General features: G+C 72.7%; 109 protein-coding genes, 3 tRNA genes, 1 other RNA gene and 2 pseudogenes (2 of these 115 only partly in view). 74 read left to right on the forward strand and 41 right to left on the reverse strand.

Going from position 1 to position 111033, the window contains the following annotated elements:
- Positions 1–450: the end of an NAD(P)(+) transhydrogenase (Re/Si-specific) subunit beta gene (locus HZF07_RS16240; RefSeq protein WP_157343005.1), read on the forward strand. Its footprint begins 930 nt before the window's first position; 450 of the gene's 1380 nt are visible here — the last part of the coding sequence; its start codon lies off the left edge, out of view; it ends in the stop codon at positions 448–450.
- A 29-nt stretch (positions 451–479) separates the two neighbouring features.
- Positions 480–656 (forward strand): hypothetical protein, encoded by a 177-nt coding sequence (locus tag HZF07_RS16245; RefSeq protein WP_157343006.1) that lies wholly within the window; start codon positions 480–482, stop codon positions 654–656.
- Between the two features lie 127 nt (positions 657–783).
- Here the strand turns inward: HZF07_RS16245 and upp are convergent, their stop codons facing one another.
- Complete coding sequence (gene upp / locus HZF07_RS16250) at positions 784–1425, reverse strand: uracil phosphoribosyltransferase (protein ID WP_157343007.1); 642 nt, start codon at positions 1423–1425, stop codon at positions 784–786.
- A 113-nt stretch (positions 1426–1538) separates the two neighbouring features.
- Here upp and HZF07_RS16255 point away from each other — a divergent pair, with 113 nt between their 5' ends.
- The 5 genes from HZF07_RS16255 to HZF07_RS16275 all read left to right on the forward strand — a co-directional run bounded on the left by HZF07_RS16255 (position 1539) and on the right by HZF07_RS16275 (position 6554).
- On the forward strand, positions 1539–2024 hold the full coding sequence (locus HZF07_RS16255; protein ID WP_157343008.1) for a tRNA adenosine deaminase-associated protein: 486 nt from the start codon (positions 1539–1541) through the stop codon (positions 2022–2024).
- 131 nt (positions 2025–2155) lie between these two features.
- On the forward strand, positions 2156–4735 hold the full coding sequence (locus tag HZF07_RS16260) for a family 78 glycoside hydrolase catalytic domain (RefSeq protein WP_157343009.1): 2580 nt from the start codon (positions 2156–2158) through the stop codon (positions 4733–4735).
- Positions 4736–4860: 125 nt separating this feature from the next.
- Entirely contained in the window at positions 4861–5376 is a 516-nt protein-coding gene (locus tag HZF07_RS16265; RefSeq protein ID WP_157343010.1) for a SigE family RNA polymerase sigma factor, read from the forward strand.
- Positions 5373–6323, forward strand: a complete 951-nt coding sequence (locus tag HZF07_RS16270) for a septum formation family protein (RefSeq protein WP_157343012.1) — start codon at positions 5373–5375, stop codon at positions 6321–6323. Before HZF07_RS16265 ends, HZF07_RS16270 begins: the two co-directional genes overlap by 4 nt.
- A gap of 18 nt (positions 6324–6341) precedes the next feature.
- Positions 6342–6554: a hypothetical protein gene (locus HZF07_RS16275; RefSeq protein WP_157343014.1), complete on the forward strand. Its 213-nt coding sequence runs from the start codon at positions 6342–6344 to the stop codon at positions 6552–6554.
- 31 nt (positions 6555–6585) lie between these two features.
- On the opposite strand, the gene HZF07_RS16280 is transcribed toward HZF07_RS16275, so the two are convergent.
- The 3 genes from HZF07_RS16280 to HZF07_RS16290 all read right to left on the reverse strand — a co-directional run bounded on the left by HZF07_RS16280 (position 6586) and on the right by HZF07_RS16290 (position 9192).
- Positions 6586–7650 carry a M36 family metallopeptidase gene (locus HZF07_RS16280; protein WP_157343015.1) on the reverse strand — a complete coding sequence of 355 codons (1065 nt, stop codon included), beginning with the start codon at positions 7648–7650 and terminating at the stop codon, positions 6586–6588.
- 73 nt (positions 7651–7723) lie between these two features.
- A complete protein-coding gene (locus HZF07_RS16285; RefSeq protein ID WP_157343016.1) occupies positions 7724–8266 on the reverse strand; it encodes a cupin domain-containing protein in 543 nt (180 codons plus the stop codon).
- On the reverse strand, positions 8263–9192 hold the full coding sequence (locus HZF07_RS16290) for an MBL fold metallo-hydrolase (RefSeq protein ID WP_157343018.1): 930 nt from the start codon (positions 9190–9192) through the stop codon (positions 8263–8265). The genes HZF07_RS16285 and HZF07_RS16290 overlap by 4 nt, the downstream gene beginning before the upstream one ends.
- Before the next feature lie 119 nt (positions 9193–9311).
- On the opposite strand from HZF07_RS16290, the gene HZF07_RS16295 reads away from it, so the two are divergent.
- Complete coding sequence (locus HZF07_RS16295; protein ID WP_181645275.1) at positions 9312–10571, forward strand: multidrug effflux MFS transporter; 1260 nt, start codon at positions 9312–9314, stop codon at positions 10569–10571.
- Here the strand turns inward: HZF07_RS16295 and HZF07_RS16300 are convergent.
- A complete protein-coding gene (locus HZF07_RS16300) occupies positions 10462–11397 on the reverse strand; it encodes a LysR family transcriptional regulator (protein ID WP_309504794.1) in 936 nt (311 codons plus the stop codon). The two genes, HZF07_RS16295 and HZF07_RS16300, sit on opposite strands and share 110 nt — an antisense overlap.
- Positions 11398–11447: 50 nt before the next feature.
- Here HZF07_RS16300 and HZF07_RS16305 point away from each other — a divergent pair, with 50 nt between their 5' ends.
- Positions 11448–12371, forward strand: coding sequence for a LysR family transcriptional regulator (locus HZF07_RS16305; protein ID WP_181645276.1), 924 nt, complete (start codon positions 11448–11450; stop codon positions 12369–12371).
- 94 nt (positions 12372–12465) lie between these two features.
- Entirely contained in the window at positions 12466–12762 is a 297-nt protein-coding gene (locus tag HZF07_RS16310; RefSeq protein ID WP_157343021.1) for a DUF4193 family protein, read from the forward strand.
- A 63-nt stretch (positions 12763–12825) separates the two neighbouring features.
- Here HZF07_RS16310 and HZF07_RS16315 read toward each other — a convergent pair whose 3' ends face one another.
- The gene (locus HZF07_RS16315; protein ID WP_157343023.1) at positions 12826–13032 is read right to left on the reverse strand and encodes a cold-shock protein; all 207 of its coding nucleotides are present in this window, start codon (positions 13030–13032) and stop codon (positions 12826–12828) included.
- A gap of 410 nt (positions 13033–13442) precedes the next feature.
- Here HZF07_RS16315 and HZF07_RS16320 point away from each other — a divergent pair, with 410 nt between their 5' ends.
- The 3 genes from HZF07_RS16320 to HZF07_RS16330 are packed head-to-tail and all read left to right on the forward strand — an operon-like array spanning position 13443 to position 15624.
- Positions 13443–13661 carry a hypothetical protein gene (locus HZF07_RS16320; protein ID WP_157343025.1) on the forward strand — a complete coding sequence of 73 codons (219 nt, stop codon included), beginning with the start codon at positions 13443–13445 and terminating at the stop codon, positions 13659–13661.
- 45 nt (positions 13662–13706) lie between these two features.
- Positions 13707–14933, forward strand: a complete 1227-nt coding sequence (locus HZF07_RS16325) for a GAF domain-containing sensor histidine kinase (protein ID WP_157343027.1) — start codon at positions 13707–13709, stop codon at positions 14931–14933.
- On the forward strand, positions 14926–15624 hold the full coding sequence (locus tag HZF07_RS16330; RefSeq protein ID WP_198346410.1) for a response regulator: 699 nt from the start codon (positions 14926–14928) through the stop codon (positions 15622–15624). Before HZF07_RS16325 ends, HZF07_RS16330 begins: the two co-directional genes overlap by 8 nt.
- Here HZF07_RS16330 and HZF07_RS16335 read toward each other — a convergent pair.
- From HZF07_RS16335 to HZF07_RS16360, 6 genes are all read right to left on the reverse strand, one after another.
- Entirely contained in the window at positions 15598–16935 is a 1338-nt protein-coding gene (locus HZF07_RS16335; RefSeq protein WP_157343029.1) for an FAD-binding oxidoreductase, read from the reverse strand. The two genes, HZF07_RS16330 and HZF07_RS16335, sit on opposite strands and share 27 nt — an antisense overlap.
- A gap of 71 nt (positions 16936–17006) precedes the next feature.
- Entirely contained in the window at positions 17007–18134 is a 1128-nt protein-coding gene (locus HZF07_RS16340) for an FAD-dependent monooxygenase (protein ID WP_157343047.1), read from the reverse strand.
- An 8-nt stretch (positions 18135–18142) separates the two neighbouring features.
- Positions 18143–19105, reverse strand: coding sequence for an alpha/beta hydrolase (locus HZF07_RS16345; protein ID WP_157343049.1), 963 nt, complete (start codon positions 19103–19105; stop codon positions 18143–18145).
- A complete protein-coding gene (locus HZF07_RS16350; protein ID WP_157343051.1) occupies positions 19102–19887 on the reverse strand; it encodes an ATP-binding cassette domain-containing protein in 786 nt (261 codons plus the stop codon). Before HZF07_RS16350 ends, HZF07_RS16345 begins: the two co-directional genes overlap by 4 nt.
- Position 19888: 1 nt before the next feature.
- Positions 19889–20977, reverse strand: coding sequence for an ABC transporter permease (locus tag HZF07_RS16355; RefSeq protein WP_157343053.1), 1089 nt, complete (start codon positions 20975–20977; stop codon positions 19889–19891).
- A 5-nt stretch (positions 20978–20982) separates the two neighbouring features.
- Positions 20983–21984 carry a sugar ABC transporter substrate-binding protein gene (locus HZF07_RS16360; RefSeq protein WP_157343055.1) on the reverse strand — a complete coding sequence of 334 codons (1002 nt, stop codon included), beginning with the start codon at positions 21982–21984 and terminating at the stop codon, positions 20983–20985.
- 202 nt (positions 21985–22186) lie between these two features.
- Here HZF07_RS16360 and HZF07_RS16365 point away from each other — a divergent pair, with 202 nt between their 5' ends.
- The 8 genes from HZF07_RS16365 (at position 22187) to HZF07_RS16400 (ending at position 27890) form a co-directional block, all read left to right on the forward strand.
- The gene (locus tag HZF07_RS16365; protein WP_157343057.1) at positions 22187–22480 is read left to right on the forward strand and encodes a putative quinol monooxygenase; all 294 of its coding nucleotides are present in this window, start codon (positions 22187–22189) and stop codon (positions 22478–22480) included.
- A gap of 2 nt (positions 22481–22482) precedes the next feature.
- Positions 22483–23469: a fumarylacetoacetate hydrolase family protein gene (locus HZF07_RS16370; protein ID WP_181645277.1), complete on the forward strand. Its 987-nt coding sequence runs from the start codon at positions 22483–22485 to the stop codon at positions 23467–23469.
- Positions 23466–24812, forward strand: a complete 1347-nt coding sequence (locus HZF07_RS16375) for an aldehyde dehydrogenase family protein (protein WP_181645278.1) — start codon at positions 23466–23468, stop codon at positions 24810–24812. The genes HZF07_RS16370 and HZF07_RS16375 overlap by 4 nt, the downstream gene beginning before the upstream one ends.
- Positions 24809–25237 carry a VOC family protein gene (locus HZF07_RS16380; protein ID WP_309504796.1) on the forward strand — a complete coding sequence of 143 codons (429 nt, stop codon included), beginning with the start codon at positions 24809–24811 and terminating at the stop codon, positions 25235–25237. Before HZF07_RS16375 ends, HZF07_RS16380 begins: the two co-directional genes overlap by 4 nt.
- Positions 25234–26181 (forward strand): VOC family protein, encoded by a 948-nt coding sequence (locus HZF07_RS16385; RefSeq protein WP_157343059.1) that lies wholly within the window; start codon positions 25234–25236, stop codon positions 26179–26181. The genes HZF07_RS16380 and HZF07_RS16385 overlap by 4 nt, the downstream gene beginning before the upstream one ends.
- A 1-nt stretch (position 26182) precedes the next feature.
- Positions 26183–26920 carry an SDR family NAD(P)-dependent oxidoreductase gene (locus HZF07_RS16390; protein WP_181645279.1) on the forward strand — a complete coding sequence of 246 codons (738 nt, stop codon included), beginning with the start codon at positions 26183–26185 and terminating at the stop codon, positions 26918–26920.
- Positions 26921–27026: 106 nt separating this feature from the next.
- Complete coding sequence (locus tag HZF07_RS16395) at positions 27027–27476, forward strand: AAA family ATPase (protein WP_181645280.1); 450 nt, start codon at positions 27027–27029, stop codon at positions 27474–27476.
- A 42-nt stretch (positions 27477–27518) separates the two neighbouring features.
- Positions 27519–27890 (forward strand): VOC family protein, encoded by a 372-nt coding sequence (locus HZF07_RS16400; RefSeq protein ID WP_157343061.1) that lies wholly within the window; start codon positions 27519–27521, stop codon positions 27888–27890.
- Here HZF07_RS16400 and HZF07_RS16405 read toward each other — a convergent pair.
- On the reverse strand, positions 27877–29118 hold the full coding sequence (locus HZF07_RS16405; RefSeq protein WP_157343063.1) for a glycoside hydrolase family 1 protein: 1242 nt from the start codon (positions 29116–29118) through the stop codon (positions 27877–27879). The genes HZF07_RS16400 and HZF07_RS16405 overlap by 14 nt on opposite strands.
- Before the next feature lie 107 nt (positions 29119–29225).
- On the opposite strand from HZF07_RS16405, the gene HZF07_RS16410 reads away from it, so the two are divergent.
- Entirely contained in the window at positions 29226–30374 is a 1149-nt protein-coding gene (locus HZF07_RS16410; protein ID WP_157343065.1) for an alpha/beta hydrolase family protein, read from the forward strand.
- 139 nt (positions 30375–30513) lie between these two features.
- Here the strand turns inward: HZF07_RS16410 and HZF07_RS16415 are convergent, their stop codons facing one another.
- A complete protein-coding gene (locus HZF07_RS16415) occupies positions 30514–32139 on the reverse strand; it encodes an FMN-binding glutamate synthase family protein (RefSeq protein ID WP_157343087.1) in 1626 nt (541 codons plus the stop codon).
- Positions 32140–32195: 56 nt separating this feature from the next.
- Here HZF07_RS16415 and HZF07_RS16420 point away from each other — a divergent pair, with 56 nt between their 5' ends.
- Positions 32196–33500 (forward strand): FUSC family protein, encoded by a 1305-nt coding sequence (locus tag HZF07_RS16420; protein ID WP_157343089.1) that lies wholly within the window; start codon positions 32196–32198, stop codon positions 33498–33500.
- A 93-nt stretch (positions 33501–33593) separates the two neighbouring features.
- On the opposite strand, the gene HZF07_RS16425 is transcribed toward HZF07_RS16420, so the two are convergent.
- The gene (locus HZF07_RS16425) at positions 33594–34607 is read right to left on the reverse strand and encodes a LacI family DNA-binding transcriptional regulator (protein WP_309504797.1); all 1014 of its coding nucleotides are present in this window, start codon (positions 34605–34607) and stop codon (positions 33594–33596) included.
- A 172-nt stretch (positions 34608–34779) separates the two neighbouring features.
- Here HZF07_RS16425 and HZF07_RS16430 point away from each other — a divergent pair, with 172 nt between their 5' ends.
- The 18 genes and pseudogenes from HZF07_RS16430 (at position 34780) to HZF07_RS16515 (ending at position 53343) form a co-directional block, all read left to right on the forward strand.
- Positions 34780–36327 carry a sugar ABC transporter ATP-binding protein gene (locus HZF07_RS16430; protein ID WP_157343093.1) on the forward strand — a complete coding sequence of 516 codons (1548 nt, stop codon included), beginning with the start codon at positions 34780–34782 and terminating at the stop codon, positions 36325–36327.
- Positions 36324–37370: an ABC transporter permease gene (locus HZF07_RS16435; protein ID WP_157343095.1), complete on the forward strand. Its 1047-nt coding sequence runs from the start codon at positions 36324–36326 to the stop codon at positions 37368–37370. The genes HZF07_RS16430 and HZF07_RS16435 overlap by 4 nt, the downstream gene beginning before the upstream one ends.
- Complete coding sequence (locus tag HZF07_RS16440; RefSeq protein WP_157343097.1) at positions 37367–38434, forward strand: ABC transporter permease; 1068 nt, start codon at positions 37367–37369, stop codon at positions 38432–38434. Before HZF07_RS16435 ends, HZF07_RS16440 begins: the two co-directional genes overlap by 4 nt.
- 88 nt (positions 38435–38522) lie before the next feature.
- Positions 38523–39569 carry a rhamnose ABC transporter substrate-binding protein gene (gene rhaS, locus HZF07_RS16445; protein WP_157343099.1) on the forward strand — a complete coding sequence of 349 codons (1047 nt, stop codon included), beginning with the start codon at positions 38523–38525 and terminating at the stop codon, positions 39567–39569.
- A gap of 89 nt (positions 39570–39658) precedes the next feature.
- The gene (locus tag HZF07_RS16450; RefSeq protein ID WP_157343101.1) at positions 39659–40015 is read left to right on the forward strand and encodes an L-rhamnose mutarotase; all 357 of its coding nucleotides are present in this window, start codon (positions 39659–39661) and stop codon (positions 40013–40015) included.
- Positions 40016–40021: 6 nt separating this feature from the next.
- Positions 40022–41185, forward strand: a complete 1164-nt coding sequence (gene rhaI / locus HZF07_RS16455; protein ID WP_157343102.1) for an L-rhamnose isomerase — start codon at positions 40022–40024, stop codon at positions 41183–41185.
- A 2-nt stretch (positions 41186–41187) separates the two neighbouring features.
- Positions 41188–43230: a bifunctional aldolase/short-chain dehydrogenase gene (locus tag HZF07_RS16460; RefSeq protein ID WP_309504799.1), complete on the forward strand. Its 2043-nt coding sequence runs from the start codon at positions 41188–41190 to the stop codon at positions 43228–43230.
- Positions 43227–44714 carry a rhamnulokinase gene (locus tag HZF07_RS16465; protein ID WP_157343106.1) on the forward strand — a complete coding sequence of 496 codons (1488 nt, stop codon included), beginning with the start codon at positions 43227–43229 and terminating at the stop codon, positions 44712–44714. The genes HZF07_RS16460 and HZF07_RS16465 overlap by 4 nt, the downstream gene beginning before the upstream one ends.
- An 11-nt stretch (positions 44715–44725) precedes the next feature.
- The gene (locus HZF07_RS16470; protein ID WP_157343108.1) at positions 44726–45466 is read left to right on the forward strand and encodes a (Fe-S)-binding protein; all 741 of its coding nucleotides are present in this window, start codon (positions 44726–44728) and stop codon (positions 45464–45466) included.
- Positions 45463–46899 carry a LutB/LldF family L-lactate oxidation iron-sulfur protein gene (locus HZF07_RS16475; RefSeq protein ID WP_157343110.1) on the forward strand — a complete coding sequence of 479 codons (1437 nt, stop codon included), beginning with the start codon at positions 45463–45465 and terminating at the stop codon, positions 46897–46899. Before HZF07_RS16470 ends, HZF07_RS16475 begins: the two co-directional genes overlap by 4 nt.
- Positions 46896–47495 carry a LutC/YkgG family protein gene (locus HZF07_RS16480; protein ID WP_157343112.1) on the forward strand — a complete coding sequence of 200 codons (600 nt, stop codon included), beginning with the start codon at positions 46896–46898 and terminating at the stop codon, positions 47493–47495. Before HZF07_RS16475 ends, HZF07_RS16480 begins: the two co-directional genes overlap by 4 nt.
- Positions 47496–47561: 66 nt before the next feature.
- A pseudogene (locus HZF07_RS16485) lies at positions 47562–47990 on the forward strand (nucleoside deaminase); the annotation flags it as partial.
- Between the two features lie 256 nt (positions 47991–48246).
- Positions 48247–50133, forward strand: coding sequence for a CocE/NonD family hydrolase (locus HZF07_RS16490; RefSeq protein ID WP_157343114.1), 1887 nt, complete (start codon positions 48247–48249; stop codon positions 50131–50133).
- An 80-nt stretch (positions 50134–50213) separates the two neighbouring features.
- A complete protein-coding gene (locus tag HZF07_RS16495; RefSeq protein ID WP_157343116.1) occupies positions 50214–50792 on the forward strand; it encodes a TIGR03086 family metal-binding protein in 579 nt (192 codons plus the stop codon).
- Positions 50793–50846: 54 nt separating this feature from the next.
- A tRNA-Ser gene (locus HZF07_RS16500) sits at positions 50847–50936 on the forward strand.
- Positions 50937–51295: 359 nt separating this feature from the next.
- Positions 51296–51712: a hypothetical protein gene (locus tag HZF07_RS16505; protein ID WP_157343118.1), complete on the forward strand. Its 417-nt coding sequence runs from the start codon at positions 51296–51298 to the stop codon at positions 51710–51712.
- Between the two features lie 480 nt (positions 51713–52192).
- Positions 52193–52603, forward strand: coding sequence for a hypothetical protein (locus HZF07_RS16510; protein ID WP_157343120.1), 411 nt, complete (start codon positions 52193–52195; stop codon positions 52601–52603).
- Positions 52600–53343: an Ntn hydrolase family protein gene (locus HZF07_RS16515; RefSeq protein ID WP_157343122.1), complete on the forward strand. Its 744-nt coding sequence runs from the start codon at positions 52600–52602 to the stop codon at positions 53341–53343. Before HZF07_RS16510 ends, HZF07_RS16515 begins: the two co-directional genes overlap by 4 nt.
- Here HZF07_RS16515 and HZF07_RS24550 read toward each other — a convergent pair.
- Positions 53315–54892, reverse strand: a complete 1578-nt coding sequence (locus HZF07_RS24550; RefSeq protein WP_157343124.1) for a deaminase — start codon at positions 54890–54892, stop codon at positions 53315–53317. The two genes, HZF07_RS16515 and HZF07_RS24550, sit on opposite strands and share 29 nt — an antisense overlap.
- Positions 54893–55353: 461 nt before the next feature.
- Here HZF07_RS24550 and HZF07_RS16525 point away from each other — a divergent pair, with 461 nt between their 5' ends.
- Positions 55354–55632, forward strand: coding sequence for a hypothetical protein (locus HZF07_RS16525; RefSeq protein ID WP_157343126.1), 279 nt, complete (start codon positions 55354–55356; stop codon positions 55630–55632).
- A 15-nt stretch (positions 55633–55647) separates the two neighbouring features.
- Here the strand turns inward: HZF07_RS16525 and HZF07_RS16530 are convergent, their stop codons facing one another.
- Positions 55648–57744 (reverse strand): heparinase II/III family protein, encoded by a 2097-nt coding sequence (locus HZF07_RS16530; protein WP_157343128.1) that lies wholly within the window; start codon positions 57742–57744, stop codon positions 55648–55650.
- A gap of 94 nt (positions 57745–57838) precedes the next feature.
- Between HZF07_RS16530 and HZF07_RS16535 the strand changes: the two genes are divergently transcribed.
- From HZF07_RS16535 to HZF07_RS16550, 4 genes are all read left to right on the forward strand, one after another.
- Positions 57839–58369: a gamma carbonic anhydrase family protein gene (locus HZF07_RS16535; protein ID WP_157343130.1), complete on the forward strand. Its 531-nt coding sequence runs from the start codon at positions 57839–57841 to the stop codon at positions 58367–58369.
- Positions 58366–59127 carry a crotonase/enoyl-CoA hydratase family protein gene (locus tag HZF07_RS16540; protein ID WP_181645281.1) on the forward strand — a complete coding sequence of 254 codons (762 nt, stop codon included), beginning with the start codon at positions 58366–58368 and terminating at the stop codon, positions 59125–59127. The genes HZF07_RS16535 and HZF07_RS16540 overlap by 4 nt, the downstream gene beginning before the upstream one ends.
- Positions 59128–59233: 106 nt before the next feature.
- On the forward strand, positions 59234–60112 hold the full coding sequence (locus tag HZF07_RS16545) for an AAA family ATPase (protein ID WP_157343132.1): 879 nt from the start codon (positions 59234–59236) through the stop codon (positions 60110–60112).
- Entirely contained in the window at positions 60109–61473 is a 1365-nt protein-coding gene (locus HZF07_RS16550; RefSeq protein WP_157343134.1) for a vWA domain-containing protein, read from the forward strand. The genes HZF07_RS16545 and HZF07_RS16550 overlap by 4 nt, the downstream gene beginning before the upstream one ends.
- Before the next feature lie 10 nt (positions 61474–61483).
- Here the strand turns inward: HZF07_RS16550 and HZF07_RS16555 are convergent, their stop codons facing one another.
- The 5 genes from HZF07_RS16555 to HZF07_RS16575 all read right to left on the reverse strand — a co-directional run bounded on the left by HZF07_RS16555 (position 61484) and on the right by HZF07_RS16575 (position 66670).
- The gene (locus tag HZF07_RS16555) at positions 61484–62146 is read right to left on the reverse strand and encodes a PGAP1-like alpha/beta domain-containing protein (protein WP_157343136.1); all 663 of its coding nucleotides are present in this window, start codon (positions 62144–62146) and stop codon (positions 61484–61486) included.
- 51 nt (positions 62147–62197) lie between these two features.
- Entirely contained in the window at positions 62198–63592 is a 1395-nt protein-coding gene (locus HZF07_RS16560; RefSeq protein ID WP_157343137.1) for a hypothetical protein, read from the reverse strand.
- Complete coding sequence (locus HZF07_RS16565; RefSeq protein ID WP_157343139.1) at positions 63589–63960, reverse strand: hypothetical protein; 372 nt, start codon at positions 63958–63960, stop codon at positions 63589–63591. The genes HZF07_RS16560 and HZF07_RS16565 overlap by 4 nt, the downstream gene beginning before the upstream one ends.
- 76 nt (positions 63961–64036) lie before the next feature.
- A complete protein-coding gene (locus tag HZF07_RS16570; RefSeq protein WP_157343140.1) occupies positions 64037–65206 on the reverse strand; it encodes a pyridoxal phosphate-dependent aminotransferase in 1170 nt (389 codons plus the stop codon).
- A 9-nt stretch (positions 65207–65215) separates the two neighbouring features.
- Positions 65216–66670 carry an FAD-binding protein gene (locus HZF07_RS16575; protein ID WP_157343143.1) on the reverse strand — a complete coding sequence of 485 codons (1455 nt, stop codon included), beginning with the start codon at positions 66668–66670 and terminating at the stop codon, positions 65216–65218.
- 34 nt (positions 66671–66704) lie between these two features.
- On the opposite strand from HZF07_RS16575, the gene HZF07_RS16580 reads away from it, so the two are divergent.
- Positions 66705–67646, forward strand: a complete 942-nt coding sequence (locus HZF07_RS16580; RefSeq protein WP_157343145.1) for a redoxin domain-containing protein — start codon at positions 66705–66707, stop codon at positions 67644–67646.
- Positions 67647–67720: 74 nt separating this feature from the next.
- The gene (locus tag HZF07_RS16585; RefSeq protein WP_181645282.1) at positions 67721–69235 is read left to right on the forward strand and encodes a potassium/proton antiporter; all 1515 of its coding nucleotides are present in this window, start codon (positions 67721–67723) and stop codon (positions 69233–69235) included.
- 10 nt (positions 69236–69245) lie between these two features.
- Here HZF07_RS16585 and HZF07_RS16590 read toward each other — a convergent pair whose 3' ends face one another.
- From HZF07_RS16590 to HZF07_RS16600, 3 genes are read right to left on the reverse strand one after another with little or no spacing between them, the layout of a single operon-like run.
- Complete coding sequence (locus tag HZF07_RS16590) at positions 69246–69746, reverse strand: LytR C-terminal domain-containing protein (protein WP_157343147.1); 501 nt, start codon at positions 69744–69746, stop codon at positions 69246–69248.
- Entirely contained in the window at positions 69746–70042 is a 297-nt protein-coding gene (locus tag HZF07_RS16595; RefSeq protein WP_181645283.1) for a type II toxin-antitoxin system VapB family antitoxin, read from the reverse strand. Before HZF07_RS16595 ends, HZF07_RS16590 begins: the two co-directional genes overlap by 1 nt.
- 48 nt (positions 70043–70090) lie before the next feature.
- Positions 70091–70279: a hypothetical protein gene (locus HZF07_RS16600; protein ID WP_157343149.1), complete on the reverse strand. Its 189-nt coding sequence runs from the start codon at positions 70277–70279 to the stop codon at positions 70091–70093.
- 105 nt (positions 70280–70384) lie between these two features.
- On the opposite strand from HZF07_RS16600, the gene HZF07_RS16605 reads away from it, so the two are divergent.
- Positions 70385–70834 (forward strand): nuclear transport factor 2 family protein, encoded by a 450-nt coding sequence (locus HZF07_RS16605; RefSeq protein ID WP_181645284.1) that lies wholly within the window; start codon positions 70385–70387, stop codon positions 70832–70834.
- Positions 70835–70977: 143 nt separating this feature from the next.
- On the opposite strand, the gene eccCa is transcribed toward HZF07_RS16605, so the two are convergent.
- Positions 70978–74961 (reverse strand): type VII secretion protein EccCa, encoded by a 3984-nt coding sequence (eccCa, locus tag HZF07_RS16610; RefSeq protein WP_309504800.1) that lies wholly within the window; start codon positions 74959–74961, stop codon positions 70978–70980.
- An 84-nt stretch (positions 74962–75045) separates the two neighbouring features.
- Here eccCa and HZF07_RS16615 point away from each other — a divergent pair, with 84 nt between their 5' ends.
- The 6 genes from HZF07_RS16615 to HZF07_RS16640 all read left to right on the forward strand — a co-directional run bounded on the left by HZF07_RS16615 (position 75046) and on the right by HZF07_RS16640 (position 81322).
- Positions 75046–76416, forward strand: coding sequence for a ubiquitin family protein (locus HZF07_RS16615; RefSeq protein ID WP_157343151.1), 1371 nt, complete (start codon positions 75046–75048; stop codon positions 76414–76416).
- Positions 76417–76539: 123 nt separating this feature from the next.
- On the forward strand, positions 76540–76857 hold the full coding sequence (locus HZF07_RS16620; protein ID WP_157343153.1) for a WXG100 family type VII secretion target: 318 nt from the start codon (positions 76540–76542) through the stop codon (positions 76855–76857).
- Between the two features lie 29 nt (positions 76858–76886).
- Positions 76887–77183 (forward strand): WXG100 family type VII secretion target, encoded by a 297-nt coding sequence (locus HZF07_RS16625; protein WP_157343155.1) that lies wholly within the window; start codon positions 76887–76889, stop codon positions 77181–77183.
- A gap of 110 nt (positions 77184–77293) precedes the next feature.
- Entirely contained in the window at positions 77294–78643 is a 1350-nt protein-coding gene (gene eccD, locus HZF07_RS16630) for a type VII secretion integral membrane protein EccD (protein WP_157343157.1), read from the forward strand.
- Between the two features lie 10 nt (positions 78644–78653).
- Positions 78654–80096: a type VII secretion protein EccB gene (locus HZF07_RS16635; protein ID WP_157343159.1), complete on the forward strand. Its 1443-nt coding sequence runs from the start codon at positions 78654–78656 to the stop codon at positions 80094–80096.
- A complete protein-coding gene (locus tag HZF07_RS16640; RefSeq protein WP_157343161.1) occupies positions 80087–81322 on the forward strand; it encodes a S8 family serine peptidase in 1236 nt (411 codons plus the stop codon). Before HZF07_RS16635 ends, HZF07_RS16640 begins: the two co-directional genes overlap by 10 nt.
- Positions 81323–81377: 55 nt before the next feature.
- Here the strand turns inward: HZF07_RS16640 and HZF07_RS16645 are convergent.
- Positions 81378–81465, reverse strand: a tRNA-Ser gene (locus HZF07_RS16645).
- 65 nt (positions 81466–81530) lie between these two features.
- An RNA gene (gene ffs, locus HZF07_RS16650) (signal recognition particle sRNA small type) lies at positions 81531–81621 on the reverse strand.
- Positions 81622–81735: 114 nt separating this feature from the next.
- Between ffs and HZF07_RS16655 the strand changes: the two are divergent.
- From HZF07_RS16655 to HZF07_RS16680, 6 genes and pseudogenes are all read left to right on the forward strand, one after another.
- Positions 81736–83376 (forward strand): annotated as a pseudogene (locus tag HZF07_RS16655) (DNA polymerase III subunit gamma and tau); the annotation flags it as partial.
- Between the two features lie 409 nt (positions 83377–83785).
- Entirely contained in the window at positions 83786–84163 is a 378-nt protein-coding gene (locus HZF07_RS16660) for a YbaB/EbfC family nucleoid-associated protein (protein ID WP_157343163.1), read from the forward strand.
- An 11-nt stretch (positions 84164–84174) separates the two neighbouring features.
- A complete protein-coding gene (recR, locus tag HZF07_RS16665) occupies positions 84175–84774 on the forward strand; it encodes a recombination mediator RecR (RefSeq protein ID WP_157343165.1) in 600 nt (199 codons plus the stop codon).
- Positions 84767–85378, forward strand: a complete 612-nt coding sequence (locus tag HZF07_RS16670; protein ID WP_157343167.1) for a DUF5063 domain-containing protein — start codon at positions 84767–84769, stop codon at positions 85376–85378. Before recR ends, HZF07_RS16670 begins: the two co-directional genes overlap by 8 nt.
- 38 nt (positions 85379–85416) lie before the next feature.
- A complete protein-coding gene (locus HZF07_RS16675; protein ID WP_181645286.1) occupies positions 85417–86691 on the forward strand; it encodes an aspartate kinase in 1275 nt (424 codons plus the stop codon).
- Positions 86688–87731 carry an aspartate-semialdehyde dehydrogenase gene (locus HZF07_RS16680; RefSeq protein WP_157343169.1) on the forward strand — a complete coding sequence of 348 codons (1044 nt, stop codon included), beginning with the start codon at positions 86688–86690 and terminating at the stop codon, positions 87729–87731. The genes HZF07_RS16675 and HZF07_RS16680 overlap by 4 nt, the downstream gene beginning before the upstream one ends.
- A 4-nt stretch (positions 87732–87735) precedes the next feature.
- On the opposite strand, the gene HZF07_RS16685 is transcribed toward HZF07_RS16680, so the two are convergent.
- The 4 genes from HZF07_RS16685 to HZF07_RS16700 all read right to left on the reverse strand — a co-directional run bounded on the left by HZF07_RS16685 (position 87736) and on the right by HZF07_RS16700 (position 90277).
- Entirely contained in the window at positions 87736–88413 is a 678-nt protein-coding gene (locus HZF07_RS16685; protein WP_157343171.1) for a hypothetical protein, read from the reverse strand.
- 45 nt (positions 88414–88458) lie between these two features.
- Complete coding sequence (locus tag HZF07_RS16690) at positions 88459–89112, reverse strand: hypothetical protein (RefSeq protein WP_157343173.1); 654 nt, start codon at positions 89110–89112, stop codon at positions 88459–88461.
- Between the two features lie 97 nt (positions 89113–89209).
- Positions 89210–89283: transfer RNA gene (locus HZF07_RS16695), tRNA-Pro, on the reverse strand.
- A gap of 64 nt (positions 89284–89347) precedes the next feature.
- Positions 89348–90277 (reverse strand): metallophosphoesterase, encoded by a 930-nt coding sequence (locus tag HZF07_RS16700; protein ID WP_309504801.1) that lies wholly within the window; start codon positions 90275–90277, stop codon positions 89348–89350.
- Positions 90278–90304: 27 nt separating this feature from the next.
- On the opposite strand from HZF07_RS16700, the gene HZF07_RS16705 reads away from it, so the two are divergent.
- A complete protein-coding gene (locus tag HZF07_RS16705) occupies positions 90305–90769 on the forward strand; it encodes a GatB/YqeY domain-containing protein (protein WP_157343175.1) in 465 nt (154 codons plus the stop codon).
- Positions 90770–90804: 35 nt separating this feature from the next.
- On the opposite strand, the gene HZF07_RS16710 is transcribed toward HZF07_RS16705, so the two are convergent.
- Positions 90805–93225, reverse strand: a complete 2421-nt coding sequence (locus HZF07_RS16710) for a penicillin-binding protein (protein ID WP_157343177.1) — start codon at positions 93223–93225, stop codon at positions 90805–90807.
- 215 nt (positions 93226–93440) lie between these two features.
- Here HZF07_RS16710 and HZF07_RS16715 point away from each other — a divergent pair, with 215 nt between their 5' ends.
- Positions 93441–93740: a WhiB family transcriptional regulator gene (locus tag HZF07_RS16715; protein ID WP_157343179.1), complete on the forward strand. Its 300-nt coding sequence runs from the start codon at positions 93441–93443 to the stop codon at positions 93738–93740.
- Between the two features lie 7 nt (positions 93741–93747).
- Here the strand turns inward: HZF07_RS16715 and HZF07_RS16720 are convergent, their stop codons facing one another.
- Together HZF07_RS16720 and HZF07_RS16725 are read right to left on the reverse strand one after the other, a co-directional pair.
- Positions 93748–94956 carry an ArsA family ATPase gene (locus HZF07_RS16720; RefSeq protein WP_157343181.1) on the reverse strand — a complete coding sequence of 403 codons (1209 nt, stop codon included), beginning with the start codon at positions 94954–94956 and terminating at the stop codon, positions 93748–93750.
- Positions 94953–95966: an ArsA-related P-loop ATPase gene (locus HZF07_RS16725; RefSeq protein WP_157343183.1), complete on the reverse strand. Its 1014-nt coding sequence runs from the start codon at positions 95964–95966 to the stop codon at positions 94953–94955. The genes HZF07_RS16720 and HZF07_RS16725 overlap by 4 nt, the downstream gene beginning before the upstream one ends.
- A 45-nt stretch (positions 95967–96011) precedes the next feature.
- Between HZF07_RS16725 and HZF07_RS16730 the strand changes: the two genes are divergently transcribed.
- The 4 genes from HZF07_RS16730 to sigJ are packed head-to-tail and all read left to right on the forward strand — an operon-like array spanning position 96012 to position 99041.
- Complete coding sequence (locus tag HZF07_RS16730; protein WP_157343185.1) at positions 96012–96782, forward strand: CoA transferase subunit A; 771 nt, start codon at positions 96012–96014, stop codon at positions 96780–96782.
- Complete coding sequence (locus tag HZF07_RS16735; RefSeq protein WP_157343187.1) at positions 96779–97408, forward strand: 3-oxoacid CoA-transferase subunit B; 630 nt, start codon at positions 96779–96781, stop codon at positions 97406–97408. Before HZF07_RS16730 ends, HZF07_RS16735 begins: the two co-directional genes overlap by 4 nt.
- 59 nt (positions 97409–97467) lie before the next feature.
- Positions 97468–98184: an SDR family oxidoreductase gene (locus HZF07_RS16740; protein WP_157343189.1), complete on the forward strand. Its 717-nt coding sequence runs from the start codon at positions 97468–97470 to the stop codon at positions 98182–98184.
- A complete protein-coding gene (gene sigJ / locus HZF07_RS16745) occupies positions 98166–99041 on the forward strand; it encodes an RNA polymerase sigma factor SigJ (RefSeq protein ID WP_181645287.1) in 876 nt (291 codons plus the stop codon). The genes HZF07_RS16740 and sigJ overlap by 19 nt, the downstream gene beginning before the upstream one ends.
- Here sigJ and HZF07_RS16750 read toward each other — a convergent pair.
- Positions 99013–100368: an MFS transporter gene (locus HZF07_RS16750; RefSeq protein WP_198346411.1), complete on the reverse strand. Its 1356-nt coding sequence runs from the start codon at positions 100366–100368 to the stop codon at positions 99013–99015. The genes sigJ and HZF07_RS16750 overlap by 29 nt on opposite strands.
- 61 nt (positions 100369–100429) lie before the next feature.
- On the opposite strand from HZF07_RS16750, the gene HZF07_RS24555 reads away from it, so the two are divergent.
- Both HZF07_RS24555 and HZF07_RS16760 read left to right on the forward strand, forming a co-directional pair.
- Positions 100430–101110 (forward strand): VOC family protein, encoded by a 681-nt coding sequence (locus HZF07_RS24555; protein ID WP_181645288.1) that lies wholly within the window; start codon positions 100430–100432, stop codon positions 101108–101110.
- Between the two features lie 109 nt (positions 101111–101219).
- Complete coding sequence (locus HZF07_RS16760; RefSeq protein ID WP_309504803.1) at positions 101220–102086, forward strand: sigma-70 family RNA polymerase sigma factor; 867 nt, start codon at positions 101220–101222, stop codon at positions 102084–102086.
- A gap of 3 nt (positions 102087–102089) precedes the next feature.
- On the opposite strand, the gene HZF07_RS16765 is transcribed toward HZF07_RS16760, so the two are convergent.
- The 4 genes from HZF07_RS16765 to HZF07_RS16780 form a co-directional block, all read right to left on the reverse strand.
- Positions 102090–104477: an FtsX-like permease family protein gene (locus tag HZF07_RS16765; RefSeq protein ID WP_181645289.1), complete on the reverse strand. Its 2388-nt coding sequence runs from the start codon at positions 104475–104477 to the stop codon at positions 102090–102092.
- Positions 104474–105163, reverse strand: a complete 690-nt coding sequence (locus tag HZF07_RS16770) for an ABC transporter ATP-binding protein (protein ID WP_157343191.1) — start codon at positions 105161–105163, stop codon at positions 104474–104476. Before HZF07_RS16770 ends, HZF07_RS16765 begins: the two co-directional genes overlap by 4 nt.
- Before the next feature lie 65 nt (positions 105164–105228).
- Positions 105229–105891, reverse strand: coding sequence for a response regulator (locus HZF07_RS16775; RefSeq protein WP_181645290.1), 663 nt, complete (start codon positions 105889–105891; stop codon positions 105229–105231).
- On the reverse strand, positions 105888–107039 hold the full coding sequence (locus HZF07_RS16780; RefSeq protein ID WP_157343193.1) for a sensor histidine kinase: 1152 nt from the start codon (positions 107037–107039) through the stop codon (positions 105888–105890). The genes HZF07_RS16775 and HZF07_RS16780 overlap by 4 nt, the downstream gene beginning before the upstream one ends.
- 81 nt (positions 107040–107120) lie before the next feature.
- On the opposite strand from HZF07_RS16780, the gene HZF07_RS16785 reads away from it, so the two are divergent.
- The 5 genes from HZF07_RS16785 (at position 107121) to HZF07_RS16805 (ending at position 110492) form a co-directional block, all read left to right on the forward strand.
- Entirely contained in the window at positions 107121–107279 is a 159-nt protein-coding gene (locus HZF07_RS16785) for a DUF4177 domain-containing protein (protein ID WP_181645291.1), read from the forward strand.
- Between the two features lie 5 nt (positions 107280–107284).
- On the forward strand, positions 107285–107749 hold the full coding sequence (locus tag HZF07_RS16790; RefSeq protein ID WP_157343195.1) for a RidA family protein: 465 nt from the start codon (positions 107285–107287) through the stop codon (positions 107747–107749).
- The gene (locus HZF07_RS16795) at positions 107746–108615 is read left to right on the forward strand and encodes an NUDIX hydrolase (protein ID WP_181645292.1); all 870 of its coding nucleotides are present in this window, start codon (positions 107746–107748) and stop codon (positions 108613–108615) included. Before HZF07_RS16790 ends, HZF07_RS16795 begins: the two co-directional genes overlap by 4 nt.
- Positions 108612–109421 (forward strand): MBL fold metallo-hydrolase, encoded by an 810-nt coding sequence (locus HZF07_RS16800; protein ID WP_157343197.1) that lies wholly within the window; start codon positions 108612–108614, stop codon positions 109419–109421. The genes HZF07_RS16795 and HZF07_RS16800 overlap by 4 nt, the downstream gene beginning before the upstream one ends.
- 162 nt (positions 109422–109583) lie before the next feature.
- Positions 109584–110492 carry a DUF559 domain-containing protein gene (locus tag HZF07_RS16805; RefSeq protein WP_157343200.1) on the forward strand — a complete coding sequence of 303 codons (909 nt, stop codon included), beginning with the start codon at positions 109584–109586 and terminating at the stop codon, positions 110490–110492.
- Positions 110493–110555: 63 nt separating this feature from the next.
- Here HZF07_RS16805 and HZF07_RS16810 read toward each other — a convergent pair whose 3' ends face one another.
- Positions 110556–111033, reverse strand: the 3' portion of a protein-coding gene (locus HZF07_RS16810) for a Crp/Fnr family transcriptional regulator (protein ID WP_181645293.1). 200 nt of this gene lie beyond the right edge of the window; 478 of the gene's 678 nt are visible here — the last part of the coding sequence; its start codon lies off the right edge, out of view — the gene reads right to left on this strand; it ends in the stop codon at positions 110556–110558.

The following is a 111033-nucleotide window of genomic DNA, read 5'->3' on the forward strand; positions in this document are numbered from 1 at the left end:
CTCGCGGTCGCCCAGGCGCAGCACACGCTGCGCGAGCTGGTCGACGTGCTGACCGCCCGCGGCACGAAGGTCGACTACGCCATCCACCCGGTGGCCGGCCGGATGCCCGGCCACATGAACGTGCTGCTCGCCGAGGCGCAGGTGCCCTACGAGCAGCTCGTCGAGATGGACCACATCAACGGCGACTTCAAGACGACCGACGTGGTGCTCGTCGTCGGCGCCAACGACGTGGTCAACCCGGCCGCGAAGACCAGCCCCGGCGCGCCGATCTACGGCATGCCGATCCTCAACGCCGACGAGGCGCGACAGATCGTCTTCATGAAGCGCTCGATGCGGCCCGGCTTCGCCGGCATCGAGAACGAGCTGCTCTTCGACCCCAAGACCACGCTGCTCTTCGGGGACGCGAAGGACTCGCTCGGCAAGCTGCTGAGCGCGGTCAAAGCATTGTGACGTCTGCTCGCCTGCGTCGTTGACCGGGCATGACTGATGACGACGACGACCTTCGCGGCCGTCCCGACGGGCACCGCTACGAGGCGCCCGAGTCCGACGACAGCCGGGTCAGCAAGGAGTGGGTCTACGCCGTGCTGGGCATCCTCGTGCTGGGGCTGATGGCACTGATCGCCACGGGCAAGGTGCAGATCTTCCCGGGCGGCTGACCGGCCAGATCCGGTCGTTGCCCCGAGAGCCCGCGGCCCGCTCGACCGAGCTCACCGCGGACCTGCCCAGCCGGTAGGCCACCGCGGATCCTGCGCGAGCGCCGCGCGGGCTACACCCGGGCGGTGGTCAGCCGGCGACGCCGTAGAGCCGGTCGCCGGCGTCACCCAGACCGGGGACGATGTAGCCCTTGTCGTTGAGCCTCTCGTCCATCGCGGCCGTGACGACCGTGACCGGCACGTCGAGACCCTCGAGGTCCTGCTCCAGGCGCGCGCAGCCCTCGGGCGCGGCGAGCAGGCAGATCGCCGTGATGTGGTCGGCGCCCCGGTCGGTGAGGAACTTGATCGCCGCGGCCAGCGTGCCGCCGGTCGCCAGCATCGGGTCGAGCACGTAGCACTGGCGGCCCGAGAGGTCGTCGGGCAGCCGCTCGGCGTACGTCGACGCCTCGAGCGTCTCCTCGTTGCGGATCATGCCGAGGAACCCGACCTCGGCCGTCGGCAGCAGCCGCATCATCCCGTCGAGCATGCCGAGCCCGGCGCGCAGGATCGGCACGACGAGCGGCTTCGGGGTGGCCAGCGAGACACCGGTCGTCGGCGAGACCGGCGTGCGGATCTCGTGGGCGGTGACCCGCACGTCGCGGGTGGCCTCGTAGGCGAGCAGCGTGACGAGCTCGTCGGCCAGGCGGCGGAACGTCGGCGAGTCGGTGTTCTCGTCGCGGAGGTGGGTCAGCTTGTGGGCGACGAGGGGGTGGTCGACGACGTGGGTGCGCATGGCGGAAACCCTAGTGCCAACTGACTGAAAGGGGGTTGGCCGCTCCCGCTCGGTCTGACACTCTGGAAGACCCGTTGGACGCCACGTGCGCGCAGGTGGATCGGAGGAGTGAGATGTCCGAACAGGTCGAGGCGGTGGACTTCGCTCTGGCCGCCTACCGCGAGGATGGTGTCTGGACCGTCGAGGAGCTCGCCGACGACGTGATCGAGGACGTCGAGACGCTCTCCCACGCGCTGCGCCGGTTCCCCGGGGACGGCGGTGCGGTCGGTCTGGTGGCGGTCGACGAGGACTTCTTCGTGATCGTCCGGGTCTCCGGTCCGACGACCCGGGTGCTGCTGTCCGACATCACCGCCGCGGACGAGTGGGAGCTCGCCGGCTCGGCGATCGACTTCCTGGGGCTGCCGCCGCCGGAGGACGAGGACCCGCAGGTGCCCGCCGGCGACCTCGACCTGCTCGGCGACCTCGGCATGCACGCCATGGACATGGGTGTGCTGCTCGACGACGTGGACCTCTACCCCGACGAGATGCTCTCCGACGTCGCCCGCAAGCTCGGCTTCGGCGAGCTCTTCGACGACGCCGTCGGCCTCACCTCGGCGTGACGTTCTGGGTCGCCCTGGGCGCGGGCGCCTTCGTGCTCTTCGCGCTGGCGTGGTGGAGCAGCGGGCCGGCTGATACCTGACCTCCGCCCTGGCTATTGGTGCCCCGCCGGCGCGGCGGTGAGGGTGGTCACATGCGCGTTCGTGTGGAGCACCTGGACACCGCCTTCGGCATCGGCGCCCGCCGCCCCCGGCTCTCCTGGCAGCTGCCGCCGGGTGCGCAGACCCAGGACGCCTACGAGCTCGCGCTCGACGACGGCACCACGACCGGGCGCGTCGACGCGCCCGACAACGTGCTGGTGGCGTGGCCGGGCCACGACCTCCGGTCCGGCGAGCGCCGCCGGGTGCGGGTCCGGGTGTGGGCCGACGGCGCCGACCTCGGCTGGTCGGGGTGGACCGACGTCGAGGCCGGGCTCCTCGACCCCGGCGACTGGTCGGCGTTCTGGATCCGCCCGGACGAGGCCGAGGTGCCGCGCGCGGGCGAGCGGCCGGCGTACCGGCTGCGCGGGCGGCTCGTCGTCGACCGGCCCGTTGCTGCCGCCCGCCTCTACGTCGCCGCCCACGGCCTGCACGAGACGACGCTGGACGGCGAGCGGGTGAGCGACGAGGAGCTCGCGCCGGGGTACACCGAGTACGACGTCCACACCCACGTGCGGGTCCACGACGTGCACCTGACCCGCGGGCCCCACACGATCGAGGCGCTGCTCGCGGACGGCTGGTACCGCGGCAAGGTGGGGGCGCCCCGGGCCAGCGACCAGTGGGGCGACCGCACGGCGTACCTCGCCCAGCTCGTCGTCGAGCACGAGGACGGCTCGGTCTCGGTCCACGGCACCGGGCCGGACTGGGAGTGGACGACGTCCCACGTGGTCGCCGCCGACCTCATCGACGGTCAGGTCGAGGACCGCCGTCTGCTGGGCTCGCCCGACTGGCGGCCGGTGGTCGTCGACGACCGCGGGCACGATGCGCTCACCTACTCGCCCGCGCCGCCGGTGCGGCCGGTCGAGGACGTCACGCCGATCGCGGTGACCGCGGTGCGGCCGGGTGTCCAGGTCGTCGACCTGGGCCAGAACATCAACGGCCACGTGCGGCTCTCCGCGCTCGGGCCCGAGGGCACCGAGCTCACGCTCACCCACGGCGAGGCGCTCGGCCCGGACGGCGACGTGACGATGGACCACCTGGTGCCGGCGCTGCCGTTCCTGCCCGACCTCACCGCCGGCCAGGTCGACCGCGTCGTGTCCGCCGGCGTCGAGGGCGACCTCTTCGAGCCGCGCTTCACCACCCACGGCTTCCGCTACGTCCGGATCGAGGGCGACCTCCCGCCGGTGTCGACCGACGACGTCGCCGGCGTCGTGGTGCACACCGACCTCGTCGAGAGGGGCGGCTTCGCCTGCTCCGACCCGCGGCTGGACAAGCTGCACCTCAACGCCGTCTGGAGCTTCCGCGGCAACGCCTGCGACGTCCCGACCGACTGCCCGACCCGCGAGCGCGCCGGCTGGACCGGCGACTGGCAGCTCTACATCCCGACCGCGTCGTACCTCTACGACGTCGCGGGGTTCTCGCTGAAGTGGCTGCGCGACCTGGTCGTCACCCAATGGGCGGACGGCACGCTCAACAACATGGCGCCGATGCCCAAGGCCGAGCGCACCGGGTTCCTCGAGAAGATGAACGGCTCGGCGGGCTGGGGCGACGCGATCCTCCTGGTGCCGTGGGAGATGTACGGCGAGTACGGCGACGTCGACGTGCTCGCCGAGACGTGGCCCGCGATGGTGCGCTGGCTGGACCGGATGGAGCGGATGGCGGCGACCGACCGGCACCCGGACCGGGTCGCCGCCCACCCCGAGCCGCGCCCCCACGACCGCTTCCTCTGGGACACGGGCTTCCACTGGGGCGAGTGGCTCGAGCCCGGCGGGCACCCGGGCGACGACTTCCCGGCCTTCGTCGCGAAGGACAAGGCCGAGGTCGCCACCGCGTTCTACGCCTGGTCGACCCGGCACGCCGCCGAGGTCGCTCGGGTGCTGGACGACAAGGAAGCCGCGGACCGCTACGACGAGCTGTCGCGCGCCGTCGTCGCGGCGTGGCAGGCGGAGTTCGTCGACGGGTCCGGGCGGATCACGCCGCACACGCAGGCCAACCTGGTGCGCGCGCTCCGCTTCGACCTGGTGCCCGAGACGCTCCGGCAGCGGACGGCCGACTACCTCGCCGCCCTGGTGCGCGCCGCCGGCGTCCACGTCGGCACCGGCTTCCTCGCCACCCCCGACCTGTTGCCGATGCTCGCCGAGCACGGGCACCTCGACCTCGCCTACGAGCTGCTGATGCAGGACACCTCGCCCTCCTGGCTGGCGATGGTCGACCGCGGCGCCACCACGGTCTGGGAGCTCTGGGACGGCATCGACGCCGACGGCGTGCCCCACGAGTCGCTCTCGCACTACTCCAAGGGGGCGGTCGTCTCCTTCCTGCACCGCTACACCTGCGGCCTGCAGCGCACCGCCCCGACCTGGCGCACCTTCCGGGTCGCGCCGCAGCCGGGCGCCGGCCTCACCTGGGCCCGCACCCACCACGACTCGCCGCACGGGCGGATCTCCGTCGCCTGGGCGCGCCTCGAGGACGTGCTCACCCTGGACCTCGTGGTGCCCCCGGGCTGCACCGCCGAGGTCGTGCTGCCGTCCGGGACGACCGAGCGGGTCGGTCCCGGGGCGCACGTGTTCACCGGCTGAGGGGCTGGCGGCCGACCGGGGACAGGCGCCACCCTGGGACCGGGCAACCATCGCGCGCCCCCAACGCGTCTTGGTAGCGATGTCGGCGCCCCCACCGGCATCGGCACCCCCGAGGTCGTGGTCGTATGGCAGACGTTGCGATGTTCGACGAGTTCGTCGTCGCGCGGTCCCAGGCGCTGGTCCGGTCGGCGTACCTGCTCATGCAGGACGAGGGGCTGGCCGAGGACCTGGTGCAGACGGCGCTGACGAAGTCGTGGTTCGCGTGGCAGCGGATCGACGACCCGGAGGCCTACGTGCGCCGGGTCATGGTGACCACGGCGACCTCGTGGTGGCGCCGGCGCTGGATCGGGGAGACCCCGTCCGGGGAGCGGCTCGCTGAGGACGCCGTGGTCGTCGCCGACCCGTCCGCGGAGTCGCAGGACCTGTGGGACGCCATCGGGCGGCTGCCGCGCCGGCAGCGCGCCGTGGTGGTGCTGCGGTACATGGAGGACCGCACCGAGTCCGAGACCGCGGAGCTCATGGGCTGCTCGGTCGGGACGGTGAAGAGCCAGTGCGCGAAGGCGCTGGCGAAGCTTCGGGTGGATCCCGCCGTGGGGTCCGCGCTCGACACGTCGCTGTCGGACGGAAGGAACGCGTCATGAACGGGTCCGACCTCAGGCAGCTCGCCCTGCGCGCCTCGTCCATGCCGGACCGGACGCCCGACCGTCTGGTCGAGCTGCACGAACGCGTCGCCGTCGTACGCCGTCGACGCCGCGTCACCGTGCTGGTCGCGTCCGCCGCGGCCATCATCCTGGTCGTCGCGATGAGCCTCGTCCTCGTCGCGGTCGGCTCGGGCGACCGCACGCCCGACCCCGCCCCGCCACCCGAGCCGAACGCGGACGTGAGCCGGCCAGCGGTCGGGACGTGCTGGCTGGTGCCACCCGCGTCATCCGGGTCACCCGACGACCAGGACTACTGGCGCGACGACTCCCCGCAGGTGCCGTGCAGCGAGGAGCACACCACCGAGACCGTGGCCGTCTGGACCGTGTCGGAGCCGACCGTCGCCGCCGCCACGGAGAAGGCTGAGGAGCTCTGCGGCAACCAGGTGGGCGCCTACCTCGGCCTCAACAGCGACCACTGGATCCCGTTCGGCTGGATCGCGTTCCTGCCGAGCGAGGACCAGATCGCAGACGGGGCGTCGTGGGTGCGCTGCGACGTGGTGTTCCCGAGCAACCCGGCGTGGAAGAGCGCCCGGCTCACGGTCGGCTCGGCGGCCGGGATCGCCGGCGATCCACCGCCGGAGTTCTGGGCGTGCGTCGACCAGCCTCTGACGGTGGCCGACCAGCCGTTCGTGCCGTGCGACCGGCCGCACCGCTACGAGCAGACCGGACGCGTCGCCGTGCTTGCCGGACTGACGGAGTACCCGGACGCGCAGCGGCGCGCCACGGCGGCAGTGCAGTGCGAGGCCGGCGTCCCGGCCCGGCTGGCCGGGTTCGAGGTCGACGCCGTCTGGCCCCCACGATCGGCGTTCGTCGCCGGCGGAAGCGTCACCGGCGTCTGCGTCGTCCACGACCCCGCGGGCGGCCCGCTGCCGCCGCGTCGACCCTGAGACCCGAAGGAGAAGGCCATGAGCATCGCAGCCACGATCGGCCACTCGGTCACCGACCTCGTCGGGCACCGCGGCCACGCCCACCGCGTCGCCCGGCCCGTCCCGCCCGCGGCGCCGGCGCCCAGCCCGGCCCACCGGCCGGTCGACATCGACGCCGGCGTCGCGGCCCGGCGGCGCGACGCCGAGCAGTGGCGCGCGTCCTACCTCGTCGCGGCCAGCCTCAACAGATGACGCGCCGCGCCGCCGGGGGGGCGGGCGGCGCTCAGAAGTAGATGTGTCGGGCGGCGAACGCCGCGCGCACGGCGTCCGCGGCTCGGCGGCCGTCGCGCGCCAGCGCGGTGTCGTACGTCGCCTCGGCGGCAGCCTCGAACGAGGTGTCGGGGGCGTACCGGAACTGGCTGTCGACCAGCGTGGTGTCCCAGGCCCGGCTGCCCAGCCCGAGCGCGACGTACCGCTTGCGCGCGTCCCACAGCGCCGCGCTCCAGATGGTGCCGTCGAAGTGCACCTCGCCGGTCCGGTCCTCCAGCACGCGGGTGGTGTCGAGCCGGCGCAGGCAGTGCGGGGTGGTGGAGGTGTAGGAGACCGCGTCCCAGTCGGCCACGCACGGCTCGGGCGCGCGCACCTGCCAGCCGTACTGGCGCGCGGCGTCGAGGCCGACGGTCACCGCGAGGTAGTCGCCGAACGCCTCGCCGATCGAGCCGGCGTCCACGGTGGCGCCGAACCCGGGCACCTGCGCGTCGTGCACCGCGTGGCCGTACTCGTGCACGATCACCTCGGCGTCCTCCGCGTCGTCGACGCCACCCTTGCCGAGCCGGATGTAGTCGTGCTTGTCCCAGGAGAAGCTGTTGTCGACGCCGTACTGGTCGATCCGCACGTCCTGGCTCTCGGCGTTGACGGCCGGCAGGGTGCGGCCGAAGCCCAGCGACTGGAGGTACTCCTGCGCCTGGTTGACCCAGAAGTAGGCCATCACCTGCTCGAACCGGTCGTCGTCGCGGGTGTAGGCGAACGTGTTGGTCGTGCTGTACGCCGCGGCTCCGGTCGCGCTGCGCACGTTGGCCCACGTGCCGACCAGGTAGCCGGACCCGTCCAGGTTGCGCAGCGGCACGGTGGCGTAGGCACCGGTCGGGACCGCGGACGCCGCGTCCTTCTGGTCGGTCAGGGACTGGTCGCCCGTCGACTGGACGGGGTTGACCCGGAACACGCTGCCGGTGCCCGTCGTGCTCCCGCTGCCCGGCTTCGTCGCGACGGCTGGGGCCGCCACCACGGCGCCGACGGCGAGGCAGGAGACGGCGAGCAGGGAAGCCGAGGTACGACGTGCGCGAGTCATGCGGGCCCTCCGAGAGATCCGACGCCGTGGCCGGCGTCCCTTGCAGAGGACATGTCGCCCGACGGTCGCGGCGTTACGTCCGGTCCCGGTCCCGCGGCCCGGCGTGCATCAGGCCGTCGAACCCGCCGATGCTCTCGACCAGGGCCGGGTCGAAGGTGCCGTCGACGAGGATGAACACCACGCGTGCGGTCTCGGTGCCGCGGTTGGCCCAGGCGTGGTCGGTGCCGCGCTGCACGACGACGTCGCCGGCGCGGAGCGTCACCTCCGAGTCGTCGAGGACCAGCGTGATCTCTCCCGAGAGCACGATGCCGTAGTCGATCGACGCGGTGCGGTGCACCGGCGACTGGAGGCCGCGCTCGTCGAGATGGCCCGGCGCGAACTCGTTGATCCGGATCTTCGTGCCCAGCGGCGGCGGGGGCACGGCGAGGGTGCGCTGCGTCGGCTCGTCGGGCTCGACGGCACGGACGACGGCCGGGGCGCCCTCGGTGTGCCAGATCTCGTGGAAGTGGACGCCGTCCTCGGGCAGCTCGCGGCTGACGGGGACCGGGCCGTCCGACAGCACGACCGAGACGCCGTCGGCGGTGTGCCCGGTGACGACGCGCCTCGGCACGCTCATGCGTGGGTCCCGATCGGGCGGCCGCCGTTGAGCGCGACCATCTCCGGCCACAGCGTCGGGATGTTGAGCGGGTGCGCCGGCTCGTAGTCGGTGAGCTCGACGTAGGCGCGGTGCAGGTTGCACACGACGCGCTCGCCCTCGGGCCGGTCGGCGTACGGTCCGCCCGCGGCCTTCTGCGCCGCCTCCAGCGGCGTCAGGCCGACGTCGTACGACGCGAGCGCGAGCTCCTCGATCCAGCCGACATAGGCCTCGAGGTCGTCGAGGACCCGGCCCACCTCGTCGCCGCGGCACACCGGCCCGTGCCCGGGCAGCAGCACCGACGGCGCGAGGTCGCGCATCCGGCGCACCGCGTCGCGGAAGCCGTTCATCGAGCCCTCGAGGAAGATCGGGTGCCCGCCGGAGAACGCGAGGTCGCCGGCGAACATCACCTTCTGCTCCGGCAGCCAGATCCCGACGTCGTTGGTCGAGTGCGCCGGCCCCATGATCTTCAGCTCGACCGGGAACCCGTCGAGGTGCAGCGAGATGTCGCTGTCGATCGTGAGGTCCGGCGGCCGGACGACGAGGTCGCCGTAGTCGGCGGGCAGCTCGTGGGTGGCGGCGAGCCCGGCGCGCAGCACGCCCGCGCGGCACAGGTGGTGGCCGATGATCGTGGTGGCCTCGGGCAGGAAGCCGTTGCCGTAGGTGTGGTCGGGGTGGCTGTGGGTGTTGACGGCGATCTTCGGGTCGCGGGCCGAGACCCCGGCGACCTCGGCGAGGAGGGCCCGGTTGCGCTTCTCCGTCGACGTCGTGTCGACGATGACGGCGTCGCCGGCCGCGTCGGTGATCACCCCGCAGTTGTTGACCATCCAGCCGCCGTCGGGCTGCACGAACGCGTACACGCCCGGCGCCATCTCCTCGAGGTACGACGCCCCGTCTTCCCAGCTCATGCCACCAGTGAGCCGGACGGCACCCGCCAGGACAAGGGAGACGACCATCGCGGGGTCCGATCACTGGCATCCGTGATCGCCGCGTTCCCCGGCCCGTGGGCCGTTGCGAGACTCGGCCGGTGTCGACCCCCGCCGTGCGCCGGCCCGTGCTCCTCGTGCTCGCCTCGCTCGCGGCGGTGGCGCCGGTCTCGACCGACCTCTACCTGCCCGGGTTCCCCGAGCTCGGCGCCGAGCTCGGCGTCGGCGCGAGCGGGGTGCAGCTGACGCTGACCGCGTTCCTGGTCGGCCTGGCGGTCGGGCAGCTGGTGATGGGTCCGCTCTCGGACCGCTACGGCCGCCGCCGTCCCCTGGTCGCCAGCGCCGCGGTCTGTGTCGCGGCCGGCGTCGTCTGCGCGCTCGCGCCGCACCTCGGCGTGCTCGTCGTCGCGCGGCTCGTGCAGGGCGTGGCCGGCGCCGGCGGGATGGTGATCGGCCGCGCGGTGCTCTCCGACCTGGTGACCGGCCGGGCCGCCGCGAGGGCCTTCACGCTGATGCTCACCGTCGGCGGCATCGCGCCGGTGCTGGCCCCGGTGGTCGGCGGCCTGCTCGTCGGCTCGATCGGCTGGCGCGGCCTGCTGTGGGTGGTCGCCGGGCTGTGCGCCGCGATGCTCGTGGGCGTGGTGGTCGTGCTCCCCGAGACCCGGCCGCCCGAGGCGCGGGCCGCCGGTGCCACGTCGTACGCCGGAGCGCTGCGGGCGGTCGCGCGGGCCCGGGGCTACTGGCCGCCGGTCGCGGTGCTCGCGCTGTCGTTCGCGATGATGATGGCCTACATCTCGGCCTCGCCGTTCGTCTACCAGGAGGTCGTCGGGCTGTCGACGGTCGGCTACGGGCTGGCGTTCGGGGTCAACGCGGTGGGCCTGATCGCCGCCGGGTGGGTGTCGAGCCGGCTGGTCGAGCGGGTCGAGCCGCAGCGGCTGGTCCGCGCCTGCATGAGCGTCCAGCTCGGGGCGACGCTGACGTTCGTGGCCCTCGCCCTGACCGGGGCGCCGACCTGGCTGCTGCCGGTGCCGATCTTCGTCGCGGTCACGACCAACGGCGGCGTGATGGGCAACTCCGCGGCGGCGGCGATGTCGACGGTCCGCGAGGTGGCGGGCATGGGCAGTGCGCTCCTGGGCTGCTCGCAGTTCGCCCTGGGAGCGCTGGTCTCGCCGCTGGTCGGTCTCGGGGGCGAGGAGTCCGCGGTCGTGCCCGCCGTCGTGATGGCGACCGCCTCGGGCGCGGGGTGGCTGGTCAGCCGAGCGCGTCCTCGAGATCGACGGCCACGTCGTGCAGCAGGTGCCGCAGCCACACGATCGCCGGATCCTTCTCACGACGCGGGTGCCAGTGTGCGGCCTCGGTGATCCGCACCGGGTCGATCGGCGTCTCCGCGACCACGAGGTCGAGCACCGATGCGCACCGGCGGGCCAAGCGGGACGGCACGAACGCGCACATGTCGGTGCCCGCCACCGCGAACGGCAGGGTCAGCAGGCTCGTCACCTGGACCAGCACGTTGCGGCCGCCGAGGCCCTTCTCCTCGACCTCGACCTCGAGCGGCCGGCGCCGGTCGCCCGCCGCCGCGAACTCCGCCACCGCGTGCGGCATCTCGCTGAGGTCGTCCAGCGTCAGCCGTCCGTCGCGCAGCCGCGGGTGGTCACGGGCGACCAGGCAGACCAGCTCGTCGGTGAAGATCGGCTGGGTGCGCCCCGGGAACTCGAACCCGAGTGGCGCCACCACCAGGTCGCGGCGCATCAGCTGGGTCTCGACCTGGTCGCGGCGTACGTCGAGCGGGTCCAGCGAGATCGCGCAGCCCGGCGCCTCCTCGGCGAAGGAGCGGGTCAGCGGCTCGGCCAGCACGGTCATCGCGTACTCCGACATGCTCACCGCGAACCGCTTGGTGCTGGTGGCCGCGTCGAAGTCCCGCTGGTTGCCCAGGAGCGCCTCCGCGGCCTCGACCGCCTCGGCGACGACGGGCCGCAGCTCCTCGGCCAGCGGCGAGAGCTCGAACCCGCGGCCCGACCGCACCAGCAGCTCGTCGTCGAAGTGCTTGCGCAGCCGGCCCAGCGCGCCGCTCATCGCCGGCTGGCTCATCGTCATCCGCTCGCCGGCGTGCGTGAGGTTGCGCTCCTCCAGCAGGGCGTGGAGCGCCAGCAGCAGGTTGGCGTCGACGCCACGCAGCCGTTCCTTCACGCTTGCACCATAGTGATGGCAGACACACCCGAGCAGACAGGAGGTACGCCGTGGCGCTCGGCGGCACCGACCTCAACCTGCTGCTCCCGCTGAAGGTCCTCCTCGAGGAGGGCAACGTGACCAGGGCCGGCCAGCGGCTCGAGCTGAGCCAGCCCGCGATGAGCGCGGCGCTCGCGCGGCTGCGACGCCGCTTCGACGACGAGCTCCTCGTCCGCGCCGGCCGCGACTACGAGCTGACGCCGTTCGCGCGCGACCTGCTGCCGGAGGTGCAGCACGCCGTGCGCCTGCTGGGCTCCGCGCTCCAGCTGGAGGAGGAGTTCGACCCCGCCACCAGCCCGCGCACCTTCCGGCTGACGATGAGCGACTACGCGATCGCCGTCGTGCACGAGCCGCTGGTGCGGCTGGTCGAGGCCGAGGCGCCCGGCGTACGCCTGGTCATCGGCCACCTCGGGCCCGAGTCGCGCTCCTCGGACCGGGTGCTGCTGGACAACGACGCGCTGATCGCGCCGCTCGGCTTCGGCTTCCCCGGCATGTCCCGGCCGCTGTGGCGCGACCGGATGGTCGTGATCGCCGACCGCGCCAACCCGCGCCTGATCGACGGCCGGCTCACGATGACCGACCTCGCCGAGCTGCCGCACGCCGTCGGCTCCTTCGGGGCGGGCGTCCTCACCCCGGTCGACCGGGTCTTCGGCGACCACGGGATCGAGCGCCGCATCGCCCTCCAGGTCTTCGGGTTCCTCCCGCTCCCCTTCGTCATCGAGGGCACCGACATGGTCGCCGTGGTCCCGGAGAAGCTCGCCCGCATGCACCTGCGCGACGGCGGCGCCATCGTCGCCGTCGAGCCTCCCTTCGGCGAGGTCGTCCTCCCCGAGGGCTACTGGTTCGCCGAGGACCGCCTCTCCGACCCCGCCCACCGGTGGCTGTTCTCGCGGCTCGACGCGGTCGGCCGGGAGCTCGCCGGCGCGGCGGGCTGAGCCGTCGAGCGCGGCGGCCCGTCGCCAGCGATTGAGGTCCGGGCGCCGGAGAGGGCTAGCCTTCGCGCTCCGGCCCGTGAGAGGAACGGCCACCATGGCAACTGACTACGACGCATCCCGCAAGACCGAGGAAGAGCAGAAGGAAGAGAGCCTCGAAGCCCGCCGTCTGGCTTCGGGAGACCAGGACAAGACGTCCGGAAAGGTCGACGAGGACGAGGCGGAGGCCGCCGAGGCCTACGAGCTCCCCGGCGCTGACCTCTCCCACGAGTTCCTCGACATCGAGGTGACGCCCAAGCAGGCCGACGAGTTCACGTGCGTGGCCTGCTTCCTCGTCCAGCACGAGTCCCGCCGGTCGGCACCGGCCGCGGACCTCTGCCGCGACTGCGCCTGAGCGCGGGCGCCCCCAAGACGAAGGGCCCCGACCGCAGCTGCGGTCGGGGCCCCACGTGTGAGATCAGGAGATGACGCGAACGTTCTCCGCCTGGGGGCCCTTCGGACCCTGGGCGAGGTCGAACTCGACCTTCTGGTTCTCGTCCAGCGACTTGAAGCCACCCGACTGGATCGCGGAGAAGTGGACGAACACGTCCTCGCCGCCGCCATCCTGCGCGATGAAGCCGAAACCCTTGTCGGCGTTGAACCACTTGACGGTTCCCTGAGCCATTTTCTTATCCCTTGTTCCGCTGCGGGCACTGTGTCCGCGAGCCGCTGAAGCCATCCACCTGTGCTGATGTCCAGCGAACCGAAAACCAGGGGTACTAGATACAAGCCGCGACATGGTGTGCGGCCAGGATGCGGTGCAGCCATCCCTTCAACACACACCACGATAGGGCACGCGGGCCCGGTTCGGGGCTTCGGTGCGGCGGTGGGACGCTCCGAACGGCCTGAGGCGCCGTCAGCGCACCACCGCGAACGACCGCTGCACGGCCGCCGAGCGGTTCCCGCTCGGGGACCCGGGACCGGGCAGGAAGGGGACCGTACCGGGACCTGCGGTCCCATGCGCCGGGACGGTCTCGGCCTCGACGCTGGAGTTCGTCCGACACGGTGTCGGACACTGACACCGAGGAGGTCGTCATGCTTCGCACGCACCCGATCCGCGTCCTGGCCGTCGTGGCTGCCGTCGCCGCCGGACTGTTCGTCCTGTCCGCGCCCGGAGCGGACGAGACCAGCGGCGCCTGGTACTACATCAGCGCGTTCGGCTGGTTCGGATTCCTGATCGCCATGCTCATCCTGGTCGTCCTGGCGGTCGCGGCCGCCGTGATGGCGGTGGGCCGCCGCCGCGGCAGCGTCTAGCGAGCCTGGTCCTCCACCGCGTCCCGGGGTGGCACGCTCGTGCCCATGGTGAGTCTCGACGCCGGCGCGCTCAGGCGGGCACTCGAGGGCTCCCTGCACCGGATCGTCTACACGCTGCTCTTCGCCATCGTCGCCCTGGCGATCGCGAACTTCGTGGTGCCTCCGCTGCGGGAGTACTCGGGCGCGAACGAGCAGGTCATCGCTCTCGCCGTCGTGGTCGTCCTCGTCATCGAGCTGCTCAGCACCCGTCTGCACCGCTTCGTCGACTGGCTCCTGTACGGCCAGCGGCACGACCCCGCGACGGCGTCCGTGCGGCTGTCCCGGGCTCTGGAGGACGTCGACGACGACCACGCGCTCGAGGCGCTCGTCGGCGCCCTGGCCGCCACCCTCCGGCTGACCTACGTGGCGGCGGTGCTCCACGACGACGGTCGGGACACGGCCGTCGTGTCCGTGGGCGAGCCGTCCGGGAGCATGACCGCGTTCCCGATCCGGCACGCCGGCACCCCGCTCGGTGAGCTGCGGGCCGCCCGCCGGAGCCAGCGCCTGGACCAGCGCGACGAGCGACTCCTCCAGGCTGCGGCCGCCCAGATCGGGCTGGTCCTGCACGCCGCCGCTCTCGCGAACGACCTCCGCGGCGCTCGGGAGAGCCTGGTCCTGTCGGTGGAGGACGAGCGTCGCCGGCTGCGCCGCGACATCCACGACGGGGTGGGACCGACCCTGGCCGGCATCGCCCTCGGCGTGGAGTCCGCGGAGCGGGCCGTCCGGCACGACCCGGCGCGGGCCGAGGCGCTCCTGGCCGACGTGCGGGTCGACGTGGTGGCGCTGGTCGACGACGTACGCCGCGTCGTCGACGGCCTGCGACCGCCGCTGCTCGACGAGATCGGGCTGGTCGCCGCCCTCGAGGAGCTGGCGCTCTCCTTCGAGACGCGCGGCACCTGCCGGATCGACGTCGCCGCCGACTCGTTGCCCCTGCTGCCGGCCGCGGTCGAGGTCGCTGCGTGGCACATCGGGGCGGAGGCGATCACCAACGTGACCCGGCACTCGGGGGCGCGGAGCGCACGCGTCCGCCTCGGGGTGAAGCGCTCCTGGCTGGAGCTGCGGGTCGACGACGACGGCCGCGGCGGCGCCACCCAGCGGTCCCGCGGCACGGGGCTGACCTCGATGCGCCACCGCGCCGACGAGGTCGGCGGGCACGTCGAGGTCCGCAGCGACGCGGGTGGCACCACGGTCACCGCGAGGCTCCCGCTGCCGGTGGACGTGACCGATGACTGAGCCGTTGCCGGTGCTGCGCGTGCTCGCGGTGGACGACCACCCCGTCTACCTGCGCGGCCTCGTCGCGACCCTCGAGGACGCCGAGAGCATCCGTCTGTGCGGGACGGCGGCGAGCGCCGCTGAGGCGCTCGAGGCCATCACGCGGGAGCAGCCGGACGTGGTCCTGCTCGACCTGAACCTGCCGGACGGCAACGGTGTCGAGGTCACCCGCACGCTGCGCGCCCGCGGGTATGCAGGCGCGATCGTGATGCTCACCATGTACGACGACGAGGTGGCCCTGCGTGCGGCCCTCGAGGCCGGCGCACGCGGCTACCTGCTCAAGGGTGCGGACCAGGACGAGATCGTCGGCGCCATCCGGGCCGCCGCGCACGGCGGCGTCGTCGTCGGCCCGCAGCTCGCGGACCGGCTCACCGGCATGCTGACCGGTGCCACGAGTCGCGAACCCGCGCGGCTGGAAGGGCTCAGTGCGCGGGAGACGGAGATCCTCCGGCTCATGGCGCAGGGACGCACCAACCCGCAGATCGCGCGCGAGCTGGTGCTGAGCCCGAAGACGATCCGCAACCACATCACCAACATCTTCGCCAAGCTCGGCGTCAGCGACCGCGAGCACGCCCTCCAGCGGGCCAATGAGCTCGGGCTCCGTGAACGGCTCGGTCCCTCCTGGTCACCCGACGAGGGGTCGGCGGACTGAGGCCTGGGCCAGGTAGCCGACGAACAACCGCTCCGGGTCGCGCTCGGCGTACACCTGCTCCAGCCGCGCGCTGGCCTCCTCGGAGAGGCAGCGGTGCGGACGGCGACGGAGGTCGCTGTCGCCGAGGTACTGCCCGACGGTGACCGGTGCGAGGTCGGCCATGACGGAGGCGAGCCAGGCCTGGTGGCGCTCGTCGTCGACCGGGTCCTCCCAAGGCACGTACGCCGCGAGGTAGATCTCCGACTGCACCGAGAACGCCATGTCGGGCAGCGCGCGCAGCGGCGCCATGCTGAACCAGATCGTGAACGCCTTCTCGTTGGGCAGCGTCGTGTACGCGCGCCGCATGGCCGGCACCACCTCGGACGCGGGTCCGGAGAGCCACGCGTTGTCGACGGCCCAGCGGTGTCCCTCGGGGTTGTCCTCGAGCTGCCGCGCGCGCTCCGCCTCGGGGGTGGTCGGCTCGTTGTCGATGACGAGGATCGCGCGGTCGATCGCCGGGTTCGTGCGGAACGGCGCGAGCGCCTGGTCGGCCTCGTGCTGGTCGTCGACCATCGCCAGCGCGGTCACCAGCAGGACCGGCCCCGGTGCGAGGTGGGGGTCGGTCCTGGTGAGCGCGACGATCTCGACGGTGTCGGCGACGGTCCCGTGCGTCTCGTGCAGCCAGGTCATCACCTCGTCGAAGTCGGCGAGGTCGAAGGCCTGCACGGTGTGCGCGACGTGGCCCGGCAGCGGCCGGGTCTGCAGGTGGAAGCGGGTGACGACGCCGGGGAAGCCCGGGCCGGCGCCCCGCGCGGCCCAGTAGAGATCGGTGTTCTGGGTGGCGTCGGCGCGCACGAGCTCGCCGTCCGCCGTGACGACGTCGACGGCCACGACGTACTCCGCCGCCCAGCCCCAGCCGCGGGCGTTCCAGCCCTGGCCGCCTTGGAGCAGGAAGCCGCCGATGCCGACCGTCGGGCAGTGGCCGCCCACGAAGAAGCGCCCGCGCTCGGCGAGGTACGGCGCCAGCTCGGCGCCGCCCTGGGTCGACGGCGACGCGGTGACGATGCCGGTCGCCGCGTCGTACTCCATCTCCCGCAGGCCGCCGAGGTCGATGACCAGCGCGTCGTCGCGCAGCGACCACTGCGCCCAGCTGTGGCCGCCGGAGCGGACCGCGACCTGCCAGCCGCGGTCGCGCGCGAGCCGGACGGCGGTCACCACGTCCGCCTCCGTCTCGGGCCGCACGACCGCGGCCGGCTGCCGCTCGGGGAGCCGCCGGTTGAAGATCCGGTCGACCCGCGCCCCCTCGAACCCCGCCGTCCCCCTGGAGATCAACCCCGGGACTTCAGGGTCCCCGCGGTGTTGTTCGGGGGAGCGAAGCGGAGGAGAAGAGCTCCGTGGGGTGTTCACGCTGGGGACACCAGGGCGTGCAGGGTCTGGCCCATGATCCGGCCGGGGTCGGCGCCCTCGGTCTCCGGGTGGATCTCCCACTCGGCGAGCGTGAGGCTGTTGTCGAGCACCATCTTCACGCGTGGGAAGCGGCGCTCCATGAACGCCGGCAGCACGTCCTCGACCTTGTCGCCGCTGGTGAGCATCTCGGCGAGGATCACCGCGTCCTCCGCGCACATCGCGGCGCCCTGGGCGATCAGCGGCGGGCACGCGTGTGCGGCGTCGCCGATGATGATCGAGCGACCGCGGTACCAGGGCGACTCGACGCAGATCGCCTCGATCCACTGGTAGTTGACGACCGCGTCGTCGGACAGGCTGTCGCGGATCGCGCCCCAGGTGCCGCCGTACCCCTGCCCGCGCTCCTTGAGCTCGGCGCCGCGCGGGCCCTCGCCGACCATCGAGCGATCGAGGTTCTCCTCCAGCAGGAAGGCGTAGCAGAGGTCCTCGGAGATCGGGGTGTAGCCGGCCTTGTACTTCGGGCCGCCGTAGTAGAGCTCGGAGCAGTCCAGCTCCGCGGGCCGCTTGGCGATCGTGCGCCAGATGCCCATGCCGACCGGGTGCGGCTGCGTCTCGATGCCGATCATCTCGCGCACCTTGGAGCGGATGCCGTCGGCGCCGACGAGCAGGTCGACGGTCTCGGTGGTGCCGTCGGACAGCGTGGCGGTCACCGAGTCGCCGTGGTCGTCGATCGCGGTGATCGTGGTGCCGAGCCGGACGTCGACGCCCGCGGCGACGACCTCCTCGGCGAGGACGTCGGCCAGGTCGCCGCGCAGGGCGCCCATCGTGCCCGGCAGGTCCGGGCCGCCCATCGGCGGCGTGGGGATCTCCGCGATCACGTGGCCGTCGGCGGTGCGCATCCGGAGGTGGCTGAACGCGAAGCCGCGCTCCGCGAGCTTGTCGTAGATGCCCACGGACCGGAACGCCTTGAGCGCGTTGCCCTGCAGGGTGATGCCGTGGCCGACGCCGCCGAGCGACTCGCGCAGGTCGACGAGCACGACCTCGACACCCTGCTGGTGCAGGGCGAGCGACAGCACGCCGCCGGTGACGCCGCCACCGACGACGAGGACGCGGTTGGGGTGGGACATGAGGTCTCCTAGGCGATGAGGACGGGCGCCGCGACGGCGTCGGCGATGAGCTGGAAGGCCCCGCCGACGGGTTCGATGTCGGCGGGCAGGTTCAGGAAGCCGTGCATGACGCCCGGCACGACGTGACGCCGCAGCGGGACGCCGGCGTCGGTGAGCTGGCGGGCGAACGGCTCCTCGGAGCCTCGCAAGTCGTCGCCCTCGGCGTCGACCATGAGGACCGGGCAGAGTCCGGCGAGGTCGGCGAGCGCCGGCATGGCGTAGCCGTCCGCCGAGTCCGGTGACGCCCCCAGGTAGTTGGCGGTGATGCCCGCGGTGCCCTCGGCGGTGAAGCGGAGCATCGGCGGGACGGACGCGAGCAGGGCGTCCACCTCTGCCGGGACCGGGGGCAGGACCGGGTGGAAGACGCCGTAGGCCGGAGCGAGCAGCGCCGGGAGCCAGCTGTCCTCGTCGCGCACGCGCAGCACGGCACCGGTCGCGAGGTTGCCCCCGGCGCTGGCGCCCCCGACGGTGATGCGGGCGGCGTCCACCCCGAGCCCGGCGGCCTCGTCGCGCACCCACCGCACCACGGCCACGACGTCGTCGAGCGGCACGGGGTAGTGGACCCCGTCGACCGCCAGCCGGTAGTCGACACTGACGACGACCGCGCCGGCGCGGTCGCACACCTCGCGTGCGGTCCGGTCGGCCTCGGGCATGTCGAGGTCGCCGCCCATGAACGCGCCGCCGTGCATCCAGACGAGGCACGGCCGGTCCACGGTGCCGCCGGCCGGGGTGTAGATCCGCGCCGGCACGGGTCCGTGCGGGCCGGGCACCGCGCCGTCCTCGGCGTCGACTGCCGGTGGAGGCGTGGCGTCGCGCCACTGCATGAACGCGTGGAACCGGTCCTCGAGCGCCGGGTCGCCCATCAGCTGCTCGAAGGAGTCGATCCCGTCGAGCAGCGGGAAGCGCTCGACGTACGACGGGTGCAGGCTCATGCCCCTGCCGTCTCGAACATCGACGCGCGGGACCCGGTGATCCAGCCGACGACGTGGTCGCGGTCGGCTCCGGCGGTGGGCAGGTCGGCGACCTTCTTGCCGCGGTTGAGGATCACCAGACGGTCGGTGACCTCGAAGCACAGCGGCAGGTCGTGGGTGACCACCACGATCGCGATGCCCTGGTCGGCCATCCGGCGGATCAGGCTCTCGACGTTCTTGGTCTGCTCGTAGCCGAGCGCCGCGGTCGGCTCGTCGAGCAGGAGGATCCCCTGCGACTCCCCGTTGACCCGGATGGCGCTGCGCGCCAGCGCCACGACCTGGCGCTGGCCGCCGGAGAGCATCTCGACGGGTCGGGTCATCGGCGCCGTACGTACGCCGAGGCGGTCGAGCTCCTTCTCGGAGCTGCGCCGCATGGCCTTGCGATCGACGAAGCCGAGCCAGCCGAGCGGGCCCCTGCGCAGGGTCTCCTGGCCGAGGTTGAGGTTGGTCGCGATGTCCTGCGGCTCGACCAGGGACAGGTCCTGGTAGACCATCTGGATGCCGGCGTCGGCGGCGTCGCTCGGCGCGTGGAAGGACTGCTCCTCGCCGCGCACCCGGATGGTGCCCTGCGAGGGGCGGTGCGCGCCCGACATCACCTTGAGCAGCGTCGACTTGCCGGCGCCGTTGTCGCCGAGCAGGCCGACCACCTCGCCCGGCTGGACGTGGATGTCGATGCCGTCGAGGGCACGGACGAATCCGTAGTGCATCTCGATGCCGGTCAGCTCCAGGGCAGGGGTGCTCATGTCAGACCTTCTTCTCGTGGACGGACAGGTTCGCGGCCATCAGGCGCTCGGAGACCGCCGTCTGGAGCACCCGCTCGAGCAGCAGCGAGCCGAGCAGCAGCGCGCCGGTGCAGACCGTGGCCCAGTAGGGCTGGATGCCGCGGATCGTCAGGCCGTTGCTGATGGTCGCGAGGATCAGGGCGCCCACCAGGACCCGCGGCAGGCTGCCGCGGCCGCCGGTGAGGGCGACGCCGGCCAGGGCCACGGCGGTGAGGGCGTTGAAGATGATCTGCGGGCTCGCGTTGGGGTTCGCCTCGGTCACGACCGCGGTGCTCACCAGGCCGCCGAGCGAGGCCAGCAGCCCGGAGAGCACGAAGCCGAGCACCTTGTAGCGGTCGGCGTGGATGCCGGCGCGGCGTACCGCCTCGGCGTTGCCGCCGACCGCCATCAGCCGGATGCCGTCGCGGGTGCGGGTCAGGAACACCGTGCCGACGACGAACACCGCGGCCACGATGAAGACCGGCGCCGGGATGCCGGAGAAGCTGTCGCCGACCGCGAGGTAGCGGTGGGTGCCCATGAACTCGAGCTGGTTGAGCCCCGGGAAGGTGTAGCCCCCGGCGATGACCGCCGCGAGCCCGGAGAGCACCGAGAGCGTGCCGATCGTGACGATGATCGGGTTGAAGCCGCGGATCGTGATCAGGCCGTTGACCAGCCCGACGACGACGCCCGCCGCGAGGCCGGCGGCGAGACCGAGCCAGGTGGCGTGACCGTGGGTCAGCAGCCAGCCGCAGACGCAGCTCGCCACGGCGGCGGTGCCCGGCAGGGAGAGGTCCAGGACGCCGGTCATGATCCCGATGCCCACGCCCGCGGCGAAGAGCGCGGTGAGGGCGGCGGCGTTGGCGATGAGCAGCGCGTTGTCGACCTTGAAGAAGTACGGCGAGCACCAGAACGCGAACACCGCGATCAGCAGTCCCCAGAGGACGAAGATGCCGCGGTCGCGCAGGAACACCAGGACCGAGATCGCACGCGGCATGTCCTGGCCGGAGGGGGCGGGGGCCGGCGCCGGGCCGGGGCTGTTCGCCCCGGCCACGGCGGCCTCAGTGTTGGTCATCGTGCTCAACTCTCGGCCTTGACGACCTTCTGCGGCGTCACGAGCTGGACGCCCTCGGCGTCGGGGTCGTCGAGCATCTCGGTGAGCTTGTCGACGTTCTGCGTCATGTCGTCGGCGAACTGCAGCGCCACGACGGCGTAGAGGTCGCCGCTCTCGACGGCGGCGAGGGTCTCCTCGTTGCCGCCGGTCTCGGTGATGCAGGGGACGTCCTTGCCCGCCGCCTTGAACGCGCCGACCGTGCCGAGTGCGCCCTCGTCGTTCTGGGCGAAGACCGCCGTGATGTCGGGGTTGCCCTGCAGGGCGTTGCCGACGTCGGTCTGTGCGGCCTGGCGGTCGGTCACCGTGATCGTCGTGACGATCTCGGCGTCGGGGGCGGTCGCGGCCAGGGTCTCCTTGACCGCGCCCTCGTACTCCTCCTTGCCGGCGGTGCCGGCGGTGGACTCGGCGAAGAGGACCTTCGCCTTGCCGTCGTACCGCTCGTTGATGCAGTTGCCGAGCTCGGTGCCGGCGGCCTCGCCCTGGGCCTTGTAGTCGATGGTGGCGAAGGAGATCCCGGGCTGCATGCCGTCCATGCCGTACGCCTCGGGCGTGCCGTTGACGACCATGGGGACGCCCTTCGCCTGGGCGGCGGGCAGCAGCGCCTTGGCGGCGTCCGGCGCGACCATGATCGCCCAGACCGCGTCCGCCTTGCCGCTCTCGATCGCCGTCTGCAGGTCGGTGACCTGCTTCTGGGGGTCGAGGTTCGGGTCCTGCACGATCACGTCGTAGCCCTGCTCCTCGGCGTAGTGCTTCACGCCCTCGGAGAGCTGCTGCATGGCGGGGATCTTCAGCGCCAGGGGCGAGAAGACAAGGGTCTTGGTCTCGTCCGAACCCGAGTCGGTGTCGCTGCTGCCGGCGGCGGGCTTCGGGTCGCTGCCGCAGGCGGCGAGCACGACGAAGCTGCTGACGGCCAGGGCGGCGAGGGCGGCGCGCCGCCCCTTGCCCAACGTGTGTGAACGGGACGTCATGGGATCTCCTGGTCCTCGACGGCGACCGGCGGTCGCCTGTGTGGTCGGTCACAGGAAAACCCCGTCGCCGAGAACCCGGAACCCCGATCGGCGTGATGCCAGCCATAGCCGCCAACGCTTTCCGCGGGCTTCCGCCGCACACCTAGCGTGAGTGCGCCGGCAGTGGACCAGCCCTGCCAACACGCACGCACAGGAGAACCCCATGGCCTACGTCGTCAGCGCCGTCTGGACCGCCCAGCCCGGGCAGGAGGGCGTCGTGCTCGACGCGATCCAGAAGCTCGGTCCGCTCTCGCGGGAGGAGCCGGGCAACCAGTACTACCAGGCGTTCCAGGACCCGGCCGAGCCGCTGGTCTTCCGCCTCTTCGAGGTCTACGACGACCAGGCCGCGGCGGACGCGCACTGGGCGTCGCCGCACTTCAAGGAGTTCGCGCTCGAGCAGGCGATCCCGGTGCTCGCCAACCGCGAGCGCGCCTTCTACGAGACGATCGGCGGCTGACCGTGCGTCTCGCCACCTTCCGTCGGCACGGCGACGAGCCGCACGTCCGCCAGGTCGGGCTGGTGCTCGGACAGGGTGAGCACGTCCGTGTGCACCCGTTCGACCCGGGCTTCGACCTGGTCGGGCTGCTCGCCGGGTCGCCCGAGTGGCGGGACTCCCAGGCCGACGTCGCTGCCGCCGGCGACGGGCTGCCGCTGGACGAGATCGTGCTGCTGCCGCCGGTCTACCCGGTCGCGATGCGCGACTTCCTCACCTTCGAGGCCCACGTCGACGGCATGGAACGCGGCCACGGCAACCCGGGACCACCGGCCGCGTGGTACGACGCCCCGGTCTTCCTGTTCATGGCGCCGCACGCGGTCACCGGGCCCTACGACGACGTGCCGATGCCACCCGACACCGAGCGTCTCGACTTCGAGCTCGAGGTCGCCGCGATCGTGTGCCGGGACGTCCGCGACGTGACTCCCGAGGAGGCGCGCGACGCGATCGGCGGCTACTGCGTCATGAACGACTGGTCGGCGCGGGACGTGCAGGGCAAGGAGATGTCGCTCAAGCTCGGGCCGTCGAAGGGCAAGGACTTCGCCACCACGATCGGCCCGTGGGTCGTGACCGCCGACGAGCTCGACGACTGCCGCGACGCGGAGGGGTTCCTCGACCTGGAGATGACGGTCCGGGTCAACGAGCAGCCGATCGGCGGCGACCGCTCCGGCCACATGGGCTGGTCCTTCGAGCAGCTCGTGTCGCACGCGTCGCGTGCGTCGTGGGTCAAGGCCGGCGAGGTGCTGGCCTCCGGCACCTGCTCGACCGGCTCGCTCGCCGAGTCGTGGGGGCGCAACGGGTCGCTCGTCCCGCCGCCGCTCCAGGTGGGTGACGTCGTCGAGATGACGATCGAGCGGCTCGGCACGATCCGCAACCGCGTGGCTCCGCCCGAGGAGTCCGTGGCCCCGGTGGCACCGGCCCGTCGCCGTACCCGGCTGGAGGCCTCGGCGTGAGCAGCGTCGTGACGCGCGACCCCGCGACCGGCGAGGTGCTGGCGACGTACGCCGCGCACGACGACGCCGGCGTGGAGCAGGCGCTCGCCGACACGCACGCGGCGTCGCTGCTGTGGCGCGAGACGCCGCTCGACCAGCGCCTGCAGCTGCTGCGCGGCGTCGGCAAGCTGCTCACCGAGCGGCGCGAGGAGTACGCCGCGCTGATCACCGGCGAGATGGGCAAGCCGCTCGCCGAGGCGCTCGCCGAGGTCGACAAGTGCGCGTGGAGCTGTGAGGTCGTCGCCGACCTCGCCCCGGGCTGGCTGGCCGACCACGAGGTCGCCTCCGCGGCGTCGCGGTCGTGGCTCTCCTACGAGCCTCTCGGCGTGGTCTTCGCCGTGATGCCGTGGAACTTCCCGTTCTGGCAGGTGCTCCGCTTCGCCTCGGCCGCGCTCGCCGCGGGCAACGCCGCACTGCTCAAGCACAGCCCCGACGTCACCGGCTGCGCCCTCGCGATCGAGCACCTCGTCGCCGACGCGGGCGCGCCGGCCGGCCTCTTCCGGTCGCTGGTCGTCGCCGCCGAGGACGTGCCGGCGGTCTCGAAGCGCGTGGTCGAGGACCCGCGGGTGGCCGCCGTGACGCTGACCGGCAGCGAGCGGGCCGGCTCGTCCGTCGCCGCGCTCGCCGGCGCCGCGATCAAGAAGACCGTGCTGGAGCTCGGCGGCTCGGACCCCTTCGTCGTCCTCGCCGACGCCGACGTGGAGGCGGCCGCCGCGACCGCCGTGCGGGCGCGCTTCACCAACACCGGGCAGAGCTGCGTGTGCGCCAAGCGCTTCGTGGTGCACGAGGACGTCGCGGACGCGTTCCTCGAGCGGTTCGTCGACCACATGTCGCTGCTCGAGGTCGCGCCGATGGCGCGGGAGGACCTGCGCGACGGCATCCTCCGCCAGGTCGCCGAGACGGTCGCGCAGGGCGCCCGCCTCGTCGTGGGCGGCCGCGCGATCGACGGCCCCGGCTGGTACGTCGAGCCGACGCTGCTCGTCGACGTCGAGCCCGGGATGACCGCCTTCGACGAGGAGACGTTCGGCCCCGTCGCCACGATCACCCGCGCCCGCGACGACGACCACGCCGTCGAGCTCGCCAACGCCACGACGTTCGGGCTCGGCGCCTCGGTCTGGGGGTCGCCCGAGCACGCGCTCGCCGTCGGCCGCCGGATCCGCTCGGGCGCACTCTTCGTCAACGCGATGGTCGCCTCCGACCCGCGACTGCCCTTCGGCGGCATCGGCCGCAGCGGCTACGGCCGCGAGCTCTCGGCCGAGGGCGTCCGCGAGTTCACCAACGTGCGCACGGTGGTGGTCGCGTGAGGCTGGACCACGTGGGCCTCACCGTCGCCGACCTCGCGGCGATGACGGACTGGTACGGCACGACGCTCGCGCTCGACGTCGAGCTCGAGTTCGCCCTCGACCACGTCGACCTCCGCGGCGCCATGCTCCGGTCGCGGCACGGCTGGCGGCTCGAGCTCCTGTGCCGGCCCGGCAGCGCCGCCGGCCTGCAGGCCGCCGATCCCGTCGAGGCCGCGCTCACGCGCGGCTTCGGCCACGTCGCGCTCGACGTGCCCGACGTCGACGCGGCGTACGCCGCCCTGCTCGCCGCCGGCGCGACCGACCGGATGTCGCCGCGGCCCTCGCCCGAGCCCGGCGTGCGGATGGCCTACGTGGCCGACCCCGAGGGCAACTTGATCGAGCTGCTGGACAGGACCACCCCGAACAACCAGGGAGAGAACTCATGAGCCACCTCAACGAGCACGGGATCACCCACCTGCGCCACGTCGACCTCGCGGTCACCGACTACGAGACCCAGCGCAGCTTCTACAAGGACACCTGGGGGCTGACCGAGGTCGGCACCGACGGTGGCCTGTCCTACCTCGCCGCCGAGGGCTCTCCGGAGCAGTACGTCATCCGCCTGCGCCAGGGCGAGGAGAAGCGGCTCGACCTGATCTCGTTCGGGTCCGAGAGCGTCGAGACGGTCGACGCGCTCGCGGCCAGGCTGGGCTCGCAGGGCGTGCAGCTGGTCGGGGAGCCCGACAAGCTGCAGACGGCCGGCGGTGGCTACGGCTTCCGGTTCTTCGACATCGACGGCCGCACGATCGAGATCTCGACCGACGTCGAGACCCGGCAGCACCGCGCGATCGAGGAGGGTGAGGCGATCCCGGTCCGCATCTCGCACGCGGTGATGAACAGCAACGACCCCAACAAGACGCGCGACTTCTACGCGAACGTCCTCGGCTTCAAGCTGTCGGACACGCTCTGGAGCGAGCACATGGGCGAGATGATGCACTTCATGCGGTGCAACGACTGGCACCACAGCCTGGCGATCGCGAAGGGCCCGCACACCTCCGTGCACCACGTGTCGTTCGAGATGCGCGGCCTCGACGAGTACATGCGCGGCACCGGCCGCGTCATGCGCGCGGGCATCAAGAAGATCTGGGGCCCGGGCCGCCACAACGCCGGCAACAACACGTTCACCTACTTCCTCGACCCCTCCGGCAACACGATGGAGTACACGACCGAGCTCGAGAAGATCGAGACCGACCAGTGGCACCCGTCGGTCTACGACATCGCCGACCCGATGACCCAGGACGTCTGGGGCACCGCCGACCCGATGTCGGAGATCATCGCCCGCGACTCCTTCAACGACCCCGACCGCGGGGTGTTCGTGGCTCCGCCGGTCTGACGTGGACCTCCACGGCAAGGTCGTCGTCGTCACCGGCGCGGCCCGCGGTCAGGGTGCGGCCGAGGTCGCGGCGCTGCGGGCAGCGGGCGCGACGGTGGTGGCGACCGACGTGCTTCCGTTCGACGGCCGCCGCCTCGACGTCACCTCGCCGGAGGAGTGGGGGGAGCTCGCGTCCTGGATCGAGGGCGAGCACGGCGCCGTCCACGGCCTGGTCAACAACGCCGGCGTCGCGGCCCGCGAACGGCTGCCCCGCGTGTCGCTCGATGCGTGGCAGCGGACCTTCGACATCAACGTCACCGGGCCGATGCTCGGCATCCAGGCGCTGGTGCCGCTGATGCCGCCCGGCTCGTCGATCGTCAACATCTGCTCGGTCGCCGCCGTGTCCGGCCACGCGGCCGCGGCGTACACCGCCTCGAAGTGGGCGCTGCGCGGCCTCACCCGCTCGGCCGCCCTCGAGCTCGGCTCGACCCGCGGCATCCGGGTGAACGCCGTGATGCCCGGCCTCGTCGACACGCCCCTCATGGAGTCGGCGCCGGCCGCGTTCTTCGACGCGGCGGTCGCGGAGGTGCCGCTCGGGCGGATGGGCGAGGTCGCCGACATCGCCCCGACCGTCGTCTTCCTCGTCTCCGACGACTCGGCGTACTACAACGGCGCCGAGCTGGTCATCGACGGCGGCCTCACCGCGCACGTCTCGCACAAGCGGATCGCCGATGCGACCCGCCCCACTGCCGTCGAGTGACGTGAACCCGCCCCGAACGGGCGGCCAGAGGGGCAGGTTCGCGTCACTCGACGGCAACCCGGCCGGCGGACAGCGTCGCGCCGGACGGCTCGGCTAGCGTCGCCTCGTGGCGCGGCTGCTGGTGACGGGCATGTCAGGTGCGGGGAAGTCGACGCTGCTGGCCGAGCTGGCCGGCCGCGGCTACCGCACGATCGACACCGACCACGACGCGTGGACCCTCCCGGACGGCCGGTGGGACGAGCCGCGCATGTCGCGACTCCTCGAGGAGGCATCGACGGTGGTCGTCTCCGGCGCGGTCGACAACCAGGGCCGCTTCTACGACCGGTTCGACCACGTGGTGCTCCTCACCGTGCCCCTCGACGTCCTGCTCGACCGGGTCTCCGCGCGGGCCGACAACCCGTGGGGCCGCACGCCCGAGCAGCAGCGCCGGATCGCCCGCGAGGTCGCGGAGGTCGAGCCGCTGATGCGCGCAACCGCCACGCTGGTCCTGGACGGTCGCCGGCAGGTGACCGAGCTCGCCGACGTCGTCGGCGGACTGCTCGGCGAACCGGGCTGATTGCGGTCAGCGGGTGACCTGAGGGGCTCGTAGCGTGGCCCCATGGACTACAGGATCGAGCTCATCCCGCTGGCCGTGCAGGACGCCGACCGCTCCATCGAGTTCTACGGCACCACCCTCGGCTGGTCCGTCGACCACGACCACAAGATCTCCCCCGAGCTGCGGTTCGTGCAGGTGACGCCACCGGGCTCCGCCTGCTCGATCTGCTTCGGCGTCGGGCTCGAGATGATGGCGGCCGGGTCCTCGCAGTACATCCAGGTGGTCGTCGAGGACGCGGACGCAGCCCTCGCCGAGCTGCAGGGCCGGGGCGTCGCCTGCGAGGGCGTCGACGACCAGCCCTTCGGCCGGTTCGTCTACTTCCAGGACCCGGACGGCAACCGGTGGGCGCTGCAGCAGATCGTCAGGCCGACCTGAACGACTTCACCAGGTCGGCGTAGACGCCCGCGCTCGGCTTCGGGGTGCGCGCGAACGTCTCCCGGTCGACCTCGTGCAGACCGAGCTGGTGCTGGTAGCCGAAGACCCACTCGAAGTTGTCGAGCAGCGTCCAGTGGATGTAGCCCAGCACCGGCACGCCCTCGTCCATGACGCCGGCCAGGCCGGCGAGGGAGGGCTCGAGGAACGCCGCGCGCAGGGCGTCGTCGGCGGTCGACATGCCGTGCTCGGTCACGAGCACCGGCACGCCGGCGACCGAGTGCGCGTAGCGGACGGCCCCGGCCAGCGACAGCGGCTCGATCGCGGTGCCCATCTGGTTGACGGGCACGCCGTCCGCCGGCCGGACGACGCCGCGACCGTCGTACGGCACCCGCTCGTAGTTCTGCACGCCGAGGAAGTCGTCGTCGCGGACCAGCTCCAGCCAGCGGCCGTAGCACTCGGCGCGCTTGCGGTCGCGGACGGAGGCGTCGTCGCCGTCGACCACGTCGTCCATGATCGCCAGCGAGAGCCCGACCGGCAGCTCCGGCCGCCGCGCCTTGATGGCCGCCTTGCCGGCGCGGTGCCCCGCCTCCAGGCCGTCCTCCATCGCGTCGAGCTCCTCGGGCAGCACCACGTTCGCGAGCCGGTACGCCGGCACCTCGGCCGCGGCGCTCGCCGCGTCGAGGGTCGCGCGCTCCACCGCGCGCACGAAGTCGGGGAGGTCGAGCCAGGAGAGGACGTGCGGCAGGTTGGGCTCGTTGAGCGTCACGGCGTACGCGATCCGGTCGCCGAAGCGCTCCATGAGCCTGTCGCAGTAGCGGGCGAAGTGGGCCGGGGCGTCGGGTGAGAGCCAGCTGCCGCGCTTGGCGAACCAGTGCGGCGCGGTGAAGTGGCTGAACGTCACGACCGGGGCCAGGCCCTGCGCGACGCACTCGTCGACCATCGCCTCGTAGCGGTCGAGCGCCTCCTCCGACCAGACGCCCTCCTCGGGCTCGACCCGCGCCCACTCGACCGAGAAGCGGTACGCCGTCAGGCCCATCGCGACCACCAGGCCGATGTCCTCGCGCCACCGGTTCCAGCTGTCGCACGCCTTCCCGGACGGCTCCTGGAAGACCGACGGCGTCATCTGCTCGGCGAACCAGGTGTCGCTGGTGGCGTTGTCGCCCTCGATCTGGTGGCCGGCGCCGGCGGCGCCCCACAGGAAGCCGGCGGGGAAGGTGAGGTCGGTCATGGGACCAGCAAAGGCGGCATCGGCCCGGAGTGGAACGCGCCGGTGCCTATACCTTCCATCACGAGAGGCGGGTTCCGGGTCGCGGTGACGAGCGGCACAGTGGCGGCATGTTCGAGTACTTCACCGGCCCCAAGTACGTCTGGAACCTCGGCGTGTGCGCGACGCTCAACAACGGCGGCGCGATCGACGAGGTGGACCGGGCCTGCCGCCCGGCGCGCGAGGCGGCCGACGTCGACTCGGGCAGCAGGGTCTTCATGCAGTCGTGGAAGGCGGTCGCCGACCAGGTCGCCGCCCAGGCGCGCGAGTCCGAGGCCGCCGGCCACCTGCGCACTGCGGGCCAGCAGTGGTACCGCTCCGGCCTCTACATCTGCCAGGCCGAGCGGATGCTGAGCAACACCGACCCCGGCCGGCGGGAGTTCTACCAGCAGGCGCTGGACGCGTTCGCCAAGGTCTTCGAGATCGCCGACCCGGCCACCTCGCGCGTCGAGATCCCGTTCGAGGGCACCACGCTCCCGGCGTACTTCTCCAACGCCAGCAGGGACGGCGAGCCCGTCCCGACCGTGATCATGTGGAACGGCCTCGACTCCACGAAGGAGCACATGTACACGTCGGGCTGGGCGCAGGAGATGCGCGCGCGCGGCGTCTCGGTGCTGATGATCGACAACCCCGGCTCCGGTGAGGCGCTGCGCTTCCAGGACCTGAAGTCGCGCATCGAGTCCGAGGACTGGGCGAAGGCGCAGGTCGACTGGCTCGACACCCGCTCCGACGTCGACAGCGACCGGATCGGCCTGGTCGGCTGGTCGCTCGGCGGCTACTACGTGCCGCGCGCCGCGGCGTTCGAGAAGCGACTGAGGTTCGTCGCGGTCTGGGGCGCCAACCACAACTGGGGCGAGGTGCAGCGCAAGCGGCTCCAGCGCGAGGGCGAGAACCCGGTGCCGCACTACTGGGAGCACGTGCTCTGGGTCTGGGGCTTCGACGACGTCGAGAAGTTCATCGAGTACGCCGAGGGCGTCAACCTCGACGGCGTCGTCGACAAGATCACCGTGCCGTTCCTCATCGCGCACGGCGCCAACGACCGGCAGATCTCGGTCGACTACGCGCACCAGTCCTACGACCAGGCGGTCAACAGCCCGAAGCGGGAGCTGCGGATCTTCACCGTCGAGGAGGGCGCGGCCGAGCACGTGGGCCTCGACCACATGCCGCACATCAACGCGTACGTCGCGGACTGGGTCGAGGACACGCTCGCGGAGCTGTGAGGCCCGCCGCCGCCGCAGTTTCATCAAGGGATGTGGTCGAACCAGCGCTTCCCCCGCCGAGTTCGCCCAGGGAAGCGCGGGCTCGCCCTCATCCCTTGATGAAACCGCGCGCCCCGCCAGCCAGCCGCCCGCCGAGACCTCACACGTCGACCGACTCGGTGCCGCCCTCGCCGGCGTGCTGGTCGCCGGGCTCGCCCTCCTCGGCCGTCTCCGGCGGGCCCTCGGTGCGGGTCTCCTCCTCGTCGGTGGCGGCCATGATCGCCGCGATCTCCGCGCGGTCGGCCTCGGACGGGTAGCCCCAGCCCGGCTCGTAGCCGTAGATCTCGTGGAGCAGCCGCCCGTCGGCCAGGTTGTCGAGCACCTCGACGCTGTCCGGTCCGATGAGGGCGGGGTGCTCGACCCCGCAGGTCTCGGAGACCTTGAGCAGGTCGCGGCGCAGCGTCTTGACGTAGTTGGCGACCCGCTCGCCCTTCAGCACCGGGTCGAGGCCGTGCGCGAGCCAGGGGTTCTGGGTCGCGACGCCGGTCGGGCACTCGCCCGTGTGGCACTGCTGCGCCTGGACGCAGCCGACGGCCAGCATCGCCTCGCGGGCGACGTTGACGAGGTCCGCGCCGAGCGCGAAGGCGACGACCGCGTTGTCGGGCAGCCCGAGCTTGCCCGAGCCGATGAACGTGACGTCCTCGTGCAGGCCGCGCCGCGCGAACTCGGCGTACGCGCGGGCGAAGCCGAGCCGGAACGGCAGCGACACCGCGTCGGTGAAGATCAGCGGCGACGCGCCGGTGCCGCCCTCGCCCCCGTCGATCGTCACGAAGTCGACACCCCGGTCGCCGCGCGCCATCGCCTCCGCCAGGTCCTCCCAGAACCCGAGGTCGCCGACGGCTGACTTGATGCCGACCGGCAGCCCGGTCTCGTCGGCCAGCAGCTCGACGAAGTCGAGCAGGGAGTCGACGTCGTCGAACTCGGCGTGCCGCGACGGGCTCAGGCAGTCGACGCCCTCGGGCACCCCGCGGGTCTCGGCGATCTCGCGGGACACCTTCGGTCCGGGCAGGACGCCGCCGAGGCCGGGCTTCGCGCCCTGGCTGAGCTTGATCTCGAGCGCCCTGACCGGCGCTTCCGCGACGAGGTCCTTGAGCCGGGGGAGGCTGAACCGGCCGTCGTCGTCGCGGCAGCCGAAGTACGCCGTACCGATCTGGAAGACCAGGTCCGCGCCCTGGCGGTGGTACGGCGAGATCGCGCCCTCGCCGGTGTTGTGCAGGCACCCGGCGGCCGCCGCGCCGCGGTTGATCGCCTCGATCGCGTTGCCCGAGAGCGACCCGAAGCTCATCCCTGAGATGTTCACGACCGACTCCGGCCGGAACGCGTGCCGGCGGCCGCGCGGCCCGCCCAGCACCTTCGCCCCGGGCAGCCGCGCCTCCTGGCCGACGGCGCCGTGCGTCGGGTAGGCGCGACCGAACGTGCGGTGGTGGACGATCACGTTGCCGTCGCTGTGCTCGAGGTCGTTGTCGGTGCCGAACCCGAAGTAGTTGTTCTGCAGCTTCGCCGACGCGTAGACCCAGCGCCGCTGGTCACGGCTGAACGGGCGCTCCTCGTCGTTGCCCGCCACGATGTACTGCCGCAGCTCGGGCCCGATCCGCTCGAGCCAGAAGCGGGCGTGGCCGACGACGGGGAAGTTCCGCAGGATCGCGTGGCGCTTCTGCGCCAGGTCGTGGGCGGCCACCGCGCCGAGGGCGGCAGCCGGGATGGCGGCAACCAGGCTCTTCCTCATGATCGGGCCGTACCCGGAGAGGCCCAGGGCTACCCGGCGTGGGTCATGATCGAAGGATGCTCGACCGCTGGCGACGACGACTGGGACGTGAGGCCCGGCGACTGCGCAGGGAGTGGCGCAGCGCGGCCGCGTGGTCGGCGCGCATCACCGTCGCGGCGGTGACGAGCTACGTCGTCGCGGTGCTGATCTTCCCCGGCACCGAGCCGCTGCTGGCACCGCTGACCGCCATGCTGGTCGTCCAGGTCACGCCCGTGTCCCTGCTGAGCAGCGGCCTGGACCGGGTGGTCGCGGTGGTCGCCGGCGTGGCGCTGGCGGTCGTGTTCGCCACCGCGGTGCCTCTGGAGTGGTGGAGCCTGGGCCTGCTGATCTTCGTCTCGATCACGCTCGGGCAGGTGCTGCGGCTGCGGGACAACCTGCTCGAGGTCCCGATCAGCGCCATGCTCGTGCTGGGCGTCGGGGCCCTGGGGGCTGAGGCCGCTGCTGGCCAGCGGATCGCCGAGACGCTCGTGGGCGCCGCGGTCGGCGTCGCCGCCAACCTGGCCGTCCCGCCCCGGGTGCCGACCTCCGACGCCGGCCGAGAGATCGAGTCCCTCGCCGACGCCGTCGCCGGTCTCCTGCGCCGCTCGGCCGACGCGCTCGAGCGGCTGGTCGCGGACGGCGAGCCGGTCGGCGCCGCCGCCGAGGCGTGGCTCGGCGACGCCCGGCGCATCACCCACCACGACGTGCCGCGCGTGGGCGCGGCCCTGCTGCGCGCCGAGCAGGGCAGGCGGCTCAACGTGCGTGCCGTGGGCCGGCCCGACCTCGGCCCCGGGCTCCGGCATGGGCTGGAGTCGCTCGAGCACACCGCTCTCGCGGTCCGCTCGATGTACCGCGGGCTGGCCGACGCGACGACCGGGGACCCGGCGTGGCTGGCGGAGGAGGGCGCCTCCGACGTGCTGCTCGGCCTCGTCCAGACCTTCCGTGAGCTGGCTGCGGCGGTCGACGCGTTCGGCGAGCTCGTGCGGCTCGAGGCGGCGCCGGTCAGCGAGCTGAAGTCGGCGGACTTCGCCGAGCTGCGCCACGCCATGGACGGGCTGCCCGAGGCCCGCAGCCGCCTCGAGGAGCTCGGCGCGGCCACCAGCGACCCGGACCTCCTCGAGCTGCAGGCGACCGTGCTCGCGACGGTGCGCAGGGTGCAGCGCGAGCTCGACCTCGAGCAGCGGGTCCGCCGCCAGCTCCAGCTGGGCCGTCCGCACCGCCCCCGACCGGCGCCTCTGCGGCCGCGGCCGAGCCGGCGTCGTCCGACATCGCCCGGGCTGGACCCCACGCTGGCCCCGGACGCCGAGACGATCCGGATGCCGCAGATCACCGACGAGGAGTGATCAGCCGGCCCCCGCTCCGCGTCGAGTGACGCCGCCTGGCCCTTGTGCACAGGATGTGAGGGCCGGCTCGCGTCGCTCGACGGTGAACAGCCGTCAGCCCAGCGTCGACGCCCGCGCCACCAGCTCGGGGGTGAAGAGCACCTGCCGGTGGGTGTGGTCGGGGTTGCCGGCCTCGTCGAGCACGAGCTCGGCGGCGGTCCGGCCGAGCAGCTGCCGGGGCTGCCGAACCGAGGTGAGGGGTACGGCGGCCGCGGCCGCGAAGTCGATGTCGTCGTAGCCGACGATCGCGAGCTCGCCGGGCACGCGGACGCCGGAGGAGATCGCGTGCTGGAGCAGGCCGAGCGCGAGGAGGTCGTTGGCGCAGAAGACCGCGGTCGGGCGCCGCCGGGCCGGGAGGCCGGCCAGCCGAGCACCGGCCTCGCGGCCCTCGGCCACGGAGAGCTCCGAGGTCTCGATCGCCACGAGCGCGTCGGCCGGCCGGCCGGCGGCGGCCCACGCCTCGCGGGCCCCCTCGTGGCGGTCGCGCACCTGGCCGAGGTGCGCCGGGCCGCCGACGTACGCGACCCGGGTGTGCCCGCGGTCGATCAGGTGCTCGACGGCCAGGCGGCCGCCGAGCACGTCGTCGACCGCGACCGAGCAGAAGGACTGGTCGGCGCGGGTGCGGTCGACGACCACGACCGGCGTGCCGCGCCGGGCGACCTCGTCGAGGGCGGGGGAGTCGGGGTCGACCGGGGTGACCAGGATCCCCTGCACCCGCTGCTGCTCCAGCAGCGCGAGGTGGGAGAGCTCCCGGGTCGCGGAGTTGCGGCTGTTGCAGAGCACCAGCGACAGGTCGGCGGTCTCGGCCGCGGCGTCGATGCCCGACGCCACGTCGGTGAAGAAGGGGTTGCTGGCGTCGAGCATCACGTAGGCCAGGGTCCGGCTGGTCCCGGCGCGCAGCTGGCGGGCCGACTCGTTGCGCACGAAGCCCAGGTCGGCCATCGCCTTGAGCACCCGCTCGCGGGTCTCCGGGCTGACCCGGTCGGGCCGGTTGAGCACGTTGGAGACCGTGCCGAGCGAGACGCCGGCGGCCGCGGCGACGTCCTTGACCGAAGCGCTCCGGGGCACGAGCCCTCCTCTCGATGAAACGATCAAGGGACAGCGTAGGGCCAGTCGCGACCAGGTGATCGCGATTCGTCCCGAAGAGATTCCCGCCCAGCTCTTGACTCCTGTGACAGCCGTCACCTACCGTCCCTGTCGTCAGGTTGAAACCTTTCAATCCGCATCAAGGAGTTCCGGTATGGCTGCACCCGAGGGAGTCGCCCTCGAGCTGCACGACGTCGCGAAGTCGTTCGGTTCAGTCGTCGCGCTGCGCTCCGGCAGCCTGACGGTCTCGCCCGGATCGATCCACGCCCTGGTCGGGGAGAACGGCGCCGGCAAGTCGACGCTGGTCAAGATCGTGGCCGGCGTGCACCGCCGCGACGCGGGTGTGTTCCGCCTCCACGGCGCGGACGTCGACTTCGGCTCGACCGCCGAGTCCAAGGCCTCCGGCGTCGCGGTGATCTACCAGGAGCCGACGCTCTTCCCGGACCTCTCGGTCACCGAGAACATCTTCATGGGCCGCCAGCCGCTCGGCCGCGCCCGCCGCATCGACCGGGCCGCGATGTACGCCGAGGCCGAGCGCCTCTTCGACCGGCTCGGCGTCCACATCGACCCGCGGCGCCCCGCGCAGGGTCTCTCGATCGCCGACCAGCAGATCATCGAGATCGCCAAGGCGATCTCCCTCGACGCCAGCGTCCTCATCATGGACGAGCCCACCGCGGCGCTCTCCGGCGTCGAGGTCGAGCGGCTGTTCGCCGTCGCCCGCAGCCTGCGCGACGAGGGTCGGGCGCTGGTGTTCATCTCCCACCGCTTCGACGAGGTCTTCGACCTCTGCGACACCGTCACCGTGATGCGCGACGGTGACTACGTCTCGACCGACGCCGTCGCCGACACCTCGATCGACCAGATCGTGTCGCGCATGGTCGGCCGCGAGGTCGCCGAGCTCTTCCCGAAGACGCCCGCCGAGATCGGCGACGTGGTGCTCGAGGTCGAGGGCCTCTCCTCGCTGGGCACCTTCCACGACGTGTCGTTCTCGGTGCGCGCCGGCGAGATCGTCGGCCTCGCCGGACTCGTCGGCGCCGGCCGCAGCGAGATCGCCCGGGCCGTCTTCGGCGTCGACAGGTACGACGAGGGCGCGGTGCGCCTCGCGGGCAGGCCGGTACCGGCTCGCTCGCCGCGGGCCGCGATCCGCGCCGGCATGGCGTTCGTCCCCGAGGACCGCCGCAAGCAGGGCCTGGTGACCGACGCCTCGGTCGCCCGCAACGTGGCCGCGGTGATCCGCCGCGGGCTCACCCGTGCCGGCGTCCTCACCAACCGCGACGAGAACCGCGCCGCCGGCCCGTGGGCCGCCAAGCTCGAGGTCAAGACCAGCGCGCTCGACATGCACGCCACCACGATGAGCGGCGGCAACCAGCAGAAGGTCGTGCTCGCCAAGTGGCTCGCCACCGAGCCCCGGCTGCTCATCATCGACGAGCCCACCCGGGGCATCGACGTCGGCACCAAGGCCGAGGTGCACCGGCTGCTCTCCGACCTGGCCGGCCAGGGCCTGGCGATCCTGATGATCTCCTCCGAGCTGCCGGAGGTGCTCGGCATGGCCGACCGCGTGCTGGTCGTCTGCGAGGGCCGGATCACCGCGGAGCTCTCCCGCGAGGAGGCCACCCCCGAGGCGGTCATGCACGCCGCCACCGCCAACGTCACCCACACCGGTGAGCTGCACCCCACCGAGACCCAGGAGGTCACGGCATGAGCGACACGCTCCTGGTCGAGCCGAGCGCGGTCTCGCCGACCAAACGGATCGTCGGCGAGCTGCTGCGCTCGCGCGAGATCGCGGTCGGCGCGGTCTTCGTGCTCGTGGTCGCGCTGACCACGATCAAGAGCCCGAGCTTCCTGTTCAGCCACGACGGCTGGCGCGACCTGCTGCTCACGCCCTGCCTGCTGCTGATCCTCGCGGTCGGCCAGACGGTCGTGATCATCACCCGCAACGTCGACCTGTCCGTGGGCTCGACGCTCGGCCTCACGGCGTACTTCACCGGCAAGCTCTTCAGCGACCACCCCGGCATCCCGATCGTCGCCGTCTTCGTGCTCGGCCTGCTCTTCGGCGCCGCGCTCGGGCTCGTCAACGGCCTGCTGGTCTCGATCTTCCGGGTGCCCGCGCTCGTCATCACGCTCGGCACGCTCTACATCTACCGCGGGATCTTCCTGACCTGGGCCGGCAGCGACCGGATCAACGCCGGCGACATGCCCAAGGACTTCCTCGCGCTCGGCACGAAGACGATCCTCACGATCCCGGTGCTCACCATCATCGGCCTGGTCGTGCTCGCCGCGGTCGGCCACTACCTCTACACCGCCCGTGGCGGACGCGAGCTCTACGCGATCGGCTCCGACCCCGACGCCGCCGTGCTCTACGGCCTCCCGGTCAGCAAGCGGATCGTCGGTGCGTTCGTCCTCTGCGGTGCGCTCGCCGGCCTGGCCGGCGTCGTCTACACCGCCCGCTACGGCACGGTGAGCTCCAACGCCGGCCTCGGCATGGAGCTCCAGGCGGTCGGCGCCGCGGTCATCGGCGGCGTCGCGATCTTCGGCGGCTCCGGCACCGTATGGGGCGCCGCGATCGGCGCCTTCCTGCTGGTCACGATCAACCGTGCGCTCCCGGTCGTCGGCATCTCCGACTTCTGGCAGCGGGCCGTCGTCGGCGCGCTGATCATCGCGGCCGTCGTGCTCGACCGGTTCTTCTCCGCCCGTCAGGAGCGCCGCCTCGTCGCCGCCCGTGAAGAGATGAGGAACGCTCGATGAGCACCGCGACCCTGGACCGTCCCGACCGCGCGGTCCGCACCTACCCGGCGTACTCCAAGCCGCTGTGGCGCCGTGCGCTGCTGACCCGCGAGTTCGCGGTGATCGCGACCGTTGTCGCCGTGGTCTTCTACTCCAACGCCAACGTGCCGAACTTCGACGGCCCGCTGACGATGTACTACCTCTTCCTCGACATCGCCCCGATCCTGCTGATCGCGCTGCCGATGACGATGATCATCATCACCGGCGAGATCGACCTGTCGGTGGCGAGCGTGATGGGCCTGTCCAGCGCGCTGATCGGCGTCCTGCATGCGGACGCGGGCCTCTCGATCCCGGTCGCGGCGGTCCTCGCGATCGCGATCGGAGCGGTGTGCGGTGCGTTCAACGGCTTCCTCGTCGCGTACGTCGGCCTCCCGTCGCTGGCCGTCACGATCGGGACGCTCGCGCTCTACCGCGGCATCGCCGTGGGCCTCCTCGGCACCAAGGCGATCACCGACTTCCCCGAGGAGTGGACCGACCTCGCCAAGGAGCGGATCTTCGGGGACGGGACCAGCTACCCGACGATCCTGATCCCCTTCGTCGTCCTGCTGGTGATCTTCGTCTGGCTCCTGCACTTCTCGGCCTTCGGTCGCGGCGTCTACGAGATCGGGCTCAACGACGAGGCGGCGCACTTCAGCGGCGTCGACGTCGAGCGCACCAAGCTGCTGCTGTTCGTGCTCTCCGGCGCGGTCTCGGCGTTCGCCGGCCTCTACTTCACGCTGCGCTTCGGCAGCGCCCGCGGCGACAACGCGAACGGGCTGGAGCTCCAGGTGATCGCGGCGGTGCTGCTCGGCGGCGTCTCGATCTTCGGTGGGCGCGGCGCCCTGCACGGCGTGATCGCCGGTGTCGTCCTCATCGGCGTCATCTCCAGCGCGATGCGGCTGCAGGGCGAGACCGTCAACGTCATCAACATCGTGATCGGCGCGCTGCTCGTGTTCTCCGTGATCGCGACGACCCTCCTCGGCTGGGCGCAGGCGTTCCTCGCCCACCGCCGAGCACCAGCACCCCGTCCGGGCGCCACGCCCTGACGGGTCTCGGGACAGACCAGCCCGCTTGCAGGCGGCGGCTGACACCAGGCACCACCACAACAAGTTGCACCAACGAAAGGTGAGCACCATGAAGATCCGGAACCGGCGGGTCTCCGCCCTGGCTGCGGTGACGCTCGTCGCCAGCCTGGCCCTGACCGCCTGCGGCGGCGACGACAGCGACAGCGGCGACGACAGCAGCGGCAGCAGCGGTGGTGGCGGCGACGCCACCAGCGTCACGTTCCTGCCGAAGAACCTCGGCAACCCCTACTTCGACACCAGCAGCAAGGGTGGCAAGGCCGCGGTCGACGAGTTCGGCGGCACGTTCGAGGAGGTCGGCCCGGACACCGCGTCCCCGGACGCCCAGGTGCAGTTCATCAACACCGCCGCGCAGCAGGGTGTCAACGCCCTCGTCGTCTCGGCCAACGACCCCGAGGCCATCTGCGACGCGCTCGACGAGGCCAGCTCCGCCGGCACCAAGATCGTCACCTTCGACTCCGACACCAACCCGGAGTGCCGCGACCTCTTCATCAACCAGGCGACCGCCGAGGGCATCGCGAAGGCGCAGGTGGACTTGATCGCCGAGCAGATCGGCGACGCCGGCGAGGTCGCGATCCTGTCGGCCGCGGCCAACGCGACCAACCAGAACGCCTGGATCGAGATGATGGAGGCGGACCTCAAGGAGAACCACCCCGACATCAAGCTCGTCGACACCGTCTACGGCGACGACGACGACCAGACGTCGTTCGACAAGACCGCGGCGCTCCTGCAGTCCCACCCGGACCTCAAGGGCATCATCTCGCCGACCACCGTCGGCATCGCCGCCGCGGCGCGCTACCTGTCGACGTCCGACTTCAAGGGCAAGGTCTCGCTGACCGGCCTCGGCACGCCGAACCAGATGCGCGAGTACGTCAAGGACGGCACCGTCACCGCGTTCGCGCTGTGGAACCCGGAGGACCTGGGCTACCTCGCGGCGTACGCCGCCAAGGCGCTCGTCGACGGCGACATCAGCGGTGAGGAGGGCGACACCTTCGAGGCCGGCAAGCTCGGCGAGTTCACCGTCGACGCCGACGCCACCGTGCTCCTCGGTGAGCCCTACGTGTTCAACGCCGACAACATCGACGACTTCGACTTCTGAGCCGCAGCACGAGTCGAAGCTCACCGCTGCCGGCCGGCCACGGCCGGCCGGCAGCACCCCTCACCGCCACCGCCAGGAAAGGAGCGGAGATGCCGCGCGCCTGCTTCCAGCTCCAGGTCCGGCCCGACCGGATCGAGGAGTACAAGGCCCGCCACGCCGCGGTCTGGCCCGAGATGCTCCGGGCGCTCCACGACACGGGGTGGCACAACTACTCGCTCTTCCTCCGCCCGGACGGGCTGCTGATCGGCTACGTCGAGACGCCGTCCTCGATCGCGGAGGCGCAGGCCGCGATGGCCCGGACCGAGGTCAACGCCCGGTGGCAGTCCGAGATGGCCGAGCTCTTCACCGGCATCGACGGCCAGGCCCCCGACGAGGGCTTCCTCCTCCTCGAGGAGGTCTTCCACCTCGAGGACCAGCTCTCCGCAGCAGACGACGAACAGAAGTGATGTGACATGAAGACGTTCAGCGAGATCGCCACCCTGCTCGAGGGCCAGGCCATCGAGGTCCCCTCGTGGGCCTACGGCAACTCCGGCACGCGGTTCAAGGTCTTCGGCACGCCGGGCACTCCGCGCACCGTCGAGGAGAAGGTCGCCGACGCCGCGACCGTGCACCGCTTCACCGGGCTCGCGCCGTCGGTGGCCCTGCACATCCCGTGGGACCTGGTCGACGACTACGCCGCGTTGCGGCGCTACGCCGAGGACCTCGGGATCCGGCTCGGCACCATCAACTCCAACACGTTCCAGGACGACGACTACAAGCTCGGCGCCCTCACGCACACGGACGAGAAGATCCGCCAGAAGGCGATCGACCACCACTTCGAGTGCATCGACGTCATGCACGCCACCGGGTCGCGGGACCTGAAGATCTGGCTGGCCGAGGGCACCAACTACCCCGGTCAGGGCGACATGCGCGGCCGCCAGGACCGCCTGGCGGAGAGCCTGCGCACGATCTACGACCGGCTCTCCGAGGACCAGCGACTGGTGCTGGAGTACAAGTTCTTCGAGCCGGCGTTCTACCACACCGACGTGCCGGACTGGGGCACGTCGTACGTGCAGGTGGCCGCCCTCGGCGAGCGCGCCGTGGTGTGCCTCGACACCGGCCACCACGCGCCCGGCACCAACATCGAGTTCATCGTCGCCCAGCTGATCCGGCTGGGGAAGCTCGGCTCGTTCGACTTCAACAGCCGCTTCTACGCCGACGACGACCTGATCGTGGGCGCGGCGGACCCGTTCCAGCTCTTCCGGATCCTCTTCGAGTGCATCCGCGGCGGCGCGTACGGGCCGGACAGCGAGGTCGCCTACATGCTCGACCAGTGCCACAACATCGAGAAGAAGATCCCCGGCCAGATCCGCTCGGTGCTCAACGTGCAGGAGATGACCGCGCGGGCACTCCTCGTCGACACCGACGCGCTGACCGTGGCTCAGGAGGACGGCGACGTCCTGCTGGCCAACGAGATCTTCATGGACGCCTTCTACACCGACGTCCGAGCCGACCTCGCTGCATGGCGCGAGGGCCGGGGGCTGCCCGCCGATCCGATGCGGGCCTACCTCGAGAGCGGCTACCAGGAGCAGATCGAGGCGGACCGCGTGGGCGGGACGCAGGCAGGATGGAGCTGAACGTGAGTACGCCGACGTCGACGGCAGCAGAGCTGATCGCCCGGTCCAACCGACTGGGCGCGGACCCGAAGAACACCAACTACGCCGGCGGGAACACCTCCGCCAAGGGCACGGAGACGGACCCGGTCACGGGCGAGCCGGTCGAGCTCCTCTGGGTCAAGGGCTCGGGCGGCGACCTCGGCACGCTGCAGGAGTCCGGCCTCGCCGTCCTCCGCCTCGACCGGATGCGCGCGCTCGTGGACGTCTACCCGGGCGTCGCCCGCGAGGACGAGATGGTCGCCGCGTTCGACTACTGCCTGCACGGCAAGGGCGGTGCGGCGCCGTCGATCGACACCGCGATGCACGGCCTCGTGGACGCCGCGCACGTCGACCACCTGCACCCCGACAGCGGCATCGCGATCGCGACCGCCGCCGACGGCGAGGAGCTCACGACCAAGATCTTCGGCGACAAGGTGGTGTGGGTGCCGTGGCGCCGGCCGGGCTTCCAGCTCGGCCTCGACATCGCGGCGATCAAGGAGCAGAACCCGCAGGCGATCGGCTGCATCCTCGGCGGCCACGGCATCACCGCCTGGGGCGAGACCAGCGAGAAGTGCGAGAAGAACTCGCTGTGGATGATCCGGACCGCCGAGAAGTACATCAGGGCGAACTCGAAGAAGCTGCCCTTCGGTGCCCGCGTGAAGAAGTGGGAGCCGCTGAGCCCCGCCAAGCGGCGGGCCCGGGCCGCCGAGCTCGCCCCGACGCTCCGCGGCGTCGCCTCCGCGGACCGCCCGATGGTCGGCCACTTCACCGACGACCGGATCGTGCTCGACTTCCTCGCCAGCCGCAACCACCCGCGCCTGGCCGAGCTCGGCACCTCCTGCCCCGACCACTTCCTGCGCACCAAGGTCAAGCCGATGGTCGTCGACCTGCCGGCCGACGCCCCGCTGGAGAAGGTCAAGGCCCGGGTCGCCGAGCTGCACGAGGCCTACCGCGCCGACTACGCCGGCTACTACGACCGCAACAAGGTGAAGGGCTCGCCCGCCATGCGCGGCGCCGACCCGCTGATCATCCTGGTGCCCGGCGTCGGCATGTTCTCCTACGGCGCCAACAAGCAGACCGCCCGCGTCGCCGGCGAGTTCTACATCAACGCGATCAACGTGATGCGCGGGGCCGAGGGCCTCTCGACGTACGCGCCGATCGACGAGGCGGAGAAGTTCCGCATCGAGTACTGGGCGCTCGAGGAGGCCAAGCTCCAGCGGATGCCGAAGCCGAAGCCTCTCGCCACCCGCGTCGCGCTCGTGACGGGGGCCGCGTCCGGCATCGGCAGGGCCACGGCCGAGAAGCTCGCCGCCGAGGGTGCCTGCGTGGTGATCGCCGACCTGTCGCTGGAGAGGGCGCAGGCCGCCGCCGCCGAGATCGGCTCCACCGACGTCGCGGTCGGCGTCCAGGTCGACGTCTCCGACGCGGCCGCCGTGCAGGCGATGGTCGACGAGGCCGTGCTCGCCTTCGGCGGCGTCGACCTCGTGGTCAACAACGCAGGCCTCTCGCTGTCGCGCTCGCTGCTCGAGACCACCGAGCGCGACTGGGACCTCCAGCACGACGTGATGGCCAAGGGCTCCTTCCTCGTGGCGCAGGCCGCCGCGCGGGCGATGATCGACCAGGGATTGGGCGGCGACATCGTCTACATCTCCTCGAAGAACTCGATCTTCGCCGGCCCCAACAACGTCGCGTACGGCGCCGCCAAGGCCGACCAGGCGCACCAGGTGCGGCTGTTGGCCGCCGAGCTCGGCGAGCACGGCATCAAGGTCAACGGCGTCAACCCCGACGGCGTCGTGCAGGGCTCCGGCATCTTCTCCAGCGGCTGGGGCGCCAACCGCGCCGCCGTCTACGGCGTGAAGGAGAAGGACCTCGGCAAGTTCTACGCGCAGCGCACGATCCTCAAGCGCGAGGTGCTGCCGGAGAACATCGCCAACGCGGTCTTCGTGCTCTGCTCCGCCGAGCTCAGCCACACGACCGGCCTGCACATCCCGGTCGACGCGGGCGTGGCGGCGGCCTTCCTGCGATGAGCTCTCGTTCGGCTGAGCCGGTCCGCGTCGCCGCGGTCGACCTCGGGGCGACCAGCGGTCGCGTGATGGCGTGCCGGGTCGGTGCGCGGACCCTCCACCTGGAGGAGCTGCACCGGTTCGGCAACGGCGCGGTGCCGGTCCAGGGCTCCCTCTACTGGGACGTGCTCGGCATCCACCGCGAGGTGCTCGTCGGCATCCGCGAGGTGGCTCGCACCGGGCGCCTGCACGGCATCGGCATCGACTCGTGGGCCGTGGACTACGGGCTGATCGACCGCGACGGGCGGCTGGTCGCGAACCCGCGCAGCCACCGGGACAGCCGCACCGACGGCGTGCCCGCTCGAGTGCGCAAGGCCGTGCCGGACGCAGAGCTGTACGGCGTCACCGGCCTGCAGCAGCTGCCGTTCAACACGATCTACCAGCTGGTCTCCGAGCTCGGCACACCCGCGCTCGAGGCGGCGGAGCGCATGCTGCTGCTGCCCGACCTGCTGACCTACTGGCTGACCGGCGAGGTCGGTGCCGAGCGCACCAACGCCTCGACGACCGGCCTCTACGACGTCCGGACGGGGGAGTGGTCCCAGGAGCTGGCCGAGCGCACCGGCCTGCCGCTGTCGCTCCTCCCGCCCGTGCGGGAGCCCGGGGCTGTGGTGGGCCCGGTGGTCGCCGAGGTGGCGGAGTACGTCGGCCTGCACGACGTACCCGTCATCTCGGTCGGCTCCCACGACACCGCCTCGGCGGTCGTCGGCGTCCCCGCGGGTGAGGAGTCCTTCGCCTACATCTCCTCCGGCACCTGGTCGCTGGTCGGCCTGGAGCTCGGGTCGCCGGTCCTGACCGCGGAGGCGCGCAAGGCCGACTTCACGAACGAGACCGGCGTCGACGGCACCATCCGCTTCCTCAAGAACGTCATGGGCCTGTGGGTGCTCTCCGAGTGCCTGCGCACCTGGGCGGACCGGCGGCTGCGCGACGTCACGCTGCCCGCGCTCCTCGCAGGCGCCGCCGACTCGCCGGCGCTGCGCTCCGTCGTCGACATCAACGACCCCCAGCTGCTCGCGCCCGGCGACATGCCGGCGCGGATCCAGGACCTCGCCCGCGAGGCCGGCGAGCCGGTCCCGCGCACGCCGGTCGCGATCACCCGCACGATCCTCGACAGCCTGGCGCTCGCCTACCGGCGCAACGTCCGGCTCGCCGCGTCGCTCGCCGGCCGGGACCTCGACGTGGTGCACGTCGTCGGCGGCGGCGCGCAGAACGCGCTGCTCTGCCAGCTCACCGCCGACGCCCTCGAGCTGCCGGTGCTCGCCGGGCCGGCCGAGGCGGCGGCGCTGGGCAACGGTCTCGTGCAGGCCCGGGCGCTCCGCCAGCTCGAGGGGAGTGCGGACCTGCCGGACCTGGCTGCCATGCGCGCGCTGATCCGCCGCACCCACGACGTACGCCGCTACGAGCCGACGGGCGGGCTCGACTGGGACGCCGCCGCGTCCCGCGTGGGGTGATGATGAGAGACATGCGGGTCGCCCTGATGGTCACGTGCATCAACGATGCGCTCTACCCGGGCACGGGCCAGGCCGTCGTGACGCTGCTGCGCCGCCTCGGGGTGGACGTGGAGTTCCCCGAGTCGCAGACCTGCTGCGCGCAGCCGATGGTCAACACCGGCTACCTCGACGAGGCGGTGCCGGTCGTGCGGAACTTCGTCGACGCCTTCGCGGGGTACGACGCCGTCGTGACGCCCTCCGGGTCGTGCGCCGGCTGCGCCCGGCACCAGCACTCGATCGTCGCGCGGCGCTCGGGCGACGCGTCGCTGGCGGCCGCGGTCGAGACGACGTCGCCGAAGGTCTACGAGCTCTCCGAGTTCCTCGTCGACGTGCTCGGGGTGACCGACGTCGGCGCCTACTACCCGCACACCGTCACCTACCACCCGACGTGCCACAGCCTGCGGATGCTCGGCGTCGGCGACCGGCCCCGGCAGCTGCTGGAGCACGTGCGCGGGCTGACCCTGCTGGAGCTGCCCGCGGCCGACCAGTGCTGCGGGTTCGGCGGGACGTTCGCGGTCAAGAACGCCGACACGTCCGTCGCGATGGGCTCCGACAAGGCGCGGCACGTCCGCGAGACCGGCGCCGAGGTGCTCGCCGCCGGCGACAACTCCTGCCTGACGCACATCGGCGGTCTGCTGACGCGCCAGCGCTCCGGCGTACGCGCCGTGCACCTCGCCGAGATCCTGGCGGCAACGGAGGGTGGTCGGGGATGAGCGGCACCTTCGTCGGCATGCCCGCCTTCCCGCAGGCGGCGCACGAGGCCCTGGGCAACGCGCAGCTGCGGCGCAACCTCGCGCACGCGACCGGCACGATCCGGGCCAAGCGGCAGCGGCTGGTCGACGAGGTCAACGCGAACTCCGACTGGGAGGCGCTGCGGCTCGCCGGCGCCGGGGTGAAGGAGTCGGCACTGGTCGACCTGGCCACCCACCTGGAGACCCTCGAGCGGACGCTGACCGCCAACGGGGCCACCGTGCACTGGGCCAACGACGCGGCCGAGGCCAACGCGATCGTCGCGTCCATCGCCACGCGCCACGGCGTCAACGAGGTCGTCAAGGTCAAGTCGATGGTGACCCAGGAGATCAACCTCAACGAGGCCCTCGCGGCCGAGGGCATCGCCGCGTGGGAGACCGACCTCGCCGAGCTGATCGTGCAGCTCGGCGACGACCTCCCCTCGCACATCCTGGTGCCCGCGATCCACCGCAACCGCTCGGAGATCCGCGACATCTTCCTCTCGAAGATGGCCGCCGCGGGCCGGCCGGCGCCGGCCGACCTCACCGACGAGCCCGCCGTCCTGGCCGCCGCCGCGCGCTCGCACCTGCGGGAGAAGTTCCTGCGCGCCAAGGTCGGCGTCTCCGGCGCCAACTTCGCGGTCGCGGAGACCGGCACCCTCGTCGTCGTCGAGTCCGAGGGCAACGGCCGGATGTGCCTGACGCTGCCCGAGGTGCTGGTCTCCGTGGTCGGCATCGAGAAGGTGGTGCCGACCTGGGAGGGCCTGGATCCCTTGCTGCGCCTGCTTCCGCGCTCCTCGACCGGCGAGCGGATGAACCCCTACACCTCGATGTGGAACGGCGTCGCGTCCGGCGACGGCCCGCAGGAGGTGCACGTCGTGCTGCTCGACAACGGTCGCACCAACGCCCTCGCCGACGAGGTCGGCCGCCAGGCGCTGCGCTGCATCCGCTGCTCGGCCTGCCTCAACGTCTGCCCGGTCTACGAGCGCACCGGCGGTCACGCGTACGGCTCGGTCTACCCCGGCCCGATCGGCGCGATCCTCAACCCCCTGCTGCGCGGGGTGGGCCACGACGACCAGGTCGACTCACTGCCGTACGCCTCCTCCCTGTGCGGCGCCTGCTTCGATGCCTGCCCGGTGCGCATCGACATCCCGTCGGTGCTCGTCGACCTCCGCGCGCAGGTCGTGGACGCGCACCGCGGCGGCGTACCCAAGGCCGAGGCGCTCGCGATGAAGGCCACGGCAGTCGCGTTCTCCGACGCCCGCAGGCTGCGGTTCGGCGAGCGCTTCACCGGCCTCGGCCTGCGGGTCGCCGGGCGGGTGGGCGCCAGGAAGTGGACCTCGGCCCGCGACCTGCCCCCGGCGCCGCGCGAGTCCTTCCGGGCCTGGTGGAAGCGGACCGACGGAGGCCGCCGATGAGCGCGCGGGACGACATCCTCGGCCGCGTGCGCGCGGCCCTCGCCGGTGTCGAGTCCGGGTACGACGTGCCTGTGGCGCCCCGGATCGCCGACGTCCCGGACCTGGTCGACCTCTTCGCGGAGCGGGTCGCGGACTACCAGGCGACCGTCGAGCGCTGCACGGGGTCCGACCTCGCCGCCCGGGTCGCAGCGGCGCTGCCGAGCGGCGCCCGGGTCGTCGTCCCGGACGGACTGTCGGTCGAGGTGCCCGGCGGCGTGCGCGACCGGGGCTTCACGGCCGCTGAGCTCGACACGTTCGACGCGGTCGTCACCGAGGCCCGGGTCGGCATCGCCGAGACCGGCACGATCGTGCTCGACCACGGGGCCGGCCAGGGTCGGCGGGCGATCTCGCTCGTGCCCGACCTGCACGTCTGCATCGTGCGCACCGACCAGGTGGTGCCGGACGTGCCCGACGCGCTGCCCCTGCTCGCCCCGGGTGCCACCGAGGGCCGGCCGCTCACCTGGATCAGCGGACCGTCGGCCACCAGCGACATCGAGCTCAGCCGCGTCGAGGGCGTCCACGGCCCGCGCACCCTGCACGTGCTGGTCGTCGGCTGAGCGCCCTACGCTGGCCGCGTGCTCGACGAGTCGACCGGTGTGCCCACGGCGCCGTGGGCGGAGGCGATGGCCGCCGCCCTCGACGAGGCGCGCGCGGCGCTCGCCACCGGTGACGTGCCGATCGGCGCGGTCGTCCTCGACGCCGCGGGCGTCGTGGTGGCGACCGGCCGCAACGTCCGCGAGGCCGAGCGCGACCCGACCGGCCACGCCGAGGTGGTGGCGCTCCGGGCCGCTGCGGCCCGGCGCGGCAGCTGGCGGCTGGACGGGCACACGCTGGTCGTCACCCTCGAGCCGTGCACGATGTGCGCCGGGGCCGCGGTGCTGAGCCGGGTCGACCGCGTCGTCTTCGGCGCCTGGGACGACAAGGCCGGCGCGGTCGGCAGCCTGTGGGACGTCGTGCGCGACCGCCGGCTCAACCACCGGCCCGAGGTCGTCTCCGGCGTGCTGGCGGCCGAGTCGGCCGCGCTGCTCGACGACTTCTTCGGCGCGCACCGCGGCCAGCCCGCCGGGCCGGCGGAGCAGCTGGCGCACTCGCTCGAGGGCCGGCCGCTCCTGGACGCGGTCCGGCACGCCGAGGCCGCGGGCTGGCAGGTGCGCGCGGTCGCAGAGGGCGCGCCGATCACCCTCGACTACCGCACGGACCGGATGAACCTCGAGCACGACGGCCTGGTCGTCCGCCGCGCCTGGGTGGGCTAGCGCCCGACGGGGGGTTCCGCCGTAACTCCTGGTTACACCTTCTCGTTGGTCCGGCGTGCGCCGACACCCGCCGCTGACCCGCCTCGCGGCCACCCTCGCTGCCGGGGCGATGCTCAGCCCGATGCCCGCGCTGGCGTCCAGCACGCCGGCGCACGGGGCGACGTCCGCCGCGCATGGGGGCGCGCGGGCGTCGTGGGCGCCCCGCCCGCCGACCTACCCCCAGACGGTGGTGCAGCAGGACCTCGCGATCCCGATGTCGGACGGCACGGTCCTGCGCGGCGACCTGGAGCTCCCGGCGAACGCCGACGGCCAGGCGGTCGACAAGCGCTTCCCCGTGATCGTGACGATCACGGCCTACAACAAGGCGACCGGTGGGTTCGGCGGCCTCGCCGGCGGCGATGGCAGCTACCTGGTGCAGCGCGGCTACGCCCAGCTCACCGTCGACGCCCGTGGCACCGGCAGCAGCGAGGGCGAGTGGGCGGCGTTCAGCCGCCGGGAGGACCAGGACGCCGGCGAGGTCGTCGAGTGGGCACACTCGCGGCAGCGGCCGTGGAGCAACGGCCGGGTCGGCATGAGTGGCCCGTCGTACCTCGGCATCAGCCAGATCTTCGCCGCCGGCGAGCGGCCGGCGGGGCTCAAGGCGATCTTCCCGCAGGTGCCGGCCGCCGACGTCTACCGCGACGTGGTGGCGTCCGGCGGGGCGATTGACGTCGGCTTCATCCCGCTCTGGCTCGGGCTGGTCACCGGCACCAGCGTGATCCCGCCGCAGGTCGCGGCGACCGACCCGCAGTCCGGGCTCGGCGCGCTCTTCAGCCACCTCACCGCGGCCGCGACGTTCACGGCGCCGCTGATGCTCAGGGCGCTGCTCGGCGACGAGCCGGCCTACGACGGCCCGTTCTACGACGACCGCTCCCCGGGCCGGGTGATCGACCGGGTCACCGTGCCGACGTTCCTGGTCGGCGGCGAGTTCGACATCTTCCAGCGCGGCACCCCGCTGCTCTTCGAGAACCTGCGCAAGCGCGGCGTCCCGACCAAGATGATCATCGGCCCCTGGGACCACATCCAGGGCTCGTCGGGCGCGGAGATCGGCACGGCGGGCTACGGCAGCCTCTCCGAGCTGCAGCTGCGCTGGTTCGACCGCTACGTGCGCGGCGTCCCGGACCCCACCCTCGACCGTGACATCCCGCCGCTCACCTACTACGAGCAGGGCAGTGGCAGGTGGACGACCGGCCGGCAGTGGATGGGCCGCCAGCGCGCGGCGTCCTTCCGGCTCTCCGGGCCCGCGACGGCGGGCGGCGGGCACGGCGTGCTGACGGCGGGCCGGGCGGCCGACGGTACGGCGTACGTCCCGCCGGTGCCGGTCTCCGGCCTGTGCACCCGCTCCACGAACCAGTGGACGGCCGGGCTGCCGCGGACGGCGCTCGCCGACCTGCCGTGCTGGAGCGACAACGCGGCCAACGACCGGACCGGGATCGTCTACGAGACGGCGCCGCTCACGAAGGCGCTGCGCCTGCGGGGGCCGATCAACGCGCGGCTCTACACCTCGAGCCCGACCGGCGACGGGATGCTGTCGGTCGCGGTCTCCGACGTCGCCCCCGACGGCACCGTGACGCGGCTGACCGGCGGCTGGCAGGTCCTCTCCCACCGCGCTCTCGACACGTCGCGCACCCGCTACCTCGACGGCCAGGTGATCCAGCCGTTCCACCCCTTCACCAAGGCGGCCCAGAAGCCGCTGGCCAGCGGAGAGGTCGCGCCCGTCGACGTGGAGGTGTTCCCGACCGCCGCGTCGATCGCCCCCGGCCACCGGCTGCGGATCGCCGTGCAGGCCTTCGACGTGCCACACCTCCTGCCGACGGCGCCGAGCCTGCCGGGCATGCTCACCGGGCTCACGATCCACAGCTCGGCGGCGTACCCCTCCGTGCTCACCGTCCCGCGCCTGTGACGCAGCCGTGACGCCCGATCCCGGGGTCGTCACGTCGACGCGACCGATGAGTGCGGCGCCCCCCGCCGGTCGGTGCTGGCATGGAGACTCTGGACTTCGCGCCCGCCACCCGTGCCGTCGCGGCCGTCGTCACCGGCATCGGTGAGGACCAGCTCGGCAACCCGACCCCGTGCCCGGGCCTCACCGTCGCCGACCTGCTCGACCACCTGGGTGGCCTCGCCCTCGCCTTCACCTGGGCCGCGACCAAGCAGACACCCGAGGGAGGCACCGAGGCCGCGTTCGACGGGTCGCGGCTGTCGCCCACCTGGCGGGCGGAGATCCCCGCCGCGCTGGACGAGCTGGCCGTCGCGTGGACCGACCCGGCGGCGTACGCCGGGATGACGATGGCCGGGCCGGTCGAGATGCCCGGCGAGGTGGCCGCGCTGGTCGCCCTCGACGAGGTGGTGGTGCACGGCTGGGACCTCGCCCGCGCCACCGGCCTGCCCTACGACCCGGACGAGGCCGCCGTCCTCGCGTGCCTCGGGTTCGCCTCCTCCTTCGACGTGCCGCCGGACGCGGGCGCGGGCCCGTTCGGCCCACCGGTCCCCGTCCCCGACAGCGCGCCCGCCCTGGACCGGCTCGCCGGCGCCACCGGCCGCGACCCCGCCTGGAGGCCGTGACGTCAGGGGCCGCTGATTTCCTCCGACCCCCGCCGCTCCGGTACATTCCTCGGCGGTGGCGTGTCCGAGCGGCCTAAGGAGAACGCCTCGAAAGCGTTTGTGGGTGCAAGCCCACCGAGGGTTCAAATCCCTCCGCCACCGCCATGAGTCTTCGACAGTTTCGGAGACGACAGATCGACAGAAAGGCGTCCCGGCTCGGGGCGCCTTTCTGTCAATTGTTCCGGGGTACCCGGTGGGGCCCCAACGACGCGAGACCGGGACCGCCACCGGCAACCGACCTCGACGCACCCGACGCTCAGCGCCCTCGTCCGCCGGGTACTGAGTCGACCGGGCCGGAGGTTGAGTCCAAGGCACAGCGCGAGACGAGGGAGTTCGTCGATCGCATCGAACAGAGGCGCGTGTATGCCACGCGCAGGGTCTCCGGACCTAACGTAAAGGGTGACGAGCGGCATGAGTGCCCGGCTGACGCTGGCCAGTGCCGATGCCCGTTGAAGGAACTCAGCATGCACCTTCCGGCAAATCTCCCGCTCGTCAGCAACCCGCCGACAGAAGCAGGTCGGCCGACAATCTGCAAGCAACGCACCGTCACCGTGCCAGGGACCGTGACCCCAAAGGTCCGTCAAGTCCTCTACTGGGGCTCCATCTCGTGGATTCGGTCCTTCGCCCGACGGACCCATGTCGAAGGCGCCTTCGGCAACATGAAGAACCGCAACACCGAGAACATCACTCGCGGCTGGATCCAGGTCGACGGGATCGCCCGTCACAGCCTGCTCCTCGCAGTCGCCGCCTCTGTCTACAACATGCGAATCGCGCGAAAGTGGAATCAAGAGACCGACTCGAGCAGCGATCCGCTCATGCAGGAAGACCCACCCTTCCTCGGCTGGCGAGAGGCCGCGGCCGGGCTGGAGCCAGTCGCGTGACGAGCACGATGCGCAGTAGATGGGTCGTGGAGTTGGGGTGTCGGTGGCTGGTGGAACCCTCTTAGTCGTAGGCACGAACTTAGAGGCGGGATCGAATGAATGTTCGAAAATGGGTGCAACCTAGGGTATGGTTGCGAGGGTTTAGACCAGGGGCAGAGATGTTTCAGTCAATCCGCCGATCTGATGTTCAGATGGGCTACGTTGGCGGCAGGTGCTGTCGGGAGCGGGAGGCAGTGATGGCGGGCACAAACTGGTTCAGGGAAGAGTTCGAGCGCGCCAAGCAGAGGAATGCTGACCTGCCAGAGCATGCTCGTGTGATTGTCACTAGTCCGGTTCTAAGCGCCCACAGCTCGGACGAAGCTGGTCGGCAGAACGCGACACCGCCGGCTCCCAATGCCGGCCATGCCTAGTCACCGACCTCCTTCGGAGTCGCTTGTCCTGGGTCGCTCTGCGCTGCCTCTGCTTCTTTGTTCTGAAGAGATGGCCAGCAAGGACGGGCCACATCCCTTCGATCGCATTCGGATGCAGAAGGCCGTGTTCTTGGTGACCCAAGGAACACGAGCGGCCAACTGGGCAGGTTCGTACGAGTACCAGCCTTACAACTGGGGTCCGTACAGCACGCAGTTGTCCGAAGACCTGGCTAACTGGCAACGACAAGGTGTGATGGTCTTGTCGTTCGCTGGAGGTGTGCGGTACGGCCGATACGTGCTCACTCGGGACGGTTCTCGACTCGCGCGCGAGCTCATGGCTTCGGTCAGCCCGAACACGCTGCGGCTCCTCACCGAGGTTCGCAGCTGGGTAACCAGCAAGGACTTCAACCGTTTGCTGAGAGAGGTATACGAGGAGTTTCCTGGCTACGCCACGAAATCGCGCTGGTCGGGACCGCGATGACGATCGCCATCGCCATCGCGTGCGCTGACGGCGTCGTGCTCGCGTCCGACAGCCGGGGCAGTTCCGACCGCGTTGCCACTCAAGTGGACAAGGTTCGATGTGCCACGACTATCCCCATGGCTTGGGCTACCGCTGGTAGCGAGTTCATGATCCAGGCGGTAGAAAACGCGATCCTGAACGAGGAGGACCGTCGTCCCAGTTCTCCCTTGGAGTTGGCATCGGCAATCTCTCCGAGTCTCGAGGCCTCGCTCAAGACTCCGCGCCTCCCCCGCGACGGAGAGACGTCTGTTCACCATGTCGAGGCACTCCTCATTGGTTGGCTCGATGGTTCCCCCAGCATCATCCATCTGCCGTCAGATCTTGCGCCCATCGAGTGCGTTCAGAAACGGTTCGTTGCGATCGGGTCAGCGCACGACTTCGCCCACGTCGTTCGCGAGGCGCTCGCACACCATCTCGAGGTTCCAATCTTGACCGAGCAAGGCAAGTTGCTCGCCTACCGAATCGTGGCCGCCGTATGCGCCGTGTCGTCGTGGGGCGTTGCCCTGCCGGTACAGATGGCCACGGTCGATTCGTCCGGAGCCGCGATGATCTCCAACGACGAGCTCGAGCAGCTAGATGCAGGGGTTCAGCGATGGACGGCGTCCGAAGCCGAGCAGTTCTCTGAGAGTGAGATGCCATCTGTCTCGTCCACGGATGGTCTGCCGCCGAGTGTCACGTCGGCAGAGGAAATGCCTTCTTGAAGACACCCTCCCAATCGGCCGTCGTTAGAAGGTCGTAGACGGGCTCATAGAGTTTGCTCTCGTACGTTGTCGCGTCCGGGAGCACAAGCGCTTCTGTTACCAAACGGGGAGTCGCAACTCGGGGATCCCACTTCGCGTACTCTCCAGTGACTTCGTCTCGGTCCCGACCTGTCATTCGAAAAACCGACCGGAACAGTCGGGGAGCAACGCCCTTGAATGGCTCAAAGGCAACGGTGCCGTTGACCCCGACGTCGCTGTCGGTGACCTCCCGGGCGTACATCACTCGTACTTGCGACTTGGGATATGGGTCGATGTAAACCACCTTTCTGATCCCGGCGGCGATGATCAACCGAGCACACTCGTGGCAGGGATACGTGGTCGTGTACATGGTTTGGCCACCTATTGGGATGCCCCGACGAGCGGCCGTACAGATCGCCGCCATTTCGGCGTGCGCGACCCTCGCAAACTCCAGGAGATCGCCGATCCGATTCTTCGCAAGCGGGCCGCCTTCAGTGATGGCTTCGCGAGCCAGATCCTCAGGCTTGCGTCCGCGAACCTTCTCGCCAAGCCACTCGCTCTCGGCCAGTGACTTCATCAGGTCGGTGACGATCGCGAGCTTCTGTCTCGCGTTCTCGTCGTAGCCGATCTTGAAGTCACGGAGGTCGACCTCGTCGTCACTCCAGTACTGGCCCCCAAGCGGTTTCGGCACCTCGTTGACACCCGTGACGAGGAGTTCGCCGTCGTCGTCCACCACCACCGCGCCAACCTGCCGCCCGGCGTCAGACGATCGCATGCTGGCTCCCGAGCAGAAGTACATCGCCTGTTCGTGGCGATCGGGAGTCTCATAGGGCGAACCGAAGAGGAGGCGAATCAAGCGTCCGGCCGGCTCGGATGAGTCCCGGCCAGGCGAAAGCGCAATGAACGCATCGGCCATCTCGTATGTGTCACGGACGCGCTGTCCCAGCTTCTTGCTTACGTCCTTCTCATCCCTCAACAACAGGCGCCGAACGTGTTGTGCATACCAGCCCTCGTCCTCGCCGGCGTGTGCAAACCGCAGCCGGCGATCGACGGATGCCATCCGCTCCACCTCCGGCGACCACACACCTACCAAGACGAAGCGTGGCCCGTAGATGCTGCGCAGAAGCGTGACCTCGTCTGGGTGCTTCAGTTGACGCAGAATCGTCGCGACCGATGACCGCTCGTTCGTGGCTCCCGTTGCCGAACGATCTGAAGCAATTCGACCGACCGCGAGTGCCGCAGCAGCCCCCCCATAGTCCAGAGCGAGTCGAAGAGCGTCGCCGAGATTCATGAGCAGGTCAAGTTTGGTGGTCGACGACTCGGGAACGTCGATCTCATGTGCGGAGAAGAACTCCGAGATCAGCCCACTGACCCGCACGTGCTTGACGTCATAGGCCACGCTTGTCAGTGCATCGGAAAGGGATTGTGTAATTTCGTCGAGGTCGGTGCCCATTGCGCCGACAAGTCCGATGACGACCTCGGCTCGCGGGTTAGGTTCACCCTTGAAGAGCTCGTGTGTATCAACGTCCACGGTTCACCTCGAAATGGGCATGGACCGAGAATCCTAGTGCTTGTCGCCGGGCGCGTTGGCGTTTCGATTCGCGGAGTTCGGCCGTCGCGTCGCCGTCTGGCCGCGTCATCAGCTCTTCAGTCCCGGGGGGCGAGGGTTCACCCAGGGGGCCGCGCAGTTGCTCACTGCAGCTACCGAGCGAGTCGCGCGACAGTGGGTTGGCACAAGATCTACACGGTGTTCACGGGGCACCCCTCTTGCTTGCGGATCCCGCACATGAGAATCGGCGTGCAAGCGGGGACGTCTAGCAGGTGCAAGGCGGAAGGTGCCCCCGCTGAAAGGACCGGCATGACCTGCGCGTTTGCATTTCTGTTGATCGCCCGCCATCACGAAGCCCCGTCCGCGGACGGGGCTTCGTGCATCCCGGGGTCGCCGCCGCCGACCGAGCCCGTTGTCGGTGGTCGCCGCTAGCGTCCGACGTCGTGGACGAGCAGACGAGAGCGAGGCGGGTCGACAACCTGATCCCGTGGCGGGTCGACGTGGCCCACCGCTGGAGCCACGAGGCGCTGATGCTGCGCGCCGAGCAACGACGGCGAGCAGGCCTCCCCAACGGGGAGGAGATGGACGCGCGGCTGGACCGGTGGCTGGCGGAGCTGGAGCGCGACGGCACGGTCGTCGACTACGACCTGGCCCGCGGGTTCGTCTACGTCGCCCGACGGCCGGAGATCGACACCGACCTGATCCACGCGACGGGGGACTGAGTCCCCCTCTCGGGCCTACCGCTCGAGAGCGGCCGCGGGGCGCACGACGTAGGTGCGGGCCGGGGCGCGCGACGGGAGCACCCGGTCGCCACCGAGGTAGGTGGTCCGGATCCGGTAGCGGCCGGCGGACAGGTGGGGCATCCGCACCTCGGCCCTGCCGTCGTGCAGGCGCCGGTAGCGGGTGCGGTCGCCGACACGCACCCGCACCCAGCCGTGGGCGGTCACCCGGCTGGCGGCGGTGACGCGGACCGCGAGCGCATCGGCTCCGGGCTCCATGCGGGCCCGCGTGCGCGACGGGCTGCGCACGTCCTCGACGGTCGCACCGGTGCTGGAGAAGCCGATGCGGACGACCCGGTGGTCGAGGCGGATGTCGAGCAGCCGGCGATCCCCGGTGTCCATGGTGCGCAGGAGCTGCACGTCCTCGGGGCCACGGGCCGCGAACCGCGGCACGATCACGGTGGTCATCCGCACCTGGCGGTCGGTCCGCCGGGCGACCAGCGTCGGCGCGGCGACGAACTCATTGGTCCGCGGGCTGCGCCAGCCGAGCATCGGCGAGGTCTGACCCGTGGTGACCGTCAGTCGAGGGCAGTCGTCGGACCACAGCAGCGTGACGTCGGCGCCGGGGCCCTCGGTGTCCGCGCGGCCGCAGCCGGTGGTGACCAGCCGGTCCGCGCCGAGCTGCCAGCGCTGCAGGACCGAGCGTCGCGTGGGCTGCGAGACCTGGTCGTCGACGACGAGCAGGTGGACGCCCTTCGCGTGCACCATCGTGCGCTGCCAGGTCGCGCCCCGGTAGACGCCGCTCTGCACGGTGACGAGGTCGGCCGCGTCGGTGCCGCTGGCCGCGATCAGCGGGCTGGCGACCGTGCGGTCGTAGTCGCGCCCGGCGATGCCGATCGCGTTGTGCGCCTTGTCCGAGAGCACGTACGCGCGCTCGCGCCCACCAGCGCCGCCCCAGAGCCCCGGCTGCCACAGCAGCTGGCTGCCGTAGGCGAAGAAGCCGACGGCGCCGGCGTCCTCGTGGCCGTGGATCGCCGTGGTCTTCGGCGCCCCGAAACGGATGGAGGCCAGGCTCTGCTGGTTGGCGGCCTCGGTGTCGAACCAGCCGGACCGGGAGAACGCGTAGCCACGCTGGAAGACAGCGAACGTCCGGTCGGGTCGCGGCCCGGACCGCCCACCGGACGCGGCGTACTCCGCGACGGTGCCGGGGACCGAGGTCGCGCGCTGCTCCGCGGAGGTGTCGCCGAAGGCGACCATGTTGCCGTCGGGCTGCGTGGCGTGCGCCATCAGGTCGGGCATCGCGTCGATCCGGTCCAGCTGGGGGAAGCGCGGCAGCCCGCACCGGTCGAGTCGGGTGCCGAGCTGGAGGTACCACCGGTGGTTGAGCGTCTGGTAGAGCACCGAGCCCTCGTTGGTGACGCCCTCGGCGTCGACGGCGATCTCGAGGAGCTGCTGCGCCCGCTGCACGGCGAGGTCGCGCCACGCCGGGACGTTGAGCGAGCAGCCGAGGGCGAGCAGGCCGAGGTTCTGGTAGAGCCCGTGGTTGCCGTTGCTGGCGTAGCGGGTGGGGTCGGAGAGCATCTGGGCGTGCGTCTGGATCGCCGCGGTCAGCCAGTCCGGCTCGGTGACGTAGGTCGCCGCGAGGCACACCAGGCCGATGGCGCGGAAGCCGTCGGCCATGTCGTACCAGGAGAAGCGCGACGGGGGCGCGTCGACCGGGTTGTCCACGACCCAGTCGCGGACCAGGGCGGCGTACCGGTCGAGCATGTCCTGGTTGTTGGTGGCGAGGCCGACGCGGCGCAGCGGGTCGAGCCAGTGCAGGGAGTGGTACTGGAAGACCCAGTTGGAGTTCTGGAACGGGTCCTCGGTCCAGTCCGGGTCCGGCGGCATCGTCCAGGGGCCGTACGGCGTGATCGTCATCCGGCCGGCCATCAGGTCCGCCGCGCGGTCCGCGTCGCGATCGGTCGGCGTGTAGTTGTCGCCCATGCACTGCGGGTCGGTGCGCGGATCCCCGATCGGCACGGTCGACTCGGCGCCGGCCGGGGCCGCGATCGACCCCACGCCGCCCGCCGACAGGCAGAGCGCGATCACCACACCTGCCGCCAGCGCGCGCACGTCCTACCCCCCGCCTTGCTTCCGAGTCAGCAGAGAGACGGTAACCCGCGCCCCTCCGTTACGAGCATCGACGGGTCCGGTCGAGAATGAAGGAATGCCACTCTTCGAGTTCGAGGGCAAGCGCCCCGTCGTCCACCCCGACGCCTTCGTCGCGCCGACCGCCACCCTCATCGGCGACGTGACCGTCGAGGCGGGCGCCAGCATCTGGTACGGCGCGGTGCTGCGGGCCGACATCTGCACGATCGTGGTGCGCGAGGGCGCGAACGTGCAGGACAACTCCGTCCTCCACGCCGCCCCCGGCGAGACCCTCGTCGTGGGCCGCAACGCCACCGTGGGCCACGGCTGCATCGTGCACTGCGGCGAGGTCGGCGAGCAGGCGCTCGTCGGCAACGGCTCGACCCTGCTCGACCACGCCGTCGTCGGCCCGGGCACGCTCGTCGCGGCCGGCTCGGTCGTCACGCCGGGGACGCAGCTGCCCGGCGGCATGGTCGTCACCGGCATCCCGGCCAAGCCCACGAAGCCGATCGAGGGCACCTCGTCGCAGCTCTGGGTCGAGCAGAACCCGCCGTACTACCAGGAGCTCGCCCGCCGGCACGCCGCCGCGACCGCCGAGGTCGGGCGGTGAGCGTCCGGGTCGAGGTCGACGGCCCGGTCACGACCGTCGTCATCGACCGCCCGGAGGCCCGCAACGCCGTCGACGGGCCGACGGCCGCCGCCCTGGCGGAGGCGTTCCGTGCCTTCGACGCCGACGCGTCCCAGAGCGTCGCCGTGCTCCACGGCGCCGGCGGCACGTTCTGCGCCGGCGCCGACCTGAAGGCGATCGGCACCGAGCGCGGCAACCAGGTCACCGAGCGCGGCGACGGGCCCATGGGTCCGACCCGGATGCGGCTGTCGAAGCCCGTGATCGCCGCGATCGACGGGTACGCCGTCGCCGGCGGCCTCGAGCTGGCGCTCTGGTGCGACCTGCGCGTCGCGGGCGGCGACGCCATGCTCGGCGTCTTCTGCCGCCGGTGGGGCGTGCCGCTCATCGACGGGGGCACGGTGCGGCTGCCGCGGCTGGTCGGCGCCAGCCGCGCGATGGACCTCGTGCTCACCGGCCGCCCGGTCGACGCGTGGGAGGCCGAGCGGATCGGCCTGGTCAACCGCGTCGTCCCCGCCGGCCACGCGCTCGCCGAGGCTCAGGTGCTCGCCCGCTCCCTGGCCGAGCTGCCGCAGACCTGCCTGCGCCAGGACCGGCTCTCGCTGCTGGAGCAGGACGGTCTCGACGAGGCGGAGGCGATGGCCAACGAGCTGCGCCACGGGATGGTCTCGCTCGGCGACGGCGCGATCGAGGGTGCGGCGCGGTTCGCGGATGGCGCAGGACGGCACGGCGAGCAGGCCTGACCCCAGGTCCGGAGGCGGGCCGCGCCCGGGCCCCCAGACCCGGGCGCGGCGGCCTCGTCACCCGGACAACGGACGAACGTGCCTAGGGGTACGCGAGGATGGGCGCATGCCGCAGCCGAGCCCCTGGTTCACCTCGCCCGCCGACGCCGTCGACCGCCTGGCCGCGTCCGGCTACCTCGCCGACGAGGCGACCGCGACCACGGCCTACCTCGCGGGTGCGCTGGAGAAGCCGCTGCTCGTCGAGGGGCCGGCGGGGGTCGGCAAGACCGAGCTCGCCAAGGCGGTCGCCCGGGTCACGGGGGCAGAGTTGGTGCGGCTCCAGTGCTACGAGGGTCTCGACGAGGCACGCGCGCTCTACGAGTGGAACTACAAGAAGCAGCTGCTCCGCATCCAGGCGTCGCAAGGCTCCGACCAGTCCTGGTCGGCCACGCACGACGACATCTTCACCGACGAGTTCCTGCTGACCCGGCCGCTGCTGACCGCGATCCGGCGGGACGAGCCGACCGTGCTGCTGGTCGACGAGGTCGACAAGACCGACGTCGAGGTCGAGGGCCTGCTGCTCGAGGTGCTGTCGGACTTCCAGGTGACGATCCCGGAGCTCGGCACGGTGGCCGCGCTACGCCGACCCTTCGTGGTGCTCACGTCCAACGCCTCCCGCGAGCTGTCGGAGGCCGTCAAGCGCCGCTGCCTCTACCTGCACCTCGACTACCCCGACGCCGCGCGCGAGCTGCAGATCGTCAGCTCGCAGGTGCCCGACCTCGAGGACCGCATCGCCGGTCGCCTGGTGGAGACCGTGGGCCGGTTGCGCGACCTGGACCTGAAGAAGGCGCCGTCGATCGCGGAGTCCGTCGACTGGGCCCGCACGCTGGTCGCGCTGGAGATCGGCGAGCTCGACGAGAAGGCGGTCGCCGACACGCTCGGGGTGGTCCTCAAGCACGTCTCCGACCAGGAGAAGGCGATCAAGGAGCTGCGACTCCGGTCATGAGTGGTCTCGTCGATCGCCACATCTCCTTCCTGGAGGCGCTCCGCGCCGCCGGGATGTCGGTGTCGCTCGCCGAGGACCTCGACGCGGTAGCCGCGCTGTCGGCCGTCGCCTGGGACCGCCGCGAGGTCGTGCGCACGGCGTACGCCGCGACGCTGGTCAAGAAGCAGTCGCAACGCCCGACGTTCGACACGCTCTTCGACGTCTACTTCCCGCGCATGGTCGGCGACGGGGTCGCGCGCGAGCAGGAGCCGGACGCCGACCGGGTGCAGGACAACGCAGCGGCGCTGGCGGCGTTCCGCGACGACCTCGTCGACGGGCTCGCCGAGGGTGACCGGCAGGCGATGCTGGACCTCGCCGCGGAGATGCTCGCCCGCTTCGGCGCGATGCCGGGCCGCGGCCCGGGTCTGTCGTCCTGGTCGGCCTACACCGCCCTGCAGCGGGTCTCGCCGCAGGAGCTGGTCGACCGGATCGCCCAGGCCCTGCAGGTCGACCGACCGCTCGAGGACGCGCGGGTCGAGGCCCGCCGCCGCGTCGGCGAGCTGACGGGTCTCGTCGAGGCGGACGCCCGCCGCCGGATCGCGGAGGAGAAGGGCCCCGAGCACATCGCCCAGGTCGCGGTGCGGCCCTCCATCGACCGGCTCGACTTCACCGCGGCGCGCAAGAGCGACCTCGAGCAGATGGGGCGCGAGATCTACCCGCTGGCGCGGCGGCTCGCGACCCGGCTGACCCAGGAGCACCACGCCCGGCGGCGGGGGCCGCTGGACTTCCGGCGCACCGTCCGCGCCTCGATCTCCACCGGCGGCGTCCCGCTCGTGACCCACCACAAGCCCAAGCGCCCCCACCGGACCGAGCTGGTCGTCCTCTGCGACGTCAGCGGGTCGGTGGCCAGCTTCGCTCAGTTCACGCTGCTGCTGGTCTACGCGCTGCGCGAGCACTTCGCCTCGGTCCGCGCCTTCACGTTCATCGACCACGTGCACGAGGTCACCCACCACTTCCGCCCCGGCGCCGACCCCGGCGACGTGCTCGCCGACCTCGCCGCCAGCACCGCGCACGCCGCGCTGTGGGGACGCACCAACTACGGCCGGGCGCTGACGAAGTTCGAGGAGTCCTACGCCGACGCGCTGGGTCCCAAGTCGTCCCTGTTGATCCTCGGCGACGCCCGCTCCAACTACGCCGACCTGCACGTCGACGTGCTCCAGCGGCTGGCCGGCTCGGCCAGGCATTCCTGGTGGCTCAACCCCGAGCACCGGCGGCACTGGGACACCGGCGACTCCGCGGCGTCCAGGTACGGCGCGGTCGTGCCGATGGTCGAGTGCCGCAACCTCACCCAGCTCGGCGGGTTCGTGCACGACATCCTGTGACCCGTCCGCGTCAGGAGAGGTAGCTCAGCTCACGCAGGTCCTCGATGGCACGCACCAGGTCGGGGTGGTCGGAGGCATCGGCGAGGCGCGCGCCGGCGACGTAGCGCTCGGCCGCGGTCGCCGAGTCGCCGCCGTCGAAGACCACGGTGAGGCGGTTGCCGGCGCCCGCGTTGACCACGGAGCCGAGGAGGGCGCCGAGGTCGGTGCGCTCCTCGAGGCAGAGCATCCGGGCCTGGGCCGGCACCCGGGGCACGAACGCTCCCGCCGCGCCGACGGTGACGATCCGGTCGACGTCGAAGAGCTGCGACTCCGCCATCGCGGCGACGTCGAGTGCCACCGCGCCGCCCTCGCCGTGGCCGACCAGCAGCACCCGCGCGGGGGCGTCGCGGTTGGCGCTGACAGCGGTCTCGATCGCCCGCGCGGCGCGCTCGGCGTAGGTGAGCTGGACGGCGCCGACCGCCCGCAGCTGCGTGCCGGACACGCCGCGCGGACCGGGCAGGTGGACGACGTACGCCGACAACCCCACCCGCTCCACGGTCACCGCACGGGTGGTGGCGAACAGCGCGCTGACGAGCTCGGCGAGCCCGCCCGGCTGCGGTGCCTCCTCCGCGACCGCCGGTCCGAGGTCGACCACCGAGGTCTCCGGGCCGGGCGGCCCTGTCTGGTGCTGCATCCGAGGACCCCCGTCCTGATCTCCGGGTCCCGTGCCCGAGAGCGTTGCGGCCTAACCTTCCCGCGGGTGGCGGGTGATCTGGAAGACCTGGCTGGTCGTCGCGTCCGCGCCGCTCAGGAAGCCGCGGTCGTGCAGGCCCGCGACGTGCTCGGCGACCGAGGTGCTCGTGGCTGCGTCGACGGCGGCCGCGCCGGCGACGTACTGCGCGTAGTCGTGCCGGGTCCCGATCGTCTCCGCCGGCTCGCCACTGTCCAAGACGACGGTCGTCTGCGCGACGGAGTCGGGGTTGTCGGCGCCGTCGGTGAGCGGCACGACGTCGCCCCGCTGCTCCAGCGACAGCACGTGCACCCCGTCCGGGTAGCCGCCCACCTGCGCGGTCGGCGAGCCGGCGGTGACGACGTCGGAGATCGCGAAGCCCGTGCGATGCGCGGCGAGCGCCGCGGCCTCCATCCCGCCGAGGGAGTGCCCGACCAGCAGCACCGGCTCGCCGGGGCGGATGCCGGCGTCGTGCATGGCCTGCAGGATGCCGCGCTGGTACGCCGTGAGGTGCCCGGCCGCCGAGTGGAGGTCCTCCCCGGCGTCGCGCACGTCCTCGTCCTGCGTCCACGGCAGCGTCGCGATGTCGTCGGTGCCCGGGAGGTAGACGACGTGGCGCACCCGGTCGGAGCCCGGGTCCAGGGTCTGCACCTCGATGGTGCCGTTGCCCGACGAGTCGGCCCCGACCGACAGGGCGGCCACCTCCCGCAGGTGGCGGACGACGTCCGCGACCGAGCGCGGCGGCGTCCCGCCTGCCGGCACGGACAGGTCGGGCCGGGTGTGCACGACCGGGCGGCCGTCGTCGTACAGCGCGGCGAGCAGCTGGGTCGCCTGGCGTCCGCCGAGCGCCAGCGCCGGGACGCCCGCGGCGCCGGCGAGCGCCCCACCGCCCCCGTTGACGACGTGCTGGACGACCCCCGGGTGGTCGAGCACCCAGCCCTGCAGGCGGTCGTCGAGCCGCTCCCGTGCCTCGGGCGGGAGCACGGCCACCGTCGCCACGAGCGCCGGTGCGACGGCCCGGACGGTGATGCCGACAGCCGCTCCCAGCCGCCGGTCCAGCTCGTCGATCGCCGCGTCGGCGAGCGCGTCGCTCGCCCGGAGGCCCTGGAGCGCGGCGCGCACGAGGAGCGCGTCGGTCTCCCACGAGGCGGCGGCGCTCACCAAGGTCCCACCCGCCGCCGCGAGCGCGGCCTGTGCCTCGGCGAACGTCACCGGCGCGAGCGCGGCCGTGCCGAGGAGGTCGCCGTCGGCCGCGGCGGCGGTGTCGTGCCCGGCCAGCTCGAGCAGACGAGCCGCAGCGGTCTCGAAGTCGCCGGCCATGGCGCCCACGGCGTCGTAGCGTGCCGCCAGCCCGGCGCTGCCACCGGTGACCTCGATGATCCGCGGGCCGCGGGGGTCCGCGGTGGTCACGGGAGGAGCCCGACCGTGTGGTCGGCGACCGCCTGCGCCACCGCCCCGGCGGTGTCCGCGACCTGCCCCGCGGTGTCGGCCGCGGTGTCGACGACCTCGTCCACGATGCTCGCGAGGAGCGCCAGCGCGGCGTCGACGGCGTCGGCGTGCTCGACCAGCGCCTCGCCGGCGTCGTCATGCAGGTCGGCGGCGCGCAGGAGCGCCGCGATCCGCCAGGCGGCGTGGGCGCGCATCGCGTCGGCGGCCGCACCCTGCCACGGCACGGCGGCGACGCGGCGGTGCAGGTCGGTGGCCGTGGCCCTGATCTCGGCGGCCCGCTCGGCGAGCTCGGCCGCCAGGTGCCGCACGGCACCGGTGTCGACGAACATCGTGATCCCCCGTTCTGCGGTCCGCGCGTCGGGCCGCGTGGGAGGAGGGTCGCCGGGATCGGGAGGTGGAGAAACCTCAGCGGTCGAGGGCTGTGGACAACCGCTCGAGCGCCTCCTCGATCTCGGCGCCCGGACCCGCGAAGCTCATCCGCACGAAGCGCGGCCCGTCGACGGTGTCGAAGTCGACCCCCGGCGCCATCGCGACCCCGGTGCGCGCGAGCACGTCGTGGCAGAACGTCATGGTGTCGTCGGTGAGGTGCCCGACGTCGGCGTAGACGTAGAACGCGCCGTCCGCCGGCGCGAGCTCGGTGACACCGAGCCGGGGCAGCCCGTCGAGCAGGAGGCGGCGGTTGGCGGCGTAGCGCGTGACGTGGCCGTCGAGCTCGGCGTACGACGCGTCGTCGAACGCCGCGAGGCACGCGCGCTGGGCGAGCACCGGCGGGCAGATCGTGAAGTTGCCGGTGAGCACGTCCACCGCGCGGCGCAGCCGGTCGGGGACGAGCATCCAGCCGATGCGCCAGCCGGTCATGGAGAAGTACTTGCTGAAGCTGGAGAACACCACGGCCTCCCGACTGGTCTCCCACGCGCTGCGCGCCAGGTGCGGGCTGGCGTACTCGATGCCGTGGTAGATCTCGTCGGAGATCAGCTGGATGCGCGCGGCCTCGCAGTGCGCCGCGAGCGCGGCCAGCTCGCTCGGGAGCAGCATCGTGCCGGTGGGGTTGGCCGGGCTGGCGACGACCAGGCCCGCGACGTCGCCGAGACCGCGCAGCTGGTCGACGGTCGGCTGGAAGCGGGTCTCCGGCCCGGTCGGGATCTCGACCACCTCGCAGCCCAGCGCGGTCAGCACGTTGCGGTAGCAGGGGTAGCCGGGACGCGCCATCGCCACCCGGTCGCCGACCTCGAACGCGGCGAGGAACGCCAGCAGGAACCCGCCGCTGCTCCCGGTCGTCACCACGACCTCGTCGGGGTCCACCTCGATCCCGTGCGCCCGCCGGTGGTGGGCGGCGATCGCCTCGCGCAGCGGCAGGATCCCCGTGGCCGGCGTGTAGCCGAGCGCGTCGCCGGAGTCGAGGAGCCGCTTGGCCTCCTCGCGCACCGGCACCGGCGCGCCGGTCATCGGCTGCCCCGCCAGCAGGTTGAGCAGGTCGCCGTGCGTGCGCTGCCGCGTGGTCGCCGCCGCCAGCAGGTCCATCACGTGGAAGGGCGGCACGTTCGCCCGCGACGCCACCCGGAAGCGGTCGGTCATGGGGCGAGGCTACGCGTGCGCCGCGGCGTGCCGACCCGCGCGGCGCCCGAAGAACGACCCCTCGCCGAGCTGGGTGCCGGAGCAGTAGCCCTTGCCGTCCTGGGCGATGTTGGACGCGCACGCCCCGGCGGCGTACAGGCCGGGGATCGCCGAGCCGTCGGGCCGCAGCGCCTCCCCGTCGACCGAGACGCGGATGCCGCCGAGCGTGAAGCCGGCGTAGACCGCCTTGCCGAGCCGCAGGTCGAAGACCGCCCACGGGCCGGTGTCCTGCGGGGCCAGCCACTCGGCGGCCTTGTGGAAGTCGAGGTCCTCGCCGGCGGCGGCCATCTTGTTGTAGCGCTCGAGCGTCGCCGCGACCGACCCGGCCGGCAGCCCGAGCGACGTCTCCAGCTCGTCGATCGTCTCGAAGCCGTCGAGCAGCGGCACCAGCGGGAACTTCGGGTACTCCACGTGCGCGCTGTCGACGATGAGGTACGCCGTGTGGTCGGGCTGCTCCATCACGAACTGCGACGTGCGCGAGTGGTAGCAGTCCTCGGCGACGAACCGCTCGCCGCGGTTGTTGACGATGAAGCCGGTCATCAGGGACGAGGGCGGGTAGAACGGCGCGGTGATGAACGGCTCGTCCATGTGCTTGAGCTCCGCGCCGGCCGAGGCGCCCAGCCGGATGCCGAGCCCGTCGTCGTAGGTCGACCCGAGCGTGAACGGCTTCTCCGCCAGCGACGGCGTGTACGCCGCGACCATCTCCGGGTTCATCACGAAGCCGCCCGCAGCGACGACGACCGCCGACGCCGCGATCACGCCGGTGGTGTCGAAGCGGCGCCAGGCCAGGCCCACGACGGCGCCGTCGTCGGCCACCACGAGGTTCGTCGCGCCGGTCTCGTAGCGGACCTCGACCCCGGCCTCCTCGACCCGCGCGCGGAGCAGGTCCATCACCATCCTGGTGCCCTCGGTGTCGCCGGGCACGGGCACCTTGTGGCCGCGCGGTGCCGGGGTTGCCTGCTCCTTGAACGGCCAGACCTTCTCGTTGCCGGTGAACATCAGGCCCTGCGTCCCCGGCTGGATCACCGCCTTCTCGGGGTAGTAGGACCGCTCGAACTCGAAGCCCAGCGCCTCGAGCCACCCGAAGTGCTCGACCGAGCCGTCGCAGTACGCGCGGATCTTGTCGTGCTCGGGCTCCTTGGACACCGCGACCAGGTAGTCGTACATCGCGTCGGCAGTGTCGTCCCACCCGGTCGCCTGCTGCACGGCCGTGCCGCCGCCGAGGTAGAAGTGGCCGCCGGACATGGCCGACGTCCCGCCGTGCACGGCGGCGCGCTCGAGCAGCAGGACCCGCGCCCCCGCGCGCGCCGCCTCCAGGGCCGCGCAGCCTCCCGCGATGCCGAAGCCGACCACGACGACGTCGTACCGCTCGGCGTCCGCGGGGAGGGCGGAGGCGGGGAGGACGTCGGGGGTCGCGGTCGTCATGACCCAAATCTAGAACAAGTTCCAGTTTCGTGCGATGCTGACCGGCGTGCTGACCCTCATCGACGCGGACGGTCGCGAGCACGAGGTCGTGGCCAAGGACGTCGGCCTGTGCTGGGGCGACGTCTGCATCCCGAACGCCGGGCCGGACGACCTCGAGGAGTGGGCGGCCCGGGCCGGCTACGTGCTGGCCCGCGACGGCGACGTCGTTGCGATCGCACCCTCCGCCGAGACCCACCACCGGGAGGCCGCGGGCGGCCGGGCGCCCGAGCTGACGCTGCGCGACGTCGACGGCAACGAGGTGTCCTTCGACGACTTCTCCGGCCACAAGCGGGTGCTCGTCACCTGGGCCTCCTGGTGCGGGTGCCGCCACGAGCTCGGCGGCTGGCAGCGGCTCCAGGACGAGCTCGCCGACGCGGGTCTGAGGCTCTTCTCGGTCGCCCTCGACGCCGATCCCGAGGACAGCCGCCCGTGGATCGAGGCCGCCAGCCCGTCGTACCCGGTCGCCGTCGACACCGCCCACGTGACGGCCGAGAGGTACGGCATCACCAACGTCCCGTCGGTGGTGTGGGTCGACGAGGACGACCGGATCGTGAAGCCCCCGACGATCGCCCCGGGCGACGACCAGTTCGTCGAGTTCACGCAGATCGCGGCCGACCGGCACCACGACGCGCTGCGGGCGTGGGTGCGCGACGGCGAGCTGCCCCCGAGCGCCGCGGCGACGACGCCCGAGCGCACCGACGACGAGCAGCGCGCACTGGCGCACCGGCGGATCGCCGCCCATCACCAGCGTGCCGGGCGCACGGAGCAGGCGCTGGCCCAGCTGGCGCTCGCGCAGGAGCTCGCGCCCTGGGACTGGACGGTCCGTCGGGGCGGCATCGCGATGACCGGCGGCGACCCCTTCCTCGGCGAGGAGTTCACGTCGTTCTGGGAGGAGTGGGACGCCTCCGGACGTCCCGGGTACACCCCGACGACCTGACACGGGCCGCTCGCGGGCCGGCGGCCGCCGATAGACTCCTGGCCCGCCGCCCCGACAGATCGCCGAGGTGACCCGTGACGTTCGACGTCCACGAGCTCGACACGTTCGTGCTGGTGGGCTCTGCGGTCACACTGCTGGCGATCCTCGCGGTGCGCGCCTTCGCCGGCGTGGGCCTCCCCAGCCTGCTGATCTACCTGCTCATGGGTGTCGCGCTCGGGGAGAAGGGCCTCGGCGTCGAGTTCGAGAACGCCGAGGTCGCGCACGCGCTCGGCTTCATCGCGCTCGCCGTGATCCTCGCCGAAGGTGGCCTGACCACCACGTGGCGCGAGATCCGGCCGGTGATCCGGCTCGGAGCGTCCCTGGCGACCCTCGGCGTCGCGGTCTCGGTGGGCATCGTCGCCCTCGCCTCGCACTACCTGCTGGGCCTGTCCTGGGAGGTCTCGGTGCTGCTCGGTGCCGTCACCTCCCCGACCGACGCGGCCGCGGTGTTCTCCGTGCTGCGCCGGGTCCCGCTGCCGCGGCGACTCACCGGCACCTTGGAGGCGGAGTCCGGCCTCAACGACGCGCCCACGGTGGTGCTGGTGACGCTGGTGTCCACCGGCGCGGTCGACGAGCACGGGTTCCTCGCGATGGGCGGGATCATCGTCTACGAGCTCGCGATCGGCATCGCGCTCGGCCTGGCCGCCGGGTTCGGCGGCGCCTGGGTGATGCGCCGCGCCGCGCTGCCGTCGTCCGGCCTCTACCCCCTCTCCGTGCTGACCCTGGCGTTCCTCGCGTACGGCGGGGCCGCGGCCGTCCACGGCTCCGGCTTCGCGGCGGTCTACGTCGCGGCGCTCGTGCTCGGCAACACCGAGCTGCCCCACCGGGCGGCCACCCGCTCGTTCGCGGAGGGCGTCGCGTCGCTGGCGCAGATCGGTCTCTTCGTGATGCTCGGCCTGCTGCTCTCGCCGGGCCGGATCACCCTCGAGACCGTCGGCCTGGCGCTCGCCGCCGGCCTGGTGCTCACGTTCGTCGCGCGACCGATCTCGGTGCTCGTCAGCGCCGTCGTGCAGCCGATGCCCTGGCGGGAGCTGGGGTTCCTGTCCTGGGCCGGCCTGCGCGGCGCGGTCCCGATCGTGCTCACCACGATCCCGCTCGCGGAGGGCGTCGAGGACGCGACCGATCTCTTCGACCTGGTCTTTGTGATGGTCGTCATCTACACCCTGCTCACCGGCCCGACCCTCCCCGCGGTCGCCAAGGTGCTCAAGGTGACCCGGCGGTCCGAGCCGCGCGGGCTGGAGGTCGAGGCGGCGCCGCTCGAGAGGATCGCCGCGGACCTGCTCCAGGTGACGATCAGCCCGGTCTCGAAGATGCACGGCGTCGAGGTCGGCGAGCTGCGGCTGCCGACCGGCGCGTCGGTCTCGATGGTGATCCGCGAGGGCAGGACGATCGTCCCCGAGCGCCGCACGGTGCTCCGGCACGGCGACGACCTGCTCGTGGTGACGCCCCGCAAGCTGCGCGAGCGCACCGAGGAGCGACTGCGTCAGGTCAGCGCCCACGGCCGGCTGGCGCAGTGGCTGGGCGACCGCTCGCGTCGTACGCCGCGCTGAGGGTGCCGGCTCAGTCGACGGCCGGGCCGCAGACGGTCGCGGCCTCGGCGACCTCGACGTACCGCTCGCCCTCGCCGGGCCGTCCGAAGTCCTTGCCGACCACGACGGTCACGCCGGGGCCGAGCCCCTCGCGCCGCTCGATGTCGACGTCGCCGAGGTAGCTCGCGACCAGTCGCACCGCCGGGCCGGCCGGCTCGGTGCTCCAGATCGCGACCTCCCCCACCTTGGTGCGCGCGGCGTCGCCGGTCCGGCCCTCCGCGAACCCGGCGTCCTCGAGGTCGCGCATGGTGCGCCCGGCCAGGCCCGAGCGGTCGCTGGCGTTGTAGACGCTGACCGTCACCTGCTGCGGGTAGAGCCGGTCGCCCGCCTCGACCTCGGTGTCCACGCACACGGGTCGGTCGACCTTCGCGGGCAGCGAGTCGGTGGCGGCGTTCCAGCCCCAGACGGCCGCGAGGGCGACGAGCACGGCGAGCACCACGAGCGTGATCGTGGTGCGCACCGTCTCGGGCATCAGTCCTCCATCGTGTGCACGCGTGCGTGCAGGACCAGCCGTTGCTGGAGGGCGGCGCGCAGGGCCCGGTGCAGGCCGTCCTCGAGGTAGTACTCGCCGCGCCACTCGACGACGTGCGCGAAGAGGTCGCCGTAGAACGTCGAGTCCTCGTCGAGGAGCGCGTTGAGCTGGAGGGTGTCCTTGGTCGTGACCAGCTGGTCGAGGCGGACCTGGCGCGGCGGCACCGAGGCCCAGTCGCGCGCGGTCATCCCGTGGTCCGGGTACGGCCTCCCGACGCCGACGCGCTTGAAGATCACGCCGCGACTATAACGACGCGACCCCAGCCCCCGCCGGTCGCGCGAGGGTCAGGCCGACCAGCGCACCGCTTCGTCGAAGTGGTCGGCCAGGGCGTGCACGCCCTTGAGGTCGGCGCGCTCGTCCATGAGGGCGGTGAGGGCCGCGGCGTGGCGCACCCGCAGCTGCGCGCGCTGCTCGGCGACGCGGTCGGAGGCCGTCGTCGGCTGGCTGGTCTGGGATCCCGTCTGCTCGGTCATGGCCCCAGGTTGGATCGTTCACATCGACGGCAGGTTGACGGCGCGTTACATCCACGTCAAACCTCGTGCTGTCCGCCGCCGGAAAACTAGAATACGTTCTAGTTCGTGGACGACATCACCGCGATCAGCCAGCTGAAGTACCGCTACCTCCGCACCCTGGACACCAAGGACTGGGACGGGTTCCGCGACTGCTTCCTCCCCGACGCCACCGGCGACTACAACGGCCTCGTCTTCGCCGACCGGGACGCGTTGGTGAGCTACATGAAGGAGAACCTCGGCGAGGGCCTGCTCACCATGCACCAGGTCCACCACCCCGAGATCGAGGTCGACGGCGACGCCGCCACGGCCCGCTGGTACCTCCAGGACAAGGTGATCGTGCCGGCGTTCTCGTTCATGCTCGAGGGTGCCGCCTTCTACTCCGACCGCTACGCGCGGACGCCGGACGGCTGGCGGGTGGCGCACACGGGCTACCGGCGTACGTTCGAGATCACCTACGACCTGGCCGACCTCCCCGGCACCCAGGTCAAGGGGCCCGGCGAGCACACGCACGTCTGAGCGTCGGGCGCGTCTCGTGTGCGGCCGCCGGCGTTTCATCAAGGGATGAGGGTCAACATGCGCTTCCCTGCACGAGCTCGGCGAGGGAAGCGCGGCTTCGCCTGCATCCCTTGATGAAACCGCAGCGGCGCCGACAACCCACCTCACAACGTCGGCGGGCACCACGCCGTCTGCACGACCTCGACGCCGCGATCGCGGCTGACCAGCCGGCCGCGACCGGGAGGGGCCGGCTGCGGCTTCTGGTTGCCGAAGAGCGGCCCCTCGTCGGGGTTGCCGGAGAGCAGCAGGCCGGGCATCGCCAGGTCGCGCAGCGACTGGATGATCGGCTCGTAGAGCGCCCGCGAGGCGCCACCGGAGCGGCGCGCGACCACGACGTGCAGGCCGACGTCACGGGCCTGCGGCAGCAGCGGCGCCAGCACGTGCAGCGGCGAGCCCTGCTGGGTCGACACCAGGTCGTAGTCGTCGACGATCACGAAGACCTCGGCGCCGGTCCACCACGACCGGTTGCGCAGCTGCTCGGGGGTGACGTCGGGGCCGGGCAGCCGGCCCTGCAGGTACGCCGCCAGGTCGCGCAGCGTCGGCTCGGCCTGGGTCGCGGAGGTGAGGTAGTCGAGCAGGTACTCCTCGGGCACCTCGCCCAGCAGCGAACGCCGGTAGTCGACGACCACGAGCTGGGCCTCGCTGGCCGCGCGGGTGCGCATCACCTCGTGCGCGTAGCCGCGCAGCAGCGCGCTCTTGCCCGACTGGCCGTCGCCGAAGACCAGCAGGTGCGGCTCGGCGTCGACGTCGAGCCCGACGGCGGCGAGGTCGCTCTCGTTGACCCCGAGCAGCACCCGCCGGTCGCCGCCGGCCGGCGCGGCCAGGGCGCGCACCTCGTCGAGGCTGATCTGCTCGGGCAGCAGCCGCAGCTTGGGCCCGGTCTCGCCGCTCCAGGCGGCCGACACCTGCTTCACCAGGTCCTCGACGCCGTCGCCGAGCGTCTCCGCGTCCGAGCCGCCGTCGATGCGCGGCAGCCCGGCGAGGAAGTGCAGGCCGCCGGGCACCAGCCCGCGGCCCGGGCGGCCCGCCGGGACCAGCGCCGCGACCTTGCGGTCGACCTCGGAGTCCATCGGGTCGCCGAGGCGCAGCTCCAGCCGGGTCCCGATCAGGTCCCGCATCGCCGCCCGGAAGTCCGCCCAGCGCGCGGCGCCGACCACCACGTGCAGGCCGAAGGTGAGGCCGCGGCCGCCGAGCTGCTGGATCTCGGCCTCGAGGTCGTCGAAGTCCGCGCGCAGCGTGCTCCAGCCGTCGACGACGAGGAAGACGTCGCCGTACCCGTCGTCGGCGCGCCCGGCCGCGCGGCGGGAGCGGTAGGTCTCGATCGAGTCGATCCCCTGGCTGCGGAAGTAGCTCTCGCGCCGGTCGACGATGCCGCGGACCTCGGCGACGATCCGGCGTACGACGTCCGGCTCGGCGCGGCTGCCGACACCGGAGACGTGGGGGAGATCGGCGAACGACGCGAACGTGCCGCCGCCGAAGTCGAGCACGAAGAACTGCGACTCCTGCGGCGTCGTGGTGAGCGCGATGCTGGCCACGATCGTGCGCAGCACCGTGCTCTTGCCGCTGCGCGGCCCGCCGACGACGGCCGCGTGGCCACCGGAGCCGGACAGGTCGATGGTGAGCACGTCGCGCCGCTGCTCGCGCGGCCGGTCGATCGTGCCGAGCGGCACGACGAGGCCGCCCTGCGCGCGCCACGTCGGCGAGACCAGGCCCAGCCGCGGGTCGGCGGTGAGGTCCGGCATCAGGTCGTCGAGGGAGTCGGGGCGGTCGAGCGGCGGCAGCCACACCTGGTGCGCCGCAGGCCCCTGACCCGCCATCTGGCGCACGGCGATCGCGAACAGCGACTCGCCCTCGCCGGCCGGCGCGGCGACGGGCTCGGGCTGCGGTGCCGGGTCGGGCAGCTCGAGGCTCTGGACCTCCGCGACCGTGAACGGCAGGATGCCGCGGACGTGGCCGCCCTCGTCGCGGCGTACCAGCACCTGGCTCGCGGGCGGCCCGGAGACGTAGGCGGACTTGAAGCGCAGCAGCGTCGTCGGGTCGGGCTTGAGGTAGCCGAGCCCCGGGTCGGGCGGGAGCTCGTAGGCGTCCGGTACGCCGAGCACCGAGCGGGACTCGGTGGCGCTGAACGTGCGCAGACCGATGCGGTAGGAGAGGTGTGACTCGAGGCCGCGGAGGCGACCCTCCTCGAGGCGCTGCGAGGACAGCAGCAGGTGGAGGCCGAGCGAGCGGCCGAGCCGGCCGATCGCCACGAAGAGGTCGATGAACTCCGGCTTGGCCGAGAGCATCTCGGAGAACTCGTCGACGACGATGAAGAGGGAGGGCAGCGGCGCGAGGTCCTCGCCGGCGACCCGCGCCTTCTCGTAGTCGCGCACCGAGGCGAAGTTGCCGGCCTCGCGCAGCAGCTCCTGACGGCGCACCATCTCCCCGGACAGCGCGTCCTGCATGCGGTCGACGAGCGTGAGCTCCTGCGCCAGGTTGGTGATGACCGCGGAGACGTGCGGCATCTCGGACATGCCCGCGAACGTCGCGCCGCCCTTGAAGTCGACGAGCACCATGTTGAGCTGCTCGGGCGAGTGGGTCATCGCGAGACCGAGCACCAGCGTGCGCAGGAACTCCGACTTGCCGGATCCGGTCGCGCCGATCACCAGTCCGTGGGGGCCCATGCCCTGCTGGGCGGACTCCTTGATGTCGAGGTGGACGACCGAGCCGGCCTCGCCGGTGCCGATCGGCACCCGGAGCCGGTCGCGGGCCGGCCGCGGCCGCCAGGCGGCCGTCGGGTCGAAGGCCTGCACCTCGCCGAGACCGAGCAGCTCCATGAAGTCGCGCGGCCCGGCGAGCTCGCCGGTGGACTCCACCACGCCGGTGGCCATCGCGTGCAAGGGCGTCAGGCGGCGGGCCAGCGCCTCGGCCGTCGGCAGCGGGCAGGCGTCGGCGTGCGCGCGCACCGGCTCCTCGCGCAGCCGCAACGCGAGCACCGGGTAGCGGCCGTCGGCCGCCGCCGCACCGTCGACCTGGATCCGCAGCCGGCTCGCGTCGTCGAGGTCGTCCCACCGGGCCGGCAGGTCGAGGAGCGTCACGCCGTGCAGCCCATCGGGCGGGATCACGTGGTTGCCCGGCGGCAGCTCCCCGCCGTCGACGACGAGCAGCACGTGGGGGGTCGCGGGCCGTTCGTCGGCGCCGAAGCGCGGCCGGTCGGCGAGGTCGGCCGGCAGCAGGGCGGCGAGCTCCGCGAGCGACGTCGACACCATCCGGCGGGCGCCCACCGCGTCGGACTCCCGCCCGCTCTGGGCGTGCGGGAGCCACTTCAGCCAGTCCCACCGGGCCAGGTTCTGCTCCGAGCACAGCACGGCGACCGCGAGGTGCTCCGGTCCGTGGAACGCGGCGGCCGAGCACAGCAGCGACCGGGCGATCGACCGCGCCGGCTCCTCGGCGCCGCAGACCTCGATCCGGTCGAACGCGCGCAGGTCGATGGAGGCGGGGAGGTCGGGCTGGAGGCGGTGCACGACCAGCAGCCGGTGCAGCGCCGAGGCCGCTGCCGGGTCGACCTGGTCGATCGGCGTGCTCTCGGGTGGCACGAGCTCGAGGGCGAGCGGCTGCGCGCAGACGCCGTAGCGCACCTGGAGGAACGCCGGGTCGGAGCCGGTGCGCTCCCAGACCCGCGAGCGCTCGTCGGCGAGCGCGGGCAGCGCGCTGGGGTCGGGGTGCTGCCAGGTCAGGGCGCGCCGCTGCTGGACGGCGGCGTCGCGGGCGATCTTGCGGACGTTGGCCAGGTAGCGCAGGTACTCGGTGCGCGAGCCGGTCAGCTGCTGCGCGCGCTGCTTGCGCTGCCGGTCGATCTGCACGACGACGAAGCCGAGGGTGGCGAAGAGGAACATGCCGGCGGCGATCAGTGCGCGGCCGCCGTTGGCCTTGCCCATCGTGGCGACCAGCACGATCGATCCGAGGCTGCCGAGCATCGGGATGGCGTTCATCAGCACGCCGCTCGCGCCCTCGTGCTGCTCCAGCCGCGGCGGCGGTTGCAGCACCAGCTGGCCCGAGGGCATCTCCGGCGCCTCGGGCCGTGCTCCGCGCAGCGTCGTCGTCGTCACGTCCCCAACCTCCTGATCGATCAGGGAGCAACTACCCCTCTCCGACGCGGTTGACGCCTCGAACTCCGGGGGAAGGTTGACGGCGTGGTGACCAACGCGACCGCCGACCTCGCCGTCAGCGTCCACGGGCCGACCGGGGTGCTCGACCTCGTCGTGCCCGCCGGCGCGGCCGCCGTCGACGTCGCCGAGGCCTATGCCCGCCAGTCGGGGCTCGCCACCATCCCCGCGCTGTGCACCCGGGTGGGTCAGGTGCTGCCGCCCGACGGCCCCCTCGTCCGGCAGGGCGTGCGCTCCGGCGACCTGCTCGTGGCGACTCCGGGGCCGGTCCCCGCGGGACGCCGGCCCAGCCCGGCCGAGCCCGCCCGCGCCGTACGTCGGTCCGGTGCGGCCGCGTCCGGCCCGGCCGCCCTGGCCGGGTGCGCCGGGGTGCTCGCCGGCTGGTGCGCGGCGACCGCCGACGACGAGCGCCTGCGCACGGCGACCGTCGCCGTCCTGGTCGCCGGCGCCCTGGTCGCGCTGCTTCCGTTCGGCCGCGGCATCGGTGCCCGCGCGGTCGCGGCGCCCGCCCTGGCGGCCGGCGCCGCGCTCGCGCTCGCCTGGGACCCTGCCCCGGCGCGGCTGCCCGTCGTGCTCGGCATCTGCGGCCTGGTGGCCGCGGTGGCCGCCGCTGCGGCGCGGGCGCTCTCCCGCGCAGCCGACGAGCCGCTCCAGGCCTGGATCGTCTCCGGCGCCGGACTCTTCGTCATCACCTGGCTGTCGGCCCTGGCGGGCGCGCCGCCGCGGGTGTCGTGGGCGGCGCTGCTGGTGCTGGCGACGCTGGCCGCACGGATCGTGCCCGGCCTCGTCGTCGACGTCCCGGACCAGTACCTCATCGACCTCGAACGACTTGCGGTCACCGCGTGGTCGGCGCGCGACCAGCCGACGGGCAAGCGCGGCCGCACGATGATCCCGCCGGCCGCGGTCGCCGCAGTCGCCTCCCGAGGTGCCCGGCTGCTCACCGCGGCCGCCGCCGCCATCTCGGTGGTCGTGCTCGTCGCCGCGCCGCTGCTGCTCACCACCGCGACGCTCCGGGTCGACCGGATCGGCGCGCGTGTGCTCGTCGGGTGCGCGGGTGCCGCCCTCCTGCTCGCGGCCCGCAGCTACCGCCACCGGGGCGCGCGGTCCCTGCTGCGCGCCGCCGGACTGTGGTGCGGGGCCGTGCTCGTCGTCGCCCTGCTGCCGGTCATGGGGGAGACCGCCGTGCTCACGCTCGCGATCGCCGCGGTGGGCCTCGGCGCCGTGCTCGTCGTCGTCGCGGTCGCGACCGGCCGCGGCTGGCGCTCGGCCTGGTGGTCGCGCCGGGCCGAGGTGGCGGAGGGACTGGTCGGCGCACTGGTCGTGGCGTCGTCGGTCGTGGCCACCGGCTGGTTCCGTCAGCTGTGGGAGATGACGAGCCTGTGGGAACTCAGCAGGTGAGGTTTAGCGCCTAGGGCCTCGGGTAATCGACCGCTGTCCGCTCGGCACGGACCGGGCGATCCATCAGGAGCAACATCTGTCTCGGGCGGCCTGACCGCCGCCACCGGGGGAAGGAGTGGCGTGATGTCTGGCGCAGCAGAGATGGGACAGGGTGAGGGCACACTCACCCGAGCAGCAGGACTGGTCGGCGATGCCAAGGCCGACTTCGAGAGCATGAGCAAGACCCTCGAGGGCCAGATCGCCGGCCTGCAGGGCAAGTGGGCCGGCGCCGGTGGCACCGCCTTCTTCGGCCTCCACCAGGCCTGGACCGAGAAGCAGCGGATCATCACCAACGCCCTCGATGAGTTCGCGGCCTCGCTGACCTCGACCGAGCGCGACAACGTCAGCACCGACGACACCCAGTCCGCCACCTACAGCAAGGTCGCCGGCCGCCTCGGCTGACGGCGACCGGACCGAAGGAAGTGAACGAGATGGCTCTCGACGGGCTCCGCGTCAACCACGCCGGTCTCGAGGCTGCGGCCCAGGACCTCGCCACCACCGTCAAGCAGATCGACGAGAGGCTCAACCGCCTCGAGTCCGAGCTCGCCCCGCTGCGCAGCGACTGGACCGGTAACGCCCAGCAGGCCTACCACGTCGCGAAGACCAAGTGGGACACCGCGATGAAGGACATGAAGGACCTGCTGCAGGACACCAGCATGACCGTGCACCAGTCCAACGCCGACTACAAGGCGGCGGACCAGCGCGGCGCCGCGTCGTTCGACTTCTGAGAGGGGACGCACCAGCACCACGTCACGAACGAGGGGGTCGGCGCGTTGCGCCGGCCCCCTCGTCCTGACCGATCAGGGACAGCACAGATCAGGAAGTAGGGGGAGGGGCGATGACCCAGGCACCGGTGACCGGCTCCGGGCTGGTCCGCGTCACGGTCTCGTCCGGCAGCCGGAGGGTCGACCTCGTGCTGCCCGGCGCCGTGCCGGTCGCCGAGCTCGTGCCCGAGCTCGCCCGCAGCGTCGGGCTGCTCGACCCGGCGACGGTCTACGGCGGCTACCGGCTGGTGACCGCCGAGGGCCGGGAGCTGGCCGGCGACGCCGGCCTCGTCATGCAGGGCGTCGAGGACGGCGGGCTGCTGACGGTCGCGGCCGGCGTCGACGACGAGCCGCCGCGGATCTACGACGACGTCGTCGAGGCGATGACCGACGTCGTCGAGCACGACCTGCGCCCCTGGGAGCCCGCAGCCGGACGCCGTACGGCGCTGTGTGCGGCCGGGCTCCTCATGCTGCTCGGCGCGGTCGCCCTCCTCGTCCAGCGGGGCGCGCTGCTCGCCGGTGTCGCCGCGGTCGTCGTCGCCGCCGCGCTGGTGACCGGCGCGGTCGTCCTCTCCCGCGCCCAGCGCGAGCCGGAGGCGGCGGTCGCCGTCGCCTGGATGGCGGCGGCCTACGCCGCGGTCGCCGGGATCGTGCTCGTCGACCCCGGCTCGCCCGGCACCACACTGCTGGCGTCCGGAGGCGCGGCGCTGGCCGCCGGGCTGGTCGGCCTGCTCGGGCTCGGCGAGGGCCGCCCGCTCCTGCTGCCGCCGATCATCGTCGGCGCGGTCTTCGCGCTCACCGGACTGCTGCTGCGATCCTTCGACCTCGACGCCGCGGTCGTGCTCACCATCGGGCTCGTCGGGGTCGTCGTGGTCGGCAGCCTGGCGCCCTGGATGGCCCTGGGGGCGACGTCGACCTCCGTCGACCAGCTCTTCGAGGTCGCCGACATCACGGCCGAGCCGCGGCCGGTCGACCCGGTCCGGGTGGCGGCCGACGCCCGGCTGGCCCACGAGATCCTCGTCGCCGTCACGGCCACCGTCGGCCTGCTCGTCGTCCTGGTCGCGCCGGTGGCGGTCTCGCTCGGGGTGGTCGGCGCGATCCTCGCGGTGACCTGCTGCGCGGTCGTCATGCTGCGCACCCGCCAGTACCGCACCGGAGCCGAGGTGCTCGTCGCTCTCGCCGCCGGCATCGTGGGCCTGCTCGCCACCGCCGGCGCCGCGCTCTGGCTGCACCCGGACTGGCGCCCGACCGTCGCGGTCCTGCTCGCCGGCACCGGTGCCCTGCTGCTCGCGGTCACCCTGCTGCCGGTGGCCCCGTCGGTGCGCCGCGGACGCCTCGGCGACGTGGCCGAGGCCGTCGCGCTCCTCGCCCTGCTGCCGCTGCTCCTGGTGGCGGTGGGCGTCTTCTCCGCGATCCGCGGCTGACGGGGCGGACATGGCCACCAAGAAGGACCTCGTCGAGGCCTACTCCTTCAGCCGGCGCCGGCTCGTCACGGCGTTCGTGTCGGGTGCGCCCGGCGGCCGCGAGGTCGAACCGGCCCGACCCGGCCGCACGATCGTCGGCGGCCTCGCGCTGGCGGTGCTGCTCGTCGCCGGCGCCGCGATCGCCGGGGTGTTCTCGCCGACCGCGCCCGACGACTGGAAGCAGCCGGGCCTGATCATCTCTCGCGACAACGGCTCGTCGTACGTCATCGTCGACGACAGCGACGACCCCGAGCTCCGGCCGGTGCTCAACTCCACCAGCGCGGCACTGATCCTCGGCGCCGACGTCAAGCCCACCCTGCTCTCCCAGGACACCATCGACGAGCAGCGGATCGGCGCCGACATCGGGATCTTCGGCGCGCCCGCGAGCGTCCCGACGTCCGGGCTGCTGCTCGACGACGGATGGACCGCGTGCACGGCCCCGGACGCCGGGATCCGGCTGCGCCTCTCGCCCGACCCCGACGTCGTGCCGGCACCGAGGGCCGCGGTCACGGTGCGCAACGGCGACGACTACTTCGTCGTCGCGCCGACCAGCGACACCGCCGGTCCCGGCGCGGCCGACCCGGGCGCCTACGTCTTCCCGGTGCCCCTCCAGGGCGAGTCCGGCGACCAGACCGACAACCTGCTGTCCGCGCTGCGCGCGCCGATCACGACGCAGGCGATCCCCGTCAGCCGCGAGTGGATCAACCTGTTCCCGACCGGCGCGCCGCTCGACTGGAGCAGCTTCGGGCTGACCGGCTTCGGCACCACCCCGACCTACGCCGCCGACGACGAGACCGGGGTGCTCCAGGACAAGCTGGTCGGCGACCTGCTCGCCGTCGGCGACGAGCACCTCCTGCTCACCGACTCCGGGCCGGTGGCGCTCTCCGACTTCGCGGCCACGGTCTACGCCAACGTCGTCGCCCCCGACAACGCCGTCGTCGCGCCCCAGCCGGTGACCGCCGCCCCGCGGGTGCCCCGCAGCGAGGTCGACCCGCTCGCGGACGCCCACTGGCCGGTGACCACGCCGTCCGAGACGGTCGCCGAGCCGTGCGCGCAGCTGTCCACCGAGTCCGGCCAGCCGCCCGTGGCGCACCTCGTGGCCGCCGGGCCTGAGTCGGCAGCCGGCGACCTCGCCGCGGGGTCGAAGGCGGCCGACGTCGCCTCCGGCCGCGGCGCCTACGTGCTCTCCGGCGGCTGGCAGGACACCGACCAGGGCTCGCCGTACCTCGTCGACGGCAAGGGCCGCGCCAACCCGCTGCTCGGTGACGACGCGGCCGAGCGGCTCGGGTACGCCGACTACCCGGTCGTGGTCGTCCCGGACACCTGGATCGAGCTGTTCCGCTGCGGGGTCGTGCTGTCGCCCACCGCCGCGCTCTCGCCGCCCACCGAGCCGGACGACGACGCATGCGCGTGAGGGGGCTGCTGGTCGGGGCCGCGGCGGCCGCGGCCCTGCCGCTCGCCGTACCCGCACCGGCGCACGCCGCCGACAACGACTGCGCGGCCGTCGACGCCACCACGCCGGCGAGCGACACCCGCCGACCGAGCGCGCCGTACGCGCTCCTCGGCATGGAGTCCGCCCAGCGCGCTGCCGGGAAGGCCGCCGACCCGGTGCGGGTGGCCGTGCTCTCCTCGGGCATCGCCGGGGACCTGCCCGTGCGCACCGCGGTGGACCGCTCCGGAGCCAGCGGGGAGGTCGTCGACCCCCAGGGCACGATCGTCGCCGGCCTGGTCGCCGGGCCGAGGCGGTCCGACGGCGGCGAGGTCGGGTTCGCGCCGGAGGCCCAGCTCGTCGACGTGCGCGTCTTCGTCGACCGCACGTCCGACGAGTCCCGCGAGCAGCCCTCGACGCCGGCGCTCGTCGACGGTCTGGAGTGGGTCGCCCAGCAGGCCGGCCGGGAGCGGATCGGCGTCGCCGTCGTGCCGTTCGTCGTCGGGGGGAGCCCGCAGCTGCGGGCCGCCGTCCGGGCGGTGCGCGACGCCGGCGTCGTCCTGGTCGCCGCGAGCGGCGACCGGCCCGCCGAGGGTGCGTCCTTCGCGGCCGAGTTCGAGGACCCGCCCGCCCGCGACGAGGACGGCGGGCCGCTGTTCTTCCCGGCCGGGTACGACGGCGTCGTCGCCGTCAACGCCACCGGCACCGGCGACCCGGCCGGCGCCCTGGCGAGCGTGGTCCCCAACTCCCGCACCACGGTCGCCGCGCCGACGTACGACGCGGTGTCCTACGGCCTCAACGGCGCGACGTGCCTGGTCCGGCCGACCTCGACGGCCGCGGCCGCGGCCGAGGTGGCCGGCGTCGTCGCCCTCCTGCGGCAGCGCTACCCCGACGACACCGTCGCCCAGGTCGTCACCCGGCTGGTCGACAGCGCCGACGGCACCCCCGACGGTCCGACGCCGATGACCGGCGCCGGAGTCGTGCAGCCCGCCGAGGCGCTCACCCGCCTGCTCGCCCCCACGCGCGCGGGCGAGGTGGAGCGCACCGTCGCGCAGGCCGACAGCGGTGCTCCGGCCGCCGCCCCCGAGGACCCGGTCGACCTGCTCGCCGGTGCCCGCCACGACGCGGTCTGGTGGGGCCTGATCGGCGGCGGCGTGCTCGTCCTCGCCCTGCTGCTGCGCCCGGTGCTGGCGCGCCGCTCGCACCGCTGAGCACCCGCCGCGACGACGAACGGCGCCGCACCCGCGAGTGCGACGCCGTCGGCGATGGCGGAGGTAGGGGGATTCGAACCCCCGAGGGCGTTAACCCAACCCGCTTTCCAAGCGAGCGCCATAGGCCACTAGGCGATACCTCCGCGGAGGAGCGTACCGGTGCGCGTACGGCGCCGCGAAATCGGCTGCCCGGACCGCAGGGGCAAGAAAAGGCCCCCCGCGTACCCGACAGAGCTCACTTACCCTTGCTGCCTTCCGGCCCTGGGGGAGTTGGGCGAGATGCCGCCACGCGGGGGGTTGCCGCCGAGTGTAGGTGAGCCCGTCGCGGCGCTCCAAGACGGGGCCGGGGCACGGGCGGATCCGCGCGGGACGCCCGCCTACCGGCTGTCGGCCCCGCTGGTTAGGGTTCAGGCGTGGAGTCCCCCCTCGCCCTGTACCGCCGATACCGGCCGGAGACCTTCGCCGAGGTCATCGGGCAGGACCACGTCACCGAGCCCCTGCGCGCCGCGCTGGCCAACAACCGGGTCAACCACGCCTACCTCTTCTCCGGACCGCGCGGGTGCGGCAAGACCACCAGCGCGCGCATCCTGGCCCGCGCCCTCAACTGCGAGCAGGCGCCGATCGCCGACCCGTGCGGCGAGTGCGACAGCTGCCGCGACCTGGCTCGCGGGGGGCCGGGGTCGATCGACGTCATCGAGATCGACGCCGCGTCCCACGGCGGCGTCGACGACGCCCGCGACCTGCGCGAGAAGGCCTTCTTCGCGCCGGTGCGCAGCCGCTACAAGGTCTACATCATCGACGAGGCGCACATGGTGACCACGCAGGGCTTCAACGCCCTGCTCAAGCTGGTCGAGGAGCCGCCCCCGCACCTGCGCTTCATCTTCGCCACGACCGAGCCGGAGAAGGTGCTGCCGACGATCCGGTCGCGCACCCACCACTACCCGTTCCGGCTGATCCCGCCGCGGCTGCTCTCGTCGTACCTCGGCGAGCTCTGCGACAAGGAGGGCGTGAGCATCGAGCCCGCCGCGCTGCCGCTGGTCGTGCGCGCCGGTGGCGGCTCGGCCCGCGACACCCTCTCGGTGCTCGACCAGCTGCTCGGCGGCGCCGGCCCGCAGGGCGTGACCTACGACCTCGCCACCGGGCTGCTCGGCTACACCCCCGACACCCTGCTCGACGACGTGGTCGACGCGTTCGCCGCCGGTGACGGCGCGGCCGTGTTCGGCGTCGTCGACAAGGTGATCGAGACCGGTCAGGACCCCCGCCGGTTCACCGAGGACCTGCTCCGCCGGCTGCGCGACCTGGTGATCGTCGCGGCGGTCCCCGACGCGCCCGCGACCGGCCTCATCGACGTGTCCGAGGACCAGGGCGAGCGGCTGGTCGCCCAGGCGGCCCGCTTCGGACCCTCCGAGCTGACCCGGGCGGCCGACCTGGTCGCCACCGGGCTGACCGAGATGCGCGGCGCGACCGCGCCGCGGCTGCTCCTCGAGCTGCTCTGTGCCCGGGTGCTGCTGCCCGGGGCCGACGACGCCACCGACGGGGTGCTCGCCCGCCTCGACCGGCTCGAGAAGCGGATGTCGATCAGCGGCGGGGCGCCGACCCCGACCGTCGCCGCCCCCGCCCCGCCCGCCCAGGACCGGCCGGCCCCGCCCGTCGACCGACCCTCGGCGCCCGATCCGGCCGCCGCGCGCCCGGAGCCCGCCCAGCCGTCCCGGCCGACCGTGGAGCCGGTCGCCGAGTCGGCTCCCACGCCGACCGTCGAGGCTCCTGACCCGGTCGTCGAGCCCCCCGCGCCGGAGCCGGAGCCGGCACCGGCCGCGCCGGCCGCGAGCGGCGGCCTCACGCTGGTCGACGTACGCCGGCTGTGGCCCGACATCGTCGACCGCACCAAGGGGATGCGCCGCCTGGCGTGGATGCACCTCACCCAGAACTGCCAGGTGGTCTCGGTCGACGGCTCCTCGCTGACGCTGGGCTTCACCAACGCCGGTGCCCGCGACTCCTTCGTCAGCGCCGGCTGCGACGACGTGCTGCGCCAGGCCGCGGTCGACATCGTCGGCGCCAGCTGGAAGATCGAGACGATCGTCGACCCGGGCGCCACTCCGGAGAGCGCGCCGACGGTGACCCGGTCGGCGGTCGCCGAGGCGCCGTCGGCGCCGGAGCCCGCCGCGCCTGCGGCCCCCGCGCCGGAGAGCCCGCCGCCGTGGGACCCGCCGGCCGAGGAGGGCGGTCCGAGCGCCATCGCCGCCGCGCGGGAGGCGATCCAGCAGACCCGGTCGGCCGACCAGGAGCGGGAGCCGGCCGGCACCGAGTGGGCCGACGCCGACGCCGAGGCCCACCCCGACGACGTGGACGCCGACCACCAGGGCATGAGCACCGCCGAGCTGCTCCAGCGCGAGCTCGGGGCGCAGATGATCGAGGAGATCCGGCACCAGTGATGCAGCACCAGACCAACCGAGAGGTGACCCGATGAGCCAGAACCCCTTCGAGGCGCTCGGAGGCGGAGGGTTCGACATGAACGCCCTGCTCCAGCAGGCGCAGCAGATGCAGGAGCAGCTGGCCAGCGCGCAGGCCCGGCTCGCGGAGTCGACCGTCGACGGCACGGTCGCCGGCGGCGCCGTCACCGCGACGGTCAACGGCGTCGGCGAGCTGGTCGGCGTCGAGATCAAGGCCGGCGGGTTCGACGGGAGCGACCCCGACGACCTGGCCGACCTCGCCGACATGATCGTGGCGGCCTACCGCGACGCGAAGGCGCAGGCCGACGCGCTCGCCAGCGAGGCCCTCGGGCCCCTCGCGGGCGGACTGCCCGAGACCCCGCCGGGTGCGCCCGGCCAGCTCGGCTTCTAAGAGGACCGGCGTTGTACGAAGGCGTGGTCCAGGACCTGATCGACGAGCTCGGCCGGTTGCCGGGCGTCGGTCCCAAGAGCGCGCAGCGGATCGCGTTCCACCTCCTCCAGGCCGACCCCACCGACGTGCGGCGGCTCGCCGACGTGCTGATCGAGGTCAAGGCGAAGGTGAAGTTCTGCTCCATCTGCGGCAACGTGTCCGAGGACGAGCAGTGCCGGATCTGCCGTGATCCGCGCCGCGACCCCGCCGTGCTGTGCGTGGTGGAGGAGTACAAGGACGTCGTCGCGATCGAGCGGACCCGCGAGTTCCGCGGCCGCTACCACGTGCTCGGCGGCGCGATCTCGCCCATCGACGGCATCGGCCCCGACCAGCTGCGCATCCGCGAGCTGATGGTCCGGCTCGCCGACGGCGCGATCGGCGAAGTCATCCTCGCGACCGACCCCAACCTCGAGGGCGAGGCGACGGCGACGTACCTCACCCGGATGCTCAAGCCGTTGGGCTTGCGCGTGACGCGTCTGGCGAGTGGACTGCCGGTGGGCGGCGACCTCGAATACGCCGACGAAGTGACCCTGGGCCGTGCGTTTGCAGGAAGGCGATCCGCAGATGACTGAGCTGCAACCCGAGGTGACCGCGCTCGACTCCGAGACCCTGGAGTTCGCGAGCCAGATCGCCGACCAGGTGGAGAGCTTCCTGATCGCCCTGCGGGCGATCGCGCAGGAGGCCGACGGCGGCCGGGCGATCTCGCTGCTGCTCCTGGAGATCAGCCAGGTGCTGCTCGCCGGCGCGCGGCTGGGCGCCCAGCAGGACTTCACGCCGATCGCCGAGTACCAGCCCGATGTGGGGCCCGAGGCCGACCTCGACGAGATGCGGCTGCGCCTCGCCGACATGCTCGGGCCGGTCGACACCTACGGCCTGGTCTTCGACCCCTACGTGCCGGAGCTGACCGAGAGCCAGCTCTCCGACGACCTCACCAGCATCGCCTCCGACCTCGAGAACGGACTGCGCCACTACCGGCTCGGCAACGTCACCGAGGCGCTGTGGTGGTGGCAGTTCTCCTACGTCTCCTCGTGGGGCAACCTCGCGGGCGTCGCGCTCAACGCGCTGCTGTCGATCGTGGCCCACGACCGCCTCGACGCCGACCTGCCGGTCGACGAGGAGGAGCAGATCGCGGTCGCGGATGAGATGCTCGAATCGGGGGACACGCCCGCTCGATAGAATCGGGCGGAACTTCCCCGACCATCGAGGACCGCACCGTGGGCATTGTCGTGCAGAAGTACGGCGGATCGTCGGTCGCTGACGCGGCCGGCATCAAGCGCGTCGCGCAGCGCATCGTCAACACGCGCAAGGCGGGCAAGGACGTCGTCGTCGTGGTCTCCGCCATGGGCGACACGACCGACGAGCTGCGCGACCTCGCCGAGCAGGTCACGCCGCTGCCGCCGCCGCGCGAGCTCGACATGCTGCTCACCGCCGGCGAGCGGATCTCGATGGCCCTGGTGGCCATGGCGATCGCGCAGCTCGGCCACAAGGCGCAGTCCTTCACCGGGTCGCAGGCCGGCGTCATCACCGACTCGGCGCACGGCAAGGCGAAGATCATCGACATCACGCCCGGCCGGATCGAGGCGGCGATCAGCGACGGCGCGATCGCGATCGTCGCGGGCTTCCAGGGCGTCTCCCAGGACACCAAGGACGTCACGACGCTGGGTCGCGGCGCCTCCGACACCACCGCGGTGGCCCTGGCGGCGGCGCTCGGTGCCGACGTCTGCGAGATCTACAGCGACGTCGACGGCGTCTTCACCGCCGACCCGCGGATCGTGCCGTCCGCCCGCAAGCTCGACCGGGTCTCCACCGAGGAGATGCTGGAGATGGCCGCCTCGGGCGCCAAGATCCTCCACCTGCGGTGCGTCGAGTACGCCCGCCGCTACAACATGCCCATCCACGTGCGCTCCTCCTTCAGCCAGAAGGAGGGCACCTGGGTCATGCCCGACAGCCGAGCAGGAGATGAAGAGATGGAGCAGGCGATCATCGCCGGCGTCGCCCACGACCGCAGCGAGGCCAAGATCACCGTGGTCGGCGTGCCCGACAAGGTCGGCGAGGCGGCTCGGATCTTCGAGGCGCTGGCCGCGACCGAGGTCAACATCGACATGGTCGTGCAGAACGTCTCGGCGGCCGCGACCGGCCTGACCGACATCTCGTTCACGCTGCCGCGCGCCGACGGCCAGACCGCGATGGGTGCGCTGGCGCGGATCCAGGACGAGGTCGGCTACGACAAGCTCCTCTACGACGACCAGATCGGCAAGGTCTCGCTCATCGGCGCCGGCATGCGCTCCCACCCCGGCATCACCGCGAAGTTCTTCGCGGCGCTCGCCGCCGCCGGCGTCAACATCGAGATGATCTCCACCTCCGAGATCCGGATCTCGGTCGTCGTCGACGAGGCGCAGATCAACGAGGCCGTGCAGGCCACGCACACGGCGTTCGACCTCGACTCCGACGAGGTCGAGGCCGTCGTCTACGGCGGGACCGGACGATGACCGTCAACATCGGCGTCGTGGGTGCCACCGGGCAGGTCGGCGTCGCGATGCGCCAGATCCTCGAGGAGCGGGCGTTCCCCGTCGGGGAGGTCCGCTTCTTCGCCTCGGCGCGATCCGCCGGCAAGGTGCTGCCCTTCGCGGGCCGCGACATCGTCGTCGAGGACGCCGAGACCGCCGACCCGACCGGGCTCGACATCGCGCTGTTCTCCGCGGGTGCGACGACCTCGCGCGCGCTGGTGCCGAAGTTCGTCGACGCCGGCGTGATCGTGGTCGACAACTCCAGCGCGTTCCGCAAGGAACCCGACATCCCGCTCGTCGTCTCCGAGGTCAACCCGGACGACGCCGCGGGCGTCATCGCCGCGGGCCGGGGCATCATCGCCAACCCCAACTGCACCACCATGGCCTTCATGCCGGTGATCAAGCCGCTGCACGACGAGGCCGGCCTGGTCCGCCTGATCGTGTCGTCCTACCAGGCGGTCTCCGGCTCCGGTGTCGCCGGTGTCGAGGAGCTCGCCACGCAGGTCGCCGCTGCCGGTGACAAGGCGACCGAGCTGGCCTACGACGGCTCGGCCGTCGCCTTCCCCGAGCCGCAGAAGTACGCGCGCACGATCGCCTACAACGTGCTGCCGATGGCCGGCTCGATCGTCGACGACGGACTGGGCGAGACCGACGAGGAGCAGAAGCTCCGCAACGAGTCCCGCAAGATCCTCGGCATCCCGGACCTCAAGGTGTCCGGCATCTGCGTGCGCGTCCCGGTCTTCACCGGCCACTCGCTCGCGATCAATGCCGAGTTCGAGAGCCCGATGCCGGTCGAGCGGGCGCGCGAGCTGCTGGCCACGGCCGCCGGGGTGGAGCTCTCCGACATCCCCACGCCGCTCCAGGCGGCCGGCCAGGACCCGTCGTACGTCGGCCGGTTGCGGCAGGACCCCGGCGTCGACGACGACCGCGGCCTGGCGCTGTTCGTCTCCGGCGACAACCTGCGCAAGGGTGCCGCGCTCAACACGGTGCAGATCGCGGAGCTGATCGCCGCGTCGCGCTGATCCCTCAGCGGGTCCGGTCGCCGGGCTCGACGAACGTGGTGGTCACCCAGTGCGCTGCCGCGAAGCAGGCGGCGGCGAGCACCGGTACGACGACCACCATGGCGGGCTGGTCGAGCTGGTCGACGAGGAACAGCAGCGCCAGCACGGTGGTCAGCCCGGTCCCGAGGAAGCTGGTGCCGACCGGGTCGGGGACCAGGCACAGCCGCAGCAGCATCGCGCCCACGACGACGGCGACCACGAGCACGAACAGGAGCATCGGGTAGCCGGCCCTCCCGCAGCTCGACGTGCCCTGCACCTGCTCGCACGTGCGCAGCGACCCCCAGGTCAGCCCGACCATCAGCAGCCCCACCAGGGCTCCGGCGCCGAGCACCGCGGCGTAGCCCGCGGGCCGACGCACGCTGACCCGGATCCGCTTGGCCGGGGCCGGCGGCGGGTCCTCCACCGTCTCGGCCAGCACGACGGTGGGCTGCGCGCCGCCGGGCCGCTCGGCGGCCACGGGCTCGGCGGGGACGGGCGCCGGCCGTGGGTCCTCCACCGTCTCGGTCGGGGCGCTCGTGGATCGCTCACCGTCGGTCGGCTCGGCGACCGGCTGCGCGGCCCTGGACCGACGCCGGCGTCGCCAGCCGCCGAGCGACGGCAGCTCGAGCGACGGCTGTTCCTCCCGGGGCTCCTCGTCAGGCATGCCCGGGATTCTGCTCACCGGGCGCCACCCGAAAACCTGGCGTGGTCAGCACCACGGCACCTCGCCCGGCCACTGCAGGCCGATCGCCGGCACGTACAGGCCGTTGGCGAGCCGCATCCACCACGTCGAGGAGCGGGCGCCGTCGTAGACCCGTTCGCCGAAGCGGATCGCGCACACCACCCCGAGGCGGTTGCCGTTGACGTAGTAGCCGGAATAGGTGAACCACGTGTACGGACCGGTGTGCGCCCGGAGCGTTCCACTGACGGTGACGACGGTCGCGACCACCACGCGCGGAGCCGGCGGCACCGTGGGTCGGCAGAGGTACTGGGCGAGGGAGCCGAGCACGGTCGGACATCGATCGCTCTGCTGGAACGCGACGATCGTCTGGTAGGTCTCGTAGGCGCTCTTCACCTTCCGCAGGCAGCCGAGGATCTTGGAGTACGTCCCGAGGCAGTACGACTCGAACGCCGTGGCGGCACAGCCTGCGATCCGGCCCATCGAGGCGGTGCACCAGCGGATCTGCGCCAGGCTGGGGAAGGCGAGGACCCGTGCGTCATCGGCGTGGGTGTCGGACCGGGCCGCCGCACCGCCCTCCGCGGACGCCACTGCCGCCTCCGGGGCCGCGGAGGCGGCGGCGGGAAGGGCCACCAGGGACGCGGCGACCAGCACGAGAGCGACGAGCGCGGTGCGGAGGTGCACGCCTTCGATCGTCCTCGTCCCTCCCGTCACTTCCATCCACCACATGGGGGAGACGGCGAAGGGCCCGGATCCATGCTGGATCCGGGCCCCTCGACTGTCGGGCTGACAGGATTTGAACCTGCGGCCTCTTCGTCCCGAACGAAGCGCGCTACCAAGCTGCGCCACAGCCCGATCGGCCCACCGAAGCGGACCGTGGGAAACCATACCCGAGCACCGCGGACGTCCTGAAATCGGTTCAGCGTTCGGCGGCCACGAGCGTCAGCAGGGTGGCCTCGGGGCGGCACGCGACCCTGATCCGCGCGTAGGGACTGGTGCCCACGCCGGCCGAGACGTGCAGCCACGACGAGCCCGGATCGCCCGGCCGCGAGGCCGCGGGATGGCGGTGCAGGCCCTTGGCGCGGGCCGGCTCGAGGTCGCAGTTGGTCGTCAGGGCGCCGACCCCCGGCAGGCACACCTGGCCGCCGTGGGTGTGGCCGGCCAGCACGGCGTCGTACCCGTCGGCGGCGAACCGGTCGAGCACCCTCAGGTACGGCGCGTGCGCGACCCCGAGCCGGAGGTCGGCATCCGGGTCCGCGGGGCCGCCGACCTCGTCGAGGCGGTCGTAGCCCAGGTGCGGATCGTCGACCCCGGCGAACGCGAACCGCAGGCCGCGGACCTCGAGGCTGGCCCGGGCGTTGGTCAGGTCGAGCCAGCCGGCGTCGCCCAGCCCGGAGCGCAGCTCGCGCCACGGCAGCTGCGGCACGCCCGTGTGCCGCTTGCCGTCGTCGGGCAGCAGGTAGCGGAAGGGGTTCCGGAGGCTCGGTGCGTAGTAGTCGTTGGAGCCGAACACGAAGACGCCCGGCACCGAGAGCAGGTCACCCAGCGCGTCCAGGACGACCGGCACGGCGTCGCGGTGCGCGAGGTTGTCGCCGGTGTCGACGACCAGGTCCGGCTGCAGGTCCGCGAGCCCGCGCAGCCACTCCCGCTTGCGGTCCTGGCCCGGCGTGAGGTGGACGTCGCTGAGGTGCAGCACCCTGACGTCGGGGCTGCCCGGCGGCAGCACCGGGACTGTCACCCGGCGCAGCGTGTAGGCGCGCGCCTCGGCCACGGCGTACGCCGTGAGCCCGGCGCCGGCGACCACGCCGCCCAGGGCGAGGCGGCGGGCAGCGACGGCGAGGGAGGTCACCCGGGCAAGGCTGCCACAATGGAGTTCATGAGCGATCTCAAGGCCCGCCTGCGTGACGACCTCACGACCGCCATCAAGGCCCGCGACGAGGTCCGCTCCTCGACGCTGCGGATGATCCTCACCGCGATCACCAACGCCGAGGTGGCCGGCAAGGAGGCCCGGGAGCTCAGCGACGACGACATCATCGGCGTGCTCACCTCGGAGGCGAAGAAGCGCCGCGAGGCGGCGACCGCGTTCGCCGAGGGAGGTCGCGCCGCGATGGCCGAGAAGGAGACCGCCGAGGCCGCCGTCATCGCCGACTACCTGCCCCAACAGCTCAGCGAGCAGGAGGTCGTCGACCTCGTCGCGTCCGCCGTCGCCCAGGTCGGCGCCGCCGGTGAGGGCATGAAGGCGATGGGCAAGGTGATGGGCCTCGTGCAGCCGCAGGTGCGCGGTCGTGCCGACGGCGCGCAGGTCGCCGCCGAGGTGCGCCGCCAGCTGGGCGCTTCCTGACGGGCGCTTCGCTGGCGGGCGAGGACGCCGGGAGGCTAGTGCCCCCCGCGACCGCCGTGCCCGTGGCCGTGACCACCGCCGTGACCGCCGCCGCCGCCGCGGCCGCCGTTGCCTCCGCCCCCGCCCCCGCCCCCGCCCCGGGGAGGCGTCGGGGGCGACTGGCCGTTGGACTCGTAGATCGTGACGACCGAGCCCTTCGGGACGTAGGCGCCGCCGCCGGGTGAGGTGTAGGCGACCGTGCCGAGCGGGCTGCTCGAGTAGGCGGTGCCGCCGCGGAGGGCGTTGAAGCCCGCCTGTTCGAGCGTGGCCTCGGCCTCCTCGACGCTCATGCCCGTGGTGGAGGGGACGGTGGCGGGCACGCCCTCGATCGTCTCGGTGCCCGGCGGCACGAAGTCCTGGGGCTCCAGACGGCCCTGGATCGCGTGCATCGCATCGGCCCACATCGGGCCGGCGAACCCGGAGCCGGACACCTCCCAGACGTACTGCCCGTGGATGGTCTGCCCGACCAGCCGCATCGGCTTCTGGCCGTCCTTGGTCGCGCCGGCGATCATCGCGGCCGTGGCGACCTGCGGCGTGTAGCCGACGTACCAGACGGACTTGCCGTCCTGCGTGGTGCCGGTCTTCGCGGCCGACGGCACGGTCAGGCCGGTGCCGCGCTCGTAGCCGAAGCCGCCGGGCTCCTGCACGCCGCGGAGCACGTAGTTGATCGCGTCGGCGCTGGACTGCTTGAGCACCTGCTCGCAGGCCTCGGGGTAGCGCTTGCGGACGTTGCCGTCGGCATCGGCGATCGAGGTGACCGGCCGGGAGTCGCAGTGCTTGCCGCGGGCGGCGAACGTCGCGTAGGCCTCGGCCATCTCCAGCGGGCTGGCGTTGGCGATGCCGAGCACGAACGTCGGCACCCGCTCGGCACCCACGCCGTGGCGGTCGCCCCGGGGGTTGGTGAGCTCGACGCCGAGCTGCTTGGCGATCTCGAACGGCTTGCAGACGCCGGTCTCGCGCTCGAGCATCGCGTAGAAGGTGTTGACGGACTCGCGGGTCGCGCGGGTGATGTCCATGGTGCCGGACGAGGTCGACGAGGCGACCTCCCACTCACCGACGAACCCGGGTGCCTTCGGGCAGTTGGCGAACTCGTCCTGGTCGAGCGTCGTGCTCTGCGGCGCGTTCATCGTCGTGGCGAGCGGGATGCCCTCCTCGACGGCGGCCGCCAGCACGAAGGGCTTGAACGTCGAGCCCGCCTGGAACCCGGCGGAGTCGCCGAGTCGCGTCGGCACGGCGTAGTTGAGGAACGTCTCGCCCTTCCGCTCGCTGCGACCCATCGGCCGCGACTGCGCGATCGCGGTCACGTCGCCGGTGCCGGGCTGGACCATCGCCAGCGCCCCGACCGCCTGGTCGCCCTGGGCGACGTGGCCGGCGACAGCGGCCTCCGCGGCGGCCTGGTCGTCGATGTCGAGCGTGGTGCGGATCGTGAGGCCGCCGGTGCGCAGCAGGAGCCGCCGCTGGGCGACGGTCTTGCCGAGGTCGGGGTCCTCGAGCAGGTAGTTCCAGGCGTAGTCGCAGAAGAACGGCGCCCGCGAGAACCAGCAGCCGTTCTTGGCGCGGATGACGTGGAGGCCGAGCTTCTTCGCCTTGGCCTGCTCCGCCTGCTCGTGGGTGATGACGTTGAGCGCGGCCATGCGGTCCAGCACGACGTTGCGGCGCTCGAGGGCCCGGTCGCGGTAGTTGGTCGGGTCGTAGCCGGTTGGGTTCTTCACCAGCCCGGCGAGCAGCGCCGCCTGCCGCAGGTTGAGCCGCTTGGCGTTGACCCCGAAGTAGTGCCGCGCGGCCGACTGCACGCCGTAGGTGCCGTCGCCGAAGTAGGCGATGTTGAGGTAGCGCTCGAGGATCCAGTCCTTGGAGTGGTGCTCCTCGACGGCGACCGCGTAGCGCAGCTCCTTGAGCTTGCGGGCGTACGTGTCGTCGGTCGCGGCCTCGCGCTCCTCGGGGGTCTTGGCCTGCGTCACCAGCGTCATCTTGACCATCTGCTGGGTGATCGAGGAGCCACCCTGCACCACGCCGTCGTTGGCCTGGTTGGTGATCAGCGCGCGGAGGGTGCCCTTGAGGTCGAGCGCACCGTGCTCGTAGAAGCGCGAGTCCTCGATCGAGACGATCGCCTGCACCATCACCCGGGAGACCTGGTCGAGCGAGACGTTGACCCGGTTCTCGTCGTAGAACGTCGCGATCGTCTCGCCGTCGGAGTCGAGCAGCCGCGTCCGCTGCGGGAGCGGGGCGGTCTCCAGCTCGGCGGGCAGGCTGTCCATCGCCCGGGCCACGTTGCGGGCGCCGATGCCGAGGACGCCGGCGAACGGGATGACCAGTCCGGCCACGACGACGCCCAGGATCGCGGCGACGGCCACCATCACCAGCAGGTGGGAGGCGACGCGGCCGGAGGTGAGGCGCTCGTCACGAGGTGCGGACATGGGTCCCAGGGTACGGGACCGGGCACGCTCTGACCGAAACTGGAGCGCCCACCTGCGCCGAGCGGGCTAGCCCGAACGGACTATACGATCTGGGCACTTTTGGTCTGTTTATCGCGTGTGAATTTCCTTAACTTTGCTCCGCGAGGGGGGAACTTCCCGGGTAGGCGTCATGGGGACGCCGCCTATCTCGGATTGATGGATGTGGGGACATCATCATGTGGGTAGACGATTGGGCCGCCGCGGCCGCTTGCCGCGATTCGCAGCCCGACCAGCTGTTCGTGCGCGGCGCGGAGCAGAACAAGGCGAAGCAGCTGTGCTCCGGCTGTCCGGTGCGCACCGAGTGCCTCGCTGAGGCGCTCGACAACCAGATCGAGTGGGGGGTCTGGGGTGGCATGACCGAGCGGGAGCGCCGAGCGCTCCTCCGGCGCCGCCCCAACGCCTCGTGGCGATCCGTGCTCGAGGCGGCGCGCCAGAAGGACGGCGTCGTCACCGACCACGTCGTCAGCGCGGTCTGACCGCTCGCTAGCTGTACTGATCGGGCACGCCCTCCGCGAGGAGGGCGCCGACCCGCCGCAGGCCGGCGAGGTCGTGCACGTCGCCCGGCAGGGCCGGGACGACGGCGGTGGGCACCTGCGGGTGCGCGGCCGCGAAGCGCTCGCGCAGCAGCGCCTCGCGCTCGACGACGCGGGTCTGGTCGGCGTGCAGCCGCAGCAGGCCGGCGGTGAGCGACGTCGGCTCGCGCTTGCGCAGGCGCGCGGACGCGGCCATCGCCTCGTCCGCCGACAGGCTGCCGGCCGGCACCGGGCTGGCCCGGTTGACGATCAGCCCGGCCAGCGGCATGTCGTCCTCGCCGAGCCGCTCGACGAAGAAGGCCGCCTCGCGCAGCGCGTCGGGCTCGGGGGCCGCGACCACGAGGAACGCCGTCCGCTCGGCCTGCAGCAGCTCGAACGTCTTCTGGGCCCGCTGCCGGAACCCGCCGAAGAGCGTGTCGAACGCGGCCACGAAGGTCTGCATGTCGGTGAGCACCTGGGCGCCGAGCACCTTGTTGAGCGCGCCGGTGATCATGCCGAGGCCCGCGGTCATCATCTTGGCCGGGCCCCTGGCGGGCGTCAGCAGGAGCCGGATGAACCGCCCGTCGAGGAAGCTGGAGAGCCGCTCGGGGGCGTCGAGGAAGTCCAGCGCCGACCGCGAGGGCGGGGTGTCGACCACGATCAGGTCGTAGGACCCCGACTGCTGCGCCTCGGCGTGGATCTGCCCGAGCTTCTCCATCGCCATGTACTCCTGGGTGCCCGCGAACGAGCTCGACAGCGCGATGTAGAAGGGGTTCTCCAGGATCTGTCGCGCCTTCTCCGGCGTGGCCTGGCTCTCCACCACCTCGTCGAAGGTGCGCTTCATGTCGAGCATCATCGCGTCGAGACTGCCGCCCCTGCGGTTGCCCTTCGCGTTGGCCCGCAGCCCCGCCACCGGCCGCGGGGTGTTGTCCAGCGTCTCGATGCCCATCGACTGGGCGAGCCGGCGGGCCGGGTCGATCGTGAGCACCACGACCTTGCGGCCGCGCTCGGCGGCGCGCAGCGCGAGCGCCGCGGACGTCGTCGTCTTGCCGACCCCGCCCGAGCCGCAGCAGACGATGATCCCGGTGCCGCGGTCGTCGAGCAGCGCGTCGACGTCCAGCGCCGGGGCCGGTCCGGGGCTGGAAGCGAGCGGGCCCACCCGCGGCCGCGACGGCGTCATGCCAGCCCCTGCTTGGCCAGGTCGCCGGCCAGCTCGTAGAGGCCGCCGAGGTCGACGCCGCCTGGCAGCAGCGGCAGCTCGTACGCCGGGACGTCCAGCTCGGCGACCACCTGGCGCTGCGCGTCCTCGAGGGCGCGCCGCTCCGCGTGGTCCCGCGCTTCGGCGACCAGCCCCCTGACGAGCTCGGGGTCGTCACCGACCCCGACCTCGGCGAGGTCGGCAGCGACCCGCGCGGCGTCGAGCTGCCCGGCGGCGGCCGCCTCGAGGTCGGCGGGCGCGATGTCGCGCGGCCGGACCCGGTTGACGACGACCGCGCCCACCGGCAGCTGGGCCCGGCGCAGGTCCGCGATCCCGTCGGCCGTCTCCTGCACCGGCATCTCCTCGAGCACGGTGACCAGGTGCACGGCGGTCCGGGGCGAGCGGAAGAGCGTCATCATCGTGTCCGCCTGCGACTTGACCGGGCCGACCCTGGCCAGCCCGGCGAGCTCCTCGCCGACGTTGAGGAACTGGGTGATCCGGCCGGTCGGCGGTGCATCGAGGACGACGGCGTCGTAGCGGATCGCGCCCTTGTTGCGGGAGTTGCGCTGCACCGCCTCGAAGACCTTGCCGGTGAGCAGCACGTCGCGGGTGCCGGGCGCGATCGTGGTCGCGAACTCGATCACCCCGAACCTGTCGAGGGCCCGGCCGGCGCGGCCGAGCTTGTAGTACATGGCGAGGTACTCCAGCAGCGCCGACTCGGGGTCGATGTGCAGCGCATGCACGACACCGGGCTGCTCGTCGTCGCGGCGCAGGCCGGTCGCGATCCGGCGTTCGGCGTACGGCAGCGGGTCGACGTCGAACATCCGCGCGATGCCCTGCCTACCTTCGACCTCGCAGAGCAGGACCTGCTTGCCGCGGGACGCCAGGCCGAGAGCCAGCGCGGCGGCGACCGTGGACTTCCCCGTGCCGCCCTTGCCGGTCACGACGTGCAGTCGCACCCGCGACCAGTCGGCGGCGCTCGACGCGGACATGGGCCCGAGCCTAACGACCCGACCCACACCCCTAGGATCGGCCGCATGGACAAGGTGGTGACCTCGGCCACAGACGCCGTGGCTGACATTCCGGACGGCGCGACGCTGTCGGTGGGCGGGTTCGGCCTGTGCGGCATCCCGTCGGTGCTGATCGACGCTCTGCTGGCCGCGGGCACCTCGGACCTGGAGGCGGTCTCCAACAACTGCGGCGTCGACGACTGGGGCCTGGGCCGGCTGCTCGCGGAGAAGCGGATCCGGCGGATGATCTCGTCCTACGTCGGCGAGAACAAGGAGTTCGCCCGCCAGTACCTCTCCGGTGAGCTCGAGGTCGAGCTCACCCCGCAGGGGACGCTGGCGGAGCGGATGCGCGCGGGAGGGTCGGGCATCCCGGCGTTCTTCACCGCGACCGGCGTCGGCACCCAGGTGGCCGACGGCGGCCTGCCGTGGCGGTACGACGACGCCGGCAACGTCGTCGTGGCGAGCCCGGCGAAGCAGACGCAGGTCTTCGAGACCGCCGAGGGGCCGCGGGAGTTCGTGCTCGAGCACGCGATCGTGGCCGACTTCGGGCTGGTGCGGGCCTGGAAGGGCGACCGGCACGGCAACCTCGTCTACCGCGACTCCGCCCGCAACTTCAACCCGCTCGCCGCGATGTGCGGCCGGGTCACGATCGCGGAGGTCGAGGAGCTCGTCGAGCCCGGTGAGCTCGACCCCAACCAGGTCCACACGCCGGGGGTGTTCGTGCAGCGGGTGGTCGCACTGACTCCCGAGCAGGCCGCGGACAAGCGGATCGAGAAGAGGACGGTGCGCCCGCGATGAGCTGGACTCGTGAGGAGATGGCCGCGCGCGCGGCCGCGGAGCTGTCGGACGGCTCCTACGTCAACCTCGGCATCGGGCTGCCGACCCTGGTGCCCAACTACGTCGCCGACGACTTCGAGCTGGTGCTTCAGTCGGAGAACGGGATCCTCGGCGTCGGCGCCTACCCCGTCGACGGGGAGGAGGACGCCGACCTGATCAACGCCGGCAAGGAGACCGTCACCCTGCGCCGGGGCGCCTCGTTCTTCGACTCGGCCACGTCGTTCGGGATGATCCGCGGCGGCAAGATCGATGCCGCGATCCTCGGCGCGATGCAGGTGAGCAAGGCCGGCGACATCGCCAACTGGATGATCCCCGGCAAGATGGTCAAGGGCATGGGCGGCGCGATGGACCTGGTCCACGGCGCCAAGAAGGTCATCGTGCTGATGGAGCACGTCGCCAAGGACGGCACCTACAAGATCGTCGAGGAGTGCTCGCTGCCCTACACCGGCAAGGGCGTCGTGCAGCGGATCATCACCGACCTCTGCGTCCTCGACGTCACGCCCGAGGGCCTGCGGCTCGTCGAGCTCGCCCCCGGGGTCACCGAGGACGAGGTCCGCGAGAAGACCGAGCCCGAGATCCTCGTCTGACCCGATGTCACATCCGGGACGGCCTGTCCCGTCAACCCTGTGTGAACCATCCTGAACCCATGAAGATCGCCGTGGCCGGCGGCACCGGAGTCGTCGGCCGTCACGTCGTCGACGTCGCCCGTGAGCGCGGGCACGACGTCGTCGTCCTCGCCCGGGCGGAGGGGGTCGACCTGACCTCCGGCGCCGGTCTCGCCGACCGGCTGGCCGGTGTCGACGCGGTCGTCGACGTCACCAGCGTCCGGACCCAGAAGCGGGCAGAGGCCGAGGCGTTCTTCGGCGCCGTCACCCGCAACCTGCAGGCCGCGGGCGCCGCGCACGTCGTGGCGCTCTCGATCGTCGGCATCGACGACGTCGACACCGGCTACTACGCCGGGAAGCGGCTGCAGGAACGGGTGCTGGCCGGGGGCACCGCGCCGTGGTCGGTGCTGCGGGCGACCCAGTTCCACGAGTTCGCCGAGCAGGCGCTGCACTTCGCGCGGATCGGCCCGTTCTCGTTGGTGCCGCGGATGCTCAGCCAGCCGGTCGCCGCCCGCGAGGTCGCCGAGGCGCTCGTCGACCTGGCCGAGGCCGGCCCTTCCGGCCGGGTGCCGGACCTCGCCGGGCCGGAGCGGCACGACATGGTCGACCTCGCCCGCCGGGTCGCGGCCGGACGCCGCGTCGTACCGGTGCGGATGCCGGGCGCCGCCGGCCGGGCGATGCGCTCGGGTGCCCTGTGCCCGACCGGTGACGGTCCGCGCGGCCGGATCACGTTCGACGCGTGGCTGGCGTCCCGGTGACCGACGAGCTCGCGGCGGCGTACGACGCCGAGCGGCCGCGCCTCGTGCGGGTCGCCTACGCGATCCTCGGCAGCCACGCGGAGGCGGAGGACGTGGTCGCCGACTGCTGGCTGCGCCTGGTCGCCGCCGACGAGCGCGAGCCGGTGCGCGACGTCGCCGCCTGGGCGACCGTCACCGTCGCCAGGGCCGCGCTCGACGTGCTGCGCTCCGCGCGGGTGCGCCGCGAGACGTACGTCGGCCCGTGGCTGCCGGAGCCGGTCGTCGCCGACCTCGAGGACCGGGTGAGCCTCGACGACTCCGTCCGCTACGCGCTGCTGGTCGCCCTCGAGCGGCTGACGCCTGCCGAACGCACCGCGTGGGTGCTGCACGACATCTTCGAGATGCCCTTCGACGAGGTGGCCGGCGCCGTCGGCCGCTCGCCGGAGGCGGTGCGCCAGCTGGCCCGCCGGGCGCGGCAGCACGTCGCCGCCGGCACGCCCCGGGTCGCGGTCGACGCGAGCACGCACGACCGCGTGGTCGGCGCGTTCCTGGGCGCCACGGCGGGCGGCGACCTGGCCGGGCTGGTCCGGATGCTCGACCCGTCGGTCGTGCTGACCAGCGACGGCGGCGGCGTGGTCAACGCGGCTCGCCGTCCGGTGCTCGGCCCGGACAAGGTCGCCCGCTTCTTCGCCGGCGTGGCCCGCAAGGACGGTCAGGTGGAGGTCGTCGACGTCAACGGCCGCACGGGCATCGCGTGGCGCGTCGGCGGACACCTCCACTCCGTGGTGTCGTTCACCGTCGACGGCGAGCTGATCACCCGCATCGACATCGTGCTGGCGCCCGCGAAGCTCAGCGCGGCGCGGTCCGCCGCGCAGTGACCACGGAGACGGCACCGAGCACCAGGGCGAGCACGAACACCGCCAGGAACGCGTCGGCGCCCGCCCGGGTGGCGACCGCGAAGACGATGCCGGACGCCGACAGCGCGATCGCACCGCCCAGGGAGTCGGCGATCGACAGCGCCGAGGAGTTGAAGCCGCGGTCGCCGTCGCTCGACGCCGCGAGCATCGCCACGCCGGTGCGGGGGTAGCCGAAGCCCATGCCGGCGCCGGCCAGCACGTAGGAGCCGGCCGCGAGCAGCGGGTGCACGTCGGCCCACACGGCGACACCGAGCGCGCAGGTGCCGCTCGCGACGAGCGCGGCGCCCCAGGTCATCGCACCGGTGTCGGAGATCCGCTCGCCCAGTCGCGCCTGCACCTGGCTGGCGGCGGCCCAGGTGATGCCGACCGCGGTCAGCGCGAGCCCGGCGGTGCCGGGTGTGAGGCCCCAGCGCTCCTGGAGCACGAAGACGATGTAGGCCTCCGCGCAGAAGAACGACGCACTGAGGAGGCCGCGGGTCGCGACCACCGAGGGGAGCCCGGGGCGGCCGACGAGGCTGCCGGTCGGCAGCAGCCGGCGCAGCGCGAGGACCACGAGCACCGCCGCCACCACCGCCAGCCAGACCACGGCACCCTCGCGGGAGCCGAGCAGCTCGAGGGCCAGCACCGCCGCCGCGGCGACGACCGCCCACGCCAGGCGCCCCCGAGGCACCGGCTGGTCGCTGGACCGCACCTCCAGCCCGCGCAGCGCGGGCGCGATGAGGAACGTCGCCGCGGCCACCAGCGCGACGACGCCGAGGAACACCCAGCGCCAGCCCACGGCGTGCGAGACGAAGGCCGCCAGTGCCGGGCCGAAGAGCGAGGGCAGCACCCACGCGGCGGCGAAGCTCGCGAACACCGCGGGCTGGAGCACCGCGGGGAAGACCAGCCCCACCACGACGTACAGGCAGACCGTCATCGCTCCGCCCCCCAGTCCCTGGAGCACCCGGCCGGCGACCAGCACCTCCATCGAGGGCGCGGTCCCGCAGACGACCAGGCCGAGCGCGAACAGCACCAGCGCGACGAGCAGCGGCCGCACCGGACCGCTCCGGTCGCTGTGCGTGCCCGCCGCCACCATGCCCACGACGCCGCTCGCGAGCGGGGCGGCGAAGGAGAGGGCATAGAGGTCGACGCCGCCGAGCTCCTCGGCGACGGTCGGCATCACCGTGGTGACGGCGGTCGCCTCGAACGCCGAGAACGCCACCAGCGCGAACATCCCGACCGTCGTGATGGCGTACGCCGGGGAGAGCAGCCGCGGCCGCGGCGGCACGGGCGGGGCGGTCAGGGTCACCCGGTGACCGTAGGGCCTCAAGCGCGGTTGAGGTCAACCGGGATCGGGGTAGGGGTGTCGGGTGATCGCTTCCTGGAAGGACCTCTGCGTCGACGCGGTCGACCCCCAGCTGATCGGGCGGTTCTGGGCGGGCGTGCTGGGCCGCACCCTCGAACGGCGGGAGGACGACGGTCAGGTCCTGCTGACCGGAGCCACCCCGGCGCACACCGTCTGGGTCAACCGGGTGCCCGAGCCCGTCACCGTCAAGCAGCGGGTGCACCTCGACGTGCACGTCGCCGACCACCACGCCGTGCTCGCGCTCGGGGCGACTCCCGAGGACGTCACGTCGTTCCGGTGGCAGGTGCTGCGCGACCCGGAGGGCGGGGAGCTGTGCACCTTCGAGCGCTCGGAGGTGCCGGACCAACGGCTCTACGAGATCGTCGTGGACTGCCAGGACCCCGCGGCGCAGGCGGCCTGGTGGGCCGAGGTGCTGGGCGGCCGCGTGCACACGGACGGCGACGCGGTGGAGGCCGTCCCGGGCGCACCCTTCGAGTACCTCGTCTTCGTCCGCGTGCCGGAGCCGAAGACCGTGAAGAACCGCCTCCACTGGGACGTGGACACCGCGGACGTCGGTCTGCTGGTCGAGCACGGCGCGACCGTGCTGCGCGAGCCCGACGGCGACATCCGCTGGACGGTCCTGGCCGACCCCGAGGGCAACGAGTTCTGCGCGTTCGCCGACAGTGCGTGGCGGAGCGTGACGTAGGGGCGTGACGTGGGGGCGTGACGTAGGGGCGTGACGTAGTCGGCGAGGTAATTGAGTGTTGGATCAGTCCTGGCTCAGTCCTGCCTCAGGTTGAAATCAAGATTCTTGAGTGAACATCGACAGCGGCGTGGCCGTCGCGGACAACGACCGGCTCGCGATCGCGGAGGTCGAGAGCGACGAGCTCGTCCTGCTGAACCTCCCGCTGGTGGGCCACCTCGTGCGTGAGGTCTCCCAGCGGGTGCCGGTCTCGGTCGACCGTGACGACCTGCGGTCCGCGGGCATGCTCGCCCTGGTGGCGGCCAGCAAGTCCTACCAGGCCGCGCGCGGTGTGCCGTTCTCGGCGTACGCGACCACCCGGATCCGCGGCGCGCTCGTCGACGAGCTCCGCTCCCTCGACTGGGCGTCCCGCTCGGTGCGGCGGCGCGGGCGCGAGATCGAGCAGACCCGCCAGCGACTCGCGACGGCGCTCGGGGAGTTCCCCGACGACACCCTCGTCGCGAAGGAGCTCGGCATGACGCTCGCCGAGGTGCGCCGCGCCGACGCCGACGCCGACCGCGCCCACGTGCTGTCGCTGCACGCGACCGACAACGACGGCGCGGAGCTCGTCGCGTCCCGCTGGCCGGTCCCCGAGGACGTCGTCGAGCGCACCGAGAAGCTCGCCTACGTGACGGCCGCCGTGCAGGAGCTGCCCGAGCGGCTCCGGTTCGTCGTGGAGGGCTACTTCCTCCGCGAGCAGCCGATGGCCGAGCTCGCCGCCGTCCTCGGCGTGACCGAGTCCCGGATCTCCCAGCTGCGTGCCGAGGCGATGGTGCTCATGCGCGCCGCGCTGGAGTCGGCGTACGCCGCCGCGCAGCACGCGGAGGGACAGGTCGCCGGCGGCGTGGCCGCCCGGCGCCGCCAGTCCTACGTCGACGCGGTGGCCGTGCGGTTCGCCGCGAGCGCCCGCGCCCGGACGACCAGCTCGGCGTCCGCCTGACCGTCAGTCCAGGCTGAGCCCGGCCGCCGGCGTGGTCCGGGCGGCCCGGCGGGCCGGCAGCACCGAGGACAGCAGCCCGGCGACGCCGGCGACCACGACGACCGCGAGCAACTGGCCCCACGGGAGCACCAGCGGTGCCCGGTCGACGGCCGCCTCGACCAGCGCGTGCAGGCTCACCCACGCGAACGTGACGCCGATGACCGAGCCGAGCACCGTGGCGACCACGGAGAGCAGCAGCGCCTCGGCCGCGAGCGTCGCCCGGAGCTGGCGCCGGGTGAGGCCGAGCGCGCGGAGCAGCGCGTTCTCCCGGCCCCGCTCGAGCACCGACAGCCCGAGCGTGTTGCCGATCCCGATCAGGGCGATCACGACCGCGATGCCGAGCAGGGCCACGACGGTGCCGGTGAGGATGTCGAGCTGGAGCACGACCCAGGTCCGCTCGCGCAGGCTGTTCGCCAGGCTCGCGTCAGCCGCCTGGGACAGGGCGTCCAGGTCGCCGGCCAGGTCCTCGGCGTCGGCGCCGTCGGCCGACCGCACCCACACCGCCCACGTCTCCGGCGCGTCGGTGAGCGCGGCCAGTGTCGCCGGTGCGACGACCGCGGCGTCGCCCCAGCCCGCGCCGCTGCGGACCCGCAGCACCTCGCGGTGCTCGCCGACCTCGACGGTGACCCGGCGCGGCCCGGCGACGTCGGCGGGCAGCCAGATCTCCCCGGGTGCGGGGGCGGCCATCCCCGGGGACCCGTGGGCGACCGAGGCGATGCCGGAAGCCGCCAGCACCGGCAGGCGCCCGGCTCCCGAGACCCGTGCCGAGGCGCCTTCGAGCGCGATCGCGGTGCCGACGCCCCGGACCGCCCGGACCCGCTCGAGCAGGTCGGCCGGCAGCGGCCGGTCCGCAGCGGTGACCGCGAGGTCGATCGGGTAGTCCCGGTCGAGGTCCTCGTCGACCGCGCTCCGCGAGCTCGCCAGCCCTACCAGCACGGCGGTCGTCAGCGTGACCCCGACGAGGAGCGAGGCGGTCGTCGCGGCGGTACGCCGGGGGTTGCGCACGGCGTTCTGGGCGGCGAGCCGGGCGGGTGCCCCGGCCACCCGCCCGCCGACACCACCGACCACGCGGATGAGGGCGGGCACCAGCACCGGCCCGAGCAGCAGCACGCCGGTGAACGACGTGACGCCGCCGGCCACCATCGCGCCCGGGTCGTGCGCGCTGATCGAGAGGGCCAGGAGGGAGGCGCCGGCGGCGACCGCGAGGAGCCCGAGCACCACGCGCACGCGGCCGGCGCCGGTGCGCACGCTCGTCGAGTCGTCGGGACGCAGCGCGGCGAGCGGGCTGACCCGGACAGTCCGGCGGGTCGGCAGCCAGGCCGCGACGAGCGTGACGAGCACGCCGGTGACCAGCGCGGCGGCGTACCACTCCGGCGACGGCGCGGGGTAGGCCATGCTCCCGCCGGGAAGCGCCGAGATCGCGAGCGCGACGAGCAGGTAGCCGAGGGCCGTGCCGACGAGCAGGCCGAGCAGCGCCGCGGCGACCCCGAGCGCGAGCGCCTCCACCCGGACCGAGCGGAGCACCTGGCGCCGGGTGGCGCCGACGCAGCGCAGCAGCGCGAAGTCGCGGGCGCGCTGGGCGAAGAGGATCGAGAACGTGTTGGCGATGACGAGCACCGACACGAAGAGCGCGATGGCGGCGAAGATCAGCAGCAGGATCGCGAGGACGTTGACCTCGTTGGTGAGCTCGGCCTGGCGCTGCTCGACGAACTCGTCACGCGGCTGCACGGTCGCGCCCCGGGGGAGCTCGAGCGACGCCGCGCCCGGGCCGGCGTACGCGACGGAGTCGACCCAGAGGTCCGGATCGACGGCGTGCAGGTCGGGCCAGGTCAGGTAGAACGCGCCGCCGCTGCTGGCCGACGGGGTGTCGACGAGGCCGACCACCGTGCCGGCGACCTCGCCCACCTCGACCGCGTCGCCCACGTGGACGTCCTTGCCCTTGACGGCGTTGACGTCCGCCACGACCTCGCCCGGCTTCTCGGGGAAGCGGCCCTCCCGCAGCACCTGCCAGCGCAGGGACGGGTCGAGGGCGATCCCGGCGACGTCGGCGCGGTCGTCGACGAGCCGGCCGTCGACGCGCACCTGTTGCGGCGTCCAGCCGAGGACGGCCGCGGAGTCGCCGGTGGCCTCGGCGCGGTCGACGATCCGGGCGGCCTGGTCGCCGTCGACGTCGGTGACGACGACGTCCGCGCCGCGGTAGGGCAGCTCGACGCCGGCGACCAGGCCGGCGCGGGTCGCGTCGGACAGCAGGCTGGTGACGACGATGAACGCGACGCCGATGACCACCGCGATCGCGGCCGAGACGTAGCGCCGGGTGTGGGTGCGCAGCGACGCGCGGAGCACCGTCCTCACGCGACGAGCCCGTCGGCGATGACGACGACGTCGTCGGCGTACGCCGCCGCGCTGTCCTCGTGGGTGACCATGACGACCGTCTGGCCGAGCTCGCGCACGGACCGGCGGAGGAAGCCGAGGACCTCGGCGGCGGCCTCGCTGTCGAGGTTGCCGGTGGGCTCGTCGGCGAAGACGATGTCGGGCTCGCTGACCAGCGCGCGGGCGATCGCGACGCGCTGCTGCTGGCCGCCCGACAGCTCGCCGGGCCGGTGGCCGAGCCGGTCGCCGATGCCGAGCACGCCGACGACGAGGTCGTAGCGGGCGCGGGCGGCGGCGTCGACGCGCCGGCCGGCCAGCTCGAGCGGGAGCAGGATGTTCTGCCCGGCCGTGAGCATCGGCAGCAGGTTGAAGGACTGGAAGACGAAGCCGAGGTGCTCGCGCCGGAAGAGGGTCAGCGCCGTGTCGTCCATCGACTCCAGCGCGCGGCCGGCGACGGTGATGCTGCCGCTGGTGGGGGAGTCGAGGCCGGCGAGGCAGTGCATGAGCGTCGACTTGCCCGAGCCCGAGCGACCCATGATCGCCGTGAACCGGCCGGAGGGGAGGTCGAGGTCGATGCCCCGGAGGGCGTGCACCGCGGTGTCGCCGTGTCCGTAGACGCGGGTGAGGTCGCGGGCGCTGGCGGCGAGCGAGATGGTCGTGGTCGTCATGACCACGACTCTCGCGAGATCCGGCCCTCCGATCGTCAGCCCGGGGACCCGAACCGGCGTACGACTCAGGTCGTACGCACCAGGCCGGTCTCGTACGCCAGCACGACGAGCTGCACCCGGTCGCGCGAGCCCGTCTTCGCGAGCAGCCGGCCGACGTGGGTCTTGACGGTCGTCTCGGCGACGACGAGGTCGGCGGCGATCTCGGTGTTGGACCGGCCGCGCCCGACCAGCACCAGCACCTCGCGCTCGCGGTCGGTGAGGCCGGCGAGCCGGTCGTCGGGGCGCGGGCCGGACGGGTCCGGAAGCACCGCGGCGAACTGGTCGAGCAGCCGCCGGGTCGTGCTCGGCGCCACCACGGAGTCGCCCGCGTGCACCGTGCGGATCGCGGTCAGCAGGTCCTCGGCCGGCGCGTCCTTGAGCAGGAACGCCGCCGCCCCCGCCTTGATCGCGGCGAAGGCGTGCTCGTCGAGGTCGAAGGTCGTCAGCACCACGACCCGCGGCACCTCGCCGCGCGCGGTGATCGCCCGGGTCGCCGCCACCCCGTCCATGCGCGGCATCCGGACGTCCATCAGCACGACGTCGGCGGCCGTCACCTCGAGCTGCTGGACGGCCTCGCCGCCGTCGCCGGCCTCTCCGACGACCGTCATGTCCGGCTGGCTGTCGACGAGCATCCGGAAGCCGCTGCGCACCAGCTGCTGGTCGTCGACGAGGAAGACGCGGATGGTCACAGCGGCAGCCTGGCAGCCACGCGGAAGCCGCCGCCGGGGCGGGGTCGGGCCTCGAGCGTGCCGCCGTGGGCGGCGACCCGCTCGCGCATCCCGACGAGGCCGAGGCCGTGGCCGTCGTCGTCGGCGGCGGCCCCCCGCCCGTCGTCCTCGACGAGGACCGTGACCTCGTCACCGACGCTGACCACGACGCGCACGCGGACGTCCGGGCCGGCGTGCTTGCGGACGTTGGTGAGGGCCTCCTGGACGATCCGGTACGCCGTCAGCCCCACGCCGTCCGGCACCGGGGTCGCCGGGTCGGGGAGGGTCGCGTCGACGTCGTCGCCGACGATCAGGCCCGCGAGGTCGGCCAGACCTGGCTGGGGCCGGAGCTCGGACGAGTCGCCGGTGCGCAGCAGGCCGAGCATCCGGCGCATCTCGGTCAGGGAGTCCCGGCCGGTGGTCGCGATCGTCTCCAGGGCGGCGGTCGCGACCGCGGGGTCCTGGCCGGCGGCGTACCGGGCGCCGTCGGCCTGCACCACGATCGTCGAGAGCCCGTGCGCGACGACGTCGTGCATCTCGCGGGCGATGCGCGCGCGCTCGTCGGAGGCGGCGAGCGCCACCTGCTGGGCGGCCTCCCGCTCGATCCGCTCGCCGCGCTCGACCAGGGCGTCGACGTACGCGACCCGCGTGCGGGCCAGCGCGCCGAGTGCCCAGGCGCTGACAACGATCGTCGCGATCGTGACCGTGTAGGCGACCACCGGGTCCGGCTCGAGGGGGTCGCCGAAGCCGAGCACCCACCGGACGGCGGCGACGACAGCGCCGCAGAGCCCGACCGCCATGGCGGCCAGGCCGGCGGCGACGGACGCGTAGCGCGCGACGGAGTAGACGGCGACCGGGAACGCGACCTGGCTCCACAGCGGCGTGTCGAGCAGCACCGCCTGGAGCGCACTGCCGGCGGCGACCACGGCGAAGACCGCGACCGCGTGGTGGCGGCGCCAGTAGAGCGGCACCAGCTGGACGAGCGACACCGCGAGCCCGACCCAGCCCGCGTCGACCGCCGGGGTCGCGAGGGCCGGCAGCAGCAGGCAGGTCGCGAGCGTGACGTCGAACCACCACCGGCCGCGCGGGCCGAGCCGCAGCGGGCGGCGGTGGGTGGGCAGCGTGGTCACCCCGTGACCCTAGAACGCCGGCGGGCCGGGCGCGTCCGACCACGGGTGGACGGCCGGTGGTCCCCGAGTAGGGTGCCGAGCATGACCAAGTGGGAGTACCTGACCGCGCCGATCCTCACGCATGCGGCCAAGCAGATCCTGGACAACTTCGGCTCGGACGGGTGGGAGCTGGTGCAGATCGCGCCCGGCATGAACCCCGAGAACCTCGTCGGCTACTTCAAGCGTCCGATCGAGGGATGAGCGGCATGAGCGCAGTCGAGCAGCGGCTCGCCGACCTCGGGCTGTCCGTGCCCGAGGTCGCCAAGCCGGTCGCGGCGTACGTCCCGGCCGTCGTGTCGGGCGACCTCGTGTTCACGTCCGGACAGCTGCCGATGACGAACGGCGAGCTCCTGGTCACCGGCAAGGTCGGCGGCGAGGTCGCACCGGAGGAGGCGACGTCGTGCGCGCAGCAGTGCGCGCTGAACGCGATCGCCGCCGTGAAGTCGATGATCGGTGACCTCGACCGGGTGGTCCAGGTCGTGAAGGTCGTCGTGTTCGTCGCCTCGACCCCGGACTTCACCGGGCAGCCGCAGGTCGCCAACGGCGCGTCCGAGCTGCTCGGCACGGTCTTCGGCGACGCGGGCGTCCACGCGCGCTCGGCCGTCGGCGTCCCCGTGCTGCCGCTGGACTCGCCGGTCGAGGTGGAGATCGTCGTCAGGGTCGCCGGGTGAGGATCCCGCTCCCGCCGGTGCCGCTGCCGGACGATCTCGTCGACGTCGCGCGGGAGTTCGAGGAGGGCCGGCAGAGCCCGGCCGAGCCTCGCAACGCGGCGACCGTGATCCTGATGCGGCCGTCGGAGCAGGGCCCGGAGGTCTACTACCTGCGCCGGCACGTCTCCATGGACTTCGCGGGTGGCATGTGCGTCTATCCCGGCGGCGGCGTCGACCCGCGCGACTTCGACGCCACCGTGGCGTGGGCCGGGCCGTCGCCCGCGTCGTGGGCCGAGCGCCTGGGCTGCGACGAGGAGACCGCGCGGGCGCTGGTGTGCGCGGCCGTCCGCGAGACGTTCGAGGAGTCGGGGGTGCTGCTGGCCGGCACGTCCTCGTCGTCCGTCGTCGCCGACACCTCGGGGGACGACTGGGAGGCCGACCGGGTCGCGCTGGAGTCGCGCGAGCTGTCGATGACCGACTTCCTCAACCGGCGAGAGCTCGTGCTGCGCACCGACCTGCTCGGCGTCTGGGACGCCTGGCTGACGCCGATCTTCGAGCCGAAGCGCTACCGCACCTGGTTCTTCGTCGCGGCGCTGCCGACCGGGCAGGTGACGCGGGACGTGTCGACGGAGTCGTCGTCGGTGTCGTGGATCCCGGCCCGCGTCGCCGCCGTCCAGGCCGACGCGGGCGAGCTGGCGCTGATGCCCCCGACGTACCTCACCTCGATGGAGGTGGGCGAGCACGGATCGCCCGAGGAGGTGCTGGCCGTGGCGGCGTCGCGGTCGGTGGAGATGTTCACGCCGGCCGTCGAGCCGCTCGGATCCGGGTGGACGTTGTCGATGCCCGAGCGGCTGCGGCCGCTCGTCGCCGCGCGGCGCCGCGCATGACCCCCTGGTCGGGCGGGTCGTTCGGGACGCGCGGCCGGTGCCTGCTCGCGCCCAACCCGGGCCTGATGACGCTCGACGGGACCAACACGTGGGTGCTCCAGGAGCCGGGCGCGTCGGCGTCGGTCGTGGTCGACCCGGGCCCCCTCGAGGACGGGCACCTCGAGCGGCTGACCGCCGAGCTCGGTGACGTCGGGCTGGTGCTGCTCACGCACCACCACTTCGACCACGCCGAGGTGGCCGCGGAGCTCGCGCGCCGCAAGGGCTGCGCCGTACGCGCGCTGGAGCCGGGGCTCTGCGTCGACGCCGACCCGCTCGTGGACGGCGAGACGGTCGTCGTCGACGGGCTGGAGCTGCGGGTGCTGACCACGCCCGGCCACACCGCCGACTCGATCTCGCTGGTGCTGCCCGCCGAGGACGCGATGCTGACCGGCGACATGGTGCTCGGCCGCGGCACCACCGTGGTCGCCCACCCGGACGGCCAGCTCGGGCCGTACTTCGACTCGATCTCCCGGATGCGGGCGCTCGCCGCCGCCGGCGAGGTCCGCACGCTCTGGCCCGCGCACGGCCCGGTGCTCGACGACGCGCTCGGCGTGCTCGACTTCTACCTCGCGCACCGGCGCGAGCGGCTGGCCCAGGTCGAGGCCGCGCTCCGCGAGCTCTCCGTGCCGGTCGCGCCGGAGCTGGCCGAGGACCCCGCCCTGCCGCGCCAGGTCGTGGAGGTCGTCTACGCCGACGTCGACGAGTCCCTCTGGGGCGCCGCCGAGCTCTCCGTCCGCGCCCAGCTGCGCTACCTCGCCTCCCGTTGAATCGAGACTTCTGACGGTTGAATCGAGCCTTCTGCCGGTTCAGTAGAGACGTCTGGTCGACGTGCGAGCCAGAAAACGTCCACAGGGAACGCGTGCACCGCGCTGTCCACAGGCGCGCCGCGACGCTCTGATCGGCTCCGTTGGTCCGCCCAGGGTGGGGTCATGGGGATCCAGTGGCCCGGACAACCGTTCACACGTGGTGAGCTCGACGTGCTCGGCATCCCGCCCTCGCGCTTGCGCCGTGCGCTCCGTGCCGCCGAGGTCCGTCCGGTGGTGCGCGGTGTGTTCGTGCCGGCGCACCTCGACGACACCCTCGACCTGCGGATCGCATCGGTCGCCAAGGCCGTTCGACCCCACCAGGTCGTCACCGACCGGACTGCCGCCTGGCTCCACGGTGTCGACGCGCACGTGTACGCCGAGCACGACGGCGTACCGGCGGTGGAGGTATGTGCGCTTCGCTGGCACGCCCCGACGAAGGTCGAGGGGGTGGACGGCCGCACGCGGGACCTGCGTCCCGAGGACGTCATGATGCTGGGCGGTGTCCGAGTGACCACTCCGTTGCGCACGGCCCTCGATCTCGGGTGCTGCCTGCGGCGTCGCGAGGCGTTCGGCGTGCTCGTCATGATGGCCCGGCTCCACGGGATCTCTGCGACGGAGTACGAGCGGACCCTCGGCAGGTACCGCCGCCGACGAGGGGTGGTGCAGCTGCGGGAGCTGGTGGGCAGTGTCGACCCGCGGCTCGAGTCACACCGCGAGGCGTGGGTCCTGCTGGCGATCGTCGACGCCGGCCTGCCGCTGCCGGAGCCGCAGGTCTGGGTCGAGATCGGTGGCGTGCCGACCTATCGCCTGGATCTCGCCTATCGTCGGCGTCGCGTGTGCGTCGAGTACGACGGCGCCGAGGCGCATGCCGGCCGGCAGGCGTACGACGAGGAGCGTCGGGGCTGGCTGCGCGACCACGGGTGGACGGTGATCGTCCTTCACGAGGGCGACTTCAGCGGCGAGGCGCTCGACCGGTGGCTCCGCGAGCTCCGGGCAGCGCTCGACCCGACGTACACCAACCGGCGGTGGTGACCAGGAGTCTCGACTCGAGCGTCACAAACCTCGACTCGAGCGTCAGGACTCTCGATTCGACGGTCAGCGGGCGCGCCGGGCGAGGCGCTCGACGTCCATGATCACGACCGAGCGCGGCTCGAGCCGCAGCCAGCCGCGGGACGCGAAGTCGGCGAGCGCCTTGTTGACCGTCTCGCGGGAGGCGCCGACCAGCTGGGCCAGCTCCTCCTGGGTGAGGTCGTGGTGGACGTGCACGCCGTCGTCGGCGGTGCGGCCGAAGCGGTCGGCGAGGTCGAGGAGCGCCTTGGCGACCCGGCCTGGCACGTCGGAGAAGACCAGGTCGGCGACGACGTCGTTGGCCTTGCGCAGCCGACCGGCGAGCTGGGTGAGCAGGCCGCGGGCGACGACCGGGCGGCCCTCGAGCCAGCGCAGCAGGTCCTCGTGGGACAGCGACGCGAAGGCCGCGTCGGTCACGGCGGTCACGGTCGCCGAGCGCGGGCCCGGGTCGAAGAGCGAGAGCTCGCCGAACATCTGGCCGGGCCCGAGGATCGCGAGGAGGTTC

The sequence above is a fragment of the Nocardioides agri genome (assembly GCF_013778305.1).
GTDB lineage: Bacteria > Actinomycetota > Actinomycetes > Propionibacteriales > Nocardioidaceae > Nocardioides > Nocardioides agri.

Excerpts from the sequence above, each read along its gene's own strand:
- HZF07_RS16275 (WP_157343014.1), top strand. The coding sequence starts at position 6,342 with ATGAGCATCGCAGCCACGATCGGCCACTCGGTCACCGACCTCGTCGGG.
- HZF07_RS16480 (WP_157343112.1), top strand. The coding sequence starts at position 46,896 with ATGAGCGCGCGGGACGACATCCTCGGCCGCGTGCGCGCGGCCCTCGCC.
- HZF07_RS16535 (WP_157343130.1), top strand. The coding sequence starts at position 57,839 with ATGCCACTCTTCGAGTTCGAGGGCAAGCGCCCCGTCGTCCACCCCGAC.
- HZF07_RS16430 (WP_157343093.1), top strand. The coding sequence starts at position 34,780 with ATGGCTGCACCCGAGGGAGTCGCCCTCGAGCTGCACGACGTCGCGAAG.
- HZF07_RS16260 (WP_157343009.1), top strand. The coding sequence starts at position 2,156 with ATGCGCGTTCGTGTGGAGCACCTGGACACCGCCTTCGGCATCGGCGCC.
- HZF07_RS16280 (WP_157343015.1), bottom strand. The coding sequence starts at position 7,650 with ATGACTCGCGCACGTCGTACCTCGGCTTCCCTGCTCGCCGTCTCCTGC.
- HZF07_RS16565 (WP_157343139.1), bottom strand. The coding sequence starts at position 63,960 with ATGTTCGTCGACACCGGTGCCGTGCGGCACCTGGCGGCCGAGCTCGCC.
- HZF07_RS16580 (WP_157343145.1), top strand. The coding sequence starts at position 66,705 with ATGCTGACCGGCGTGCTGACCCTCATCGACGCGGACGGTCGCGAGCAC.
- HZF07_RS16800 (WP_157343197.1), top strand. The coding sequence starts at position 108,612 with ATGACCCCCTGGTCGGGCGGGTCGTTCGGGACGCGCGGCCGGTGCCTG.
- rhaI (WP_157343102.1), top strand. The coding sequence starts at position 40,022 with ATGAAGACGTTCAGCGAGATCGCCACCCTGCTCGAGGGCCAGGCCATC.
- HZF07_RS16415 (WP_157343087.1), bottom strand. The coding sequence starts at position 32,139 with ATGAGGAAGAGCCTGGTTGCCGCCATCCCGGCTGCCGCCCTCGGCGCG.
- HZF07_RS16510 (WP_157343120.1), top strand. The coding sequence starts at position 52,193 with ATGGCCAGCAAGGACGGGCCACATCCCTTCGATCGCATTCGGATGCAG.
- HZF07_RS16555 (WP_157343136.1), bottom strand. The coding sequence starts at position 62,146 with ATGCAGCACCAGACAGGGCCGCCCGGCCCGGAGACCTCGGTGGTCGAC.
- HZF07_RS16705 (WP_157343175.1), top strand. The coding sequence starts at position 90,305 with ATGAGCGATCTCAAGGCCCGCCTGCGTGACGACCTCACGACCGCCATC.
- HZF07_RS16360 (WP_157343055.1), bottom strand. The coding sequence starts at position 21,984 with ATGACGTCCCGTTCACACACGTTGGGCAAGGGGCGGCGCGCCGCCCTC.
- HZF07_RS16440 (WP_157343097.1), top strand. The coding sequence starts at position 37,367 with ATGAGCACCGCGACCCTGGACCGTCCCGACCGCGCGGTCCGCACCTAC.
- HZF07_RS16495 (WP_157343116.1), top strand. The coding sequence starts at position 50,214 with ATGGAGACTCTGGACTTCGCGCCCGCCACCCGTGCCGTCGCGGCCGTC.
- HZF07_RS16315 (WP_157343023.1), bottom strand. The coding sequence starts at position 13,032 with ATGGCTCAGGGAACCGTCAAGTGGTTCAACGCCGACAAGGGTTTCGGC.
- HZF07_RS16770 (WP_157343191.1), bottom strand. The coding sequence starts at position 105,163 with ATGACGACCACGACCATCTCGCTCGCCGCCAGCGCCCGCGACCTCACC.
- HZF07_RS16735 (WP_157343187.1), top strand. The coding sequence starts at position 96,779 with ATGAGCTGGACTCGTGAGGAGATGGCCGCGCGCGCGGCCGCGGAGCTG.
- HZF07_RS16410 (WP_157343065.1), top strand. The coding sequence starts at position 29,226 with ATGTTCGAGTACTTCACCGGCCCCAAGTACGTCTGGAACCTCGGCGTG.
- HZF07_RS16685 (WP_157343171.1), bottom strand. The coding sequence starts at position 88,413 with ATGCCTGACGAGGAGCCCCGGGAGGAACAGCCGTCGCTCGAGCTGCCG.
- HZF07_RS16400 (WP_157343061.1), top strand. The coding sequence starts at position 27,519 with ATGGACTACAGGATCGAGCTCATCCCGCTGGCCGTGCAGGACGCCGAC.
- HZF07_RS16680 (WP_157343169.1), top strand. The coding sequence starts at position 86,688 with ATGACCGTCAACATCGGCGTCGTGGGTGCCACCGGGCAGGTCGGCGTC.
- HZF07_RS16625 (WP_157343155.1), top strand. The coding sequence starts at position 76,887 with ATGGCTCTCGACGGGCTCCGCGTCAACCACGCCGGTCTCGAGGCTGCG.
- HZF07_RS16710 (WP_157343177.1), bottom strand. The coding sequence starts at position 93,225 with ATGTCCGCACCTCGTGACGAGCGCCTCACCTCCGGCCGCGTCGCCTCC.
- HZF07_RS16715 (WP_157343179.1), top strand. The coding sequence starts at position 93,441 with ATGTGGGTAGACGATTGGGCCGCCGCGGCCGCTTGCCGCGATTCGCAG.
- HZF07_RS16265 (WP_157343010.1), top strand. The coding sequence starts at position 4,861 with ATGGCAGACGTTGCGATGTTCGACGAGTTCGTCGTCGCGCGGTCCCAG.
- HZF07_RS16740 (WP_157343189.1), top strand. The coding sequence starts at position 97,468 with ATGAAGATCGCCGTGGCCGGCGGCACCGGAGTCGTCGGCCGTCACGTC.
- HZF07_RS16475 (WP_157343110.1), top strand. The coding sequence starts at position 45,463 with ATGAGCGGCACCTTCGTCGGCATGCCCGCCTTCCCGCAGGCGGCGCAC.
- HZF07_RS16570 (WP_157343140.1), bottom strand. The coding sequence starts at position 65,206 with ATGACCGACCGCTTCCGGGTGGCGTCGCGGGCGAACGTGCCGCCCTTC.
- HZF07_RS16345 (WP_157343049.1), bottom strand. The coding sequence starts at position 19,105 with ATGAGCCTGCACCCGTCGTACGTCGAGCGCTTCCCGCTGCTCGACGGG.
- HZF07_RS16320 (WP_157343025.1), top strand. The coding sequence starts at position 13,443 with ATGCTTCGCACGCACCCGATCCGCGTCCTGGCCGTCGTGGCTGCCGTC.
- HZF07_RS16435 (WP_157343095.1), top strand. The coding sequence starts at position 36,324 with ATGAGCGACACGCTCCTGGTCGAGCCGAGCGCGGTCTCGCCGACCAAA.
- HZF07_RS16785 (WP_181645291.1), top strand. The coding sequence starts at position 107,121 with ATGACCAAGTGGGAGTACCTGACCGCGCCGATCCTCACGCATGCGGCC.
- HZF07_RS16725 (WP_157343183.1), bottom strand. The coding sequence starts at position 95,966 with ATGTCCGCGTCGAGCGCCGCCGACTGGTCGCGGGTGCGACTGCACGTC.
- HZF07_RS16505 (WP_157343118.1), top strand. The coding sequence starts at position 51,296 with ATGCACCTTCCGGCAAATCTCCCGCTCGTCAGCAACCCGCCGACAGAA.
- HZF07_RS16365 (WP_157343057.1), top strand. The coding sequence starts at position 22,187 with ATGGCCTACGTCGTCAGCGCCGTCTGGACCGCCCAGCCCGGGCAGGAG.
- HZF07_RS16330 (WP_198346410.1), top strand. The coding sequence starts at position 14,926 with ATGACTGAGCCGTTGCCGGTGCTGCGCGTGCTCGCGGTGGACGACCAC.
- HZF07_RS16515 (WP_157343122.1), top strand. The coding sequence starts at position 52,600 with ATGACGATCGCCATCGCCATCGCGTGCGCTGACGGCGTCGTGCTCGCG.
- HZF07_RS16720 (WP_157343181.1), bottom strand. The coding sequence starts at position 94,956 with ATGACGCCGTCGCGGCCGCGGGTGGGCCCGCTCGCTTCCAGCCCCGGA.
- HZF07_RS16310 (WP_157343021.1), top strand. The coding sequence starts at position 12,466 with ATGGCAACTGACTACGACGCATCCCGCAAGACCGAGGAAGAGCAGAAG.
- HZF07_RS16550 (WP_157343134.1), top strand. The coding sequence starts at position 60,109 with ATGAGTGGTCTCGTCGATCGCCACATCTCCTTCCTGGAGGCGCTCCGC.
- HZF07_RS16255 (WP_157343008.1), top strand. The coding sequence starts at position 1,539 with ATGTCCGAACAGGTCGAGGCGGTGGACTTCGCTCTGGCCGCCTACCGC.
- HZF07_RS16590 (WP_157343147.1), bottom strand. The coding sequence starts at position 69,746 with ATGCCCGAGACGGTGCGCACCACGATCACGCTCGTGGTGCTCGCCGTG.
- HZF07_RS16385 (WP_157343059.1), top strand. The coding sequence starts at position 25,234 with ATGAGCCACCTCAACGAGCACGGGATCACCCACCTGCGCCACGTCGAC.
- HZF07_RS16635 (WP_157343159.1), top strand. The coding sequence starts at position 78,654 with ATGGCCACCAAGAAGGACCTCGTCGAGGCCTACTCCTTCAGCCGGCGC.
- HZF07_RS16805 (WP_157343200.1), top strand. The coding sequence starts at position 109,584 with ATGGGGATCCAGTGGCCCGGACAACCGTTCACACGTGGTGAGCTCGAC.
- upp (WP_157343007.1), bottom strand. The coding sequence starts at position 1,425 with ATGCGCACCCACGTCGTCGACCACCCCCTCGTCGCCCACAAGCTGACC.
- HZF07_RS16545 (WP_157343132.1), top strand. The coding sequence starts at position 59,234 with ATGCCGCAGCCGAGCCCCTGGTTCACCTCGCCCGCCGACGCCGTCGAC.
- HZF07_RS16245 (WP_157343006.1), top strand. The coding sequence starts at position 480 with ATGACTGATGACGACGACGACCTTCGCGGCCGTCCCGACGGGCACCGC.
- HZF07_RS16575 (WP_157343143.1), bottom strand. The coding sequence starts at position 66,670 with ATGACGACCGCGACCCCCGACGTCCTCCCCGCCTCCGCCCTCCCCGCG.
- HZF07_RS16620 (WP_157343153.1), top strand. The coding sequence starts at position 76,540 with ATGTCTGGCGCAGCAGAGATGGGACAGGGTGAGGGCACACTCACCCGA.
- HZF07_RS16640 (WP_157343161.1), top strand. The coding sequence starts at position 80,087 with ATGCGCGTGAGGGGGCTGCTGGTCGGGGCCGCGGCGGCCGCGGCCCTG.
- HZF07_RS16285 (WP_157343016.1), bottom strand. The coding sequence starts at position 8,266 with ATGAGCGTGCCGAGGCGCGTCGTCACCGGGCACACCGCCGACGGCGTC.
- HZF07_RS16670 (WP_157343167.1), top strand. The coding sequence starts at position 84,767 with ATGACTGAGCTGCAACCCGAGGTGACCGCGCTCGACTCCGAGACCCTG.
- HZF07_RS16450 (WP_157343101.1), top strand. The coding sequence starts at position 39,659 with ATGCCGCGCGCCTGCTTCCAGCTCCAGGTCCGGCCCGACCGGATCGAG.
- HZF07_RS16290 (WP_157343018.1), bottom strand. The coding sequence starts at position 9,192 with ATGAGCTGGGAAGACGGGGCGTCGTACCTCGAGGAGATGGCGCCGGGC.
- HZF07_RS16350 (WP_157343051.1), bottom strand. The coding sequence starts at position 19,887 with ATGAGCACCCCTGCCCTGGAGCTGACCGGCATCGAGATGCACTACGGA.
- HZF07_RS16600 (WP_157343149.1), bottom strand. The coding sequence starts at position 70,279 with ATGACCGAGCAGACGGGATCCCAGACCAGCCAGCCGACGACGGCCTCC.
- HZF07_RS16420 (WP_157343089.1), top strand. The coding sequence starts at position 32,196 with ATGCTCGACCGCTGGCGACGACGACTGGGACGTGAGGCCCGGCGACTG.
- HZF07_RS16325 (WP_157343027.1), top strand. The coding sequence starts at position 13,707 with ATGGTGAGTCTCGACGCCGGCGCGCTCAGGCGGGCACTCGAGGGCTCC.
- HZF07_RS16730 (WP_157343185.1), top strand. The coding sequence starts at position 96,012 with ATGGACAAGGTGGTGACCTCGGCCACAGACGCCGTGGCTGACATTCCG.
- HZF07_RS16790 (WP_157343195.1), top strand. The coding sequence starts at position 107,285 with ATGAGCGCAGTCGAGCAGCGGCTCGCCGACCTCGGGCTGTCCGTGCCC.
- rhaS (WP_157343099.1), top strand. The coding sequence starts at position 38,523 with ATGAAGATCCGGAACCGGCGGGTCTCCGCCCTGGCTGCGGTGACGCTC.
- HZF07_RS16470 (WP_157343108.1), top strand. The coding sequence starts at position 44,726 with ATGCGGGTCGCCCTGATGGTCACGTGCATCAACGATGCGCTCTACCCG.
- HZF07_RS16340 (WP_157343047.1), bottom strand. The coding sequence starts at position 18,134 with ATGTCCCACCCCAACCGCGTCCTCGTCGTCGGTGGCGGCGTCACCGGC.
- HZF07_RS16355 (WP_157343053.1), bottom strand. The coding sequence starts at position 20,977 with ATGACCAACACTGAGGCCGCCGTGGCCGGGGCGAACAGCCCCGGCCCG.
- HZF07_RS16465 (WP_157343106.1), top strand. The coding sequence starts at position 43,227 with ATGAGCTCTCGTTCGGCTGAGCCGGTCCGCGTCGCCGCGGTCGACCTC.
- HZF07_RS16405 (WP_157343063.1), bottom strand. The coding sequence starts at position 29,118 with ATGACCGACCTCACCTTCCCCGCCGGCTTCCTGTGGGGCGCCGCCGGC.
- eccD (WP_157343157.1), top strand. The coding sequence starts at position 77,294 with ATGACCCAGGCACCGGTGACCGGCTCCGGGCTGGTCCGCGTCACGGTC.
- HZF07_RS16270 (WP_157343012.1), top strand. The coding sequence starts at position 5,373 with ATGAACGGGTCCGACCTCAGGCAGCTCGCCCTGCGCGCCTCGTCCATG.
- HZF07_RS16660 (WP_157343163.1), top strand. The coding sequence starts at position 83,786 with ATGAGCCAGAACCCCTTCGAGGCGCTCGGAGGCGGAGGGTTCGACATG.